A 115,343-nucleotide genomic window follows, 5' to 3' on the forward strand; every position below is an offset into this window, starting at 1 on the left:
CTAAAGATGAAGGCGGTCGTCACACTCCATTCTTCAAAGGTTACCGTCCACAGTTCTACTTCCGTACAACTGACGTAACTGGTGCCGTTGAGCTGCCAGAAGGCGTAGAAATGGTAATGCCTGGTGACAACCTGAAATTCGTCGTTGACCTGATCGCTCCAATCGCGATGGAAGAAGGTCTGCGCTTCGCAATCCGTGAAGGTGGTCGTACAGTAGGTGCTGGTGTTGTAGCTAAAATCATCAAGTAATTGATGACTACACACTAGTCCAAAAAAAGGTCGCGCAAGCGGCCTTTTTTGTTTTTCTTTTCCTCCCGCAAAATTAGCAACTTAAAACATATCGGCTATAGTTAAGTCATCTTCTTCGTTACTCAGTAATCCCAGCTTCTTCATGACAAAAAGTTTGGCAATTATCTGGCTGCTGTTCAGGGTTGTATTCTGTACAACGTCTTTTCATGCAAGCGCGTTAAATGCTGAAAACTCTATTGCTGTCGTCGTTCACTCCGACAGTGCCGTACAGTCCCTTTCAAAAGCTGAAGTTATCGATTTATTTATGGGGCGTTTTACCGAGACATCTGACGGCGAAGTACTTATTCCCCTTGATTACAAATCTGAGCTTAATCTGAAAGGAGAGTTTTATCAGACACTGGTAAACCGTTCTCTGCGTCAGGTGAACTCGTACTGGTCCCGCTTACTGTTTTCCGGTCGTGCCAAAGCGCCGGTTCAGGTGAATTCGGTAGCGAATCTCGGCGAGTTGTTTAATGGCAATCAGCACTATATTGCCTATGTTCCAATGAATGCTGTTTCAGAGGAGATGAAAATTGTTCTTGTACTCGAATAAAATCCGTCTCTTTCTCACTTTACCTTTATTGCTGGTCTCTGCCGCAGCACAGTGCGCGGATGACGATAACTGGCGGTTCAGCGGGTTTGCGACGGTAGGCGCCAGTTACAGCAGTAACGATGAACTTGCTTTCCGTTCCTCTTATCTGAATAAGCCCAGAAAGCATTTTAATGTCTTCACAGATACTATGGTCGGGTTCCAGTTCAACTATCACTTCTCAAACGATCTGGACTTAGTAGTACAGGCTATTGCACAGGACCGCGGAGACAGCGAAGTTGCTAACTATTTTGAAATGGCCTTTCTTCGCTATCAGTTCGACCGGAACTGGTCGGCCCGTGTTGGCCGGATGAATTACAACGCCTATTTACTCTCTGAATACAGAAATGTCAGCTATGCCTATCCCTGGGTAAGACCGCCGGTCGATTTCTATTTGCCCACTTCATCAGTGTCGTATGTGGACGGTGCTGAGATTCAATACCGCCATAATGCGAATAACGGCGTGTGGCAGCACACATTTGCTGCCGGAAAGTCAGAAAGTAATCTGTTTGCCCTCGACAGTTTTACCACGATTTATTACGACTATGTCCTGAATGCGACTACAACATACGAGGCATACGACTGGCTTGTAAAGGTAACCGGATCCTACTTTATGGGAGACAGAACCCATTTTAACGGAGGAGATTTCGAGGCCCATTATGATAGCCTTCTGGCGGTACCTGATGTGCTCTGGCCGGGCGTTGATGAAGTCTATGATCATTTGCACATGGACAATGAGGCTATCTGGTATTTGTCTTTAGGGTATCAGTACAACAACGATGAATGGCTAGTCATGGCAGAAATGGTCGCGATGGATTCAGCCTGGACCCTTTTATCTCCTTATGTCTCCGGGTATATCAGTCTTGGCTACCGTTTTGGCGACTTGCTGCCTTACATCACCTTCGCGGGGATAGAAGAAACTGAATCATCCCGGCAACTGCCAGTTCCTGATTTCTCACAAGCGCCAGATGCAGAAACAGCACAATATCTCGGTTTACTGTCGTTCGCCAGCCAGGAGATTTCGAATGCGATTTCAAAAAGTCAGCGCTCAGTTAGTGTGGGAGTTCGGTGGGATGTATCGCCGTCGTCAGCAATAAAATTCCAGTATGACCATTATTGGATTGACGTTCCCGGTTATGCGCTCTGGGGAGTGAGTTTGTATCAGCAAGTATCCGGAGACCACATGAGCAACGTTGTCAGCCTGACATACAGTACAACATTTTGACGTAACGCAAACGGATTGCACGAATGTTTCTACGCAGACTACACATCCGGGTTGCCTCTATTATCGCTCTTATCGGAGGGATTATTGCCATTGCCGGTGGCAGTATCGTGTATCAGCAGAGCGAAGACTCTCTGATGTTTATCACTAAACAACTGGTGGCACAACTCGCTGACAGTACCCGCAAGCCTTCTGCTATCGCCGTTTATGTGGAAGACGATATTCTGGCGAAGGAGATTACCGAAGGTCTGGTGAGAAATGATTTAGTTATGGCTGCCGTGGTGACAACTAATGAAGGGGTACTGGCCCAAAGCGGAGAGCTTATAACGCCGGAAGGCGGTGTTGTTATTCCTTTGATTCACCCGTTTATCGAAGATCAAACCATCGGGAAGCTCTCTGTATACCCGGATATTGAATTCATTCAGCGCAACGTAAGCGAGTTCGCGATGCAGGGGAGTTTATCGATGTTACTGGTTGCTCTTTGCATTACCGTGGCCGTAGCAATTGTGACTAACGAAATGCTGTCCAGGCCATTATTGAAGCTGAGCCGCGAGTTTGAGCGGGTTGACCCCTCCGATCCTGACAACCTGCAAACTATTACAGTGGTGAAGAAACGACAGGACGAACTGGGCAAGCTGATTAGCCGGATGAACGGAATGATATCCGCGACCCGGCATTTTTATTTGCAGGAAAAGCAGCTTCGCAAAGACACCGAGAAACTGGAACGGCAATTCCGTCTTCTTTTTGAAAGGGCCACTATAGGTATTGCGCTGATTTCCCCGAAAAAGGGCCTGTTGCAGGCAAATCCGGCGTTCAGAAACATGCTGGGTGATATCAGTTCGCTGGACACTTTTTGCCGTAAGTTTAACGAGTCCGGGCAAGTTGAAACCATTGCTTCCAGCTTCTCAAATAGAGAAAACGCAGAACAGGACTCTGTCGACCTTTCCTATTACGAGAACGGGGAAGTTAAATGGGTGCACTGTCTGTTTGCTTACGTCAGTGAACAACGCATCAGTCAGCATCGCGAGGGTGAGGTACTCATTGAAGTTATCGTCAATGATATAACCGGGCGCATGCGACGTGAAGAGCAGGTGCGCTTTGCTGCTGAACATGATCCCCTCACGGGTTTGCATAACCGGCGGGGTGGTGAACCTTTTCTCAGAAATCTTATTTCTGCCTCTGCCGGTAATGACAAAACCTTTGTACTGATGATGATCGATCTGGACAAGTTTAAACCGGTAAACGATGAGTATGGTCATGAAGCCGGAGATAAAGTACTTGAAGCGGTGGGGAGCCGGATCCCGAGATTTTTTGCCGATGTCACCTGTGTATGCTGTCGCTGGGGAGGAGATGAATTTGTTGTTGGCCTGCTGGCAGGCAGGACTTTCCTTAATGACATCGACATTCAGTGCAAACTGCTTATCGACATGATCAGCGTACCGGTACCTGTTGAAGGCGTCGGCACGTGTGCTGTTTCTGCAACCGTTGGCGCAATGCTGCTGAAGCGTGAGCATGCTGAACTGACCACTTTACTGGCGAAAGCCGATGAGTTGATGTATGCAGTTAAACGGGAGCACCGGGGCGGACACCGCATCGAATCGTATTAGAATTTCCGCACTCTCCGGGCAGTGATGCATTTATTCAGGTGAATGAACTGTAATGCATTATGTACGCAGGTAAAATTTAACAGCTTGTAAATTATCAGGATGTGTCGTCACACGCCTGTCAATGCTGTATAAAAAAGCTTCACAACTTAGTGTACATCTCGTTACTTTAAAGAATGATAACAACGTACCCTCTAACTCAGGATTAATCTATGCAGTCAATAATGATCGTCGTCCTTGGCATCATAGGCATGCTTCTAGGATGGTTTGTATACTCCAGGTTCATTGCCGATAAGATTTTCCGTCTCGACGACAGTTTTGTGACGCCTGCTCACGAACTGCGCGACGGAGTCGATTACGTGCCCACAAACAAAGTTGTTTTATGGGGTCACCACTTTACCTCCGTAGCCGGTGCTGCACCTATCGTTGGGCCAGCTATCGCCGTATACTGGGGTTGGGTTCCGGCCGTTCTGTGGGTGGTATTCGGTACCATTTTCTTCGCCGGTGTTCATGATATGGGCGCTTTGTGGGCGAGTAACCGCCATAAAGGGAAGTCCATGGGGGCGCTGTCTGAAAGTGTTATCGGGAAACGCTCCCGTGCGCTTTTCATGGTCGTCATCTTCCTGGTACTGCTGATGGTAAATGCGGTATTCGGCGTGGTGATTGCCAAGTCGTTTGTTTCTCAGCCTAACGCGGTTTTCCCTGCCTGGATGGCGATTGTTGTTGCCCTGGTGATTGGTCAGTTGCTCAAGCGCAATTTCAGCCTTATCCCCATGTGTGTGGTTGGTATTATTGTGCTTTATGCGTCGGTTTACGCGGGCAGTTATATCCCTCTTGAGCTGCCGGAAACCATGTTTGGTTTATCCGCTAACGCCAACTGGATCATCATTCTGTTCATTTATGCTGCCATTGCATCGCTGTTACCGGTGTGGATGCTGCTGCAACCACGTGATTTTATCAACGGTATGCAGTTACTGGTTGGCTTACTGCTGCTGTACGGAGCGGTATTTATGTCTATGCCGGATATCACGGCACCGGCGTTCAATACGCAAACCGCTATTGATACACCGAGCCTCATCCCGCTGCTGTTCGTGACCATTGCCTGTGGTGCTGTTTCAGGTTTCCACGGCATTGTATCTTCCGGTACCAGCTCCAAGCAGTTGAATAAAGAGACTGATGCCCGTTTCGTTGGTTATCTCGGTGCCGTAGGCGAGGGAAGTCTTGCACTTATCACCATCGTTGCAGTGAGTGGCGTGGCCTTAGCCGCATCCCCTGAAGAATGGCACGAAGTGTACAGCCACCTTGGTGACGGAAGCGTTTCTGCATTCATTACCGGTGGTGCAAACCTTATCCAGCAAGGCTGGGGACTACCGGTAGATTTCTCATCTACTATTTTGGCCGTTATGGTTGTACTGTTTGCCGGTACTACCATGGATTCAGGTGTGCGTTTACAACGTTACATCATCCAGGAATGGGGCGAGATTTATAACCTTAATATCCTCAAAAATGGCGTTGTCGCTACGCTGGTTGCAGTGGGTACCTGTTTGCTGCTGTCATTCGGTGCCGGTGGCGCATCCGGCTCCGGCGGTATGATCATCTGGCCATTGTTCGGGTCGACTAACCAAATCCTGGCGTCACTGACATTGCTGGTTATCTCGGTAATGTTGATCAAAATGAACCGCCCGGCCATATACACGCTTATTCCGATGACGTTTGTTCTGGTGATGGCATTCTTTGCCGGTGTCATTAAGCTTCAGGAATACTGGGCAGCGGAAAATTACCTGCTGGTATTCCTGGATGCAGTGGTACTGGTTGTCAGTGTGCTGGTTATGCTGGAAGCCTGGTCTGTTATCGCTAAATTCAAGCGGGAAAAACAGCAAGCGTAAGCATGCATCGATACTGAAATTAAACAGCCGGCACTTGCCGGCTGTTTTGTTTGTACAGGTGGACAACAGAATATCTGCAAACTGCCTGCAGATACGTTATGGTTATTTTTCGCGTCTAATTAACGGGTTTTGCAACGCTATGTTTCTGCTGATTGTTTATATTTTAATAGCGCTGGGCTTTTCATTTCTTTGCTCGATAGCTGAGGCGGTGATCCTGAGTATTTCTTCTGCCTACATTTCAGTACTGGAAAAGGAAGGCGCACCTTCCGGTAAATTGCTGCGGGGATTAACCGATGATATCAACAAACCCTTATCAGCCATTCTGACATTAAATACCATTGCCCATACCATGGGAGCAGCGGGAGCGGGTGCACAGGCCGCCGTGGTGTTTGGCGACGCGTATCTGGGGATCATCAGTGCGATTTTAACCTTACTGATCCTGATCTTTTCTGAGATCATTCCAAAGACGCTGGGCGCAACCTACTGGCGGGCACTGGCAACGCCGACAGCATGGTTTCTGAAATACCTCACCTGGTTATTAACCCCTTTTGTATGGTTTTCTGAAAAGCTCACAAAAGGATTTAAAGAAGAAAGCCCGCTAAGAGGGCTGAGCCGCAACGAATTGCAGGCAATGGCTGAGTTGTCATGGCAGGAAGGACAACTGGCCGAAAAGGAAACCGCCTTTCTGAAAAACATGCTGAATATGCATGAAGTGAAGGTGCGGGATGCCATGACTCACCGTACGTCGATGTTCTCCTTATCGGAAACCATGACAGTGGAAGGCTTCTTCCATCAACATGCTCATATGGAGTTCTCCCGCATACCGGTTTACACCGGCGAAGACAGTGAGCATATCCATGGTTTTGTTATGCGTTCAGATTTACTGCTGGCCTACGCCAGAGGGAATACGCAAAAACAATTGAAAGATTACCGGCGGGATATGATCACGGTATTGAGCAGTATGCCTATTGCCAATGTCCTTGATTTGTTCATGACGCGGCGGGTGCACATTTTCATGGTAGTGGACGAATACGGCGGTCTGGAAGGAATTGTTACGCTGGAAGATATTCTTGAGCATCTTCTCGGTATTGAAATTGTGGATGAGAAAGACAATACGGTCAGCATCCGCAAATATGCACAGAATATGGCGCGCCGCCGGGCTGCCATGCTGATGAAAAACGTGCCTGACCTTGGCGGCGATGATTAAAAAATCCCTAGACCGCCAGAGGCAACTGCACCACAACACAAACGCCGGTGTTGTCCGGCAGGTTATTCAGTTGCACACGCCCTTTGTGGTAGCCAGCAATCATATTGGCAATAAACAGTCCTAAACCAAGGTGAGGGTGTTCAGCGGATTTGTGACGTTCTTCATCCGGCCTCACCGATACCATCGACTGCAACAGGTTGTCGTTCATGTTATCGGGCAACGGTGGTCCCGGGTTGGTCACCGACAGTTTTACTGATTTACCTTCCCGCCATAAGTGCACTGTAATCGTATCGCCGTTGTGACTGAACTCCACCGCGTTGGCGATAATTTTATCCAGCATCTGCGCGAATAAATCCCCTGAACCCCGTAATTTTGCCTCTTCCAGCGAGATTTTAAGTTGGAAGGTGCGTTCAGAAAAAACATGGGCGTAACCATCAATACAGCCGGAAACGACAGCGGCTGCATCGAACAGTTCGGGGTCTTCCTGAGCGATAGCATGTTCCAGTCGTGTGGCTTCACTCATACTGTTTAAAATGGTGCTTAACCGGGTGATGCCGCTTTGCGCCCGGCCAATCAGAACAGACTGCTGGGAAGGATCTTTCACTTCGCTGATGGTGTCCAGTGATGAACGTACAACAGCAATAGGCGTCCGCAATTCGTGGGAGAGTCGTGAGGCCATGTTTTCCAGATACGAATTGTATTGCTGAAGACGGTTTAACACGCCGGCGAAGGACTGATGCAAGTCATCAATTTCATCTACACGGCGCACTGCCGGTAAACTGCCGACAATTTTGCCGTTATCGTCAATCACTGCCTCAGTGTTGTCTCTCAGTGTCCGCACCCGGTTAGAAATACGGTTAGCAAACAAAAATAAACTGAGGGTGCCCAGCAGCATCACTGCCAGGATTACATGGAAAAGTTGCTCCAGAGCACGGTTTCGCAGGGTACGGATGCCGTTGGTGGTTTGTTCAACCACCACTGCACCCATTACGTTTTCCTCAATATAAATAGGGTAAGCGGCGGAAAGAATAACGGCTTTACTGTCAGGAGAAAGCCGCCATAAGGAATCCGGTGTGCCGGACAGCGCCGAAGCAATATCTTTTCCGGCCAGCGCATACGCGCCCTGCAACTCATCAACAAATCCGGCTGGCGGACGGGTCAGAATATGATAATAAAGCGGCAGCAAAACATGCTGCTCAAGCCACTGCCACCACGGGTAACCTTGCTGCTCCTCACGGCGTACTTTAAACCCGGTGGCTGACTGGATCGAGCCGGCTCTGGCAAGTACACGCATGTGGTTATCGACTACCCACACCCGTGAATCGGCATATTTAAGCCCGGAAAGGATGCGTTCAATTTCCGGCGACGGCGTCAGTACCGTGCCCATGCCGTCGGCCTGATTGGGGTTCGCTGTGCCCACCGCGTAGCGCTTCTCCCGGCTGGCCGGATCGTCCACATCAACCAGCGCAAAGGCGAGAGCGCCTGTGGTCATACTCAATGGAAAGCGTAGTTCAATGCCGTATCCCTCACCGGTTAGTTGCCAGCGGCCCTGAATACGCAGTTCGTTGTCTGTGGCTCTGTAGCCCCCCGGCGTGTCGTCCAGCTTAAATGCATTCACCCAGCCTTCTGAGTAAGGTGCAATGACAAAACGTTCCAGTTCGCCGTCACCGGCAATAACACTGATCAGTAAATGGTCACTCTGATCGACGGCCAGTGCGTTAGATGCACGCCACACAACGCTGTCATCCTGCACATCAAACATGGCATACAGGTATTTTCCGTAGCGTCCCACCATATGATTAAAAGACAGTGTGACCGGCGGAAAATCCGCAACTTTGCCAAACCACGAAACTACCTGACCTTCACCATATTGCTGACTGAGGCCAGAGACTGCATTCCAGTCTGAAAATTTGCCATCCAGCTGAATGGGAGTGGGGATGGGCGGAGCGTACAAATCTGTGCCGGGGCGAACATCTTTTAAGTAGGCAGACTGACTGTCAAACAGGGCCGGGCGTTCGTGCAGCGCAGTGGCCACCGCTCTTGCTGTACCAATCATGGTTTGTTCCTGCCCGGTCCGCAAATATTGTTCAAGCTCCCACACATAGCGGTACCCCAGCCAGGGGATGGTGAACAAAAATAGCGACAGCACCAGCAATTGCAGGCGGATAGAAAAGCGTAAGTTCACGAACAATCAGCCCTGCCAGCGATAACCCATGCCATACACCGTATCGATATGATCAAAGGTGCTGTCCAGCTGGATAAATTTTTTACGCATGCGCTTAATATGGGACGTAATGGTGGTGTCGTCGACAACCATCCGTGATTCGTCCATCAGTTGTTGCCGGCTTTTTACGTGGCCGGGATGTTTGATCAATGCGTGCAGCATCCAGAACTCTGTGACTGTTAAGGCAACCGGCTCGTTCTTCCAGCTTACTGTCATGCGGCTGACATCTACACTTAAATGACCAAGCTGAATTTGTTCGCTCTGTTGCTTCGGCGATGACAATAAGTCCGTGCGCCTGAACAGGGCGGCGATACGTGCGAGCAGATGCGCCATACTGATATCTTTTGTCAGGTAGTCGTCGGCTCCCATACGCAGTCCGCTGATGGTATCCACATCGTTGTCTCTGGCGGTAAAGAAAATGACCGGCATGGTCTGGGATAGCTGTCGCAATTGCTGACACAGCATAAAGCCGCCTTCCATTTCTTCTTTCAGGCCAATATCAATAATAGCCAGATCAGGGAGCGCCTGTGAGAAAGCAGCAGAAGCGGATGGTCTGTCAGCATAGGCATTCACCTGATAACCCTGCGCCTGCAGTGCAGCAATATAGTTTTCCCTGATGGCGGCATCATCTTCAACAAGAGCAATAGTTCTTGGCATCGTCATTAATCTTTTCAGTTTCAGTGGCATGACTATACACCATGAAAACTGAACAATGCCTGATTAAGACAAAATTCCCCCGTAACGCCACTTTTTAGCCATATTTGCCCTGTTTAACCGGCGTAACGTGGTCAAGTGACCTGATTGCCCCGATTTATCACAATGCTTCGCCACCTTTCCCCATTTCACTTGGAGCATGGTCAGATTGTGCCGGTTTAATTATTACCATCAACACTCACTCTGGTAAGGAAATGAACATGACAGGTAAAAAAGTACTTTTAGCAGGCATCATCGCGGTTATGGTTAACCCGGTAGCACAGGCTGCCAGTGACAGGCATTATCAGGAACAAAAAGACAAAGCTGCGGCAGTCGGATTAGGAACCGGCGTGGTTATCGGTGCTATTGTGGCAGGTCCCATTGGCGCCGGCGTTGCCGGTATTCTGGGGGCCGTAATTGGTGACAGCAAGGCAACCAGTGAACAGTTAAAAGATACACAGGCTGATTTAATGGCCAGCAATGCTGCATTAACTGAATCTCAACAGCAGCTTCTGGCTGTAAGAGATGCACTGGAATCGGCGCAGCTTCAGGCTTCAATCACTCAGGTAGGTTTGACGTCGTATCCGGAAGAGCAGGTGATGGCGATGGAGAGTGCCATTCAGTTTAAGAGCGGCTCTGACGATATCGAAGCACTCTATAGTACGCAGCTTGATCTGATTGCGAAGGCGCTTAAGCAACATGAAGGGCTGGGGATCCGGTTAACCGGTTATGCGGATTATCGCGGCGAAGCCACCTTTAACCAGACATTGTCAGAACAGCGCGCCGGCGCGGTTAAACAGGCACTCACAGCACGGGGTGTGAGTGAAGATAAAATTGCCCTGCTTGCTGTCGGGGAAGCGGGCAGTCAGCATTCTTCTGCAGAAAATACCTTCTTCGACCGCAAAGTGGTTATGCAAATCTTGCCAGCCGGACAGGCTATGACGGCACAGCGCTAATTCCTTTCGTTAATCCTCCCAACCCCAACGTTTAGCGCCCGCAACGGGCGCTTTTTTCATGTTATTATTAACGGCTTAATGAAAACAAAACAGGCAAAGCATGAAAGCGCTGGATATCACAGATTTGAAGAAAATCTACAAAGGTGGCGTGCAGGCACTGCGCGGCGTCAACCTGCATGTAGATGAGGGGGATTTTTTTGCCCTGCTGGGACCTAACGGTGCCGGTAAATCCACCACCATCGGCATTATCAGTTCACTGGTTAACGCCAGCGAAGGCGATGTGAAAGTGTTCGGGTACGACCTGAATACTGAAAAAGAAAAGGCTAAATCCTGCATTGGCCTGGTGCCGCAGGAATTCAACTTCAACCAGTTCGAAACCGTACTGCAAATCGTACTGAATCAGGCGGGTTACTATGGTGTGCCCCGCAACGTGGCTAAAGAACGGGCCGAAAAATACTTAAAGCAGCTCGACCTGTGGGAAAAGAAAGACATGGCTGCGCGCACGTTGTCAGGAGGCATGAAGCGCCGCCTGATGATTGCACGGGCGTTAATGCACGAACCCAAATTGCTGATTCTGGATGAGCCCACCGCCGGTGTGGATATTGAAATCCGCCGTTCCATGTGGGACTTCCTTAAAACCATCAATGAACAGGGGATCACTATCATCCTGACAACCCATTATCTCGAAGAAGCGGAAATGCTGTGCCGCAATATCGCGATCATTGATAAGGGGACGATAGTGGAAAATACCAGTATGAAGTCGCTGCTGGCCAAATTAAGCATGGAAACATTTGTGCTGGATCTTGGCAATTACGCTAACAAGCCGGTTATTTCAGGTTTTACTCACCGTTTGCTGGATGAAAATACGCTGGAAGTGGATGTGGAGAAAACTGAAGGGCTGAATCCGGTATTTACCCAGTTAACAGAGCAATCGGTGCCGGTGCTCAGTATGCGTAACAAGTCGAACCGCCTGGAAGAGTTGTTTGTTACCCTGGTCGAGAATGGCCGTAAAGCTAAAGAGGAGGCGTAATCATGCACGGACAAAATAACTGGATTGCGCTGAATACTATCTGGATTAAAGAATGTACCCGCTTTCTGCGCATCTGGGTACAAACACTGGTGCCGCCGGCAATTACTATGACACTGTATTTTGTCATTTTCGGTAGTCTGATTGGTGAACGGATTGGTCAGATGGGCGGCTTCACCTATATGGAGTTTATTGTACCCGGACTGATCATGATGTCTGTGATCACGAACTCTTATTCAAACGTGTCATCGTCGTTTTTCAGCGCCAAATTCCAACGCAATATTGAAGAATTGCTGGTGGCTCCTGTACCGACATGGGTGATCATTTTCGGTTACGTGGGCGGCGGCGTTGCCCGTGCTATCTTAATCGGCATTATTGTGACCTGTGTATCAATGTTTTTCGTTGATGTGCAAATTCACAACCTGGCCGCTATTGTGGTTACCTTGCTGCTTACCTCCACCTTATTTGCTACCGCCGGTCTGGTAAACGCTGTATTTGCAAAAACCTTTGATGATATCAGCATGGTGCCCACTTTTGTGCTGACCCCGCTGACCTATCTGGGCGGTGTATTCTACTCGTTAACGCTGTTACCGGAATTCTGGCAAATTGTCAGTAAGGCTAACCCCATCGTGTACATGGTGAATGGTTTCCGCTATGGCTTTCTAGGTGTGTCAGACGTTAATGTTTCTGTGTCCATTGCCATTCTTGTCGGCTTTAATGTGGTGCTTTACGCTGTTGCACATCATCTGCTGACAAAAGGTCGCGGGATCCGGAGTTAACTGTGAGTACCGGTAATTCCCGTGAAGTACTGAGTAATCAGCAGGGCATTCATGAGAAGCTCGATGAACTGGTTGAGCGGTATCGCCGCACGGAAAACCAGCGTCCGGTGAGTGACCATACCCGCGCATCTTTTGATGACGTGTGTGCGTGGCTGGATGACTGGCAGGGCGATGTGATTCTGGATTCCTGCTGTGGGGTAGGGGAAAGCACGGCCAACCTGGCTGAACGCTTTCCTGATGCCAGAGTTATTGGTATTGATAAGTCTGCGCTGAGAGTAGATAAGCACGTGCACTATCAGACAGAAAGTCAGAACTACGCTGTGTTTCGTGCAGATGTAAATGACTTCTGGCGCCTGGCTCGCACGGCGGACTGGAATATTGTGCAGCACTTTTTGCTGTACCCTAATCCTTATCCGAAACCGTCTCAGGTACAAAAGCGTTGGTACGCTTCTGCTGCCATGGTGGATATTATGGCGCTGTGCAGCAACATTGAGGTGCGCAGCAACTGGTTCCTGTATCTGATGGAATTCGCCCGCGCGGCAAGTCACTATGGTTTATCCGGAGATATCAGTGAAATTACCGGTGATAACCACATGACCCCCTTCGAGCGGAAGTACCGTGGCAGCGGGCAACCATGCTGGCGGTTGAATACCCGTCACGATGAAGCTGATTAAATACATTTGTAAGCAGTAAAGGCCGGTTATCCGGCCTTTACTATTCTCAGAACGTCAATTTCTCCCTTTAAGATATGGAAGAATCGTCACTGAACACGATTAATCTCAGGGAGTGGACGTCATTTCAAGTTTGAGTAACCCTCCCCGGGTAATTTCTCCGTGCGTCAGATACCGGCGGTTAAGAGGCTTACCGTTTAACCATGCCGATTTAATATAACGATTTTCGTCACTGTTGTTCACGGTCTCAATCGTGAAATTTTTGCCACTGTAATAACGTTCATCTAAAGCAATGGTGATACGATCAAAGATCGGGCTTCCTATTTGATAAACGGGCTCTTGACGCGCGCCGCCATCGACCTGGAATAATCCGATTTTCATTAATACCGCAAGTGAACCCATCAATCCCTGGTCTTCATCACCGTTGTAGCCATGCTCAGGTGACAAGTTTTGATAAACCTGATTGACCACCTCCCTGGACCAATATTGGGTTTTGCCCGGCTCACCGAGTTCATTAAAGATAAAAGCGGTTTGAATTGAAGGTTGATTGCCGTAGTTCACAGGAATACGGCGGTACTCTTCGTGGGTTTCCTGAGCGTGCGCGGTACCCGAAGTAAATCCAAGTTTTTCAGCGGCTTCAAAAGCCTCATTCAAACGATTGGCTGCGACTTTTTCCCCACCCATTAAATCAGCGAGGCCGGCAATATCGTGAGGTACGTACCACGTCATTTGTGCTGCGTTCGACTCGACGAAACCGTGCCGGTATTCAAACGGGTCAAAGTCGGCTTTCCACTTTCCATTTTCATCTTTCGGACGCATGAAACCGGTCCCGGTATCATAAATATTCCGATAATTGAGACTACGGTTTTTCAGCCACTCAGCATCTTCAGCAAGGCCGAGTTCCTGCGCCAACTGTCCCAAAGTCCAGTCTTGATAAGCGTATTCAAGGGTTTGACCTGCTCCATCGCGGTGGAACGCGTCGCTTTCAACTGGCAGCGGGTAAGGCACAAAGCCCTTCTCGATATAATATTCCAACCCGCCACCTATAGCAGAGTCGTGTTCATAGCCTGCGTGGCTCATCATACCGCCTGGTAAGTGATTTTTTTTCAGCGCTTCATAGGCTTTCAGCGGGTCAAAATCATGAATACCTTTTAAATAAGTGCTGACGATAAATGGCGTAGACGAGGCGCCTGTCATTACGTAAGTGTAATTTCCACCAGATGGCCCTCTGGGCACATAGCCGCCATCTTCCGCCATGGTCAGCATCGAGTTTGAAAAGTCAGACGCCACCTTGGGATAGGCCAACGGCCACAAGGTTTGAATAGTCCACTGAGCGCCCCAGAAGGAATCTGAGTTGTGGTGATTGAATTCAGGTTGGTGTTGCGCATTTAAGGGGAGTTGTTTGATTTTTCGTTCAGCGCTGGTTTGATCTGAATAGCGGCCATCAACATCAGAGATAATTCGACGCCCTTGAAGCGCGTGGAATAAATCGGTGTAAAAACGACGGCGCACTTTTTCACTTCCCCCTTCTACCCGGATTTTCCCTAACCATTCATTCCAGGTATCACGTGAAGCCGCTACAGTGGCGTTGAAATCCCATCCGGGTAACTCAGATTGTATGTTTTGCTTAGCACCATCCTCATCTACGTAAGAAATAGCCACTTTCATCAGCACGTCATCTGTAGAGTCATCCAGTGTTAGCAGCGCTGCTGTTTCATTGACATCAATTTTGGCAACCGGCTTGTTCAGTTTGATATAAAAAAACACTGGTGTAGGGCGCGGGCGACGAATAGTGGGTGCATTAATCACAGAACCACTAAACGTGGTGTCATCAATTTGGGTAAAGCTGCCTTTGGATAACTCCGAGGGACCAAATTGACCCTCTAAATCCAGCAAGATCTGTTTCGGTCCCGCTTGTGTATATTCATAGTGATGAAAGCCAACGCGGGTGGTGGCGGTCAACTCAGCGTTGATGCGATAGCGCTCAAGGATGAGTGAATGGTAACCAGCCGCTACATTTTCTTTGTCGTGACTAAACGCAGAGAAATAGTCGTTTTCTATGTCTGCCAGTGGTCGCTGTTGAGAGATAGGAAGCACTGATAAACCTGACAACTGCCATGCATGGACATGGTTGAAGCCTTTTACTTCCTCAGTGTTATACCGGTATCCACTACCCCATGCTCCGTCAATTTCGGTGTCGGGGCTGAGATTCACCATGCCGAACGGTCGGGTGGCTGAATTAAAGTAAAACCAGCGGGAATTGGCTGAATCTAACCAGGGCCATACCGCATCGACAGGGGCAAGCTGTTCACTCACTGCTTGTTGCACAGAAACCGGTGCTTCTACTTTATTAGATTTTTCACAGCCAGCCAGCGCCGCACTGACAAATAACGCTGAAACAGCGCAATGCGTTAATCGCATGTCTTTCTCCAAGAGGGTTGCGATCAATCACACCGATGCATTAGGGGTCAGGTAACTAGTCGTCGTTTAAGGTGCACTCTGAGAACTCATTGATGACTCGCTGGATATGGGATCTCATTGCTTGTTTTGCCCGACTTTCGTCTCTGCTTTGTAATGCTTCTATAATCAGGTGATGATCTTCAATTATTGGTGACGCACCACGACGGCGAATTAACGCATCGAAAGTGGTATTCATTTCAGACCGGTTACGTAGCGACCACAACCCACAGATGATTTCGTAAATACTGGAGTTTCTTGTTGATTGTGCGATCAGCTCGTGAAAACTTCGGTCATAACTATGTGTTTTTGCTAAATCCTGACTCTCAAGATTTTGCATTTTCTTTTGAAACACTTTTAACTGATGAATTTCCTGATGAGTAATCCGCTGAGAAGCTAAAGCTGCGGCTTCTGATTCAAAATACAAACGGGCTTCCAGAATTTCAAACGGGCCGGGTAAGTTTTCTTCGATGTTGAGTTCGCTACGGCCAGATTCAGCGATGACATACACGCCGGAGCCCGAGCGAATTTCCACAATACCACTCACTTCCAGCGCGATCATTGCCTCGCGGATAGTGGGGCGGCTAACATTAAAGGTTTCCGCAAGTTTGCGTTCTGCCGGTAGTTTTTCACCGACACGTAAACTACCCTGACTTATCATCTCCAGGACTTGTTCGGCGATTTGCAAATAAAGGCGTTTGCTTGATAAATCATTAATTTGAAAGTGCATGAATATTGTTTTTTCTGAACCTGCTTTACTTCCACTCTAGCGTCTTACTGTTCGGGTGGTCAATTTACATGACCAAATAAAAGTATGTGGTTACCAAAAAAGGTAACCACATAAGCACAATTGTCAGAAGCTGTACGTTACACCCATGAAGTAGGTAGAGCCAAAGGTCGCAACAGATTGTAACCGGGCTTTCTCGAAACGTGTTCCACGCTCGTAATCGCCGTTAACGTTAATACCTTCCAACGACACTTTTACGCCATTCTCAAACTCGTATGACATGGATACATCGACTTGTTTCCGGGCATCGAGTAAGCTTCCGGGATTAGGCACTATGGCACTGCTGTCACCGAAGTTTTCACCTGTTTTTGAGCCATCATTCAATGAATATTCACTGCGATAGTTCATGGCAATACGAATGGCGAAACCACCATTTTCGTAATAACCAATGAGGTTGGCAGTACGTTCTGATGAACCCAGAAGCGGTTGTTCTTCTTGTGGATTGTCTGCATCCAACAGGGTGTAGTTAGCGATCATGCCCAAACCATTAAATGGTGCTGGCAAGAAATCAAACGACTGGTTATAAGCAAGCTCAATACCATTGATCTCTAAAACACCATCGGTCGCACGATTTCGTGTGATGTTATAGATATAGCCATCGGTGCCACGACATTCACCGGTTGCTGAGTCAAATGAAACATCGGCTAATTGGAAATCACCCGGGCATACTGCCTCAGTAATAACTTGATTTTTAACTTCTTTTTTGAAGTATGCCAGAGTAATTGCACTTGATTCATTGAAGTACCATTCTGCGCTTAAATCGTACTGGTTAGCGGTCAGTGCCGGAAGGTCGAAAGAGCCTTCAGAGACATTCACAATAATATCGGTACCGTTGTCCAGAGTCGCAATCTCGCGGCCAAAGCTCGCGGTTTCACCAATAATCGGGCGCACCAATACTTTGCCTGCCGCAGCACGAATCACGATGTCGTCGGTTAGATCATAGGCAAGGTTTAAGCTTGGTAGCCAGTTGTCATAATCAAAGCTACTCGATGACGGTTCGGCAGAATCGCCGCCGATATCCGTAAATGCGCCTGTTGTTACTTGAATTCCGCCGTCATAAGTAACGGTGTCAACGGTACGATCTGTTTTAGCGTAACGTACGCCAATATTACCGCGAAGGTAATCATTACCAAAGTCCAGCTGTGTATAAAAATTGGTAATGTTGCGATCGATTTGAAAGAATCCGGCTTCCTGGAAGTTTGGTTCAATTGTCAGACCCGATTCATCAAAGGCTTGCAGGTAAGCATCAACATCCGGTAATACATAATTCAAGTTTAACCCAGCGAACTCACCGCCGCTAAAGTCGTTTACGGTATAACTCGCTTCTGCAACGGTGGGGAAAGGCGCAGTATAAATATCGTCGTCACGGAAATTCCGGTCATAACGCGTACTTTCGGTATCCAGAGTTTGTCTGCGGTGCTTGAAACCAAACTTCACGGCTTTGAAGAAATCGCTGTCGAGATAATAGTTGAAGTCAACCTGTGCAGCGAGCTCGTCAGTATCGTAAGTTTGCACTTTACCTGAGATGTCATTACGAAACAGATTATCTAACGCCCATGAGCTGGGATCTGACACCGGATTGAGGCCGTTTGAAGTGAATACGGGATTATTTGGATCCATGTCGACTTCAAGGTCTGAACGAATACCTAATACAACTGCGCGTTCTACGATATCAATGCTTCCCGCAGTGTAATGGAGTGCACTATTCATGGTGAAATCATCGGTAATCATCCATTCTGATGTACCTGTTACAGCATAGCTGGTGCGGTCTTCAGTTTGACGGGTATGGTTGGCTTCTACGCGAATGTTCTCAGCAAGGATATGGTCTACAGTATTATCTGTTTGGCCCAGGTAGGTAAGGGTGGGTTCAGGATCACCACCACCAAAAAGTGGAACTAACTGCTGGAAGTAAATCTTACGTTCATCCTGTGCAAGAATCCCTGTTAATCCAAATTCCAGAGTATCGCTGGCTACATATTGTATTGCTGTATTTAACAGATAACGTTGCGTGTTGCCGTCTTCGCGTCGCATTCGGGGACGATTGGTTCGTTCCAGTGGGATGCCATTAGCTGCGTAATCGCTTTCGCCATCGCTGTTCAGGTCAACATCGGAAAAACGTTGGCTGTACATTAAGTCATAACGGGTATCGAGCTCCTGATAACCAAAGTTAACTAAAACACCAAGGTTGTCATTAAATTGGTCGATATACGTAAAGCTTCCGCCGGGTGTGGCACTGCTGCGGTCTTCTGAGTAGTTTGCCTCGACTTTTGCAAGCATCTTGCGTTCGGAATAGTTGAGAGGCTTAGCTGTGCCTATATTCACAGCACCAGACAAGCCGCCTTCATCCATTGATGCGCTGGGAGTTTTGAATACCTGAATTTCTGATGCCAGTTCTGACTGCACAATATCAAAGCGGAAGCCACCGTCAAATTGTGCGCTGGCAAACGCCTGACCATTCAGGGTTGTTGCCGCATATTCGGGGCCTAGTCCCCGAATGCTGATCAACGCACCGCGTCCGTTCGAACGTTGAATTTGAATTCCGGCAATACGTTGGATCGATTCGGCGATATTTTCATCAGGAAAGCTTGAAATGTCGTCAGCGGAAATGGCGTCAGAGACACCTACTTCGTAACGCTTCATCGACAATGCTTTAGTAACACTAGAACGAATCCCTTTAACTTCTATCACTTCAGGATCCTGTGAACTTGTATCTTGCGCTAGCACCGTAATTGGTAATGCCAGTGCCAAAGCTGTGGCTAACGGTGTGAGTGTGTATTGCGCCCCGAATCGTTTTTTCATGCTGTCTCTCCCAGTCTTATGAATAATTGGTAAGGCCGGATAAGTATAATCACAAGTTAATACGTTCAACAACCAAATTTTTACAATAAATAAACGCAGATTACATTTCTGGTACGTAAATTACGTTCCGGTTATAGATGGTATTTCTTTCTGTAAATCACTTGGTTAGTGGTTCTGATAAATGCAATATTTCTATAAAACAATGGTTTGTGTGTATTTCCCGGTTTGTACGACCCCTTTATTGCAATGTTGATGGTCTTCATTTACTCTCTGTAAGGTGGCCTTACCAGAGTTGTGAGGTTGTCGAAATGTGAACATAAAGGTGACCAATGAATACAGTCAGTAATACACAAGCCTCAATAGCGAAGTCGCATTCGCCATTATTAGCGATGAGTGCATTGTTTTTTTTCTGGGGCTTTCTGACAAGCTTGAATGATGTCTTGATTCCTCACCTTAAAAGTGCGTTTTCACTTAATTACACTCAAGCCATGTTGGTGCAATTTGCCTTTTTCGGTGCTTACTTTCTTGTGTCACTGCCTGCTGGTAAGTTAATTAGGCGCCTGGGTTTTAAAGCCGGCATTATCGCGGGCTTATTAACTACAGCGGTGGGCTGTCTATTATTTTACCCCGCTGCAGAAGTGAAGTTGTATGTGTTTTTCTTAGGGGGATTATTTGTTCTCGCCAGCGGGATCACGATATTACAGGTCACTGCGAATCCCTATGTGGCAGCGCTCGGTGATGAAAAAAGCGCATCAAGCCGGTTGAATTTTTGCCAGGGATTGAATTCTGTGGGGCACACTGTGGCTCCCTTTTTTGGTGGTGCGCTAATCATTGGGGCGAGCCAGCTTGGGGGGCCTGCTAATCCTGAGTCGGTCCAAATTCCCTACTTGTTGATTGCGCTAGCGCTGGTTGTGGTGGCGATTGTATTTAAGCGTTTTCCACTACCTAAAATTGCCGCAGAATCCGGGCAATCTGCAAGCCTGCAAGGAGAGGCTGTGAAAAAGCTCACCGCTCATCGCCATCTTGTGTTAGGTGCTGTGGCGATATTTTTGTATGTCGGTGCCGAAGTATCGATCGGTAGCTTTTTGATTAACTTTTTAAGTAGCGACGATATCGCAGGTCTCACTCATAAAGATGCAGCCACCTATCTGGGGCTTTATTGGGGCGCCGCTATGGTCGGGCGTTTCGCTGGTGCTTACATCATGCAGTACATCAAAGCGTCTTCAGCACTCACATTTAACGCTTTGGCGGCTATATTTCTGCTCGTTGTTGTGATGTCAGCCAGTGGCAGTATCGCAATGTGGGCTGTGGTATTGATTGGACTGTGCAACTCCATCATGTTCCCCACCATTTTCTCACTGGGAATCCGTGGGTTAGGGGCAGCAACGGCTGAAGGTGCGGGTCTGTTGTGTCTGGCTATTGTTGGAGGTGCAATTTTGCCTGTTTTGCAGGGCATTGTAGCCGACACCCTGAGTATTCAGATGAGCTTTATCGTGCCGTTAGCCAGTTATGGATTTGTGACCTGGTATGCACAAAAAGGCAGCAAGCTGCCAAATGAACAATAGAGGGTTAGATTATGTTGGACTGCAAAAGCGAACAGGCATTAACGTCACACATTGAAGATATACTGGCGTTTTACGCCCCGAATGTAATGGACGAAGTTAACGGTGGTTTTCATCAGAACTATTACGACAATGGTGACATTTTCGAACCGGGGAAAAAGCACCTGGTGAGCTCCACCCGGATGATTTTCAACTATTGCAAAGCCTATCAGCACTTTCAACGTGAAGAAGACCTCCAACGCATTGAGCACGGTTTAGTGTATTTGCTTACCCGGCACTGGGATGAAGAACGTCAAGCGTATAATTGGTTGTTAGATGCTAATACACCGGTGGACCAAACCAACCATGCTTATGGATTAGCTTTCGTGATCCTCGCGCTCGCAACCTGTGTGAAAACAGGACTTAACAAGGCTGAGATACCTTTATATCAGGCGTGGGAAATACTCAACGAGCGTTTTTGGCAAGAGTCCGATGGTTGCTATGCCGATGAAGCCTCACCAGATTGGTCAACGTTAGGTACGTATCGCGGTCAGAATGCCAATATGCATTGCTGTGAAGCGTTATTAATTGCCTATGATGCAACAAAGGATAAGGCGTTTTTAAAACGTGCTTATACACTGGCAAAAACTTTCGCGGTAGAAAAAGCAGCACTGACGCAAGGACTGATTTGGGAACACTACCATGCTGATATGTCGATTGATTGGGAGTACAACAAAGACGACCCGAAAAATCTTTATCGTCCGTGGGGCTTCCAACCGGGCCACCAAACTGAATGGACTAAATTACTGTTAATTTTGCATCGTCATCAGCCCGAAAGCTGGATGGTGGAAAGAGCGCAAGCGCTATTTGATAGCGCACTGAACCTTTGCTGGGACGAGGAAAACGGCGGTATTTTTTATGGTCATGCCCCTGACGGTGAAATTTGCGACAGTGACAAATATTTCTGGGTACAAGCCGAGTCGTTAGCAGCGGCTGCGTTGTTAGCTAAAGCAACAGGTAATGATGCATATTGGCAATGGTATGAGAAAATTTGGGCGTATTGCTGGAGCGCCATGATTGACCACACATACGGCAGTTGGTTCCGTGTACTTACGGCGGACAACAAGCCTTACAACAATGAGAAAAGTCTGGCTGGCGCTAAGTGTGATTACCATACCCAGGGGGCGCTTTGGGAAATTATCGAACAGGCATTATAACTTTCGAAGAGTAACTATTTATGATTGAAACGTGGAGATGGTTTGGTCCTGATGACACCATTACCCTGGAAAAAATCAAACAGGCGGGCGCAGCCGGTGTGACTGGGGTTTGCTACAACTTTATGCCGGTAGTTGGTTGGACACGTACTAACCTCAACTATCAATTGTCCGATAAAACATACGCACTTCGTTTTGAATACTCTGACTTTGCGGCATACGACGTTTACATCATGCAACGACGGGGCAGAAGCAGATTACCCGGCAAGTTTGCTGGCGAAAGCCAAAGCCCGTCTGGATGTCATGTCAGAAGAACAGAAAGCCTTGCTTGAAAGGTTTGGCTTAATTACCTGGTGTGATAAGTGCGGTTTCGTACATTCAGACTCGTTAGTAGTATTTTCTGCAAGGAGAAAGGACAGTGGTATTGTGGTGGAAATCCAAAATGTGGATGTTCGTAATTTTATGTAGTGTTGGCCTGAGTGTGCAAAGTTGGGCCGGGCCTTTTTCACTGGTTGGGGAAGAAGGCGTAGCCACGCTGTTTGTTGATGAATCAGATGCGACAGTAGTACACAAATCAGCGGCTATGCTAGCCAGCGATGTGGCGGCAATCAGCGGTCACAAATTGTCACTCGCGTCACATTTTAGTCCGGTTCCTCACACTGCAATTATTGCCGGAACATTAGGTCAAAGCGCTTTGATCGACAGCTTAATTGAACAGGGAGACATTGACCCGTCCTCAATTCAAGGTCAGTGGGAACGCTATCAGATCTGGCTGAAGCCTGTTGCTATTTTGGGTGACAAACCGGCGTTAGTTGTTGTGGGCAGTGACCGGCGTGGTACTGCCTACGGTTTACTTTCATTGTCACGTCAGATGGGCGTGTCTCCATGGGAATGGTGGGCCGATGTCACGCCCGCTACACAGTATCCTTTGTCTGTTGACGTAAAAACATCAGTCTCTTCATCACCGGATGTTAAGTATCGTGGTATTTTCCTTAATGATGAGGATTGGGGCTTACAGATTTGGGCAGCGAAAAACTATGAGCCGGAAACCGGTGACATAGGGCCAAAAACTTATGCCCGCGTATTTGAACTGTTATTGCGTTTGCGGGCCAATACTATCTGGCCCGCTATGCATAAAACCACAACACCTTTTTATGCAATTCCTGAGAATAAACAAGTCGCTGACGATTACGGTATTGTTGTCGGTTCCTCCCATGCGGAACCTATGTTGTCGAATATCAACGGGGAATGGGACAAGGATGTAATGGGGCAATATCGTTACGATACAAATGCTGGCGCCGTAAAGCAGTTTTTTAGTCATCGAATTAGAGAAACAAAAGACTTTGAGAGTATCTACACCGTGGCGATGCGAGGTGAACATGACTCGCCAATGATCATGCGCGACAGCTCCATGGCTGATCAGGTAGCTTTGCTCGATAAGGTGATTACAGATCAAAGAAAGTTATTGTCTTCGATTACTGGCGAAGATGTCGATTCCATTCCGCAAGCTTTTGTGCCTTATAAAGAAGTATTAACTTACTACCAAAACGGCCTCGAAGTACCCGATGACATCACGTTAATGTGGACCGACGATAACTACGGTTATCTGCGACAACTCAGCAACCCCGAAGAGCAAAAACGCAGTGGTGGGGCGGGTATTTACTATCACACGTCTTATTGGGGGCGGCCTCATGATTATCTGTGGTTAAACTCGACTAACCCTGTTTTAATGTGGCAGGAAATTACAAAAGCGTGGGATCTCCACGCCAGAGAGCAATGGATATTGAATGTAGGGGATATTAAGCCTCACGAATACAATACCGAGTTATTTATGGACATTGCCTGGCAGCGAGATCAGTTTAATTCTGCGGATGATGTTTACTTGCAAATGGCGGAGTATTTTGCCCGCGACCTGTCGGCCGGGGCATCAGATAAACTGGTCGCTATATTCAAACAGTATTTTCATCTTGTGTATCAACGACGCCCTGAATTTATGGCCTGGAGTCATGTCGAACCAGTGTCATTGCCTCAGCCCGGCGAACTAACACAAACTCATTACGGTGATGAAGTGAGCGCACTTATCACCCAGTGGCAGGCGTTGATCAAAGAAGTTGAAACCTTACAACCGCAAATCGATAAGACCCGTCAGGATGCGTTTTACCAGTTGGCCTATTACCCTATTGTCGCGGCCGGGAATATGAGCCTCAAATGGCTTTACCATTATAAAAATGTCTTTGCTGCAGCCCAGGGCCGTGGTGATGCTGACTGGTATGCAGAACAGATGCTCTCGAGTTATCAAACCATCCGGGACATTACCCGTTATTACAATACTGAATTAGCTGGTGGTAAGTGGCAGCACATCATGTCTGCGTCTCCGCGCAACTTACCTGTGTTTGATATACCTTCTTCGGCACAGCCTCATCGAGAGCAGAAGCAGGCTGTAGGGTTTGTGTTAGAGGGCTTCGACATGCCAGCCAATTCGCATATCACTAATAGCCATGCCCGTACCTTACCTGTATTTAATAGTTTTACCCGTAACCCGCGTTTTATTGATATTTATTTGAATGGCTCTGAAGCGAGAAAGTGGAGTATTTCTCCTCAACAACCGTGGATTAAATTATCTAAAACACAGGGAAGATTGAGCCAGGCTCATCCTCATGAACGGGTGTGGGTGGATATCGACTGGGGTAAAGTCCCTAAAGGTGAAGCTTTAAAAGAGCCACCACTAGGGCATGATCATCAGTTAATACCTCCTTCATATAAAGTGCCCGGCAAACTGATTTTTACGACAGAAGATTTTCAATCGGATATTAGTTTGAATGTGTTTAACCCTGATATACCAGAATTGAAGAGTTTTGATGGCTACGTAGAAGATCTGGGATATGTGGTGTTGGATGCGGCCAATTTCCAGCGTCAAAAAAACGGGGAAAACCGTCGTTGGCAGAAAGTCGACAATTTGGGTTACAGCGGCAGTGTCATGAAAGCAGTCCCCGTTACCGCCGACCCGGAATCGGCAGATCTTTTGTCTCTTGAAAGTCCGGCATTGGAATATGATTTTTATACGTTTAATCAAGGTATGGCTGAAATTAGTGTGAATGTGGTGCCGACTCACCCTATGTATGAAGGACGAGGCGTTCGTGTTGCCGTTGTTGTAGATGATAACAATCCTGAAATATTGGATTTTCGTACAGAAGGGCGCAGTGAGACGTGGAAGCAAAATGTTCTGAAAAACCAGGCGAGGGGATCTATCCAACAGCTTATCGACAAGCCCGGTAAACACACGTTGACCATTTATATGGTTGATTCAGGTGTCCTGGTAGACTCGATATTAATTGACCTGGGCGGCAAGAAGGCAAGTTATGCATTGCCCGCAGCCACTGTTAATAAAGCATTTGAGAATCGCTGATAATCTACTGGTTAAATCCTGAACGCTGCCCCTGATTTACCTGTGTAGACATATGCAAGTATGTTTTATCAGTGGGCAGCGGCGTTGCGCGGCACCGGAGCCGGTTCACAGAATACAAAACCCTGTGCATACTGAATCGGCAGTTGCATCACTTTTTCCAGGGTATCGGCATCTTCGACATGTTCAGCAACAATACTCATATGCCGTGTTTTAGCCAGGTCGCAAATGCTGAGTATGAAATCCTCGATTTCTTCGCTGTGGTCGAGCCGGCGCAATAAGCCGCCGTCCAGTTTGACGCCCCGTATTGGCAGCGACATCAGTTTACGCACATTGCCGCTGCTTTTGCCCAGATTATCAATAAACACGCCCATTCCGCTGTGCATAGATTTATCGATAAAGCGTTTGAGGGTTTCATAATGGTGGCTGGCTACGTCAGCACTGACTTCCACACATACCCGTGAGGGGTTCGGATAGTTTGCAAGTTGGGTGATAAGCGAGTTCAGCAGCTCTTCGTTATTGAGATCAGAGGCATCCAGGTTGATGTTCCAGGGCGTATTGGATTCTTCGAAATACACCGCACTTTTGCAAAACATCATTTCAGCCAGTTGGTGAATATGGTTGTTACGCTCAATGAGGTACAGAAAATCGCTGGGCAGGAAAACCCGTTGTTCAGGCGTAACAAGCCGCGCAAGGCATTCATAACGCCATACAATTTCTGACCTGATATCGACGATTGGCTGAAAGTAAGGCACAATAGATTCGAGAGTGTAGCTGTCTGTTATTTCACGAATTGGCATGTCACTCGCCTCTGGCTATTCCTGTCTTTTCACTATAGCAGACGTTGTCAGATTACCCATTCTCTATTTTCACATATTCGTGTTAACCGTAATGATGGGCGGTATTTAAAGTCATTTGGCGTGATTATCACTACCGTTTAATCCGTCTTACACTTGGCGCAGGCGTGTTTCCGGGGTAAAGTTCGGCACTTTGTAAGATGCGTGCTAAGTTTTCATTGTCACTGACGATGTTTGTCAGGGTGCAGCCGGTGTTGTACTTTGCCTGTGGCGAAGCGCGGTTTGCTCCAATTTAATTAAGAGGTGTGTGGAGTGGGTGAAGCACAAGTCAGTCTGAAACATCTGTTTCGGGTCTTTACTAAACCTGAACACAAAGACTCAAAGCTCGCACAAATCGAACAGCATTTGTCCGATAACATTCTGGATTTTCTGTCTCAGCACGTAGTGACGAAAAAGACGTCGCTGGAAGAGGTTGAGCAGGACTTTTCTGATCCCTTTGTGCCGGAATCCCCTGAGTTTGTTTCTTCTCACGCTGAGTCGTTGCTGAACAAGCTGGTCGCCCATTCTGTCAATACCTATTCCCCGACCTTTATTGGTCATATGACCTCTGCGTTACCCTATTTTCATTTGCCACTGGCCAAATTGCTGGTGGGCCTGAATCAGAATCTGGTAAAAATCGAAACATCTAAAGCCTTTACACCGCTTGAACGGCAGGTACTGGGCATGATGCACAACCTGGTTTATGGCCAGGAAGACAGCTGGTACCAGCAGTATTTGCACAGCGCCAGACATGCACTGGGAGCGTTCTGCTCTGGTGGTACGGTGGCAAACATTACAGCGCTTTGGGTTGCGCGGAATAAAATTCTCGGGCCGGATAAGAAATTTGCCGGTGTGGCTAAGTCAGGTCTGGTTGCTGCTTACCGCCATTATGGTATTAACCAGATGGGCGTAATGTGTTCCCGCCGTGGTCACTACTCATTGTCTAAAGCCGTGGATGTGCTGGGGATCGGGCGTGACAACCTAATTACCCTGCCATGCCCGCAACAAACCCTGTCACCTGAACAGGCGCTGGCTGAAGGCCGTCGCTATCAGGAAGAAGGCAATAAGTTGCTGGCTCTGGTGGGTGTTGGCGGTACTACGGAAACCGGTCACATTGATCCGCTGGATGAACTGGCTGATGTGGCCCGTGAGCTGGGTTGCTGGTTCCATGTGGATGCAGCCTGGGGCGGCGCTACGTTGTTTTCCGGCACGCACCGGAGCAAGCTTAAAGGCATAGAGCGTGCAGATTCAGTTACCATTGATGCGCATAAGCAAATGTACGTGCCCATGGGCGCTGGTATGGCACTGTTTAAGAATCCTGAAGACGCCAATGCTGTGCGCCATCATGCCCAGTACATTCTGCGTCAGGGTTCGAAAGACTTAGGTGCAACAACGCTGGAAGGCTCCAGAAATGGTATGGCGATGATGGTGTATGCGTCACTACATATCTTTGGCCGCCGGGGTTATGAACTGCTTATCGACCAGAGTATCAGTAAGGCGAAAGCCTTCGCCCGTATGATTTCAGAGCATCCTGATTTCGAACTGGTGACAGCACCCACATTATCCTTGCTGACTTACCGCGTTTGTCCGCCGGTTATACAGGAAAAACTGAAAACCGCTTCTGATGACGAGAAAGCACGCCTGAATCACAAAATTGATGCGCTGGTGGTGAATGTGCAAAAGCTGCAACGTGAAGCCGGTAAATCCTTCGTGTCACGTACCCGTCTTGAAAACCCGGACCTGAATCCGAAGCCGGTAACTGTATTTCGTGTAGTGCTGGCCAATCCGCTGACGACAGAGCAGGATTTAAAGAATATTCTGCAGGAACAGTCTGAAATCGCCCGCGCCCGCCATGCCTGGGCAGAGCTGGAGAAAGCCATTCCTTCTGCGGTTGCCGGTTAATATCTTCCGGTAAGCTCCGCAATATCGCAGTAACCTGCGGGATCAAAAAAGCCGCGCAAGGGTATTTAACCTTTGCGCGGCTTTTGTTTGTGCTTAGGCTACTTGCTAAAGTGAATATTGTCGATGAGACGGGTGTTGCCCAGATACGCAGCTACAAGGATAACGAACTCCGTCGACGCCGCAGTCGCATCGGTTAAGTCAGCAGCATTTTTAACTGCCAGATAATCCATGCGGAATCCGGACTTATTAATGTGAGCACTCACTGTCGATATAAGCGATTTTAAGTCTGTCTCGCCAGCCAGAATTGCGGCTTTCATATCGCACAGTTGCTGATAGATAACCGGTGCAATTTCACGTTCCTGCGTCGTGAGATAACCGTTGCGTGAACTCATTGCCAGGCCGGAGGCCTCTCTTTCCGTCGGCACCCCTTTGATTGACAGACCCATAGATAAGTCTTTCGCCATTAAACGGATAACCTGCAACTGCTGAAAATCCTTTTCACCGAAAAAGGCGGTATCCGGAGAAACCATATTAAACAGTTTACAAACAATGGTAGCGACACCACGGAAATGTCCCGGACGACTTTCGCCGCAAAGGATAGAGGAAATGCCCGGGACTTCGACAAAGGTTTGCTGCTCAAGGCCTCTGGGATACATTTCTGCCACTGATGGCAGAAAAACAGCATCTACGCCAAGGCTTTCAAGCTTTTCTTTATCTGCATCCAGTGTACGGGGATAGTTATCCAAATCTTCATTTTTCCCGAATTGCATCGGATTGACGAAAATCGATACCACCACAATATCGCACTCAGCTTTCGCTGCACGAACAAGCTGCATATGGCCATTATGCAAATTACCCATCGTCGGCACAAAGCCAACAGTTTTACCTGCCTGCACCCATGCGCTGCGTTGCGCACGTAAGTCTTCAACTGTTGTCAGAGATTTCATGAATTACTCGAAGCTGTGAGAGGCGCCCGGGAAAGCACCGCTTTGAACATCGCTGATATACTTTTGCACTGCTTTTCGCATATCACCGGTTTCTGCCAGAAAGTTCTTTGAGAACTTCGGCATGTAATTGGCTGAGATGCCGAACATATCGTGCATCACCAGAATCTGTCCGTCAGTACCGGCTCCTGCACCAATACCGATAACCGGAATGGACAGTGCTTCAGACACTTTTTTACCTAAAGAGGTCGGCACACACTCCAGCACCAGCAACTGCGCGCCGGCTTTTTCCAGCGCAAGGGCATCTTCAAGGAGTTTTGCCGCTTTATCTTCTTCACGGCCCTGTACTTTAAAGCCGCCAAAAACATGAACCGACTGCGGGGTAAGACCAAGGTGTCCGCACACAGGAACACTGCGCTCTACCAGGCCTCTGACAGTCTCTGCCAGCCACGCACCGCCTTCAATTTTCACCATGCTGGCACCGGCAGCCATTAGTCTGGCTGCGTTCTGATAAGCATGTTCAGGTGTGTCATAAGACATAAAAGGCATATCCGAAAGCACAAAAGCCCGTTTCGTACCTTTTCTCACCGCGCGGGTGTGATAAGCAATATCGTCTGTGGTGACGGGCAGGGTGTCTTCTTCACCTTGCAGCACCATGCCCAGTGAGTCACCGATAAGCAGGACATCAATATTCTGTTCATCGAACATCTTGGCAAAGCTTGCGTCATAGGCGGTGAGGGCGGTTATCTTCTCGCCGGCTGCTTTTTTGGTTTGAAGACCGGAAATGGTGATTTTTTTCATGGGAACAACCTCATTTGACACACCCCTGAGGGGGTTGAACAGATTGCGAACTATACGGATTTTAAGACTGATTGGAAGGCGTTATACGCCGAAGTCCCTCAAGATTGCAGCGGGACACCCACAAGGCGATGGGGTTACCGTCCGGCATGATCATAGATGGCGCAATTTCAAACAGCGGCACCATCACAAACTCCCTGGCGGCCATACCATAGTGAGGCAGGGTTAACTCAGCGGTGTTCATCCCGGTGTTGCCGTAAAGCAGCATGTCTAAATCAAGGGTTCGCGGGCCCCAGCGCTCACCTTTGCGCTCACGGCCATGACTGTTTTCAATATTCTGTAATGCCCGTAATAGTTCCACGGGTTCCAGTGCCGTTTCCAGCAGGCACACTGCGTTAATATAGTCCGGTTGATCCTGCGGACCCATAGGAGAGGAACAATACAGAGATGAACGGGCCAGAACACGGGTGTCAGCCAGTTCGCCCATAGCCTTTGTGGCAGCCTCAAGGGTTGCACCTGAATCGCCCAGATTACTGCCCAGACCAACGTAAACGTGTTCTTTATGCATTACCGGCATCTCGTTTTTCAGGTGAGCGGCGGCGCCGCTTTCGCGGGCCTGATGACTTGCTGCCTTCCGACTGGCGCAATGCGTTCAGCAACTTTTTCTGCTTACCCTGGTCAGCGTGCTGGAATTCGGTCCACCAGTCAGCCAGCTCCATTGTATTGCCACCTTCAATTTCGCCGCGGGCATGCAGGAAGTCATAACCGGCACGGAATTTAGGGTGCGACAGCAACTGAAATGCGCGGCGGCCAAAGCGTCGTGGTAAACGTTGTTGCAGGATCCAGATATCACGGATAACCGTGGAGAAACGTTTCGGGATCATAATACGTTGCACCTGACGGTGAATCACTTCACCGGAGGCAATATTAAAGGCGTCGTGCTGATTCAGGCCGCTTTCTGCCTGCAGCTTCTGCGCATGTTCTTCCAGCGGATACCATAGCAATGCCGCGTACAGGAAAGCCGGTGTTACCCGCTGGTTGCTGTTGATGCGCTCATCGGTATTTTCCAGCACTTTAAGAATAAACTGACACTCACGGCTGTCAGGATTTTTCGCAATGCTTTCTAACTGCGGGAATAACGGCGTTAACAACCCGTATTGTTGCAATAAGCGGAAGGTTTGCACACCGGCGCCGCCAAGGAACAGCTTCAGGGTTTCTTCAAATAATCTTGCCGGCGGAATGTTTGCCAGTAAGTGTGCCAGCTCGGGGATGGGCTTCGCTGTGCGGGGCGTAATCGTCATGTCCAGCTTGGCAGCAAAACGGATAGCTCGTAGCATGCGCACCGGGTCTTCACGGTAACGGGTTTCCGGGTCACCAATTAGGTCTACTTCGCGGTTTTTAACGGCATCGCGGCCACGGGCGAAGTCGGTAACTGTAAAGTCAGCCACGCTGTAGTACATGGCATTGAAGGTGAAATCCCGGCGTTCGGCGTCTTCTTCGATAGTACCGAACACGTTATCCCGGACCAGCTGGCCCTGCGCGTCCTGCTGACCCAGTTTATTGTCTGATTCGCCTTCACTGTGGTGACCACGGAAAGTGGCAACCTCAATGATTTCCCGGCCGAATACAATGTGGGCAAGACGGAAACGGCGGCCGATCAGCCGGCAGTTTTTGAACAGGCTTTTAATTTGTTCCGGTGTGGCATTGGTAACGACATCGAAGTCTTTTGGCAGTTTACCCAGCATAAGGTCGCGGACACAGCCACCCACCAGGTACGCTTCAAAACCGGATTTATTGAGGCGGTACAGCACTTTCAGCGCGTTATCACTGATGTCTTCCCGTGAAATACCATGCTCGGCACGGGGAAGGGTATAGGCCTGTATCGTTGCTTCTGAGGCCGGGTCTTTACTTAATACCCGTTTTACCGTTTTAAACACGCGCGTAATGATGATGCTGTCTCCGAAAAATTAAATGCCACAAAAAATAAAGGGTCTATGATAAGTGGATTCTGACGCAGCGACAATAATTTCGCGCTGTCTTGGTATTCTATCACAACCCCAGTGTTCAACAGCCCATTGTAGCACTTCTGCCGGCGGAGCATTTGTAGCATCTTCCGGAAGAGCTAAGCCTAAGAAGGTCAGCGCTGCGGCGAGGTTTTCCGACGGGGTTAAGTTATTGAGGGCTGCAGCATGATTCTGTTTACTCAATTTGCGCCCTTCAGACACTGAGGCCACCGGAACATGGGCATACGCCGGGGCACTTGCCTGCAGTAACCGGTAAAGGCTTAAGTGGGTTGCCGTTGTGGTAAGCAAATCGCTGCCCCGTACAATATGGGTTATACCCTGGTGTATATCGTCGGCCACCACCACCAGATTGTAAGAAAATAATCCGTCGCGACGTTTGAGCACGGTGTCTTCAAGGGCGTGGGCGTCGGTAACGTGTACCTGTCCCATAATACGATCATCAAACCGGGTGACCGGAGAGGTCATCTTTAACCGGATTGCCGTGCCGTCACCAGTGAGATGTTTATCTCTGCAGGTGCCGGGGTATGTGCCGCCAGCTTCTTTAATCATCTTCCTCGTGCAACTGCACCGGTATGCCAGGCCTTGCCGGATAAACTGGTCTGTGAGCGCCTGATAACGGGCATGTTCTGCAGACTGATACATGACCTCTCCGTCCCAGTGAAGATGGTGAGCTTCAAGAGTGTCCAGAATGAGTTTGTCGGCACCCCCAACGCAGCGGGGTTCGTCTATGTCTTCCATTCGCAGTAACCACTGCCCTTGATGATGTCTGGCATCAAGAAAGCTGGCAAGGGCGGCTATCAGCGAACCGAAATGAAGAGGACCTGAGGGAGAAGGGGCAAATCTGCCGGTATAAGAATGATGACCCGTCATAATATTACGAGTAAAAATGACTTAAGGCGCGGGTTTAGCACCGGCGCCCTGAGTATCAGAAAAGCGTTAGCCCTGAAGCTGCTTTTCTTTGATTTCTGCCATTGTTTTACAGTCGATACATAAATCAGCTGTAGGGCGTGCTTCCAGACGGCGGATACCAATTTCGATACCGCACTGATCACAGAAACCGAAATCATCGTCTTCAATGCGACGCATGGTTTTCTCGATTTTTTTAATCAATTTACGTTCACGGTCACGTGTACGCAGTTCAAGGCTGAATTCTTCTTCCTGCGCTGCACGGTCGACAGGATCAGGGAAGTTAGCAGCTTCGTCTTTCATGTGCGTCACAGTACGGTCTACTTCTTCACGCAACTGATCACGCCATGCTTTAAGCAACAAACGGAAATGCTCCATTTGCGCATCGTTCATGTATTCTTCGTCAGGCTTTGGCTGGTAAGGCTCAAGGCCGGCTAAGGCTAAAAGGCCCAGGGATTTCGTTTCTTTTCCTGTTGGCATGTGCCACATCTCCTACACTACGACACCCATATGTCCTGAACAACCGGGAATCTATAGCAGAATCGCTATGTTCAGGCAACCTTTGGTGTCAAAGTTACCCTTCCGTTATTTAATGCATCCATTGCTCTTCGAATGCAAAACGCCGGTGGCGTCTGTGCACCACAACGGTAAAAAGCAAGCCGCAAATATGGCGTTCCTTTGAGAAATTGCAACCCCTTTTTCACCAAATTACTGGTAGTGATTGATTTACCTTAATATTTTGTTCATTGATTTCGCAACCTAAAGCGATGATTTGCATTCCTTTATCGTGCGCAACCTTTACGGCTGCGGCATAGTTTGGATCAATGTGCTCTGCAACCCGTACTTCACGTATACCAGTATGCTGCACGCAAAACACCAGAGTCGCTGGCACGCCCGCTGCGGCCAGATTACCCAGTGTCTCGCAGTGTTTGGCGCCGCGGGTTGTTCTGGCATCGGGAAAGTAGCCTTTTCCCTCTTCCAGCAGAGTGACAGACTTCACTTCTATATAGGCATCGCCTTCAGCGGTTGTGATACGAAAATCGAAGCGGCTGTCGGCGCCGGGTGGTGTCACCTCTGCTTTCCAGTCCTGTACGTGAGAAAATTCGGCTATGGTATTGTTATCCAGTGCTTCCGCTACCAGTTTATTAGCATTATGTGTATTGATGCCGATGAAGTGTCCGTCAAAGGTTTTTGCCAGTTCCCAGGTGTAGGCCAGCTTGCGTTTGGGATTATTTGAGGGGCTGAGCCAGACCTCGTATCCCGGTTCGGCGCAGCCAGTCATTGCGCCGGTGTTCGGACAATGCGCAACCACTTCTTCGCCTGAATCCAGGGTTACATCGGCAAGAAACCGTTTGTAACGACGAATAAGCTTTCCGTGAAGTAAAGGCGTAGTAAACTGCATACAAATAACCAGTCAATTTAATTGTCTGAAGATAAAGAACACATTGTAACAAGCTAATAAGGAATTGTTATGTCGATTTTTTCTGTGTCACTTTCCACCGGAAAGGCGCCGGCTCACTGGGGCGAAAATGCCAGATTAAGCATGACAGCAGACGGTGCTGTTATCCATATTACTGAGAAAGGCGACAGCACAAGATTGATTCGTCAGGCGGGCCGTCGTATCGACGGACTCGGCATCGCTGAAGTTCAGCTGACCGGTGACTGGTCTAAAGAGCAACAATGGGCTTTTGCCCTGAGTTATACCCGTGCGAGAAAGCCCGGATCAATCCGCTGGGCAGACACCGGTGATGTTGCTGAGTTAGATAAAGCGTATGCCGCCTTGTTGTTTACCCGCAGTCTGGTGAACGACACCCCTGAAGATTTATCACCTGAAACCCTTGCCGGTCGTGCAGCACAGTGGATTCAGTCGCTGGGCGGAGACAAGGTCTCTTACAGTATGACAGTGGGTGAAGCACTGCAGAAAGCTGGCTGGACTGGTATTTATAACGTCGGTCGTGGCAGCGAGCGTCCGCCGGTGTTACTGGAGCTGGACTATAACCCCACCGGCAACAACGATGCACCGGTCGATGCTGTGCTGGTAGGTAAAGGCATCACCTTTGACAGTGGTGGTTACAGCATTAAATCCAGTGAAGGGATGCTGGATATGAAATGTGATATGGGCGGCGCGGCAACAGTAACCGGTGCCCTCGGACTGGCTATCAGTCAGGGACTCAAAAAGCGTGTGAAACTGCTTTTATGTTGCGCTGAAAACCTGATTAGCGGTCACGCATACAAGTTGGGCGATGTACTGACCTATAAAAACGGGCTTACAGTAGAAATCGTCAATACCGATGCAGAGGGTCGTCTGGTGCTTGCTGATGGCTTAATCCGTGCAACTGAAACTGGTGCTCCCCTTATAATTAACGCGGCAACGCTGACCGGTGCAGCAACGGTTGCATTAGGTAATGACTACCATGCTGTTTTCAGTATGGATGATGACGCCAGACAAGCGATGCTTGAAGCAGGTAAAGCCGAGGGCGAGGGCTTCTGGCCATTGCCGCTGGAAAAATGGCATCAGGATAAGTGTCCGTCTGCTTTTGCTGATACTGCCAACAGTCGTCCTATGAAAGGAGGCGGTGGCGGCGGCGCCTCAAATGCAGCCGGTTTCTTATCCCGTTTTGTTAATGAAGAAGGTAAGGGCTGGGTACACCTGGATCTGGCTGCAGCTTACAACGGCAGCGCTACACCGGAAATGCCGGCAGGTGCAACAGGTATTGGTATCCGCAGTATTGCGCGAATGCTGCAGCAGAACTGAACACTGATGAACAGATAAAGAAAAGCCCCCGGTTTTTACGAATAATGCCGGGGGCTTTTTCATTCTGAATTAAAAATGAAGCAGGTCAGATGCCGCCTAACCGTTCAGCCAGCACTTTATAACGCTCCACATCGCCCTTATCGAACAGCGGTTTACCTTCGCTATCCTTCTCTTTTGCAACTAAAAGGCTCTCTCTTTCAAGGCGCTCTACGCGGATAGGCTGTACGTCAAGAAATGTCGCCACTTCTTCAATAGACATCAAACTCATAGTTCTCATTCCTGTCTGATTAGATAGTAAAATCAACGCGTAAATGCGACAATCCTGCGCTAATCTATCATTCTTATTTACGCTGTTGGCTAAATTTCCGTTTTTAACCGGAAATCTAAACATAGCAGCGGGTCCGGGTAAGTCCAATTACACTTTAGGGGAGAATCTCTTTCATGGATACGTGGTCTGCGGCCATCATGTTATTTCTGATCATGGATCCACTGGGGAATCTGCCGGTGTTTATGTCGGTGCTGAAGACCATCGAGCCTAAACGACGCCGTGTCATACTGGTGCGGGAACTAGTATTTGCACTTATCATTTTGCTGATATTTCTGTTCAGCGGTCAGGCTGTGCTGGATTTCCTGAATGTCCGTCAGGAAACCGTGAGTATTGCCGGTGGTATCATTCTGTTCCTGATTGCTCTGAAAATGATATTCCCTCCGCAGTCGGGTAACGCGCTGGGGCTGGCCGTGGGGGAAGAGCCGTTCCTGGTTCCGTTGGCAATACCTATGATTGCGGGCCCGTCGACCCTGGCTGCACTTATTCTGATTGCTAACCAGGCGCCGGACAGAATGACGGACTGGACGATTGCATTGGGAGCAGCCTGGGTGATCAGCGCGATCATTTTGCTATTCTCTGAAGTGTTTCACCGCTTATTGGGTGAGCGCGGCTTAACCGCCATGGAACGTCTGATGGGGATGATTCTGGTGATGATTTCAATACAAATGTTTTTAGATGGTGTCAGCCATTACTTTCAACATGCTTCCGGAGCGATACAATAATGAAAAAACTGTCTACATTTGCACGGGTGAGACAACTGGAAGGATGGCGTGCCGTTGCCTTCAGCGCTGCGCTGCTGGAGCGGATGTTACCGAATTATGCGTTATTTAAAGAAGTCACGGGCTTTGATGATGAAGGCGTTTGCAAAAACTGTTTATCTTTATTGTGGGAATCGGTACGCAGCCCGAAAAGCAAAATCAACTTTTCTGTTCAGCTTGAGAAAGTAGAGTGCGTCACCCCTGATACCGCAGATTACGACACCTTCGGTGTTTACCCTGCTATCGATGCAACAATCGCTCTGGCTGCGGCGATTGGCCTTGTGCTGAAGCAGGATCTGCAAGGGGCTGTGGTGGTCAGTAAGCTGTCGCAGGGCAGTGTGGAAGCTTACCTGCTGGCATCCGGCGTTGACGAAGAAGACATTAAAGGCCATCCGCTGATGGTATTTGAAGTAGAGCTGCAAAACGCCATGCTCGACCTGCTGGAAAAGGACGGCAGTCCGCTGTCCACCTGCGACGAACTCAAGGCCCTCGCTCTCGAAGAAGGCATCTCCAACATCGGCCTCGAAATCAATCCTGAGGCGTGAGCCCTTTCGGGGGATCGGCGTGTAGTTCGGGAACACGCCGTAAATCCATCCCTGGAGGCTTGGCAGTCGCATCCCTGCGACTGACAGTTTCCGAACTACGCACCTTCACCGCCTGCGGGCTCACTGCGTACAGCAGTGCCCGACAACCGCATTAACGCCTGCCTCTGGCTTAACCGCTCAGTCAGTCTTCCAGTGATAGCAAGCAGTACATCACCTGTGCGAGTTTCTTTTCTTTAACTACCTGCAGGCGTTCACTGATGAGCGGGGAGGGGGCGTTGATTTCCTGTTCGACGTAAATAACACCGTCGGGTTTCAAAAGGTTGCGGCTTAGGATGACTTGCAGAACCGGTTCAACGAGACTGTGATTGAAGGGCGGATCGATGAAAATGATATCGAACTGCTTGTCTGTGGAAGACAATATCTGAACAGCATCGCCATTGATCACTTCACCATTTGCAGACATTGCTGAAAGGTTGGTTTTCAGTTGTGCGGCCACACTTCTGTCTTTCTCAATGAATGTGCAATGTCCGGCATAGCGGGAAAGTGCTTCAAAGCCGAGTCCGCCTGAGCCTGCAAAAGCGTCGAGACAGTGAGCGTCGGGTAAATCATGCATCAGCCAGTTGAACAGGGTTTCTTTGTTCCTGTCAGTGGTGGGACGTAACCCGTCCACGTCTGCCACGGGCAGTTTCCGGCCGCGATACTGACCTGAAATGATCCTGACGTTGCCTGATTTCGTCTTTTGTGTCTGAGGCTTTCTGGATACTCGCTTCATAGGGGCTGACAATGTATGATAACGGCTATTGAAAGCCGGCCAGTGTAGCCGAATTTTGCCGATTTACTAAGGATTTGACCAAACAATGTCGAAACTTTTTGGCTGGTTCAGAAAGAACAAGCAACCTGAAAAAGAACAAAGTGAAGTAAAGCCGCAGGAAAGCAACGCGGTTGAGACGCCAGAAACAGAAGTGCCTGAGCCTGCGCAAAGTAATGTTGAAGCTGAGGCCCCTGCCGGAGAAACTAAACCTGAAGATGCTGTACTTAAAGAGCCCGTAATTGAAGCGGAAGTGGATACGCCGGTTGAACCGCATGATATCGTTAAGGCTCAGCCAGAAAGCTCTGCTGCAGTGCAGTCTGAACCCGAAGTACCTGCATTTGATGAGCCTGCACCAGAGCCGTTAATACGGAAAACTGGACCTGAGGATGCAACCGGACCGGGATGGGTTGAGTCTGAGAAGGTAACCCAACAGGTAAAACAAGACGAAGTTCAGCCGGAAGTTGTTTCTGACGAAGACATTACGCCGGAAGAAATGACGCCGGTTGTCGCCGCCGTGCCTGAACCTGAGCCGGAAGTAGAATCTGAGCCGGAACCTGTTGTTGAAGCAAAGCCCGAAGCCAAAGAAGAGAAAAAGTCTCTTTTCAGTCGCCTGAAAGCCAGCTTATCGCGCACTAAAACAAACCTTGGCAGTGGCTTTATCAGTTTGTTCCGCGGCAAAGCCATCGACGATGATTTGTATGAAGAGCTTGAAACTCAGTTGCTGGTGGCTGATGTGGGCATGGACACCACACAGAAAATCATCAACAAACTTACAGACAGTGCAAAACGTTCGCAACTCAAGGACGCTGAGGCGCTGGTGGATATCCTTAAAGGCCAGATGCGTGAGATGCTCAAATCTGTTGAGCGCCCGCTGGCTGAAGATATGAAACAGCATAATGCGGGTAGCGGACCATACGTCATTCTGATGGTGGGCGTTAACGGTGTGGGTAAAACCACCACCATCGGTAAACTGGCAAAACAGTTCCAGCAACAGGGTAAGAAAGTCATGCTGGCTGCGGGTGATACCTTTCGTGCTGCCGCCGTTGAACAGCTTCAGGTTTGGGGAGAGCGTAACAAGATTCCTGTTATCGCCCAGCCCACAGGCTCAGACAGTGCATCTGTATTGTATGACGCTCTGGAAGCCGCAAAATCCCGTGGTACAGATATTCTTATCGCGGATACCGCCGGCCGCCTGCAGAATAAAAATAACCTGATGGAAGAACTGAAAAAAGTGGTTCGGGTAATGAAGAAACTCAACCCGGACGCACCTCATGAAGTCATGCTCACACTAGATGCAGGAACGGGCCAGAATGCAGTAAGTCAGGCGAAGCTGTTCAACGAAGCCGTAGGTCTGACAGGTTTAACGCTGACCAAGTTGGACGGTACTGCTAAAGGCGGCGTGATTTTCTCTATCGCTGACCAGTTCGGTATTCCAATCCGTTACATTGGTGTGGGTGAGGGAATTGACGACTTGCGCACATTTAACGGCGATGAATTCATCGACGCACTTTTCAGTGAGAGCGAAAACGATTAACGTAGAGAATTCAGTATCCTTTCGTCGTTGCAGGATTAGCAGATGATCAAATTTGAGCAGGTAAGTAAAACCTACCCCGGTGGTCAGCGCGCACTGTCAAAAGTGAGCTTTCACATTGAACCGGGTGAGATGGCTTTTCTTACCGGCCACTCCGGCGCGGGGAAAAGCACGCTGCTCAAATTAATCAGTATCATGGAACGCCCCAGTGTGGGCAAGGTACTGATTAACGGTCACGATCTGAACGAAATAAAACGCCGGCAGATAGCGTTTATCCGCCGGGATATCGGCATGATCTTCCAGAGCCCGCATTTGCTGGACTCAAAATCAGTTTTCGATAATGTGGCGCTGCCACTTATTATTGAAGGCTATACCCGTAAAGAAACCTCTAAGCGTGTTGAAGCAGCGCTGGAAATGGTGGGATTGCGGGATAAAGCCCGCAGTTTGCCAATGATGTTGTCAGGTGGTGAAGCTCAGCGCGTCGGCATCGCCCGTGCGGTGGTTAATAAGCCGCCTCTGTTGTTGGCCGACGAACCCACCGGTAACCTCGATCCTAAGTTATCTATGGAAATCATTCGTCTGTTTGAAGACTTCAACCAGGCCGGCGTTTCTGTGTTTGTTGCGACCCACGATCTCGGGCTCATAGCCCGGATGAAGTACCGCACACTCACATTGAGAAACGGGCAGATGATCACCGACGGATTATCTGAGGAACAGGGAGGAAACTGGGCATGAGTATTTTATTCAAAGGCCGCTCTCAGGGAGCCAGTGATACCCGCATTGGCATCGTTCAGGTTATCAGTGCGTTCTTCATCAGTCATGTCCGTCAGGCTTTAGGCAGCCTCGGGGAATTGTGGCGTCAGCCGGCCGCATCGTTAATGACTATTGCGGTGCTTGGTCTGAGCATAACCTTACCGGGCACACTCTACATTCTGGTTAAAAATACTGAAAAAATCAGTGCAGGCTGGGATCAGGCCTCGGAAATCTCCTTGTTTTTGAAAGAAGACACACCACCAGCCAGCGCGCAGCAACTGGTTGCCAGGCTGAACACCTGGACGGAGATTGACAGCGTTACTTTCATCCCCGCAGATGATGCCCTGAAGGAATTTCAGCATTTATCCGGACTGGGTGATGCTATCGCCTATCTGGAGTCCAATCCTTTACCTGATGTGGTGCTGGTGACGCCGGACGAGAAACATGCTTCGCCTACATCCGCCAGGTTACTGCTTGAAAAGCTCAAAGATCAGCGTGAAGTCGACATCGGTAAACTGGATATTGAATGGCTTGAGCGCTTGTATGCGCTGTTGGATATTGCCAGAGAGCTGGTGTCGCTCATTGGCGTGTTGTTGTTTGTTTCTGTGGTACTGATCATTGGTAACACCATCAGGCTGAACATCCTTAGCAAGCGGGAAGAAATTCTGGTGATGAAGCTTGTGGGCGCGACTGACGCATTTATTCACCGGCCGTTTTTATATACCGGTTTCTGGTACGGATTGTTGGGTGGTTTGATTGCCTGGTTCGCCGTCATCATTATCTTATGGTGGATGGACAACAGTATTCAGGCATTTGCGACGCTCTATCAGAAAGAATTCAATATTACCGGTCTGTCCGGTACTGCCTTACTGACGATGCTGGGTTTGTCGATTCTGTTGGGTTTACTGGGGTCACTGATGTCAGTACAGCGGCATGTCAGAGAGATTGAACCGCAATAACCACTTCATCATCCTATTTTAAACGGCTGAACAGGTTACTTTCTCCGTGTATCCGGTAACCTGTTGTCTCTGCATAACCCCTCAGCGCATGACCGGCTTAGGGAAATATGCCGAGATGGTGGACCGGACGCCGTTTCCCCACTGAATAGCCTGATTGTAAAGTACGTGAAGCTGCTTCTGGTCGATATCCAGCACTTTGGACTGCTTAATAATATTCATCCAAAGGGCACCCTCGAACGCTCTTGCCAGCGCTACATAGCTGTTAAATTCGCTGGATTTACCCAACAACGCATCATTCACTTCGTCGGTCAGCGGCAGTTGTTTAAGAACGTCAGGCATATCCTGATCAAGGAGTGCATCCAGCAGTGAAAACAGGCCTATCAGGAAGCCGATTGGCGGATTCGTGTTAATGCCGCGCTGCTGAGAAAGCAAATCGAAGAATTTCGCCCGCACCAGTGACATGTGGATCAGCTCCAGCGGTTTATTGTCACTTAAATTGGCCAGCGATAATAAAGCGATGAACTTCTTAATTTCCACTTCGCCCATGTAAGTCAGGGCATGTTTTAGTGAGGTAATTTTGTAACGTTTATTGATTGCCGGGTTATTAATAAATTTGAGTAGCAGGAAGCTGAGAGCAGCGTCACGCTCAATGATCTGGTTGATCCGGCTGATGTTAAAGTCGTTGCGGGCACTTTCTCCCATCAAATCAACCAGGTTCATTTTCGAAGCCGGCAAGTGACGATGGAGTCGCGCTTCCGGCAGGGCGAAGAAATAGCCCTGGAAGAAATCAAACCCGAGAGAGCGGCAACTGTCGAAATCTTCGTGGGTGTTTACCTGTTCCGCCACCAGTTTGATATTGGCATCAAGATAACGGGGGATATTCTTTTCAATCAGATCGTAGTTCGTTTTGGTGACATCAACTTTGACCACATCAATCAACGGAAAAATGTCCTGCTTCCCGCTCAGCATCATGGGATCATCAATGGCCAGACTGAATCCGAGATGTTTAATATGCGTGCAGGCTTCCAGTAATCCCGGTGTCGGTGCCATGGGTTCATTCAGCTGCACGACAACAGACTCGGGATTCAAGGAGGTAGGAAAGCGGGAAATCAGAGTGTCCGGATTAAAGTGAATAAACGATTTCTTTTCACCGGAAATATCGTCCAGCCCTAACGGATGGAAATGTTGGGCAATATATTTTGCTTTGTCCGGCTCTAATTCGGGGTAAGCGCCGCTTTTGCCGTCACGGAACAAAAGCTCATACGCGAAAACATCCTTTTCACGGTCTAAAATAGGCTGGCGTGCAATAAATGCGAACATACGACCTGACAATCCCTTCAACAATGGTAACGACAACTTTGTAAGTTGACTGCTAATAACACGGCATGAGCACGATGATATCAACTTTATCTTATGGGCCGCAGATTATCTATGCTCACGTAATTCTTTTCACTTATACAATGGGCAGAATTATTAATTAATACTATTTTCCATCGCGCCGGCCCATTTAAGTGACGAGTTATACATACCATGAAGGGTGGTCTGGCGAATACCATATTTCTTTGAGAAGGCTTTTATTGTGGACCAGCGGGCGGACTCAATATGTTTTGCCAGCAAAAGGCAATCACTGAGCATACCCGGATTACCTTGTAAAGCGTGCTTCACTTCTTCACTCACCGGTACTTTCTCCAGCAACTCGCTCATGGGCTGCAGCATCATGGCATCCAGCAACGACAGCAAGCCGGCGAGAAAACTGGCGGGAGAATCGTTCAGTTCGTTCATACCTGCAACCAGCAAGCTGCAGAACTTTGCTCTGACGAGGGATAGTTGTAACAGTTCCCGTGGACTGTCATTATTCAGGTTTGCCAGGGCAATCAATGATACGAACTTTTTCACTTCATTTTCACCAAGGTAATTCAGTGCGTGGCGCAAATCTTTTACCTTTATCCGTTTATTGTATAACGGATTGTTTATAAAGCGAAGTAACAGAAATGTCAGCGATGCATCCTTGTTGATAATGTTATTTATGCGGTCGAAATCCATCGGGGATTGATTACATGCGCTGATAAGCGCAAGCATATTCATCTGAGCCGGGATAATTTGTTTATGACGGACGAGCTCCGGCCGCGCCAGAAAGTAACCCTGAAAGTAGTGAAAGCCCAACTCTCTGAAACGTTCGAATTCGGCGTAAGTTTCAACTTTCTCGGCGAGCAGCTTGATTTCATACTGGCTTATTTCTGGCAGCAGAGAAAGGATCCTTTCCTCTTTCATTGAACGGATATCAAATTTTATGACCTGAACGTAAGGCAATAGTGGCCGCCATTTTTCGTCAGCGTCAAAATCATCAAGTGCCAGTTCAAACCCTATCTCGCGAAGGTGCCGGCATGCAGCAATAAGAGTCTCATCAACCTCGACGGTTTCCAGGATCTCAATCATCACCATTGAAGGATCCAGCGATGTGGGAAAGCGGTGAATTAATGTATCGCGATGAAAATTAATGAAAGCTGTCTTTCCACCTGTTATCTCATCCAGGCCTATTCCAAGGTGAGTTGAGCTGATTATTTTCGATGTGGCTTCATTTGGGTCGATATCTGGAAATCCGTTACTTTTTCCATCGCGAAAGAGGATCTCATAAGCGATAACATTTAGTGCCGTGTCAAAAATTGGCTGTCTGGCGACAAAAGAGAACATCCATACCTCCTGTATGATCTGTTTCCGTTATTATTTTGTTAGTTTTGACCGGCATGAATCTCATTATGTGTGTCTGTCGTATACACAAGCGAACATTTACAGCTGTCAATTACTACCCATGGATTTAGCGTATACGTTTGAAGGATCAGGAAAAATTGGTATTTCGTCTAATTTCCGTGCTAAACGCGGTGAGTGGACTGATTTGAGAGACTAATTACATGACAGAACGTTTATCGATATCTATCGTTTACTCTGTCGTGCTGAGTGGTGGTTTCATCGTCTGTACGGAACTAATCTGATGCAAATCAGGTCTTGATATTTAGTAATTTGTCACTATATTCCTAACTTGGAATTATCTGCGACAATCAAGGACTCGAAAGGCACTGCCCGTTTTGGTACAATACAGTGCTTAGCAAATTGAGGTGAATATGAGCAATAACATGCAAACAATGGCATTATCGGTGCCCCACAGCGGTAGCATCGAAGGCTACATTCAGGCTGTGAGCAGCATCAACATGCTCTCTGCTGATGAAGAAAGAAGTCTGGCGACACGTTTACGTGACGAAGGCGATCTGGAAGCGGCAAGAAAGCTGGTCATGTCGCATTTACGCTTTGTTGTACATATTGCTAAATCCTATTCAGGATACGGTTTGCCGCAGGCTGATTTGATTCAGGAAGGTAACATTGGCCTGATGAAGGCAGTTAAGCGATTCGATCCGGGCGTAGGTGTGAGACTGGTGTCTTTTGCTGTTCACTGGATCAAAGCTGAAATTCATGAATTCGTACTGAAGAACTGGCGTATCGTTAAAGTGGCTACCACGAAGGCGCAACGTAAGTTGTTCTTCAACCTGCGCAAGGCGAAAAAACGTCTGGGCTGGTTCACTCACGAAGAAGTGCAAACTGTTGCTGATGAACTGGGTGTAAGCACGAAAGAAGTGCTGCAAATGGAAGCCCGCATGAGTAGTCAGGATCAGGCATTTGATCTGAGTGCTGATGACGACGAGAGTGGCAACTTTGCGCCTGTGCAGTTCCTTGAAGATAAAAGCGCAGATGTTGAGATGGACGTTATCAATAATGACTGGGATAGCAATGCTTCCAAACGTCTTTATTCTGCTATCAAAACGTTAGATGAGCGTAGTCAGGACATTATTGAAACTCGCTGGTTGGCAGACAATAAGATCACACTTCAAGATCTTGCCGACAAATATCAGGTTTCTGCTGAGCGTGTACGTCAGATTGAAAAAAATGCCATGAAGAAACTTCAGGCAGCAATGGCAGCGTAAGCATTAACTAATACGCGATAGAAAATTGAAAAAAGCGCCGTCAGGCGCTTTTTTTATGCTTAAGGAAATCTACTGTGGATGTGTATATCCATAGAGCCGATCCCAACATGAACAGATAAACACCGGTAACGGCATAATCTGCAAATTGCGGCAGAAACAGGGAGCTGCCACTGAGAAAGGCGAAACCGGCCAGAATATTGAGTAAGTAACAACTTGACGGGGCAATTGAAAACACAGTTTACCTCTTTTCTGTTTCTGTTAATTCCGGAGTAAAGTTGAATCCTATCGACAGACGGTTCCAGCTGTTAATTTCTAAAATAACCGTGGTGAGGTCAATTACTGACTGCTCATCAAAAAATGATGACACATGATGATAAGCGTCATCGCTTACACCGCTTTCCAGACGGGTTAACGTTTCAGCCCATCTGAGTGCCGCTTTCTCCTGGTCAGTAAAGTATGGCACTTCCCGCCATGCCTGCAACATATCCAGACGTTCTTGTGACTCACCGTGTTGCCTGAGCTCTGCTGCATGCATGTGCAGGCAAAAAGCACAGCCGTTGAGCTGTGAGACACGTAATCTGATGAGATCGGTTAAAGACTGTGTAATCGCACTATCTGTAGCCGGGCGGCTTAATGCGGTCAGGCATTTAACAATGCGCGGGGCACAGGCATATACGGTGTCCTGTGTAATACGAGTTTGCATATCTGCTCTCCTGTAAAGTAACTGAGAAGCAGTGTAGGCAATGGTTAACCGTCATTATTGTAAAAATACGACACGGGTGTGGATAAGCAATAAATAAGGGGTTACGGGTTATTTTTTTGTTTTCTATGACGATACCTGGCGGGTGTTTCGCCCACAAAATCACGGAAGTGATTGGTGAAATGTGCCTGATCAAAGTAGCCGCTGGACAGGGCGATATCACTGAGCGGCGCATTACTGTAAATCAGTCTTTTCCTCGCCAGATAAATTTTACCAAACATCACCATTTCTTTGGGTGCCAGGCCAAGTGCCTGTTTGCATTTACGCTGAAATGTCCGTGTGGAACAGCCAAACAACTTTTCAATATTTTGGGTACCGGCCTGGTACGAAGATGTTACCAGCGCTTCTGTCAGTTTAAGACGCTGCTGCGTGTTGTTGCTGTGCCGGTGAATTTGCAAAGTAAGCCAGTCTGTAAGTACAGTGTAAACCTGAGGCAATGGCTGTCCACATAACGCCTCTGACGGGGGCAGCGGCTCCTGAAACAGTGCAGACAGCGGAATATCTGTATTCTGTGCTACCGACTCTGCTCTTATACCGAAACACTCTGAGAAAGCGCCGGGATGAAACCGGAAACTGACAGCAGAGGGACGATTGAATTTTGATAAATTGCCGGTTTTCGTTCCAAATAACACGGTGGCGTCATAACAAGCATCATCGAATGAGAATGTCAGGCTATGGCCGCCATCCGGATAGCACCGTTCTGTGGACAGCGCAGTATGGGTGGCATATTCAGACTGCCACACAGAGTGGAGCCAGGGCTTTAAATGAGCAGGTACGGGCACAAAAGTCATGTGCCCGGCGGTAAGTGAGGCGGCGGGAATAACTTGCTGTGGGGGTATGATGACTGTCATAACGTAACCTGCCGCCGCACGATTAATTACTCTTCTTCGTCCTGCTCTTTCTTAGGAGGAAGTACCCAGAAAACACCACGGAATTCAGCCACGGCGTTGTCGTCATCCATAATATCGACCTGTAATGTGAAACTGCATTTCTTACGCTTTTCCAAGGGGGCAAATTTGCCGCTTAAGCTCTCCACATGACAGGTGGCACGGGGTTTCATTGTAATCGGCTTATGATAGTGAATATCACCGTCACCCAGAACAATATCGCCCATCAGCTGGCGTTCTTTCAGTTGCAGGAAAATCATCCCCCAGCCGGTGAGAGTGGCCAGAGAAAAAATACTGCCGGCGAACATAGTACCGTGAATATTGATATTTTTATTCAGTGAGGCCCGTGTCTCCAGTGTACGGCCGGTATACTGATGCAGCTTGATGCCCATGTGTTCGGTAATCGGGATTGTTTCGGTCCAGGTGTCCTGAAGCTCTTTGCACCACTTCGGATGCAGCATAACGATCCCGGGATCAGTAAGCTTCTTCACCATTTGCTGGCGTTTCAGCATACCCAGTTCATTCGGGGCTTCCCGTTCGATAACGAAGCCGCAGGAGCTGAAAAAATCGATGGAGGTTTCGCGGCTGTTGGTTACGGCCCGTATTGCGCCCATCTCACGGGCAACGCCTTCCAGCGCTCCCAGAATCATCTGGCCGAGGCCTCTGCGCTGATAATCAGAGTTAACAGCAATGTGACGAATCTGAGCTTCTTCTGCCGTATTCAGATGAACGCGACCGGCAGCAACAATGTCTCCCTTGCCGTTTACGATGACACGGTGCTCCGCAACCTGTTCATACTCATCTTTTTCTGAACCGGGAGGAAAATTCCATGGCTGGCGCAGATAAGTCCATCGAAACGCGAAGTATTTTTCTAGTTCTTCTTCTGTTTTCGGTGTGGCTACTCTAAACAATGTATGAGCCTTTTTAAAAATGCATCCGTCGCCCATTTAACCCTAAGGTGACCCTGCTTAACAAGGCAATTCACCGATATCAGGCTATCCGGCCGGGATTAAGAGAATAAATAATTGAAATGTGAAACGTTTGCAGAAAATTACACGGCGAAATGGAATGTAACCGGCCCGTCGTTAATCAGTGAAACCTTCATATCTGCACCGAAACGTCCGGTCCGGACCGGAATGCCCAGCGAGCTGAGGTACTCTGTGAAGCGGTTATAAATGGCTTCGCCATGAGCAGGACTGGCGCCTTTTGAAAACCCCGGACGATTACCTTTTTGCGTATCTGCCACCAGCGTAAATTGTGACACGACCAGTACTGCGCCGCCGGCCTGCTGAATATTCAGGTTCATTTTACCGTCGTCATCACTGAATATCCGGTAATTCGCTACTTTCCGGGCGAGTTTTTCGATTTGCTCTTCGCCATCTTCTTTTTCTACTCCGAGGAGTAACAGTATGCCATGCCCGATGGCTCCGGTGACATCACCGTCTACTTTTACACTGGCTTCAGATACCCGTTGTACTAATCCAATCAACGCTTTTTCTCCCTGAGATAACGGGACATATCACGGGTGGCCCTGCAAAGAGCCAGTGCTATGCCCGGCTCAGATGTGCTGTGTCCGGCTTCCTGAACTATCTGCAATTCACTGTTTGTCCATGCTTTATGTAACGTGTATGCCCCTTTTGTGCTGCATATTACATCGTAGCGGCCGTGAACGATAGTGCCCGGAATGTGGCTGATGGCCGCTGTATTCTGCAGTATAAAATCTTCGGGAATAAAGCAGTGATTAGCCAGGTAATGGCATTCAAGTTTAGCCAGGCTGGTCATCAGGCCTACCGGATAATGGCCGGTGAGCTCACCGGTTCCTGCGGGCAGTGACAGCCTTGAAAGGCGTTCTTCCCAGATGTACCAGCGTTTCAGCGCACTGAGTCGCTGAAGATCGTCAGAGGAGTCAAACAGTTTGCGGTAGTGGGCACACACAGAGGCGGTATTCAGATCGCCCTCAATACCATCTATAAAGAGTTCGTAGTGTTCGGGAAAGAGGGTCGCCGCTGCCCCCTGATGTGAGATAAACCAGTCCCGGTCTTCTTGCCTGGCCAGAAAAACGCCCCGCAGAATGAGTCCGGAAACGGTATCCGGCGCATCGATTGCAGCAAGCAAAGCCAGTGTTGAGCCCCACGAACCACCAAACAGGATCCATTGCTCTACGCCTAATAACTGTCTTAAGCCTTTTATATCGCCCAGAATATGTTGTGTAGTGTTGTTTTCCAGAGAACCGAAAGGCTTGGAACGGCCACATCCACGCTGTTCAAATGCAATGATGCGGAAACGGTTGCCATCGAAAAAGCGCCTGTAACCCGGGGATAAACCTGCGCCCGGACCGCCATGTAAATACAGAACGGGAAATCCATCCGGATTGCCACTTTCTTCGTAATACAGTGAGTGACCGTCACCCGTGTCAAAATACCCACTGCTGTAACATCCAATGTCAGGGTAAAGTCGTTTCATTTTATTTCAGTGCGTTGTATGTCTGGTTTTTTTGGTTTAGTTTAGCTACTAAAACACATATTTACGTAATATACGAGGAAGTTTATATGGCAGGTCAGGGTTCAGGCGGTAACGTCATCGCAGCAATCTGTAACTTTTTTATTCCCGGATTAGGTCATCTGGTCCAGGGGCGGATCTTAAGAGCATTCGTGTTCTTCGTGATTTGCTTCGCCTGTTACGGGCTTGCCGCAACAGTCATTTTCTTTTTTCTGTGGCCGGTGGGGGCTATTTTCCACCTGTGGGCCATTATTGATGCCGCCCGCTACAGGGGGCCTGAGGTACAGTTATGATGGGTAATGTTAAGACCGGTTTACTGGCAGTCGCAGCTTGCGTTGCGCTGTCCGGATGTCAGTCTGCTTATTACGGCGCCTGGGAGAAGCTTGGCGTAGAGAAGCGGGACATTCTGGTCGACCGTGTTGAAAACGCGAAAGAGTCTCAGGAAGAGGCGCAGGAGCAGTTTGCAGATGCACTGGAAGAGTTCAGCGCGCTGATTAATTTCAACGGCGGTGAACTGGAAGACGTTTACGATGAACTTAACGGCGAATTTCAGGACAGCCAGGCTGCCGCTGCTGACGTTACTGCCCGTATCGACAAGGTGGAAAGCGTTGCAGAAGCCCTGTTTTCTGAATGGGAAGATGAGCTGGAGAAATACGACAGCGACAAACTGCGCCGCTCCAGTGCAGAAAAGCTCCGTGCTACCCGTCGCCAGTACGAGACCATGATTAAGGCCATGAGAAAGGCTGAGAGCCGCATGGAACCGGTATTAACGGCGCTTCAGGATAATGTGCTTTACCTGAAGCATAACCTGAACGCCAGTGCGGTGGGTGCACTGGAAGGTGAGCTGAAAACTATTCAGCAGGACGTGTCCCGTTTAATCAACGAGATGAAAGCGTCGGTTGCAGAGTCAGATGCGTTTATCCGCACCATGAAAAACTAAACGACTCAAAACTGAAAAGCTGGCAGATTACTGCCAGCTTTTTTTATGCCTATTCCAGAGGGACCTTCCGCGGCTCTTCACTGGCTCTGATGTCACCGAAGGCATCTTCCAGACTGCAGGTAAATTCAGCACCAATCAGCACCACCATCCACGATACATAAACCCACAAAAACAGTATTGGCAGCACGGCCAGCGCACCGTATATCACCTGATATGAAGTAAAGTTAGTAATATAAAGAGCAAACCCTTTTTTCGTGAACTCAAAGCAGATAGTCGCGACGACCGCACCGATGAGAGCGTGGGAATAGCGCACACGGCGGTTGGGCACCAGCAGGTAAAGAATCACGAAAGCCAGCAGTGCAGCGAAACTCGGGATCAAAGTGAGCATAAAGGTACCCACGCCGGGCGTGTATTCTTCAGCAAACTCCGCCACGCCAACCAGATATGAGCTGATTGCCACACTGGAGCCCATGAGCATAGGCCCCAGAGTAATCACCATCCAGTAGATGGCAAAAGTATAAATAACCGGCCGGTCGCTTTGCGTACGCCAGATGCGGTTCAGTGTTTTGTCCACATTTGAAATCAGCAGCAGGGCGACGACCAGTAACGACAAAATACCCACAGCCCCCATTTCCGAGGCATTGGAAACAAAATCGGTCATGTACTGCTGGACGACATCGCCGGCAGTCGGGACAAAATTAGAGAAAACGAATTGTTCCAGTTTACTGCGTACTGATGCAAAAGCCGGAAAGGCTGACATAACAGTAAATGTCACCATGATGAACGGCACCAGTGACAGCAGTGTCACGTACGCCAGGTGTCCGGCCGAGATAGTAATGTTGTCCGCTTTACAGCGGCGCAGGAAAATATGGAAGAAGGCATTGAGTGCGGGACGTTTGTCATTCCACAGCTTTACCCAGCGATTATCTGTCAAAACAGACTCCTTTCAAACTGCACGGATAGTTTCATGCTTGTACAGTGTAACCATTCGCAGTCGTGGGGGGAATGTTTTGTTGGTTTCTCAGTGGACTGTGATGTCTGGCGTGGTGGCGAAATTGCGTAAATTGCCAGGCATCGTAGCGATAAGGGGGAGGAGGCCAGAGAAAAAACCGTCTGCAGCAGGGATGCTGCAGCCGAGCCTCCATGGATGGAGTTCCGGCGTGTTTTTTCTCTGGCCTTCGCGCCTGGCGAAGATGCCGGGAGAAATCCGCCTATTCAGCGCGAACGCCCAGCATGTGGCAGATGGCGTAGCTGAGTTCGCAGCGGTTCAGGGTGTAGAAGTGGAAGTGTTTTACCCCTTCTTTCGCCAGCACTTTTACTTGCTCCATGGCGATGTTTGCGCCAATCAGATTACGTGTTGCCTGATCATCGTCATCAAGCCCTTCGTACATTTTGTGCAGCCAGCCGGGTACGTGAACATTGGTGAAACCGGCAAACTTAATCAGTGTCTGATAATTCGTAACCGGCAGGATCCCGGGGACGATATCCAAATCGATACCGGCAGCAGCAGCACGGTCACGGAAACGCAGGTAAACACTGGTGTCAAAGAAGAACTGAGTAATTGCTTCAGAAGCCCCGGCTTCCGCTTTACGCTTCAGGTTAAGCAAGTCGAACTGGGCATTCGGTGCTTCCGGATGTTTTTCCGGATAGGCAGCAACGGAGATATCAAAGTCTGCTACGTCTTTCAGCAGTGCCACCAGATCAGAGGCATACATTTCGGTTTTATCAACGCCCTTCGGTAAATCGCCCCGCAGAGCAACAATACGGCGAATACCCGAATCCCAATATTCCTGAGCAATTTGTTTGAGTTCATCACGGCTTGCGTCCACACAGGTCAGGTGAGGGGCTGCCTGTACACCGGTTTGTTGTTGAATGCGTTTAACAACATCATGGGTGCGGTCACGCTCACCACTGTTTGCACCGTAGGTCACAGACATATAAGAAGGCTTCAATGGCGCCAGGCGTTCAACAGATTTCCACAGCGTTTGTTCCATCTTTTCCGAGTTAGGCGGAAAAAATTCAAAAGAGACATCAATGTCACGCAATTCGGACAATGACTGGTTTAAGGCGTCGATACCTTGTGCATAGGAAACCATTTTGTTGACTCACTCAATTCTTTGGACGTTTAGACGTCTAAACTAATTAATATATGTCTGGACGTCAAGAGGTTTACACGGCTTAATTGACCTTTTCGCTACATTGTTTAGAATTTCCGCTTATAAAGTAAAATAACAGGCAGTCCGAGATTTCACATGGCAGAATGGAATGGTAAGTATATACACCCTTACGCAGAGCATGGAAAAAAGAGTGAGCAAGTAAAGAAAGTCACTGTTTCTATTCCGATTAATGTGCTTAAGGTGCTCACAGACGAGCGAACCCGCAGACAAATTAATAACCTGCGTCACGCGACGAATTCAGAGTTACTGTGCGAAGCATTCCTTCATGCTTTCACCGGGCAGCCGCTGCCTGACGACGACGATTTGCGCAAAGATAACCCTAACCGTGTTCCTGCCGTTGCAAGGAAAATGATGGAAGAGATGGGGATCGACCCCACCGCCGACAACGAAGAAGAATAAAGTAAAGCCAGAGCAAATCACTCTGGCTTTTTTGTATCAGGGGCAAGTTTAGTCTTGTCTGGCTGAGGGCGGCTCGATTTTTTGTAATTCGAATAGAGGCCTGAAAGTTGAGCGGAACAGGAGCACAATACCCAGGCTCATTACTCCGCCCGCAACCGCGCAGGCTACCGGACCAACTGCTGCCGTCACCGAACCACTTCTGAAGTCTCCGAGTTCGTTGGAAGACGCGATGAACAGGGAGTTCACTGCACTCACCCGGCCACGTAATGCGTCCGGTGTCATAATTTGTACTACTGAGCTTCTGATCACCACACTTATCATGTCTGAACCGCCATAAATCAGTAAAGCGAAGCAAGCCACATAAAGGTTCTGTGAAAAGGCAAAGCCGATAATGGAAAAGCTGAAGATGATCAGTGACCAGAACAGCAGCGGGCCGTTGCGTTCAATAGCCCGCTTACGTCGTACCATTGTCAGACCGATAAGCGTCGCACCCACAGCCGGCATGGCCCGCAATAAACCCAGAGTTTCCGGACCTTCATGTAAGACGTCTTTCACAAACACAGGTAATATGGCCATGACACTGCCACATAGTATGACCACAAGATCAGTAAACAGCGCTCCGCGGACAACGTTGTTGTGCATCAGGTATTCCACACCGCTGAATATATCTTTAAGTGCCAGTTTGCGCTCTGAATGAATGTTCAGAGCGGGCAATAAAGAAAAGCCACCCAGCGTAAACAGGCCGAAAATGATGAGCACCCAGTAGAGCTGACGGTCGAGCGCCGCCAGTAACACGCCGGCGAGGAAAGGCCCCACGGTTAAGGCGATATTCCAGATAGAGCTTATGGCAGCCACCGCACGCCCCAGATGATCGGTGCTGACGATATTCGGCAACACAGACTGAATGGCCGGTGCGAAGAAAGCCCGCCCTGCGCCCAATACCGATAACGAGCAAAACAGCGCCCATTTATTCAGTTCCGGCTGATTCATCAGCAAAGCGACGGCCAGCACCACCAGTAACTGCAATCCGGCAGAAATTAATAAAATGCTTTTGCGGGAAAAGTTGTCTGCAGCCCAACCTGCCACGAGGAATAAACTGATCACCGGCACAATCTGAAAAATGCCTACCAGTGCCAGGTCAAAGGCCTCGCCGGTGGCTTCGTATAAATGCCAGCCTATACTGACTGCCATGGTTGAGCCGATAAGCGTGGTAGCTATTCGTCCGATGATGAGCCCGATAAGTGCTTTTGACCACATGAAATCTTTGTCCGTCAGATTAGGGGAAGCGGGAAGATAAACGAAAACGGGCCGGTAGTATAACCGGCCCGTAACAAATGAAGTCAGTATGCTTCAATCAGTCTTTGTTACCCGTGTATTTTGCCGGTAAGGATTCAACACCGGCAACGCCTGAGTCAATCGCTGCCTGTGCTACGGCACTGGCAATACGGTGAAGCAAACGGGGATCCATAGGTTTAGGAATAATGTAATCTTTACCAAATGTCAGCGATGCTGATTTACTGGCTTTCAATACTTCTTCAGGTACAGGCTCTTTCGATACTGAACGTAATGCTTCAACCGCAGCGACTTTCATTTCGTCATTAATGGTCGAAGCACGAACATCCAGTGCACCACGGAAAATGAACGGGAAGCACAGTACATTGTTCACCTGGTTGGGGTAATCTGAACGGCCCGTTGCCATGATCAAATCACTGCGAACCTCATGGGCCAGTTCCGGTTTAATTTCCGGATCAGGGTTTGAACAGGCAAATACCACCGGGTTTGGTGCCATCAGTTTTAAGGTTTCTGGAGGCAATACGTCAGGGCCGGAAACACCGACAAAAATATCCGCACCATCCATTACATCGTCAAGGGTACGTTTATCCGTGTTGTTGGCGAACAACATTTTGTGTTCCGTGAGATCGTCACGGCGGGTATGAATCACCCCTTTACGATCGAGCATATAAATGCGCTCACGCTGGGCGCCGCACTTGATCAGCAGCTCCATACATGCAACGGCGGCAGCACCGGCTCCCATACAAACAATTTTGGCGTCTTCGATGTTCTTGCCCTGAATTTCCAGCGCGTTGAGCATACCGGCCGCTGTTACGATGGCTGTACCGTGTTGATCGTCATGGAATACCGGAATCTTGCAGCGTTTGATCAGCTCCTGCTCGATTTCGAAACATTCCGGCGCTTTAATATCTTCAAGGTTAATACCGCCGAACGTATCAGCGATATTGGCAACCGTGTTGATGAATTCTTCAGTAGTCCGGTGTTTAACTTCAATATCGATAGCATCCAGTCCGGCAAAACGCTTAAACAGTAACGCTTTACCTTCCATCACGGGTTTTGATGCCAGCGGACCTAAATTACCTAATCCGAGAATGGCCGTACCATTACTGATTACTGCAACCATATTACCTTTGGCGGTATATCGGTATGCTGCATCAGGATCTTCGGCAATTTCACGTACCGGTTCGGCTACGCCGGGGCTGTAGGCCAGTGCTAAATCATCTACGCTGTCAGCCGGAGTCGACAGTTCTACCTTTATTTTGCCCGGAGTAGGGTATTCGTGGTAATCCAGGGCGCGTTGTCTGAAATCTGACATTCTTTTGTGTGTCCTTCTCAGGGTTTGGTCTTTGCACAACTACTACTTGTCGTTCCTGCGCTAATCTCTTGTTTTCGTTATAAAGCGCAGCTTGCGACAAATGTAACACAACGCCTTTCACAGTACATATCTGATCAGGAGCTATCTTATGCTTACTTTAGTTGCCGGAGGGCGGCTTCACAAAACGGAATTATCAATGCCGACTATTGATGAAATTTATAAGTTAACTTTAATTTATAATTTATTTTATATGGCTGGACGGTGGAGCGGGCGGGTGAGTAAAGCGTAACGGGACGAGCACGGGTTAAGTGTTTTAAGTAACGGATTTAAGGCACAAAAAAAGCGCCGTAAAGGCGCTTTTTTCGCAATTCAATGCCGGACTTATTTTTTGCCCAGAGCACCAAAACGCTTCTTGAAGCGGTCAACACGACCACCAGTATCAACGTTACGCTGCTTACCAGTGTAGAACGGGTGGCAGTTTGAGCATACGTCCAGGTTCAGTTCTTTACCTGCAGTAGAACGTACTTTGATAACGTTACCGCAAGAGCAAGATGCAGTAATTTCTTCGTAAGTAGGGTGGATACCTTGTTTCATGGGTTACCTCATTATATAAGGCCGTATCGCAATCCAGCCCGAAGCTGAACACCATACGCAACTATATTCAATACAAGGCACAACTGGCCTTGCCGTAAAGAGCGGCGCATATTAATGTATGACGCCGTTTTGATCAAGAACGATAAGTAAAAAAGTGCGGAAAATATAGGCAGATTATGCGTTTTGTTGAGGTGGCGGTTCCTGTACCGTTACGACAAGCTTTTACCTACTCCTGTGACACATTACCGGAAGCAGGCTGCAGGGTCAGTGTGCCTTTCGGCCCCCGCACATTAACCGGCGTCGTTCTGGGAGAGGCGGAAACGCCGGAGAACAGCGGAAAAATCAAACCGGTTCACCATGTTATTGATGACAGTCCGGTGCTCGACAGTGTGATGCTGAAACTGTGTCACTGGTTATCCCAGTATTATCTTCATCCGGTGGGTGAGGTTATTCACACCGTATTACCGGTCCTGCTGCGCAAGGGTGAACCGGCGAATCCGGTGGATGAAATCTGGTGGCATGCCGGTGATAACATTGATGAAAATCTGGCGTCACTGAAGCGGGCGAAGCGCCAGTATGCTTGTCTTGAGGCACTGGCGGATGAGCCGGTTCGCGAAGGCGATCTCAAAAATACCTTTCCTTCCTCCATCATCAGTGCTCTGGAAGAGAAGGGCTTTGTGTACTGCGAAAGTAAACCGCCGCCCCTGCGACCGAAAATGTGGCTCGATTATTTTCATGTCGGCAAGAAGCCATTGCCTGATAAAGAGCAGGCGGTAGCCATCAGCGCGTTGTCGCAACAGGCCGGCAAGTTTGCGCCTTTTTTACTGGAAGGGATCACCGGAAGCGGGAAAACCGAAGTCTACCTGCAGGCCATTGAAGATATTCTTTCTGCCGGGAAGCAGGTATTGATTCTGGTACCGGAGATTGGCCTTACTCCGCAGACGGTTACCCGTTTTGCCAAGCGCTTTGGTATCGATATCGGCGTATTACACTCCCAATTGAATGACAAAGATCGCCTTTCAGTCTGGCAGCGTGCGCGGGAAGGTGAACTGGGCATCATTATTGGTACCCGGTCTGCGATTTTTACGCCAATGAAATTCCCGGGCATGATCATTGTGGACGAAGAACATGATGATTCGTTTAAGCAGCAGGACGGGTTGCGATATCACGCCAGAGATCTCGCAGTTATGCGCGCCAGTACTGAGCACATTCCTCTTATTCTGGGCACCGCGACGCCTTCACTGGAAACACTGAACAACGCCCTGACGAAGCGATATGGTCATCTGCAACTGACCCGGCGGGCCGGCGGTGCTTCGAACACTCATCAGCAGGTACTGGATGTACGGGACCAGCGGATGCAGTTTGGTATTGCCGATGGCATGCTGAGCATCATGCGCCAGCATTTGTCGATGGGAAATCAGGTACTGGTATTTGTTAACCGGCGGGGGTACGCACCGGCATTGCTCTGCCATCATTGTGGTCATTCTTATGATTGCCGCCGGTGCGAACGGCCCTACACGGTTCACCGCACCCAGCAACGTTTGCAGTGCCATCATTGCGGTGGCGCCAGACCGGTACCCCGCCAGTGCGAACATTGCGGTGAAAATAAACTGATTACTGCCGGCGTGGGAACGGAGCAGATTGAAGATGGTCTGGCGAAGTTGTTCCCCGCCGTGAAACAAATCCGTATCGACAGCGACTCGGTGCGGGGCAAAGACAAGTTGCAACGTTCTCTGGATGACATTAATGCGCAGAAGTATCAATTGCTGATCGGTACGCAGATCTTGTCAAAAGGGCATCATTTTCCCCATGTGACTCTGGTTGTTGTACTGGACTGCGACGGCGCCTTATTCAGCGCAGATTTTCGTGCCAGTGAAAAGCTGGCGCAACTGGTTACTCAACTGGCGGGGCGCGCAGGCAGGGCATCGAAGCCGGGGGAAATGTGGCTACAAACGCATAATCCGGGGCACCCGTTGTTGCAGGATTTAGTGCACAACGGTTACGCGCATTTTGCCCGCCAGGCGCTGGAAGAAAGAAAGTTATCATGGATGCCGCCCTTTCAGTCTCAGGCGGTGATCCGTGCTGAAGCCACTCATGCTGAACAGGCGTGGGATTTTCTTGAACAGGCGGGGTCGCTGTTGCAAAGTCCGTCTGTGAGATTAAACGGGCCACTTCCCTGCCTGATTGAGAAGCGTCAGGGGCGTTACCGTTTTATGCTGGTCCTGCAGTCGGCGCGGCGTAATGATATCAACGGGTTACTCAGAAAAGCCTTACCGGTATTATCAGCGATGCCAGCGGCAAGCCGTGTTCGCTGGTCACTGGATGTTGATCCCTCTGACTTCAGTTAGTATTCGCTTCTTAACGCATATAGCGGCAGCATTTTAGGAAAATTCACGATACACTGCTGTGCGGTTTCACTAAAAAGCGCTGATTTAATCACGTGATAATCAGCCAGCAGGTGATGCTTTTTTCAAACAATATTTGACGGGATATTACGCCGGATATGGCACAACGTGATTATGTAGCTCGTGGTCGTGCGCCACAAAATAAAAAGAACAACAATAAACGCAAGCCGCCTTCGCCGGAGACGAACCGGACTAAGATTTGGGCACGTCTGGTGGTTGTGGTGATCGCTATTCTGGGTCTTATTTATTTTCTGTTCTCTATTAAAGACAATGTTGATGAAACGGCTGACTCGCCGATGGAACCACTACCGCAAATTGTCGAAGAAGAGGAATTGCCTGAGCTGCCTAAGGAAGAATGGGAATACATTAAATCCTTACCCGGTTACGAAGTCGAAGTGGAAGTCGCGGAGCAACAAAAATCCGACAAACTGTATTTACTTCAGTGTGGTTCATTCCGCACCCGCTCGCAGGCTGAAGAAATGAAAGCCAAAATCGCCTTTCAGGGTCTTGAAGCACAGGTTCGGGCCACTACCGGCTCTAACGGTGAATGGTTCCGGGTCATCATGGGGCCGTTACAAACCAAACGTGATGCAGAAAGAGCAAGACACAGCCTGAGAAAAGTAAACATCACCACCTGCATGATCCTGTACTGGAATCTCTAAGGTAGATAACCCGTCGCTGTCGGGGCTTCCGATATTCTGGTACAGAACTCGCTGTAAACCCATCCATGGGCGCTCGGCAGCCGCTTCCCTGCGGCTGACGGTTCTGTACCAGAATATCTTCAACCCCTGCGCTTAGGGTTCTCAATCTCTTTTCGCCGGATCGTGTGCCTTTCCCGCCGGTAATACTTCATCCCGTCCACAGGCTCACCATGTTCCCTGCAGCAGTTTTCCTGCTGCTGACGGTTTGTAATGGCTTCTTCCTTCTCCGTCTGCGGGCCTGACACCGGTCTTTATTGATGCTGGTGGATTGTCCCTTGAAAAAATTATCTCTTCCCCCACTTATCTCTTCATTGAAATTAATTTGCTGCGCGACAGCCAGCGACACCCGGAATATGGGGAAGTGTAGTGACTACTATTGTATCTGTAAGACGCGACAATCAGGTCGTCATTGCCGGAGACGGACAGGTTTCTCTGGGCAATACCGTAATGAAAGGCAACGCGAAAAAAGTGCGTCGCCTGTATCATAATAAAGTGCTCGCCGGTTTTGCCGGTGGTACTGCTGATGCATTTACGCTGTTCGAGCGTTTTGAATCTAAACTCGAGATCCACCAGGGGCACCTTACCCGCGCTGCGGTGGAACTGGCCAAAGACTGGCGTACTGACAGGGCGCTGCGTAAGCTCGAAGCGTTGCTAGCGGTGGCTGATGAGACGGCATCTTTCATCATTACCGGTAACGGCGACGTAGTGCAGCCTGAAAACGATTTAATCGCTATTGGTTCCGGTGGCGCTTATGCGCAGGCGGCTGCAACGGCTCTGCTGGCAAATACTGAATTGTCAGCCCGTGAAATAGCAGAAAAGAGTTTAACCATCGCAGGGGATATCTGCGTATATACCAACCATCACCAGACGGTTGAAGTACTGGATTATTGATCGACTGCAGGCCGTATTACGGTCATGCAGCCGGTAGCTGAGCATCATCAGCGTTAGTAAGAGAAGGTTTATTATGTCTGAAATGACACCCAGAGAAATTGTTCACGAGTTAGATCGCCACATCATTGGCCAGCAGGACGCAAAACGCGCCGTATCTATCGCCCTGCGTAACCGCTGGCGCCGGATGCAATTGCCGGAAGAGCTTCGTGTTGAAGTCACGCCTAAGAATATTTTGATGATTGGTCCTACCGGTGTGGGTAAAACTGAAATTGCCCGCCGCCTGGCGAAGCTGGCAAATGCCCCTTTCATTAAGGTTGAAGCCACGAAGTTCACTGAAGTGGGCTATGTTGGTAAAGAAGTTGAGACGATCATCCGCGATCTGACAGACATCGCGGTAAAGCTGACTAAAGAGCAGGAAATGACGAAGGTCAAATTCCGTGCTGAGGAAGCGGCGGAAGAGCGTGTGCTGGATGCTCTATTGCCACCACCGGAAGACGTGTGGGGTAAAAAGGAGCAGGTTGAAGACCGTGGCACCCGTCAGGCATTCCGTAAAAAGCTCCGTGAAGGTCAGCTGGACGACAAAGAAATTGAAATCGATGTCGCACTGCCGCAAATGGGTGTTGAAATCATGGCGCCTCCGGGCATGGAAGACATGACCAATCAACTGCAGTCGATGTTCCAGAACCTGAATTCTGACTCGCAGAAGAAAAAGAAAAAACTGAAAATCAAAGATGCGCTGAAAATGCTTACTGAAGAGGAAGCTGCCCGTCTTGTAAATCAGGAAGATCTGAAAGAAAAAGCGATTCATGCGGTTGAACAGCACGGTATTGTGTTCATTGATGAAATCGACAAGATTTGTAAACGTGAAGGCAATAACTCTGCGGATGTGTCCCGTGAAGGTGTGCAACGGGATCTGCTGCCGCTGGTGGAAGGCTCTACTGTATCGACTAAGCACGGGATGGTGAAAACTGACCACATGTTGTTTATCGCATCCGGTGCTTTCCAGATGAGTAAGCCGTCTGACCTGATCCCTGAGTTGCAAGGCCGTCTGCCAATCCGTGTTGAACTGTCAGCACTGAAAGTGGAAGACTTTAAACGTATTCTGACTGAACCGAATGCAGCATTGACAGAGCAGTATCGTGCTCTTATGGCTACAGAAGGCGTGACAATTAAGTTTGAAGAGTCTGGCATTCAGCGCATTGCTGAAGCAGCCTGGCAGGTAAACGAGCGCCTTGAGAACATCGGTGCCCGTCGTTTGCACACGGTGCTGGAGCGTTTGATGGAAGATATTTCTTTCGACGCATCCGAGAAGTCCGGTGAAACTTTTACTATCGACGCCGCCTATGTGGACTCACACTTAGAAACGCTGGTCGATAACGAAGATCTCAGCCGCTTTATTCTGTAAGGCTCTGTCTGTTACTTACCACATGGGTCGCTGCCTGGCTGAACGGTAGCTGCTCATTAATAAAATTAAAACGCGCGACTGTCTGACGGTTGCGCGTTTTTTGTTGCCTGAAAAGTTGATTGCGTTGAATACGTCAGGTTTCTTTCTGGTTATTTGTATAAAATGTAATTAGTAAGCTGCTATCTTTGTGGAAAATGAAAAGGTTGAACAATGCCGGTTAATGCTAAAACAGAAGATTTAGAAGCCTTTGTAACGGTGGTGGATACCGGCGGTTTCTCTGCCGCCGCAGCGCTGCTGGACCAGCAGGTTGCCAGGATATCACGCTCGGTAACGCGGCTGGAAAAGACCCTCAACGTTACCCTGTTTAACCGCACAACCAGACGGGTAGAGCTGACGGAAGAAGGTGAGCTTTTCCTGCGTTACGCCAGAGACGGTCTGAACATGCTGGAAAAAGGTGAGGAGGCATTGCGACTGCTCGGGCGGACACCATCAGGCAAGCTGCGGGTTGATGCAGCCAGCCCGTTTGTATTTCATCAGCTGACACCGTTAATAGACGGGTTCTGCCGCACCTATCCGGATATATCTCTGGAGCTGACCAGTCACGACAGCATCATTGACTTACTGGAGCATAAAACCGATATCGCCATTCGTATCGGCGATTTAAGTGACTCCAATCTCCATGCCAGAAAGTTAGGGCGAAGCCGGTTACATGTAGTGGCAAGTCCGCAATACCTGGCTAAACATCCGGTCAGCGGCGATATTACAAGCCTTTCGCAGCATCGTTTAATTGGTTTCAGTGACGCGCCGCATTTAAATAACTGGCCACTTAAAAGTCCTCAGCAGCTTACATTTGCCATCAGTGCCTCAAGTGGTGAAACCGTGCGGCAACTTTGCATTGCAGGGCAGGGGCTGGCGATGCTGTCACACTTTATGACGTATGAAGATATTGAGGCCGGCCGGTTGGTGCCTGTGCTGACAGACCATGTCCTGAGTCCGAACCGGCGGGAACTGGTACAGGCGGTATATTACCGTAACAGTGCCGTGTCTTCCCGCATCTCTGCATTCCTGGATTATATCGCGCCGCGACTCACTCTATAATTGCAAAAATAACAAAAGTGTTTTTAATTTATTGCTGTTAATGATTCAAATAGGCTGCGATATGCTTCATCCATTGAAAATGGAAGGAGGCTTTATGAGTCTATTATTTAACAGTATTTCTCTTGCCGGCAAAACGCTTAAAAACCGTATTGTCATGCCCCCGATGACCCGCTCAAGGTCAACGCAGCCCGGTGATGTCGCCAACGATTTAATGGCTACTTATTATGCCCAGCGTGCCAGTGCCGGTTTGATTATCAGTGAAGGTACGCAAATCAGTGAACTGGGCAAGGGCTACGCCTGGACCCCGGGCATTTACACCGGAGCGCAAATCGAAGGCTGGAAGAAGGTCACAAATGCCGTTCACAAGGCAGGAGGTGTGATGTTTGCGCAACTGTGGCACGTTGGCCGCGTATCCCACGAAAGTAATACGGGTGGCAAACAGCCGGTTTCTTCGTCAGCGCTTCAGGCTGAGGGCGTGAAGGTATTTATCGACGAAAATAGCTCACCGGGTTTTGTGCAGTCTTCTGTACCCAGAGCACTTAGTAAAGAAGAAATCAAAGCGGTCGTTGAAGAGTACCGGCACGCGGCGCAATGTGCCAAAGATGCCGGATTTGATGGCATCGAGCTGCATGGAGCCAATGGCTATCTCATCAACCAGTTTCTTGATTCACAAGCCAACAACCGTACTGATGAATACGGCGGCAGCCTGGAGAACCGTCTGCGGTTCCTGAAAGAAGTCGTGTCTGCCGTCAGCACGGTGTTCGACAGTCGCGCAGTGGGGATCCGTCTGGCTCCGCTGACGACGTTGAATGGTGCGGTAGATGAAAACCCTGAACAGACGTACGTTGAAGCGGTGCGGGCCCTGAATGAGTTAGAGGCCGGCTATGTACATATCGCTGAAGCCGACTGGGATGATGCGCCGGAAATGGCGGTAAGTTTTAAACAGGCCATCCGCGAGGCGTTTGACGGTATTTTGATTTATGCCGGCAAATATACCCGTGACCGCGCTGAACAGGCGCTGGAAGAAGGATGGGCTGATATGATTGGTTTCGGTCGCCCCTTTGTATCGAATCCCGATCTGCCTGCCCGTTTACAACAAGGCATCGCGCTGGCAGAGCATGATCCTGATACCTTGTTCGGTGGCGCAGAGAAAGGTTATACCGATTATTCTGTCGCGTCATAACGGTTATCTGAGATAACCTGCTTCATCAACAACAGCGGACTAGTGTTCCGCTGTTGTTATCAGCGCCCGGCATAAGGTTTCAGTGAGCGGGTGCTGTGTTTCATGTTCAAATTTCAAAAAGTACGGGCAGGGATTCGCTTCAAGGAAGATAAACTCGCCTTTACTGTTACACCGCCAGTCAATGGCGCACCATTTCATCCCGAAAGCAGCGCAAATTGTTCTGGCCAGTGAGCGGATATCCTCAGGAATGTCTGTAGCCTGCGCCTCTGCGCACTCATCAATACGGTAATCCGGCTTATCCGAGTAGATAACACCGGAAAAAACCTCATCACCAATAACGTACGTCCGCACATCAAGCCCGTCAATCCGGGCCTGTAACGTCACTGCACCAGTGTCCTGCTGATGCGGAAGTTCACTGGTATACACGCCATGCTGACGAAGCAAGGTGGTGTGGGCACCACCGGAAACCGGTTTGACAATGACATCCTGAAACTGCTCAGCGAAGTGTTTGAGGGCAGTGACATCATTGCTGATGAGCGTATCGGGAATGATGGCGCCCAGTGCCGATGCTGTTTGCAATTGCACGGGCTTGGCCTGGTGAAAACGAATGGCACTCAGCGGGTTATACCAGCGCTCAGGCTGATGATAAAAAAGCGGCGAAAGTGCACTGATTTGATTTTTACCGGCAACAGGATTTGTTGCCGGTGGAGCTGAAAAGCGCTGCCACCAAAAGGCGCTGGCTTCGTCAATATCCACGTATTCGTTATCGACAACAAGCGTGAAGGCATTTTTAAGCGGTTGCCATTGCAACTTTAACTGATCGCCCAGGTTCGCCGTATTGAGGATCAGTGTTTCTTCCTGAAGGTCGTGAAGTGTTGTCACTACATGCTGTAGTTGATGGTCTGATTCATCACCCAGGCAAAGAATCATACATTACGTCCTTTTAAAAATGATGCTGACGCCAACAGGAGCGGGAGACAACCCTGTCCGCGCAGCATCATCAGGCCTGAAATCAGTAAACCGATTCTTCCGGGTAATCGCCACCATTTTCACCCAGCGCCAGGGTGAAATAGCGGGGCGGGATTAAGATGGCTTTGGCTTCTGTGACCGGCGTAGTTTTTATAAGACCGGCGCCTGATACTTCGCAGGCTTCTTCATTCGTTAACGGGCGGGGTGTGGTTGTTTCTTTCATGATGTTCTCCTTGAACAGGTTATTTTTCCGTTACGGGTTTCGTTGCGCATAACTCACAACAGGTTTTAGTTTACCGGGTCTTCCGGCGCTGTCTTCTGGCTAAAAGTCCGGTTATCACCCACGCCGGGTTTCAGATAGGGCGACTGGCCAACTGTGTCTGAAACCCCTTGCAGGTAGCAGGTTAAAATGGTCTCGCGCAGACTCATTATCCAGCACAAATTAAACGTCAAACCGACCACCCACATATCGGGTAATGTACTGGTAATCGCGAAATACATCAGGCAGCACAGCGATGCTGCCGCCATGGGAATGAGACTGTTCATAAACAGGACTTCTGTCTCAAACGCCACGGTTTTATTGATACGAAAGGACATTACTACCCCTCTTGCTCTATCCGTGTACCGGGCTGATGAAACTGGCGGTAGTAACTCGCCATCAGTGAGGTGCGGTTGTGGATATCCAGCTTGCGGTAAATGTTGGCGCAGTGAAATTTCACCGTCCTCTCGCTGATAAATAGCTGGGAAGCGATTCGCTTATTCGGAAGCCCTTCCATAATTTTATGGGCAACCTGCAGTTCCCGGCGGGAAAGCTGCTCCAGGCGATCATTGATAGGGGTTGGATTAGTCATGACTCTCTCCTTGTTGTTCAATAACGGGGTTGGTACTGACGGGGTAGATTTCGGTTAATTTGCCTGCTTCAAGCCGGAACACACGGTCTGCCATGGCGATGGTTTGCGGCCTGTGGGCGATAATAATGCGGGTGATGTTCAGCTGTTTCAGGTTGTGGTTTACCTGTGCTTCGTTGTGCATATCAAGGTGACTGCTTGCTTCATCAAGGAACAGGATCTGCGGCCGTTGATACAGTGCTCTGGCCAGCATTATCCGCTGGATCTGGCCGCCACTCAACGTGCTGCCCATGTCGCCGACCAGTGTCTGGTACTGCATTGGCATGGCTACAATGTCATCGTGAATACAGGCCAGTTGTGCCGCGCCTGCTGCCCGCTGAATATCAGGAGAATCACAATAGCCGGCTATATTTTCAAGAATGCTGCCGTTGAGCAGGGCGTCATCCTGATAAACTGCCGAGGATACGCCCTTCAGTGCGCCCTGACTGACAGGCTTTGTGCCGAAATATACTGAGCCTGAACTGAGCGGGTGAATACCGGTAATACATTTAAGTAACGTTGATTTTCCGCAGCCGCTTGCACCGGTGATCGCTACTGCTTCGCCGGGGGCAACGGTCAGGTTGATATTTTCAAGTACCGGTGCTGAAAAGCTGTTGTAAGCATAGCTGACCTGTCTGAGGGATAAAGTTGCCGGGCCGGTATTGTCTGTGCCGTCTACACCGGAAAAAGCGACTGGTACGTCTTCACATTCAGCCAGCACCACATCTGATAGCCGGTCAATGTGTAGCGATAACATACGCCATTCCAGTGCGGTGGTGATCAGACTTTCAGCGGCGGTAACAAAGCGGTTTTTGTAGCTGATAAACGCATACAGCATACCGGTGGTCAGTGCATTTTCCATAGCCATCTGTGCGCCAAGGTAAATCACTACAATGTTTTCGGCACCGGTGATGACCTGTTTGGCAATGCTGGTACGCAAACCCCATTTGCCGATACTGATGTCTGCATTTAAGGATGATGTCAGCCGGTTCAGCCAGTGGCCGTGGCGGCTCGCCTCCAGGTTAAATTGCTTGATTGTCTGAATGGCCCGCATGGATTCGATGAAGTGCGTTTGCTCCTTTGAAGCCAGCTCCAGTTTGTTGGCGTGATGAGGCCGGACGCAATGCCAGGCAAACACGCGGAACAGCGCATACAAAAAGGTGATAACAATGACTACCGTGGCCAGAAGCGGCGCATAAACATACATGACTGCCACTGTCACCAGTGCCATCAGTCCGTCCATGATCACGGTAATGAAGCTGGCAGTGAGAAAATCCCGCAATGCATTTAATGAACTGAAACGGGAAATAATGTCGCCGGTGTGCCGGCTGTGAAACCATTTTAGCGGCAGTTGCAGTAAATGACTGAATACCCTGGCGCTCATCAGCAGTTGCAGGCGGCTGGTGAAGTGTAAAAGGATATGTTGGCGTAACGCTGAAGTCAGACATTCAATTAACAGAAAAAGCGCAAAGCCTATGGTTAATGCGGTCAAAAAGTCAGACGATCCTGCGGGCAGCGCATCATCTACCACCATTTGCATGTAATAAGGAGACAACAGGGCAAATAACTGAATAAGCAGGGTAATACAGAAGGTAAGCAGCAAGGTTCTGCGAAGCCCGCTGAGACCTGAGAAGAAACTGCTTATTGTCAGCTTTGGGGTAGCCGTGACCGGTGTAAAAGCCGGGGCCGGAGAGACTTCCAGAGCAATGCCGGTGAAATGAGCGGAAAAACGGGATAACGGCATTTTACGTTTACCCGTGGCCGGATCATGAATGGTTACGCTGTTTTTGTTCACTGCGGTGAGTACCACAAAATGCTTCATATCCCAGTGAACTACGCAGGGCAATTGCAGTTTTGGCAGATCATCCAAGTCCAGTTTCAGCGCTCTTGCAGATAAAGAAAGGCGCTTAGCGATGGTAATAATGTCTCCCAGCGTTGCCCCTTTCAGTGACAAGCCATATTCCTGCCGGAGTTCGGCCAGTGTTCTTTTATCGCCATGGGCCTGCAATATCATACACAGGCAGGCCAGTCCGCATTCTGCGGCTTCCGCCTGATACACCACCGGTGTTTTAACAGAACGGCGAAGGGAAGGGAGCGGGTTTGCTGATAAGAGGGCCTGCATTACCACGCCCCTTTTACAGACAGTAATGGTGCGAAAAGCCATTCAATCAGGCTGGACTCCCGTGTCGTCACATCGGCACTGAAGGTCATGCCGCTTCTCAGTGGTGTTTCCTGTCCGTAGGTGGCGATGCTTTGTTTATTCAGCGAAACCTGAACCAGATATGCCGGTTCGTCTGTGGTGACAGGAAACCATTGCTTACTCTGTGGCTGGATAAGATCGTCAGATATTTGCGTAATAACACCGTCAACGGTGCCGTATTGCTGATAAGGGAAAGCATCCAGTTTAATGCGGACTGACTGACCCTGTTGCAGTAAACCTGCCGACCGGGCTGGCAGCAACACCTTACCGGTAAGGGTGTCAGAAGAGGGTTGTATATTCAGTAGAGGTTTAGACGTATTGATGAAGTCACCGCTACGTACAGACAAATCGGATACCACACCAGCTCTTGATGCGGTAATCACCTTCTTGTGCTGACTGTCCCACTGCAGCATCTGATTGCGTAATGCACTGAGTTGATGCTGAAGATCAAGGCGCTCCTGCTCCTGACTGGCGGGGAGCCTCGCCAGCTCGTGGCGATTTTCTTCAAGGTAGGCGAGCTTACTTTCACGCTCCCGCTGGTATTCCAGTAATTCCTGCTTTAGCGATAACACAGCACGGGCGGCACTGAGATGTTCATTTTTCGCCAGTAATCTGGCATCGGCGAGTGTTGCCATCGAGTTAGCAGACGTTTCTGCCAGAGCGATCCGCTGGCCTACCAGCTCAATGAGTCCGTTAAGCTTGCTAATATCCCGCTCCAGTTGCGTGCCGGTATTTCTGGTCGTTGCAATTGCCAGTTTATGGGCGACAGTGAGATAGCGTAGTTGTTGTTCAAGCTGTTCCTGCTGAACTTCATACTGACTGTGCACTGCAAAATGCACGTCTTCGCCGGAGCCCAGCGTCTGGCCGCTGTTGATTTTAAGTAAGGGGGTTCCCGCCTCAACCTCATCGCCATTTTTCACGAGAATAGCGGCAACCCGTCCGCCGGTATTGTCCGGATAAACCGGCGTACTGCCTTCTGACATTTCCAGCCAGCCGTTGATCCGGGTGAAGGTTTTGTATTCCTGACTATTCAGATACCAGGCCATCACGATGACCCAACCTGTTACCATCAGGCTGATCATCCTGACAGGCAAAGACGGTAAAACAAATACGTCTCCCTGACTGGCTGTCAGCTGATGTTGCAAAGCCTGTTGTCTGAACAGCTTGTGTTCCATGATTTACTCCTTGCTAAATAAAAGTCCGGCAGATTACCCCTGAACAGCATCCTTAACTGATCAATTGAATCCCTGGCATCGTAGTCCCTGACACCTCCTTTTCCGGTAACAGGGGCAATCTGTCGAAAACACATCAGCGTCCTGCTGACGGAATTAAATTTACAAGAAGCAGTGCCGTAGGCTTTCAAATCACGGACACTGGATAATTTGTGTACAAAAAATGTGCGTTATGTCCGTTTTTGTTAAGTCATGTCCGTTTCAGGCAAGTCCTGAAAGGTTGACGGGGGTCAACCCAGTGGCTGGTTTGACCGGGAAAGAAGTGAAATTGTTGTTAACTGACGCTACTGTATTACATTGATAATAAGCGCGTCTCAAAAAGCGTCAGCCATTAAAAAGGAAGTGCCTCATGTTTATCCCCAGCATGCTTTTAAAGCAGTTGTATACCCACGGCAGTCTGCAAAAAACGGAAGATGGTTTGTGCTTTATGCTGAAGAACCGGTTGAAAGACGCCAGTATCAGCGAAATTTTACATATCGTGCTGGATGGCAATCATATTCCGAAAGAGAAAATTACTCTGAAAGTCGGGGCGGACATGCTGCTCTCTGCCGAGGAAATTAATGCAAAAGGGGACATTTCTTTTCCGCTACGGGAAGTTATTACGGTCTTTTTGAACGTGCGGGCAAAGGCCGGGCCTGAAAAGCTTAAATTGGGACTTTCTTTTAAGGCCTCACCATTCGGTAAGCTGAAGTTTGAAGTCGAAGACAACATTTCAGACATCAGTGCCAAACCGGAGGGGATCCCAAGAGATCCCCATGACGACTATCAGGCAGAAATCATCAAAGCCCGTCAGGCATATTTCGCATCTGCAACCGGCGCGCCGGTGAATCATGTGGGCAACTATTCCATCGACTCCAACACACTCAAAGGCAATATTGAGCACTTTATTGGTGTGGCGCAGGTGCCAATTGGCATAGCGGGTCCGCTCACCATTGACGGAGAATATGCGAAAGGCGATTTTGTGGTGCCGCTGGCTACCACTGAAGGCACGCTGGTGGCGTCTTATAACCGTGGCATGAAGCTCCTGAATATGAGCGGTGGCGTGAAAGCAACAGTGGTTGATGATGCCATGCAACGGGCGCCGGTTTTTGTTTTTTCTGATGCTCGCGGGGCACGGGATTTCGTTAAATGGATAAATCAAAATATCGAAAAGATCCGTGAGGAAGCAGAAGCGACATCTTCGGTGGCGAAGCTGACTTACATCGACCATTTCCTGTCTAACAAATTTGCGTTTCTCCGTTTTAACTACAGAACCGGAGATGCCGCCGGTCAGAATATGGTGGGGCGCGCCACATTTGCTGCCTGTGGCTGGATCATGGATCACTACGAAGGGATTGTGAATTTTTATCTGGAGTCTAATTTTGCCACCGACAAAAAGGCCTCGCAGATAAATATTATGCGGACCCGGGGAAAACGGGTTACTGCAGAAGCAACAATCAAGCGCGAACATTTACTCAGCGTAATGCGGGTGGAACCAAAACAAATTGATTACCATGGCAGAGTAGCTGGTATCGGTTCGTTTTTATCCGGCGTCAATAACACCGGCCTGCATTCGCCTAACGGTATCACCGCCATGTTCATTGCCACGGGACAGGATGTCGCTAATGTCTCTGAATCCTCGGCGGGGATCATGTACTCCGAGCTCACCGAAGAAGGGGATTTATATGTCTCGCTGACTATCCCTTCTCTGATTGTTGCTACCTACGGCGGTGGAACCGGCATAGGTACACAGAAAGAGTGCCTGGAGCTGATGGATTGTTACGGCAAAAATAAAGTGTACAAATTTGCCGAGATTGTAGGAGCGGTGGCACTGGCCGGAGAGATCTCGCTGGCTTCGGCCATTTCTTCATCCGACTGGGTGTCGTCTCACGAACAATACGGACGTAACCGGTAACTGAGACGCCGTGCGGGTAACATTCTGAAACTTATCTCCCTTTGCGCAGAGAACTGACCATGCAGTAAACTTTACCGGTGGCATGGTTAAGCAAACAGGGAGTGTTGCTATGCAGAAATCTGCTCAGTATCGTCTTATCTATTTCGTTCTGATGGTCACTACATTTGCCGGCGGCTATTACTTTCTACCTGACACAATCCGGTTACCGCAGGATAAGTGGCTCACCGCACTTTTTGCAGGCCTGTATTTTATTGTTTTGCCTGCAGCGTACTATGTTTGTGTTGTTGTGAAAGGCAAACAGAAACTGTGGAAAATAATCATCAGTTTTAGTCTCGCGGCGGTGGCCGCGCGGTACACCTTCCCTGAAGATCTTGCTGCTTATTTTGAGTTTATTTCCTGGCTACGTTATCCCATTGCGGCAGTGCTTATTATTCTCGAATTTGCATTGGTTTATATGGTGGTTAAAAGCTTGTGGAAAGCCCGTCATCTTCCCGGTGATCCGAGATTGCATGCTCATAAAGCGTATGCAGAGGATGACAAAAAACGAATGACTGCTGTTTTATGGGCCCATGAACCGGCATCCTGGTTTTATGCCATTCCCCGGTTTACCCGCCGGCATGTGTCGCCCGTGGGGAAACTACATACCAAATCAGACAGCGTGATTTATCAATGCGTGCTGACAGGCGGAATAGTGTTTGCGGCTGCGCTTTCATACTGGCTTTTGGCTGAATGGAGTCATACCGCAGCGGTTATCGTTTGCAGCCTGATCCTCTGGACGATGATTTCTGCCATTGCCAGTATCCGTATAGGAAAGCATTTCTCGCTGTATATTCAGGACGATGATCTGGTCATCAATCCGGGTTTCTACAGTACCCTGTTCGCCAGGCTGTCTGCCATTGAGTCTGCAGAGGCAGGGAGCTGGAGCAGAGCTGACTGTGGTGATGCATTGATTTTGGGGCAGGGTGATGAAGCTAACGTGCGCATCAGATTCAGTAAGCCGGCGCTGTTATATTCAATGATGGCGACATTTGATGACTGGCAGGATGAGGTTTATCTTATTTGCCGCGATCCACAACAGGTCGCTGACAGTCTCAAACCTGCGATGGCGTTGCCAGCAGCATGAAATAAAAAGGGCGCCTTATCAGGCGCCCGTACAGGTTTAAGGTATCAATGTCTCCAGTGATACATATGCGCTTTGGCGTTGATTTCCTGCGCAGTCTCTTCCGGCATAAACAGTTTGTTATCTGCCTCGAAGAAGAACGGCTTACGCTGTTTACGGCTTCCCACTTCATTCATCGTCGCAGCCTCATAAACCCGTCCGTTCAGCACGGTATACTCAACAAATTCGCTTCTGCGGATATCGCTCAGTACATCACCGTCAATCACAACTAAGTCGGCCAGCTTACCTTTTTCTATACTGCCAAGGTCGTTACCCATGCCTAAGTGTTTGGCACCGTCAATGGTTCCGCCACGCAGGGCTTCCCATGGCGTGAAACCACCCTGAGCCATACTCCACAATTCCCAGTGAGCGGCTAAACCTTCACGCTGGCCATGGGCACCGATGTGCACGCTCACACCTTTGTCGCGCAGTGTTTTTGCATACGCTGCCACTTCGAAGTGATTGTACTGGTTATCCGGTGCGGTAGGACGGCGGATAGCACGGCTGTCGAGAATGGTTGACGGCACATAGCGTAGCAGACGTTCGTTCTTCCACACTTCAGTTCTGTCGTACCAGTACTCTTCGCCCATCAGGCCACCATATGACACCACGAAGGTTGGCGTGTAACCCGACTCTGTGGCTGCCCATAACTGGTTAACATCATCATAGCCTTTCGCCACGGGGAAACTGTGCTCAAGGCCGGTATGTCCGTCTACCACCATAGTCAGGTTCTGCTGCATTTTACCGCCGCCTTCCGGCACAACCATCATCTGCTGTTCGTGTGAAGCCCACAGAATTTGCTGACGTTGGTCCCGACGGGGCTGGTTATAACTTTTTACTGAAATCGCACCGGCTTCTTTCAGCCTTTCAACATGGAAATACGCATCATCGTAGTTGTTGATAATGGCTTTATAACCCAGTGACTCCGCACCGTATAAAATCGCGCCGGTGGAATAAATGCGCGGAGCAATAATATCGCCATGCCGTTGCAACTCTGAGGCGGCAAAGATTTCAGTGGTGTCGTTGGACGGATCGTGAATCGTGGTCACACCAAACGCTACGTTGGCAAATTGTCCCCAGTTTTGTTGAGGAATAATTTCGTTACGCCCCTGAGAACCGTGAGCATGGGCATCGACTAAGCCCGGAATAATGGTTTTTCCGCGGGTATCGATGCGCATGGCGTCATCAGGAATAGTAATTTCGTCAAGTGAGCCAACGGCTTCAATCCGGTTATCGCGAATAAGCACTACGCCGTTTTCGATGACTTCCTGTGTGTTATCTGCATCACGCATGGTAACGACTTTGCCGCCAACCAGCGCTTTGTAGCCACCGGGTTTATCTGCCTTCGATTTGAAAGACAGGTTCATGCCTTTGGTTTCCGGTTCAGGCAGTGCATCTTTTTCTTTACCGGCAACAAAAGTAAATGCATCTTCCAGTGCGCGCTCGTAATACACCGGTCCGTGGAACCAGCCTACCGACGTACTATCAGGACTCCAGTTCAGGTACTCGCCGGCGCGGGCAGAGAGCTGTGTAACCGGTAATGATGTCATGTCCGGTCCCAGCGTAATTTTCTGACCATTGTCTACGAATGGTGCTACGTAGGTCTTGAACTGGTAAACAAAAGCCACCCACTTTTTATCATGAGACAAACGGTATTCGCTGACTTTATCCGCGCCGTATAAATGCGTGCGTTTGTCTTCACCGCGTAAATCAGTGCTGCTCAATTGCGTTTCAGGGTAAGCAGAACCGCCGGCGCGTTCGGTGAAATACACACGACCATCATCACCGGCAAAATGGGGTTGTGCACCACTTTCGCTGACTCTGACTTCAGTGTCGTTCTTCAAGTCAGCCACATATAAGCCCGGCTCTACCGAATAAGTAGGATCCAACAAATAGCCGCCGCTGAATTTCCGGAATGCGACATAACGGCCATCTGGCGAGAAGCTTGGCTCTACATAATGCCCCGGCTTTTTGGTGATCACTTTCCCTTTGCCACCTTTGGCGGAAACTATGCGTACATCACCCAGCTTTTCGTCATTCCAGGTGGTGTACACAATGAACTTTCCATCGTTGGTATAACGGGGAAAATATTCATCGTGCTCATTTTGTTTCGTCAGGCGGGTCATTTTGCCGCTTTTAATATCTTTAACATAAAGCTTGCCCAGGGCCTGGAACAAAATACTTTTGCCGTCCGGCGACTTTTGCGACCAGCGAATCATTTTTACATCGAATTCTTCCGGTGCCACATCCACATCAAAGCGCAGTGCATCTGCATAATGCAGTGTCGCTTTTACGCTGACATCAATATCTCCGATATTGCCGGTTTTAATGTCGATGTTGTGAAACTTACCTCCTGTCCAGTAAACCAGAGACTGGCTGTCGGGCATCCAGTCATAATAGGCAAAGTAGCCTTCAGAACCGAAGCCTTCCTGCATATCCCGCTCAAGGGTAAGGGTTAGCGGTTTCTCAAGGCCGGTTTCCAGCTCTTTGAGGAAAAGCCCGGTTTTGTTTTTTACCCTGCGGATAAAGGCGATGTATTTACCATCCGGTGAGGGCACAGGTACAATAGCGCCACCGGTGCCACTGATAAAACTGTCCTCTTTACCGGTTTTGCGGTCGAAGCGGGTGATGTCGAAAATCCCTTCAAGGGGATCTCTGTTGTACTCGAAGCCTGCACCCGGCACGGTGTTGTGGGTGTAATAGATGTACTGACCATCATGTGAGAACACCGGGTCGGCAATATTTTGCTGATCGGCGTTCCCGTGTTCGCGGGCTTTGATTTGCAGACCGTCACCACCGGCAATGTGATACATCCAGATTTCACCGGCCGGAATACTCCGGCTGGACATAATCCCTTTGGTGGCAACAATGTACTGCCCGTCCGGACTCCATTTCGGAGAATGAATGATGTTTTTCTTTTCCGTAGTCACCTGACGCAAATTACTGCCGTCGATATCCATCACCCACACATTGGACAAACCGCCGCGGTCTGAGATAAACGCAATATGCTTACCGTCGGGCGAAATGGCGGGATGAATGTTCCAGGCAAAATCCTGTGTTAGCGACGTTGCAGCGCCGCCGGATAACGGCACTTTATACAAATCGCCCAGCATATCGAACACCATAAATTTGCCATCCGGTGAGATGTCCAGGCTGGACCAGGTGGTTTCGCTGGTTTCAATATCCACGCTGTTAAGTGCGAAGGGAGGCTTGAGCACATCCCAGTTTTCGTTTTCTGATTTGTCTGTCGTTTCGGCCAGTGCAGCACTGCTGCCCAGCATCAGGCTGACAGCAAGTGCCAGACTGTTTCGGGTGATTTTTATCATTATGCGTTCCGGTAAAGGTACTTGTTGTGTGTTATGCGGCTGGCTGGTATCAATGCCGGCGAACAGCCCGTTTCCCGTTCAGAAGCATACGACACGGCTTACCGGATTTGCAAAGCGGATGGTTTTACTAAAGAGGTTATTCATCGTATCTGGAGGTTTACGACAACGACCCGCAAACTGAGACAGACCTAAAGCGATGCGGAAGAAGGGTCCAGTTCAGTGAGGATCCAGCGGATGCACAAATGAAAAAATGACACCATTAAGGCTGAAAAACCGCTCATCACCAGGTTTGCAGTCAGAACATAGGTTGCAACAAACGCAACAGCGAACAACACAGCGACAGTTGAAATACCCGCTCTCATAATATAACTCTCCATTAAATTTAATGAATGTATTATGCGCGGTATTTCAGAAAGTGCGTAACGGGACTAATTGATAGACTTAATCTTAAAAATTAATCAAAAAGTGGTTCTGTATTTGAGTTCAGGTGAACAGACATTATTGATGTGGGATATTACTGACAGTTATTGGCAGAAAGCAATTGAAGTGGTGTAAAATTGCACCAGTTGCTTTTTACAGGAGAATAACTATGCCCCGGCAAAGTATCACTTTAACCGAAAAAAACGATGCCTGGCTCAGGCAGCAAGTGGAGGAAGCGGGTGAATACGCGAATAAAAGTGAACTTGTGAATGATCTCATTCGCCGGGCGAGGCGGGCTGAAATCATAAATCACCGCCTGGCGATAGCGGAGAAGAGCGGGGTTAGTTATCAATCTCCGGCCGATATGCTTGAAGAATTCAAAAAGAGGCAATCTGAAGAGCCGTGAACTATGTACTTTCCGAAAACGCAAAAGAAGATCTGTACAGAATATATGTATACGGCGTTGCGACGTTCGGACAAGAATTGGCGGAAGATTATTTTTGGAAAATGCATAAGGCTTTCGGAAGAATTTCAGAAGATCCTTTCCGCTTTCCATTGGTGAATCATATCCGTACCGGTTATCGCCGTTATGTATTCCGGTCTGACACTATTTACTTCAGAATTGCAGAAAGCATGGTTGAGATTATGGCAATCATTGGTAGTCAGGATGTGGATGAATGGCTCTAGTTTTTAAAAGCGTTTTTACTGTAAACCCGTTAATCAAACGCACCTTGCATGACCCGGGAGAAAAAGTGGGGCTTTAACGGGTGTTTGTGGGTGTAAAGTTTGGCCCGGCTTCGTTTGACAATTTTACTGTCACCGGTTTCTTCCACTGACATACTTTCTTCAATCCGGTCTCTGAAGTTCTTTTTGTGCAGGGGTTTGCCAAGCACGATTTCATACACCGTTTGCAATTCTGAGAGGGTAAACGGATTCTTGAAAAAGTAATTGGGTTCGGTGCTGTATTTTGCGCGGTGATAAAGCCGTTGAAAGGCTTTCTGTATAAGTTGCTGATGGTCAAACGGCAGTGTCAGTGAGGGTGAATCACGCAGAAAATCGCTGACATCATGCCAGTGAACATGCTCAAGACACGGCGCAGAGTCGTCCACCAGACACAAATAAGGACAGGTAATACTCCATCCCTCCGGATCCCGGCTGATGTTACCCTCAAATTCCAGTTTAGCGATATAAGACGGGCTCAGGCCCACCTTTGACTGCAAATTGCGAAGGAGTGTGTCGTTGAGTGTCTGATCCTTGTCGGTATGAACAAATCCGCCCGGCAATGCTAATACGTTGGCATATACCCGCGCATCAGCAGGGCGGCGGATCAGGGCAACTTCCAGCTTATCAGCACGGATACGCAATAAAATGGCGTCAATGGTACACACCGGGGTCGGGTAAGCAGTTTCACGCATATAACTGATGCCTGTTGATGTAGTCAGCCACGGAAGGGGTTATCAGCGATGTTGCGGCATTCCCCTCTGCCAGCGCCTCACGGACCATGGTTGAACGGATAGATTGCCGTTCAGGTACCACCAGAACATGCCACTTTTCTTCAATTTCCTGCGCTTTATAAAACTTCGGCCAGTTTGCTTTGTTATCCGGCCCGATGACGAAAGTAAGCTGATCGCCGCTAAACTGCGTATTGTGTAAGTAAGACAGTACATCGTAGGTGTACACAGGGCTTTCACCGTCACTGATGAGATGCTCAACGGGCAGGGCATGTATACGGTCATCCTGAAGATCACTCACGAACGCATTCAGCATGGCAACCCTGTGACTGTAATCAATCATGTTTTTCGCGAATGCGTGGCAAAAAGAAGGGATGAGCACTACCCGTTCATAGTGATTTGCATGTGCCAGAATCGATTCAATCGCATCAGCATGCCCCTTTGTGGGCGGATTAAACGCTGAACCAAACACCGCTACTTTCATATTGAATACCTTCTTAATGAGTGTTTTTAAAATACTCATTAGTTACCAGAAAGGCAAATAAAACCACGACTTAAAAGACTCCAAATAGGTTAGGTAGTGATTGATTAAATTTTGATTGACTTTAAAGGGTATTGATAGAATACTCTTTAAAAAGTGAGGAGCTTATTGATGACAATTGCATCCGTTAACGTTGATCCGCAAAAAGGGTTTACCCCTTTATGCCCCGATGAACTGCCTGTTCCGGGCGGAGATGAGATCGTACCGGCGTTGCTGGCGCAAAATGCACTGGCGGATTTCATTGTGGGTTCCAGCGATTCTCATTGTGATGCAGCCTTGTTCCGGGTGGAGAACGACGATGAACAGTTTCAACCGCTGGAGCATCCGAATACCGATTGCACATTTAAAATGCACTGCAAGCCGGGAACAAAAGGCTTTGAGCTGCTTGACGGTTTACCTGCGCCCACAGAGTACGATTTTTTCGTCTGGAAAGGCGTGGCTCCCGACCTTCATCCCTATGGCGCCTGTTACCATGACCTGGCTGAAAAGCTGTCCACAGGGTTAATCGAGTACTTACGCTGTAATGACGTGACAACAGTAATTGTAGGTGGCCTGGCGACAGATTTCTGTGTCGCTACTACCGCCCGTCAGCTACAAAATACAGGCCGGTTTACTGTCATATTGCACCTTGATGCGTGCCGGGGCATTGCGCCTGACGGTATCGACACCCAAATTCAATCTCTTAAAGAATCAGGAGTTGTCATCGCCGCTACCATCGACGATGTCAAAAAGGCCCTTGCTGCATAATCCACTAAGAAACAAACCCATGTCCCGAAATTCTCTGTTTAAGGAACACTTAAACTTCTCTGCGTTAGATAACGACTTCTACAAAATGAACATGTGGCAGTGTTTTATGCACCAGTTTCCATATGTTGAAGATGTGGAATACCGGTTTGTGGTGCGCAGCGATGTGGATTTACGTCCATACCGGGCTGAAATTCAACAGGAGCTGGAAAAGCTCGACGGCCTCCGGTTTACGCCGGACCAGATAAGCTGGCTGGAATCCATCCCCTGGTACACGAAAGACTTCATTGAGTGGCTTCGAATGTGGTCTTATCAGACACGCTTTTTACATTTTTCAGAAGAAGACGGTCAGTTGTCGATTCGTGCGAAAGGCCCCCTGATGCACGTACATAACTTTGAGATGCCAGTATTGTCTACCGTGGCAGAAGTGTACAACCGCCGGAACTACCCAAACAAAACCTACGAGGATGTGCGTCAGCCTTTATTCGAGAAGGTGAAATGGCTGAAAGAACAGCATGAAAAGCACGATTTGTCCGGTTTATCCATTGCTGAGTTTGGTACCCGTCGTCGCTTCAGCTATGAAGCACAGCTTACTGTTATTGATATGCTGAAAAGCATGGTGCCGCAATTTCTTACCGGTACATCGAATATGCATCTGGCGAAAGAGTTCGACATTTTGCCAATCGGTACCATGGCCCATGAAATTTTTATGTTGTCCCAGCAAGTTGGCGTGCAGCTGGTGAATTCACAAAAGCACACCCTTGAAGCCTGGGTGAAGGAGTTCCGTGGCCAGCTGGGTTACGCGTTAACCGATACCATTGGTATGGACGCTTTCGTCCGTGATTTCGATTTGTACTTTGCAAAACTGTTCGATGGTTTAAGACATGACTCCGGTGATCCGATAGAATTCGGGGAAAAGGCGATTCGCATGTATGAGAATTTGCATATTGATCCGCGAACGAAAACCATTATTTTCAGTGACGGGCTGGATTTTAAAACCATGGTAACGCTGTTTTTGCGGTTCCGCGGGCGAATCAAAACATCATTCGGGATTGGTACCTTTTTGTCTAACGATGTTCGCGGCGTGACGCCACTGAATATCGTGATGAAACTGGTACGGGTTAACGGTAAGCCGGTGGCGAAAATATCTGATGCGCCGGGTAAAAACCTTTGCGAAGATCCTGAATTTGTAAGCTACCTGAAAAAGGTATTCGAAGTAGACTGGGCATAAGATCACCTATGGCAAATTACACCCGAATCGGCACAGCAGCGCTGCGTCAAATTCCTTTCGACTTTAAGGGCAATGTGTCCCGAATCCTCAGCGCTGTTGAGCGTTCAATGGACGCCCATATCAATATCCTGCTTATGCCTGAACTTGCACTGACAGGCTACGGGTGTGAAGACAATTTCAGTTACCAGGAATTTAACCAGGCGACGGAAGCTGCGCTGAACGATGTGCTCGCCGGCTATCAGGCACTGGCCCATGAGCGCGAACACGCCGGCAACATGCTTATTGCTATGGGCATGCCGGTGATGTTTCCGGGCGGTCAGGTGTATAACACCACGGCGTTTATCAGTGCAGATGGCCTGCACGGTTTTGCCTGTAAACAATATCTGGCCCGTAATGGCTTGCACTATGAGCCGCGCTGGTTTGAAGCCTGGCCACGGGGCAGGGTGGTAAATCATCCGACTTTCAACGTGCCCTTTGGCGATGTGGTCGTGAATGCCGGTGGCCTGCGTATTGGCGTGGAAACCTGCGAAGACGCCTGGGTGGCAAACCGTCCGGGGCGTGATCTCTATCATCGTAACGTGGATGTATTATTAAACCCCAGTGCCTCTCACTTCGCGGTAGGCAAAAATTTTATCCGCGAGCAGTTTATTAAAGAAGGCTCCCGTGCCTTTGGCGTGGTGTACGCCTATGCTAACTTAGCCGGAACGGAAAACGGTACCAGCATTTTCGACGGCGGTTCACTGATTGCTTCAGAAGGTAAAGTGGTTTCCCGTGGTGACCGCTTCAACGTGCGCGACGTGGTGATGAACCAGACGCTGGTGAATGTTAGTGCCAACCGTGTTTCCCGCGTTATCAGTTCTGAAACCATCGATATTGACGACACTAATGTGGTGGATATCGAACTGTCACTCACCCTGCCTAACGATGCCGTGCTGGCTGCACGCAGTAACGACCGCGTAGATTCCGCCAAAGACGAGCTGCCGGTATTCTGGGATGCACTCAGTGGTGATGACTACGCCTACACCGAAATCTGCTATGCGCTGGGCAATGGCTTGTGGGACTGGACTACCCGTACTCACACCGACGGTTACGTGGTGAGTTTGTCCGGCGGTGCGGATTCCGCGCTGGTGGCGGCTTCGGTGTATGTGTCGCATTTCGTGGCGCTGGAACAACTCGGCGTACACGATTACCTGGCGACCTTGCCGAAAGGGTTAGCTGCGAAAATAGACGCCATCGCGCCGGGCGAAGATAAAATTGCCTGGCTGAAAGAAAAGGCCATGCCGAAGGTGTTGCTGTGCTTATATCAGGGCACAGATAACTCCTCTGAAACCACGTTCAACGCAGCGAAATATCTGGCGGAAGAAATTGGTGCAACTTTCCATAGCTGGAATATCGAACCGGTGGTACAGCAATATCACTCGCTGGTAAATGGGTTATATCCGGACCGGCCGCTAAGCTGGAAAACCGACGATATCGCCATGCAAAACATTCAGGCCCGCAGTCGTAGTCCGGGTGTATGGATGCTGGCGAACCGTGAGAACAAATTGCTGATTGCGACTTCTAACTTGTCTGAATCAGCACTGGGTTACGCCACCATGGATGGTGATACGTCCGGTGTGATTTCTGTGATTGCCGGTATCAACAAAACCACTATCCGTAAGGTGAATCGCTGGTTGGAAGAAGTGGGACTGCCGCTGTCTGTTGACGGTAAAAGTGCCCGTCATCAACTGAAAGAAATGCACCGCGTGAACGTACAGCAGCCTACTGCGGAACTGCGCCCGGAAGAGCAGACCGATGAAGCGGATCTGATGCCTTACGTGGTATGCGACTTCATCATGGATTGCTACCTGGCCCGCCAGATGTGGCCAAAGAGCATTCTGGTGGAACTGATGCTCAACGGCTTCGACAAAGAACACGACATGCGCCAGTTGGCTGTTTATGTTGAGCGCTGGTTCAGACTGTTCTGCCGTAATCCGTGGAAACGCTACGGCACCCGCGCCGGTTTCCACATCGAACAGGTATCGCTGGATCCGAAAACCTTCCACCGCTTCCCACTGCTGAATAATGGCTTCAGCGAGCAACTACAGCAAATGTGGGATTATGTTGAGGAAGTGGAAGGGTGATACAGGTCATCTGAACAGAAAAGCCGGTTTATGGAAACCGGCTTTTCTCGTTTATTCGGCACGCAAATCAGGTCATGGTGACAAACTCTTCGGCGCTGGTGGGGTGAATCGCAATACAGCTGTCGAAATCGGCTTTGGTTGCGCCCATCTTCATGGCGACAGCAAAACCCTGCAGAATTTCATCCATGCCCATTCCTATACCGTGCAGGCCAACCACCCGTTCCTCTTCACCGGCGCATATAAGCTTCATTTTCGTAGCCTGACGGTGTTTGGTGACTGCCGTGTACATGGCGGCAAACGATGATGTGTAAATCTTCAGATTTTCCTTACCGTAGGCTTCTTCTGCTTCCGGCTCTGTCATTCCCACAGTGCCTATTGGCGGATGGCTGAATACGACGGTTGGGATGAGATTGTAATCCAGGTGCGCATCGCTTTGGCCATTGAACAAGCGTTCACTGAGCAAACGTCCGGCTTTAATGGCAACCGGCGTCAACTCTGCATGGCCGGTAACGTCGCCCACACAGTACACGCCATCTACCGTGGTGTTCTGGAATTTATCAACTTTAATGAAACCTTTATCGTCGGTGTCGATACCGGTGTTTTCCAACGCCAACTTGTCGCTGGATGGTACCCGGCCAATGGCCCAGATAAGCACATCGGTTTCAATGATTTCACCGGTGGAAAGGGTGATTTTCAGTGAATCGTCATCCTGCTTTTCCACTTTTTCAATTTCTGAAAACTTATGCAGGGCAGGGCCTTCGCTGTCGATAATTTCCGTGAGCGTTTCAGCAATCATGGGGTCGAAATGACGAAGTGGCTGACCATGACGGATAACCAAATCGGTTTTTGTGCCCAGTGAATGCAGTACGCCCGCCAGTTCCACACCAATGTAGCCGGCTCCTGCAACCACTGCCCGTTCGGGCTGTGTTTGCAGGGCAAAGAAGCCGTCGGAGTCGATGCCGTGTTCTGCACCGGGAATATCCGGGAAGCGCGGACGACCGCCAACGGCTATGGTGATATGTTCTGCGGTGTACTGCTCGCCATCTACTTCAATGGTGTGATCGTCAACGAATGTTGCAAAGCCTTTAATAACGGTAATATCGTTGGCACCAAGCACGCGATCATAGGAAGCGTGGATACGCTCAATGTACGCCTGACGGTTGGCCACCATCACTTCCCAGCTGTAGTTATTGACGGTGACATCAAAACCATAGTCAGGGCCATACTTATGAATGGCTTCTGCCACGTTCGCGCCGAACCACATTGCTTTTTTCGGCACACAGCCCACGTTTACACAGGTACCGCCAATATCAGCACCTTCAATGAGTGCGACTTTCTTGCCGTGCTTTGCTGCCCGGTTGGCCGATGCGATCCCGCCACTGCCACCACCAATACAGATATAATCAAAGGTTTTCATAATCATTTGCCCGTTAAGAGTAATATAGCTATTCTGGCACGAATAATTTCTTCGCTCAAAATGCAACAACTGTCTACACTACGAAGTAGCAAGAAATAAAGTCTAACGGGTTATGCGATGGGATATGAGTAGTATGCCTCAGGTAAATGACACGCGCGGTAATCAATCTGTACACATACTCATGCAAGAGCTGGGAAGTGTACTGTGCCTGGACTGCTCTTTGCACACTCTGCTGGATAAATACATTGAGCTGCTGGTCAATCATTTTGAGGCCCGCTGCGGCTTCTATACACCTTTCTGGTTCGAAGAACTTTCTCTGGTTTCCTCATTGCGGGTATTCAAAGAAGAAGCCTGGTCCGGCGATGATGCTGAACTTGATGCGTTGTGTGAGCGGGCGAGAAAGCGATACGCGGCTTATCCTGATGACACATTTCTTTACGACGGAGATGACGACCCTTTTATTTGTTTGCGGCTTGCTGACAATGGTCACCCGGAAATGTGGTTGATCATCGCGCTTGAAAAGCCATTGAGTGATGAGGCATTGAATGCTTTTGTGCCCCTGGTTAGCTGGTTTCAGAATGGAATGGTGCAATGCCGGCGCAAAACCACACTGGACAGTACGCAAACCCGCATTGATGAAATGACCCGGGGAATGGCAGAAACCATGGCTCAGCTTGTACAGGCTGAGAAAATGTCGGAGTTAGGCAAACTCACTGCAGGTATCGCTCACGAAATTAATAATCCCATCGGTTACATCCGCTCTAACCTTGAAACCCTTGTGCAGTATGTGGAAACGTTTGAAGAACTGTTTGCAGAAATCGCACAGTGGGCGAAAACTAAACCTGGTTGCTCAGAGGTGTTGCAGGAACTGGAAGCCAAATACGATTTGTCATTTTTATTAGAAGATGCCCATGAGATCGTAGCAACTAATGTCAGTGGTATTGATCGTATTCGCGACATAGTCAGTGATTTATATGCGTTTTCCAGGAAGGGCGAAGGTAAGATGATGCCGTTGTCTTTACAGGATGTTATACAGCGGTGCGTAAAGCTCACTAAAACCCGTTTCGATAATCATCATCAGATTCAGGTCGATGTTCACACAGACACCCCTTACTGTGTGGGGGATGCTTCACAGCTTGAGCAGGTGATGATTAATATGATGATAAACGCAGCGCATGCTATGCCAGCTGGAGGCGTGTTATCACTAGACTTAAGCAGTACGGAAAACCGTCTTATTCTGAAAGTGAAAGATACTGGCGTCGGCATGGATAAGGTCACTCAGCAGAAAATTTTCTCGCCATTTTTCACTACCAAGCCCACCGGAGTGGGAACGGGGCTGGGGTTGTCGATTTCTCACGGAATTTTACAGGCGCATAACGCCACTGTGTCGGTGGAAAGCGCAATCAACGAGGGGACTGAATTTACCCTGTCGTTTCCCCTCTACCGCGAATCGTCAGATTGATTCGGGTTCGGCCTGATTTTCTGATTCACCCACGTCCAGCCGGCCAGCTTTAATCGTGATTTCAAACATCTTGCCGTGGTCATCTTCGAACTGACATAGTTTGGCAATCGTTGACTCGGTAAATACATGCCCTTCCGGCAAAATCAGAATATGACTGTCGTTGTACAGGTTGGCCGCCAGTACCATGCCGGGGGTAAGCTCGTTGGCAGTAAACGTGTTGTCTATGTGCTTAGGCAATCCGATTTCCTGTGATTCCAGCAGGATATCCAGATACGTTGCGTCATAACGTGTGTTGCGGTGTTTCTTAAGTTCCTGCTTGGCTTCGTTCGGTGTCATGTGTTTTTCGGTCAGGCGTCCGGTGATTAACCGCCAGTAGTCGCGACTTATCGATAAAATTCGGGCACCGTCAGGGATCTCTTTCGCCACCTTGTGATACAAACCGGAACCGTTCCAGTGTTCAAACTGTAATTCGATAATGTCAGAAATCGGTTGCAGATGCTGGGCAGGTGCCAGGATAGTGGCCGCCTGTTTTGTTTGCGACAGAAAATTCTTTTGTTGCTCGTAGTTCAGCTTGTTAAACGGAGGCGCATAATCCGCCGGTGTCAGACCGAGACATCCCAGTTCACAAATTAAGCTGGCATAACGGATCAGTTTAATTTCCTCTGCGGGTAATCCGGCACGCTCTGCTAAAAGGGTCGCAAGCTCACTGACTTCAATGGCAAACTTGCCATCTATATCAGGGTTGATGCTGATCACATTGAATAACACCTGCTCAAGTGCCAGATTGTGTTTCTCAATGCGCTGAAGCGCCAGTTTGATTTGCTTAGTCCGCTTAATCACCGTTTGTTCTAGATTGGCGTTAATGTCCTTAAGCTTTTTATTCTGCAGCCTTGTCAGTTTTTGCAGTCGGGCATTTTCGTCTTTTAATTTAACCCGCTCGAGCCCTTCTTCCAGGGTATTCATTAATTCCTGATTGTCCCAGGGTTTCTGAAGATAACGGTGGATTTTGCCCTGGTTAACGGCCTTTATGGTTGAATCAATGTCTGCGAAACCGGTGAGGACGACACGGAATGTGTCGGGATATAATTTGGCAACCTGTTCTAGCAATTCTGCGCCTGACATATGCGGCATCTTCATGTCAGATACCACAACGTGAACTGTGTGGCTTTCCAGTAACTCAAGGGCTTTCTTGCCGCTCTCTGCCAGCAACATGTTTATATTCATTTTGAACAGGGCACGCTTCAGCGCCCGAAGAATATTCGGCTCATCATCGACAAACAGAATCGTGTACTTCTTTTCCTCTTGAGTGGGCGTCTGCTCGCTCATGTATTCTCCTGTGAACCACGCTTGCTGCTGCCGGCTTTAGCAGTCTGATTCCGGCTCCTGCTCATCTTCCGGGCCGGTCGTCGGCAGACTTAATGTGAAGGTGCTGCCTACGCCTTCTTTACTGGCGACTTTCAATTCGCCGCCATGTTCTTCGGCAATGCCAAATGAAATCGATAAACCCAGTCCGGTACCTTGCCCCTCAGGCTTGGTGGTGAAAAACGGATGAAACAATTTATCGAGGTGCTCCTGTTTAATTCCGGAGCCGGAATCAGTCACGCTGATATGAACATAGTCCCCTTCATGCCATGACTTAACAATAATTTGCCCTTGTTTGCCGGTAGATTCAATCGCCTGACCAGCATTTATTAACAGGTTAGTAAAGATTTGAGTAATTTTCCCTACATTTATATACACCTTTGGTATATCTTCGAGGCGTAATTCCTGCTGGCAAATATATTTCAGTTTGTTATTTACCATACTCAATGTGGTACGCATGCACTGGTTAATATCAAACCACTGCCGGTCGTCAGAGTCTATGCGGGAGAATAACCGCAGCCCGCGCACAATTTCACTGACACGCTCCAACCCTTCGGCAGATTCATCTACCAGCGCCAGAATATCTTCGCTGATAAATTCGATATCGTGTTCTTCAATGGCACTGGCCAGTTTCGATTTAATCGTGTCCTGCTCAGTATTTTCCGGACTTGCCAGCTTAAGAACCTGCGTCATCACTTCCTGGTAAGCATGAACGTAATCAGCCAGAGTGGACAAGTTACTGGAAACAAAACCTACCGGATTATTAATCTCGTGTGCAACGCCGGCGGCAAGCTGACCGACTGAGGCCATCTTTTCTGCTTGTAACAATTGTCGCTGAGCATCGCGGAGATCTTTTTGCAGGCTGTCTATCAACCTGTCTTTTTGCTCCAGTTCCAGCTGCAGTTGATCTGCGCTTTTGCCATTTTCATGTTGTGTCATGTTAGCCCGCACTGCGATAGGTAAAGAATAAGCCCGGTGGCGAAGCCGGATATCCTGTCGGAACGTCAATATGCGTCAGGGCAGGGGAGAGTAAATGTAATGCATCACGGATTTGTGGTGCTTTTATCGGGTATTTTACTTCTTTAACTACTGCCATGCTTTGCCCGGATTTTTGCCATCCATCATAAAAATAGCCGGGTATTTCCGATTTATGTAGTTTTGCCGTGTAAATCGCAGAAAAATCAGGTGTTGTGAGTTCTGTCACCGGTGTATCGTCATGCTCAGATGCCAGACAGGCACATGTCATCACGACAAACAGTACCGCACTTAACACCGGGGGATGCAAAAATACAGAACGTTTCACCATTGACAGACTCCTCAGGCAAACAGGGCTTACACCGTCATAAATTTATCTAACAGTTCTGTCAGATCATGATTAGAAAAAGGCTTGGACAGTACCGCGTCAGCGCCAAGATCCAGTGCCCGTTCAAGGCTGTTGTCGTCGAGGGCAGAAATGACAATGATTTTCAGGCGCTTGTATCTTGCCTGCTCGCGGGTAAATTGAATAACACTGTAGCCGTCCATACCCGGCATACTTAAATCCAGTGTCATCAGTCTCGGGTTATGTTGGCTGAGCATGACACCTGCCTGAAAACCGCCCGTGGCGATCATAGTGTCGTAGCCCGCACGCCTCGCTACGCGCTGAATCGACTTTGCTACAGGCAGTTCGTCGTCTACAATCAAAATGCCCGGGGTTGCTTCTCCCTGCAATTGTGAGGGAACCGGCATATTGTGATGTTCGAGAAATTCAATAAAGTCGTCTACCAGTACACGGTTGTTACCCCGGCCGGGTAACTTAAAACCCTTGAGTTTTCCGCTTTCAATCCAGCGGATGACGGTTCGGAGATTCACATCGCAGTAAGATGCGATTTCGCCAGACGTTAACGTCTTCATAAAGTATTGCTCCGCAAGATGCTCAAATAATGACCTTTGTATTTATAGCACTGAAAATTTAAAGTGACAATAAAGACTAAAGTATAGTAAATGACATTTGTGACAATTGAAGTGTTTGTTTGATTTTTAAGTTTCTGAAAATAAAGGTGTTTATATTTTCTGGATTAGAGAAAATTTACTTTTGTGTAATTATTATACCAATTTATAAGTGTGTACTTATACAAGATACGGTAAAAAGGAATGGTATCGTATAATTACAGGTAAAAGCGGCACTGTCACGTGCCTGCGTTTTGCTTTTAACACACGGGTACATGCGATGCGTGTACTCCGGGTCTCCGGCCCCCGGTAATGAGGTATTTCATGTCTGGTTCTAATGCTGCTGTAACGAGGTTGAACAAACTGGAGCTGCTGATTGTTGATGATGAACCTGCGGTGCTGAGTTCAATCAAACGGGCTGTCCGTCCCTCAGGTTATGTCGTTCATACGGCTCAAAACGGCAAGGAAGCCATGAAGGTACTGGCGAACAATAATATCGCCGTGGTACTTACAGATCACAGGATGCCGGGCATGACCGGTGCGGAGCTGCTGAAATATATTAATCAGTTTTATCCGCAAACCATCACGCTGATGCTGAGCGGAGAAAGCAATTTTGATATGGCGGTGGGCTTGCTGAATAACGGACTGGCGAATAAATATCTTACCAAGCCATGGAATGCCGGGCAGCTCATCAATGAAATTGACCAGGCATTTGAGTATTTTAAAGGACGCCGGAATCATGGCTGGCAACGACGCATCGCAGAACTTACCCGTCAGGTAGATGATGCCGGTGAGCCTCAGATAGCGCCTAATGTGGTCAACATTGATGCCAACGCTGCGCTTATCGCTGTGAAGCTGGTGAATATGGATGATGTTTCCTACAGTCATGGTGAAGATACTATGGCCGCGCTGGTCAGTGAGGTCGGGCAGCTTATTGAAGATGCTGTTGATGGTAACTGTCATGTACGTTGTGATGAATTCGGATTGTTCTCCTTTCAGATGCGTGAAACCAATGAAGAAGAACTTGAGTCCTGGTGTGCCATGTTGCGCCGGAAACTGCAGCGCACATACAGTATTGATAAACGGGCAGTGTATTGCCAGGTGGGCGTTGGCTTCCGTGTACTCGGGAAATCGCCGGTAGATTACAACACACTGATAAAGAACCTTGAGCTCACCATTTTACGGGAAATGCACTCCAGCCACGTATCCAATCTCGACGATGGCACCATAGAGCGTTATCAGCGTCAGCAATTTATTCGTGCTGATGTGCAAAATGGTCTCGACAATAATCAGTTCAAACTGGCTTTTCAGCCCAAAGTAACATTGAAAAACGGGTTGGTGGAAGGTGCTGAAGTGTTGCTGCGCTGGCAGCATCATCATCTTGGCTGGGTGCCGCCTGCAGAGTTTGTCCGTCTGGCTGAACTCGACGGTCAGATTGAAGCCATTGGCGAGTGGGTGTTGCGCCAGAGTGTACGCAGTGCCTCTGAATTGATGCGTTTCAGCCCTGATATCAAGCGCATCTCCATGAACGTGTCGGCCAAACAGCTGCAAAACCACCGGATCGTCCAAATCTTAAAAGACGAAATTGAGCGCTATTCGGTGGACCCTGCATGCCTGGAATTGGAAATTACGGAAACCGCTATTGCTACCAACTGTGATTACGTGAATGGCCTGCTCTGGCAATTAAAGTTGCTGGGAGTCAAAATCGCCATCGATGATTTTGGTGCCGGTTTTACTTCTATGTCGTACCTCGCGAAACTGCCTGTGGACGTACTGAAGTTAGACAAATCGCTGGTGGACAATATCGATTACGAGGTCAATAAGCGGGAACTGGTGAAAAGCCTCATTGAAACTTGCCAGCGTCTGAATATCGGGACCATCGCCGAAGGAGTTGAAACTGAGCAGGTGCTCAGGATCCTGCAAACTATCGGGTGCGACCAGGTGCAGGGCTTTTATTTCAGCAAGGCAGTACCGAGAAATGAGCTGGAAAAAGTGGTGATTACCCAACCATTTGTGTCAATGATGTAACTGCGCTTGTTTTTGTGTTGTGTGATCCCAACATCTGAGTAAATGTTATTAAGTGAAGCAGGCAGTCTGTGCGGTTGCCTGCTGTGACACTTAGCCACCATAATCAAAGTCACATGACATCAGATAACAAGCGAGATCATTATGACTACCCCTGCTATTGAGCAAGTTGACGGGCTGCCGCTTTTTTCCGGTATCGTTCCGCAAGATATTAAGCCCGCGATTGAAAAAGCCATCGAACATTGTAAAGCCACCATCGACGAAGTGGTGGAAAGTAACGATTTTAGCTATGCCAACGTGGTGGCAAAAATTGAAGAGGCTGATGACCGCCTGGGGAAAATGTGGTCACCGGTCTCCCACATGAACTCTGTGGTCAGCAGTGATGAACTGCGGGAAGCCCACGATGCCTGTTTGCCTTTGTTGTCTGAATACGGCACCTGGGTTGGTCAGCACGAAGGCCTGTTTAATGCCTATAAATCTCTTAAAGAAAGTGACGAATTTGCCGGCCTCGATGAACAGCGTAAGAAGCTGATTGATAATACCATCCGTGACTTTACCTTATCCGGTGTCGCCCTGCCGCCTGAAGAGAAAAAACGCTTCGCTGCCATTCAGGCCCGCTTAAGCGAGCTGTCTTCTACGTTCAGTAACAATGTGATGGACGCCACCATGGGCTGGTCGAAACATGTTACCGATGAGTCAGAACTGGCGGGCTTACCTGAATCCGCACTTGCTGCGGCAGAGCAGGCAGCCCATCAGAAAGATCTGCAGGGCTGGTTGTTCACACTGGATATACCCTCTTACCTGCCTGTCATGATGTATGCCGACAATGCTGCCCTGCGGGAAGAAATGTACCGCGCCTATACGACCCGTGCGTCAGAGCAGGGGCCAAATGGTGGCCAGTGGGATAACACAGCCATCATTCAGGAGACTCTGTCCCTGCGTACTGAAATTGCAAAACTGCTCGGGTTCAGCAGCTATGCGGAGCGGTCTCTGGCAACAAAAATGGCCCAATCTACCGATCAGGTAACAGGATTTCTGGAAGATCTCGCGGCAAAATCACGTCCGCAGGCACAGGAAGAACTGGAGGAAGTCAAAGCGTTTGCTGAATCCGGTTTCGGAATTACGTCACTGAACGCCTGGGATTTACCTTACTACAGTGAAAAACTGAAGCAGGAAAAATACACCATTTCTGATGAAATGCTGCGTCCTTATTTCCCCGAAGACAAAGTGTTGCATGGGCTGTTCCGCGTTGTGCATCAGCTTTACGGTTTGACGATTGTTGAGCAGCCGGGAATCGATGTATGGCACGACGATGTACGCTACTTCACGATTACCGATGACGCGGATGTGATGCGCGGCAGTTTCTATCTTGATTTATATGCCCGTGCTAAAAAGCGTGGCGGCGCATGGATGGATGAATGTCGTGTACGCCGTTACAGAGAGGATGGTGAGCTGCAATTACCGGTTGCGTATCTGACCTGTAATTTTAATGGCCCTGTGGGCGGCAAGCCGGCATTGTTCACCCATGACGAAGTGGTTACCTTGTTCCACGAGTTTGGTCACGGCATACATCATATGCTGACTAAAATGTCTGTTGCCGGCGTTTCCGGTATCAATGGCGTGCCCTGGGATGCCGTAGAGCTGCCAAGTCAGTTCCTTGAAAACTGGTGCTGGGAAGAAGAGGCGTTAACCTTTATTTCCGGTCACTATGAAACCGGCGAGCCGTTACCCGATGAACTATTGGATAAAATGCTGGCAGCCAGAGATTACCACTCTGCCATGCAGATGGTGCGTCAGCTGGAATTCAGTTTATTTGATTTCAAAATCCATCAACAGGATGGTGCGAATGTGGATGTTCAGGGGGTACTCGACAGCGTGCGCGGGCAGGTTGCCGTGGTTACACCGCCTTCATTCAATCGTTTCCAGCACAGCTTTGGCCATATATTTGCCGGCGGCTACGCAGCAGGTTATTACAGCTACAAGTGGGCTGAAGTGCTGTCTGCTGACGCGTTCAGCAAATTCGAAGAAGACGGTATATTCAACCGTGATACAGGCAAAGCGTTTTTAGAAAACATCCTTGAGATGGGCGGCAGTAAAGAGCCCATGGAACTTTTCGTTGCGTTCCGGGGCCGTGAGCCTCAGGTAGATGCATTGCTTCGCCACTCGGGGATCAGAACCTGATGGCTGCCGAACCGTTTTCAGAAATTCAAAAACGGGCGGCACAGAGAAAGGGCGGCGCTGCCGCCCTTTCTCATTTAGTCAGTCAGCCTTTATCAGCAAAAGATGTAGTAGCCATTCCTGATGACCGTTTCTTAGCGGCAATGACAAAGAAAGTGTTTCAGTCCGGGTTTGTGTGGCGGGTTATTGAAGCCAAATGGCCGGATTTTGAAACTGTCTTCTTTGGCTTTGATATTGAGAAAGTGTTGCTTATGCCCGATGAAATGCTTGAGCAGAAAGCCACTGACAAACGCATTGTGCGCAATTATAAAAAGGTCATGACTGTGCGAGACAACGCCATGATGATCCAGGACATTAAACATCATCATAATAGTTTCGGTGAATTTGTCGCTGGTTTCGGCCCTGAACGTATTACTGAGCTCTGGTTATATCTTAAAAAGCACGGTGCCCGTCTGGGCGGCAACACCGGACCTTACACGTTACGTGCGCTGGGCGTTGATACCTTTTTGTTTTCCCGTGATGTGGAAGACTACCTGCGCAAGCACGAAATCATCGACGGTTCACTGACCAGTCAGAAGTCGTTGAAAGCTGCAAACGCCTGTTTTGCGCAATGGCAGCAGGAAAGCGGGTTGTCGCTGCAGGAAATCAGCCAGACATTGTCACTAAGCTGGGGCCCCAACGGAAATTAATGTTCACCGTCAGGAGAACACTGCAAAGTTTGACCTAAATAAGCGTAGCGGCGGCAAACCACTGTCGTTCGTTACCGCTTTTGGGTACACTTCTTCATACTGAAATTTAAAGACAGGACAGCCATGAGCGATAATACGGCGAGCCGGGCAGATACCGCTGCGGAAACATCCACTACCCATTTTGGCTATAAGCAGGTTGATAAAACACAGAAGGCATCGTTAGTTGCCAATGTTTTCGATTCTGTGGCCGCTAAATACGACGTGATGAATGATTTGATGTCGTTAGGCATTCACCGTTTGTGGAAGCGCCACGCCATTGACTGTTCAGGCGTCCGCACAGGGCATAAAGTGCTGGATATCGCCGGCGGTACCGGTGATTTGACAGCAAAGTTTTCACGACTTGTAGGCCCTGCAGGTCAGGTCACTCTGGCAGATATTAACCTGTCTATGCTGAAAGTTGGCCGTGACAAATTGCGTGACCGGGGTCTGGTTAACAATATCGATTATGTGCAGGCCGACGCCGAAGCATTGCCGTTTCCTGATAACACCTTTGATGTGGTGACCATGGCATTCGGTTTACGTAACGTGACTGAAAAACAGAACGCCCTGAATTCTATCTACCGCGTATTAAAACCGGGGGGCCGGTTACTGGTGCTTGAGTTTTCTAAGCCCACCACTGAGCAGCTCAGTAAACTGTACGATATGTATTCTTTTCACATTCTTCCTAAAATGGGTCAGCTTGTGGCCAATGATGCTGAGAGCTATCAGTATCTGGCAGAAAGTATCCGCATGCATCCGGATCAGGAGACATTGAAGGGCATGTTTGAACAGGCGGGTTTCGAACAGTGTGACTATCAGAATCTGACCGGCGGCATCGTGGCGTTACACCGGGGATTCAAGTTTTAATGCCTGCCATTGCACTGGTTACGGCCGCTGTTGAAACGGCTCTTAACCGCTTGCTTGCGCTGGATAAGCATGCTGCAGAACGTTTAAAGCCTCTGAACGGTAAGCGGCTTACCATATTCGTTACCGGCACGCCGGTAGCGTTGTCGCTGGTGTTCTCCCATCGCATCGACGTGCTTGGTGAAAACGGTACATTTGAGGATGTGGTCGCGCAACTGGATAAGCATACCTGCTGCGTCCGGGCCGGATTGGATGTGTTACCGGAGCTGAAGCAAAGCAGCAAAATTACCAGCCTTATTCAGGCCGGCAAATTGTCGGTTGAGGGCGAACTTAATATTGCCCAGCAGGCCAGTGCTTTGTTTCAGCAACTGAACATCGACTGGGAGGAAATCGCCTCAGGGTACGTGGGTGATGTGACGGCACATTCGGCGTTTGCGTTATTAACGAAAGCCCGGCAATCTGCCACGCAATTTTTAAACAATGCGAAAGCCGGCCTCAGTAATGCTCTGACCGAAGAGAAAGATATCGCTGTGCCCCGTATAGCGGTTACCTGGTATGCTGACCAGGTCTCGGAACTCAGAGACGATGTGGCCCGTTTTGAAGCCCGGCTGTCAAAACTGGAACAAAACCCTCCTTCTAACGGATAAAGCCTGAACCGGATTTTTTCATGCGTATTGGTCGTCTGTATTTCATCAATAAAATTCTGCTGCAACATGGTCTTGATGAGCTAATTCCATCCCGCTGGTTACCCTGGTATGCCCGCCTGGCGCGGAAACTGATTTTCTGGATCAGCAACGAACATAAAGATAAATCTGCCGGCGAACGGATAACCCTGGCGTTGCAGGCGCTGGGGCCGGTTTTTATCAAGTTCGGTCAGATGTTATCTACACGGCGGGATTTACTGCCACCGGCAATCGCCAATGAGCTGGCCAGGCTACAGGATAAAGTGGCGCCCTTTTCCAGCGACGCCGCCACAGCTATCGTGCTGAAAAGTCTGAATATACCTAAGCTGAACCTGGTGTTCAGCCAGTTCGATGAGCAACCTCTTGCATCAGCTTCTATTGCCCAGGTTCATGCCGCGGTATTAAAAGAGAATGGTCAGCATGTGGTGGTAAAAGTATTGCGACCGGGGATCCGCAAAACTATCGACGCAGATATGGAACTGCTGTATACCCTGGCCGGCGTACTGCAGAAGTGGCTGCCTGATGGCAAGCGCCTGCGTCCGGTGGAGGTTGTTACCGAGTACCAGAAAACCCTTGTGGATGAACTGGATCTGATGCGTGAGTCGGCGAACGGCATACAGCTGCGCAGAAATTTTGAAGGCTCACAGAGCCTCTACGTTCCTGAGATGTACGGTGATTATTGCCGTCATGACGTGCTTGTCATGGAGCGTATATACGGTATTCCTATTTCCAATATTGAAGCCCTGCTGGCGCAAAATACCAATATGAAAAAGCTGGCAGAACGTGGTGTTGAAGTGTTTTTCACCCAGGTGTTCCGTGACAGCTTCTTCCATGCTGACATGCACCCCGGAAACATTTTTGTCTCTGCAGAGCACCCCGAAAATCCGCAGTATATTGCCATCGATTTTGGCATTGTGGGTACGCTTAACAGAGAAGATAAGCGTTACCTGGCGGAAAACTTTATTGCCTTTTTTAACCGGGATTACCGCAAGGTGGCGCAACTTCATGCCGATTCCGGCTGGGTACCTGCCGATACTAATATCGATGAATTTGAAATGGCAATCCGGACGGTGTGCGAGCCTATTTTCCAGAAGCCGCTGGCAGAGATTTCTTTCGGCAACGTTCTGCTTCAGCTGTTTAATACGGCCAGGCGTTTCAATATGGTGGTGCAGCCTCAGCTTGTTTTGCTGCAAAAAACATTACTTTATATCGAAGGGTTAGGGCGGCAACTCTATCCGCAACTGGATTTGTGGCAAACGGCAAAACCGTTTCTCGAAAACTGGATGAAAGAACAGATTGGTGTCCGTGCCATGTTATCCAAGGTAAAAGATAACCTGCCTTTCTGGTCCGAGAAATTGCCGGAGATGCCTGATCTGCTCTATGACAGCTTAAGGCAGGTAAAAACCATGCCTGTGCAAATAGCCAGAAATCATCAGGAGCTGGCACGTTTGCAGCTGGAAACAGCCAAGGCCAATCATTGGGTGGTGGTCGGGTCCACGTTTATCATTGTGGCGGCCATTCTGCCTGTATATGTTCACCACTGGTCATTCGCTGCACTGAGCGGTGTAGTGGGGCTGGGATGCTGGATTCAGGGCTGGCGTCATAGTCACCCCAAGTCTTCGTAAGTAAGGGAATCTGACACTCCGGTTACGAAATTGTGATAATTTTCTGTTAGCGGTGAATTTTTGTATCATTTTTCCCGCCAACTGTTATAGTGGTTTTAGGCTGTTTTAGCCTAAGGTCTTTTTAAGACGAGATTATTTTTGTTTCTACCATGATGTTTTGAACGCTCTGGTTACACCTGTAATTGTTGTAAGTTGTTTGTCCATCCCATGTAAGACCCAAATATCCCGTTGCAATGAGGCCACGAGTAAAGCGCCTTTGGCGCAGTTTTATTGAAAGTTTTGAGGTCTACATGTCTAAAGTTACAGGCACCGTTAAATGGTTTAACGCAGATAAAGGTTATGGATTCCTGACTCAGGATAGCGGCGACAAAGATGTATTCGTACATTTCCGTGCTATCGTTTCTGAAGGGTACAAAACCCTGAACGAAGGTCAGCGAGTTGAGTTTGAAGTTGAGCAAGGTCAAAAAGGCCTTCAAGCTGCCAACGTCAACGCTATCTGATTTCAAAAAAACGGTGACATCTGTCACCGTTTTTTATTTCCCCCACCGTTTATCATCGGCGATTGTCATCGCGTCTTAATTGCAGTTGCAATTTTCTCTCTTTCCGCTTTTATTGAATTGTTACACTTAGTTATTAGCATCACCGGCAAGGTTACATTATGTTACTGTTTGAACCGTTGTTATTTGCTTTTATTCTGTGTGTCACGCTTATGGACAACCGCGTGGTTTAACATACCGGTATTCTTTTCAAGGAGCATTCATGTCGTATCCGTTTAAGCGACTTTTTCTTTTATTCATTTTAGGCACAACGTTATCCGCAGTTGCGCATGCTCAACAAAATGTAGTGGCTACTTTGCTGGGTAAACCAGTGACAGAGCGCTCTGTATCGCCCACAGAGAAGCAGCTCAATGCACTGGCTAAAACTATGAACGTGTCCAGAGAAATGGCCGTAGCGCAATTTCAGCAGGCCAGACTCACCGAAATCATTGTGGATGGTGTGTTAAAGGATTATGCCGAATCTAAAGGTATCGAACCGGACGCTGAACTGGTGGCACGTTTCGTTGAAGTGTTTAAAGACAGTCTGGATACCGCTACCCCTCCGCCAGAACCCGAGACGGAAGAAGATAAAGAGCTGGCATCAGCATTTACTCCGCCACCAAAACGTAGTGTGCAGGAGATTGCTTCAGAACAGGTTAAACACTGGCAAGTTGAAAAGGCGATGTTCGAGGAGTTTGGCGGTGCAGTTGTCTTTCGCTCCAACACCCCTCAATATCCGGTAGGCGCCTACAACAAATTATTGAAAAAGTACGAGAAAGAAGGAAAGCTGACAATCAATGCAGCAGAATTCTCCGGGGTTTTCTGGCGTAGCTTCGCTCCCCCTTATACTGCAGAAATTGATCCTCAGTATGTGGATTTCAGCCACCCCTGGTGGTATTGAAATCGTCATCAGATTACAGCACGGTGATTAAATTCCCGTGCTAAACGCTTTCAGTTTTATCCGGCACGTTTGCGGGGAAACAGACCCGTCCAGAACACGCCTTCTAACACGAAGCCAAGTACAACAAAAAGAAATGCACCGGTTTGATGTCCTGCGCTGTATGCAGTAATTGCTGCAATCAGCAAGAGGAAAAGCCCCAGACATCTGAAAATCACTTTCATTTTATTCCCTGCAACGGTTAATTGTTGAACTTTCAATATAGCAGAGTGTGGCAGGGATCTGTACACCCCGGCATGTTTAATAATACGGCACTAAGCAGTGCTAATTAAATGCGCCTTCCATGAGGTACGTAAGACATAAACTGGCAGCAATAACTGACAGGTTTATGGCTGCTCTGAAACTCCGGGCAAAGTGCCTGTAATTAATATCAAATTTACTGCTGGTTATCACCATGAGTCCCATCAGGCCAAACCAGGGGGTGAAAAAGAACACCGTTTTCCATTTGACCAGACTGACGGCTAAATCGTGCAGGGCGCCACTAACGAGAAATGTGAACAGGACAGCAATTGAGTCCGGCAGAACGTTGTTGAGGGGTCTCATTACATTGCGGGATAAATAGTAGCTCCATACCGGATTCCAGTATTGCCAGAACTGAGGAAAAGATCCTGCGCCTAAAGAACGTGAGAGCATATTCCTCATAGAATGACTTGCTCCCAGAGGCACTCCGGTTCGTTTTTTTACATATCGGGACAGCGTCAAAGAGCGCTTCATATCAATTTAATATCCCTTAATGCCGGTTTTATGCTTGATTAGACCATTGATTGATAATTAATGCGACACGATTTCCTGCAAGTCAGGTTATTGAGTTATAGTCGTTATTTTTGAGCGGACATAAAAAAAGGGCCCGCAGGCCCTTTCTTCAGAGTAATCTATAAAAGATTAAACACGTTCGAAGACGGTAGCAATACCCTGACCTAAGCCAATGCACATGGTGGCAAGGCCCAGAGTTTTATCTTTCGCTTCCATCAGGTTCAGCAAGGTGGTGCTGATACGTGAGCCTGAACAACCCAGCGGGTGACCAAGTGCGATGGCACCGCCGTTCAGGTTGACGTGGTCATCGTATTTTTCCAGCCAGCCCAGTTGTTTGATACACGACAATGCCTGTGCAGCGAAAGCTTCGTTGAACTCGGCAATTTCAATGTCATCCATACTCAGACCCGCCCGTTGCAGCGCCTTTTTAGTGGCTGGTACAGGGCCGTAACCCATGATTGCAGCGTCACAACCTGCCACCGCCATTGAGCGGATTTTTGCCCGTGGCGTTAAGCCCAGTGCTTTCGCTTTGTCAGCTGACATAACGAGCATGGCTGATGCACCGTCTGATATTGCAGAGGCGGTACCGGCGGTGACTGTACCGTTTACCGGATCAAATACGGGGCGTAAGCCGGATAAGGTTTCGACGGTCGTTTCGGGACGAATGACTTCGTCATAATCAACCATTGTCAGCACGCCGTCTGCATCATGGCCCTCAACGGGTACAATTTCATTTGCCCAACGACCTTCAAGGTGGGCCTGATGAGCCAGCTGGTGCGAGCGGGCGCCGAAGGCATCCTGCATCTCACGGCTAATGCCGTTTTGACGACCGAGCAGCTCGGCAGTCATACCCATATTCCCCGATGCTTTGGCGGTATATTTAGCAAGAGCAGGGTGGAAATCGACGTTGAAGGTCATGGGAACGTGACCCATGTGTTCAACGCCGCCTATCATGTATACATCACCGCGACCGCTCATAATACCGCTGGTGGCATCATGCAGGGCCTGCATAGAAGATCCGCACAAACGGTTCACCGTCACTGCCGCTGTGGAGCGGGGAACGTCAGTCAGCAACTGCGCATTTCGGGCAACGTTAAAACCCTGCTCTTTCGTTTGCTGCACACAACCCCAGATAATATCTTCAATCTCAGCAGGATCGAGGTTCGGGTTTCTTTTCAGTAATGCGGTCATCAGGTGGGCAGATAAAGTCTCTGCACGGACATTTCTGAATACGCCACCTTTGGAACGGCCCATAGGTGTGCGAATCGCATCAACAATTACTACATCTTTCATATTCTTCTCCCTGGTTCCGTTACGCGAAATAAGACTTACCGTCAGCGGCCATCTGGCGCACGCCGTCGGAAATCTGATAGATCGGACCTAAGTGGGCATACTTGTCTGCCAGAGCAACAAACTGCTCAAGGCCCAGTGTTTCGATATAACGGAAAATTCCGCCACGGAAAGGAGGGAATCCCAGTCCGTAAAGCAGCGCCATATCGGCTTCTGCAGCACTGGCAACAATGCCTTCTTCCAGACAACGGATAGCCTCGTTTGCCATAGGAATCATCAGGCGGGCAATGATTTCTTCTTTATCAAAGGCTTTTGTTTCAGCAGTGTTTGCGTTGATCAGGCTGTAAGCCTCTTCTGCGGCTTCTTTACTGGGACGTCCCCGTTTGTCAGTACCGAAGTTATAAAAGCCTTTGCCGTTTTTCTGACCCAGGCGTTTCGCTTCGTAAAGCAAAGTGACCGGATCATTCTCAAGTTTCGCCATGCGCTCCGGAATACCTTCAGCCATAACGCCCGCAGCGTGATCAGCCGTATCCATACCTACCACATCCAGCAGGTAAGCAGGCCCCATTGGCCAGCCGAAGTCTTTCTCCATGACCTTATCAACCGCAACGAAATCGGCACCGTCTAGTACCAGTTTGCTGAAGCCGGCAAAGTAAGGGAACAACACACGGTTCACTAAAAAGCCGGGGCAATCATTGACCACAATGGGGGTTTTGCCCATTTTCAGCGTGGTAGCAACGACGGCATTAATTGTGTCGTCAGTGGTTTTCTCACCACGGATGATCTCTACCAGCGGCATGCGATGTACGGGGTTAAAGAAATGCATGCCACAGAAGCGCTCTGGCTTGTCGAGGTTTTCAGCCAGCTGGTTAATGGAAATGGTGGATGTGTTTGAACATATAATGGCGTCATCTGCCACCACACCTTCCACTTCTTTCAGTACGATGCCTTTTACTTTCGGATTTTCGACAACCGCTTCAATGACAACGTCTGCATCTTTCAGCGTGCTGTATTCGAGGGTCGGGGTAATGGCATTTAACGTGGCTGCCATTTTCTTCGCGTCGACTTTGCCGCGTTCCATGCCTTTATTCAGAATTTTGGCGGCTTCACTCAAGCCTAAATCAAGCGCCGGAGTGTTGATATCTTTCATCACTACCGGTAAGCCTTTGGATGCGCTCTGATAAGCGATTCCACCGCCCATGATGCCGGCGCCGAGAACCGCATTAAGTTTGACTTCTTTGGTGGCGGCTTTGGCCATTTTTTTGCCTTTGCCTTTCACCAGCTGGTCAGCCAGGAAAATACCGATTTGAGCTTGTGCCGCGTCGGTTTTAGCCAGTTTAACAAAGCCCTGGTTTTCCAGTTTCAACGCGCCGTCGCGATCCAGGCCGGCTGCATTTTTAACGGTCTCTACCATCATGTGGGGAGCCGGATAATGTTTACCTGCTTTGGCTGCCACAAATGCCTGCGCCGTGGAAAAACTCATCATTGCTTCATTTTGATTCAGTTTTAACGGTGCTTTTTTATTTGCACGGCGGGTTTCCCAGTCCAGCTTGCCGGCAGCGGCGTTGCTTACCATTGTGGTAGCAGCATCAAGTAGCTTCTCCGGTGCCACGACTGCGTCTACCGCACCTTCATCAAGTGCTTGCTGGCCTTTTCTGTCTTTACCGGTGGTCATCCATTCCAGAGCATTATCGGAACCAATCAGGCGGGGGAGGCGAACGGTACCACCAAAGCCGGGCATCAGGCCCAGTTTGACTTCCGGCAGGCCAATAGAAGCGGTAGTGTCAACAACGCGGAAATCACAAGCCAGTGCCATCTCACAGCCACCGCCCAGCGCGAAGCCATTTACCGCTGCGATGGTGGGGAAGGGAAGATCTTCAAAGCGATCAAATACCTGTGATGTTTTAGCAACCCATGCAAGCACTTCTTCTTCAGGTTGCTCAAACATAGCCGTAAATTCGGTGATATCAGCACCCACGATGAAAGCCGATTTGCCACTTCTTACTACTGCGCCTTTAATGCCACCGTGAGCAGCCATAGCAGCAGTGGCTTCATCCAGTTCAGCTACGGTCTGGCGGTCAAATTTGTTGACTGAACCTTGTGCATCAAAAACCAGTTCAGCAATACCATCATCTGACAACGTAACGGTCAGACTCTTGCCTTCGTATATCATTCTCGTCTCCTTCGGCAATGGCGAGGATGTCAGAAATGAGGAACCGGAACTGCAAGCCGGTGTCTTACTCTGACGTGTTAGGGTGGCTTGATTGTGACAATGCCACGGAAAATTTCAATAAAAATTCAAACAAGTGTTTACATTTTTTCCTAGATGGCGATTGAACAGCAAAAAATCAAGCTCGAATTCACATCACAAGGTTGTATAATGGTAAGGAAATCGGGTGTTCGCCAGCGCTATTTTAAATTTTCGGGTTGTTTTGTTTTTTACCCCTTATTTTCTGGTAACGCCCCTGTCATTCACTCGTTTTTGGATGGATGGTTTTGAATGCAAGTATCTGCGGCCGCTTCCGTGAAGCGCATTCCGGTGTCTTTTCTTGTTGCCAGTTTCTGGCTGGGTGTGATGAGTGTTGCAGGTATTGTGCAAGCTCAACCAACGCCTTCTTCTCCCGAATCAGAGCTAAAGCGGGCACAGTTTACTGAGCTCGAAAAACAGCTTGGCCGCGCCAGCCGGAAAAAAGTGGCTGCGCTGGAAGACGATGTTGCCGCATTAAAAGACTATCCTCTTTATCCTTATCTGTTGCGGCAGCAAATCGATCAGCGGATGGATATGGCTCACCGTGAAGACATAGAATCTTTCCTGCTGAATTATCACAACCAGCCTTTTACCTATGGCTTACGTGGCCGCTGGCTCCGTTATCTGGCTACTCATGGTGAAAAGAAAGCGTTTCTTGCTAATTATCGCGATGGCATGGGGGCAACCATTACGTGTCAGTATCTGCAATATCAGCTGGAAGACGCGGGCCAGCCTGAATATTGGTTAGAAAAAGTTGAGCCCATCTGGCTGGCAGGCCGTTCACAACCGGACGAATGTGACCCCGTTTTTAAAAAATGGCAGCAGGCCGGCATGATGACCGGTGACATGGTGTTAGGACGAATTGAAAAAGCGGCGTTGTCCGGTAACCCGAAGCTTATTCCTTATCTGAAGCGAAAACTTCCTGCAAAAGAACAATATCTGGCTGATTTATGGCAGCGCATCCGAACTTCATCATCGCTGGTACTGAAGAAGTCACAGTTTCCGCTGAAGAATAAAGAAACAGAGGGAAAAATTCTTGCCTACGGCATGGAAAAGCTTGCCTGGCGGGATGCCGGTGATGCAATTAAAGCCTGGTACCTCTGGCAGCCGGCGGATGTGTTCACGAAACAGCAGCAACTGGATATAACCAGGGCAATTGCTCTGAGTCTTGCCATTGACGACAAACCGGAAGCAGATGAATGGTTAAAGCGGGCTGATGTCAGTGGTGCTGCAGATGACGTAAAACGCTGGCATATGTCTTACTTGTTGCGTCATGAAAAATGGCAGGACGTGCTGGATCTAATCGCGGCAGCACCGGAATATGTGCAGCAGGATGAAGCCTATCGTTACTGGCAGGCCCGCAGTCTCGAGGCGATGGGGTTACAGGAGCAGGCTGGTATCCGTTATCGTGAACTGGCTCAGGAACGGAACTATTACGGTTTTATGGCCAGTGCCAGAGTTAATGAGAAACCTTCGCTGAAACACATCTCTACGCCCCGCAGTGACGAAAATATGCAGATGATTGCTGAGCGTCCGGCGGCAAAGCGGGCGCAGGAATTTCTCGCTCTTGGCCGCTTAATTGATGCCAGACGTGAGTGGCGTTATCTGGTGAACTCACTGGATACTTCGCAAGTGAAGGACGCAGCATTACTGGCCAGCGAGTGGGGTTGGTTCGACCAGGCAATCATCAGTTTTACTCAAAGCGGCTTTCTGGATGACGTGGAGAAGCGCTTCCCAATGGCCTATGCCGATCAGTTTGATGATGTCGGGCGGGCTTACGATATTCAGCCTGCATTTGCCATGGCGATTGCCCGTCGGGAAAGCTCGTTTATGGTCGATGCCGTGTCTCCTGCCGGAGCCCGCGGCCTGATGCAGTTAATGCCCGGTACCGCGAGATACATTGCCGAAAAAAGAGTATCCACAGATGAATTGTTTGATGCAGGTCAGAATGTTCAGTTTGGTGTGCAGTACTTGCGTTATCTGATGGACAAAATGGGCGATAATCCGGTACTGGTTTCAGCGTCTTACAATGCAGGCTGGCAGCGAGTTATGGAATGGTTGCCTGCCGGCGGGAACGTAGAAACGGATATCTGGATTGAAACGATTCCGTATAAAGAAACCCGCAGTTACGTAAAAGCGGTGATGGCATACCGTTATATTTACGAACATCAGCTGGGTGAGTCTTCAGGGCTGTTTGAGCAACTGGCAAAATCTGCTATTCCGCCGGCTACCGGCCTTTCTTCTCCCGGAGGAAGGGCAGGCGGCACTTACGCACCCAAATAAGGCCGGTGGCATACCGCCGGTCTTTTACAAATTAAAACAATTAACGACAGAATATATGAGGGTTTATGACCACACTTACCGCGTCCTACCGCGCACATATTGAGACACTTCAGTCCCGTACCAGAGAAGCTTTGCAGCGGGAAGGTCTGGACGGGCTGGTTATTCATGCGGGACAAAGTAAACGGCTTTTCCTCGATGACAATGATTATCCGTTTAAGGTGAATCCTCATTTCAAAGCCTGGGTGCCTGTTGTAGATAACCCGCATTGCTGGCTGGTTGTGAACGGTACCGATAAACCGAAACTCATTTTTTACCGTCCTGTGGATTTCTGGCACAAAGTACCTCCTGAACCGGATGACTTCTGGACGGCTGAGTTCGATATCGTCCTGCTAAAGCAGGCTGACGCTGTTGAAAAACATTTGCCTTACGATAAGCAGAAATATGCCTATGTAGGTGAGTATATTGAAGTGGCCAGCGCATTGGGATTCCACATTGTTAATCCGGACCGGGCGTTAAATTACCTGCACTTTCAGCGGGCGTATAAAACTGATTACGAGATGCTGTGTATGCGCAAAGCCAATAAACTGGCTGTGCAGGGGCACCGTGCTGCCCGCGAAGCATTTATGGCAGGTGAAAGTGAGTTTGCCATTAAGCAGGCTTACAACAGCGCGGCGGGTCAGGGAGACAACGACTTACCTTACACGAGTATTATTGCGCTCAACGAGCATGCATCTATTCTGCATTACATGCATTGTGACAATGCAGCGCCGGATACGTCACGCTCGTTTCTCATTGATGCCGGTGCCTCTTTTCATGGTTATGCCGCCGATATTACGCGGACGTACAGCCACTCAGATCCTCTGTTCGCTGAGCTAATCGCACATGTTGATAAAGTTACGGTGACATTAGGCAATGCACTTAAACCCGGTGTTGCTTATACCGACATTCATATTCTTGCCCACGATGGCATCGCACAAATTCTTCATGATGTGGGACTGGTCAATCTTAAGCCTCAGGAAATTGTTGAAAAACAAATCACCAGTACTTTCTTTCCTCACGGTATAGGCCACTTCCTTGGCTTACAGGTACATGATGTAGGCGGGCTGGTAGCTGATGACCGCGGTACGCCAAAACCGGCACCGGAAGAGCACCCATTCCTGCGTTGTACCCGCGTGGTGGAAGCCCGTCAGGTCTTCACTATCGAGCCCGGGTTATATTTCATCGACACGCTGCTGGCGAATTTGAAAGCCAGCGATAATTCTAAGTACATTAACTGGGATATTGTCGACCGGTACCTGCCTTTCGGTGGGATCCGTATTGAAGACAATATTATTGTACACAGGGACAGAAATGAGAATATGACCCGTGATTTGGGTTTGAACTAAGGAGCCTGATCTGTGATGGATCACAACCTGATCAGTGTGATCTTTATTGCGCTGATTGCAGGGGGGGATAGTAACAGGCCCGCAACATCGGGCCTAAAAAATCTTACTTAGTACGTTCTACAGCGATATGCGCTAATGCAATCAGCGCCTGTTTGTAGTCAGATTCCGGCACTGGAGCCAATGCGGCTATGGCTTTCTGCGTTTCTTCATCCGCGCAGCGTTTGGTATATTCCAGCGCACCGGTTTCACTCATAATATTGACTATTCGTGACAGGTGAGGCAGGCCATTTGCTTTCTCAATGGCTTCTCTGATCAGTTGTTTATCCGCTTCATCTTCAGCGTGCCACATGGCATACAACAGGGGCAGGGTAGGCTTACCTTCTGCAAGATCATCGCCAGTGTTCTTACCCATTTCGTCTTTATCAGCCGCATAATCGAGAATGTCGTCAGCTAACTGAAAAGCGGTTCCCAGGTGTTTACCGTAATCCTGCATGGCTTTTTCAATATGCTCAGGTTGCCCCGTCAGCACAGCGGCAAGCTGTGTTGCTGCTTCAAATAAGCGGGCAGTTTTGCCGTAAATTACGTCAAAATAGCGGGCTTCTGTGGTGTCCGGGTCATTACAGTTCATTAACTGCAATACTTCACCTTCGGCAATACGGTTGGTTGCGTCAGATAAAATCTCCATGACACGCATACTTTGCAGATCGACCATCATCTGGAATGAACGGGAGTAAAGAAAATCGCCCACCAGTACGCTTGCCTGATTACCAAATATTGCATTCGCCGTTTGTTGACCCCGGCGTAATGTGGATTCATCAACCACATCATCATGAAGCAAAGTGGATGTGTGGATAAATTCAATGATCGCGGCCAGCGTGTGATGCTGATCTGTTGTGATCCCCATTGATCTCGCTGCCAGAACAGACAACAACGGGCGCAGCCTTTTTCCGCCACTGTTGACGATGTAAAAGCCTAACTGATTGATTAGAGCAACTTCTGAGTCGACTTGCTGCTGTATAAGCGCATTTACCGCTTTCATGTCCGCAGCTGTCAGCTCGCGGATCGCATTTATGTCCATGGGCATGTCGTGGGTATGTTTTACTGATTTCATTCTGAGCGCTGATTGTACCTGAATCTGAAAGGGTATCCACCCGCATGGTTTAAAAAACTGAAATGAATGAAAAAATAATCCCTTAGCAGCATTTCCCTGAAGGGGAAAATGCAGGTAAAATGCGGGCTTTTAGTAGTTCTGGCAGCGAATTGAGCCGAAGCGCGAAAAATAATCAAATTTTGTGTTTTTCGGGGTTGAGATCTCAGGATGTTTCACGTACAATTCGCGCCCTGTTTTTTGAATTGAAGCGTCAATGAGACGCAGAGCGGAGTAGAATATGTACGCGGTTTTCCAAAGTGGCGGTAAACAGCACCGTGTGGCTGAAGGCCAGACCGTTCGTCTAGAGAAGATCGAAGTCGCGCCGGGCGAGACTGTTGAATTCGATAACGTATTAATGGTTAGCAACGGTGACGACGTTAAGATCGGCACCCCTTTAGTTGCTGGTGGCAAAATTACTGCTGAAGTAGTTCAGCACGGACGTGGCGATAAAATCAAAATCGTTAAGTTCCGTCGTCGTAAACATCACCGTAAACAAGCGGGTCACCGTCAGTGGTTCACAGAAGTGAAAATCACTGGTATTAACGCATAATAGGAGCACGAACACATGGCACACAAAAAAGCTGGTGGTAGTACCAAAAACGGTCGTGATTCAGAAAGTAAACGCCTTGGTGTTAAGCGCTTTGGCGGCGAATCTGTGCTTGCTGGTAACATCATCGTAAGACAACGTGGAACTCGTTTCCACGCTGGCGACAACGTAGGTATCGGTAAAGATCACACGTTGTTTGCTCTGAAAGACGGTAAAGTTCAATTTGACGTTAAAGGCAAGAACAACCGTAAATTCGTGAGCATCATCGGCGAGTAATCGCGGATTGACGTTACGCCGAACAGGCTTAAAAAACCCCGCGTAAGCGGGGTTTTTTGTTTTTAGTAACAAGATTTTTTCCGGGGTCCGCAGCCCTTCACCAGATTGGCGATGTAGTGATTGTCACAATGGTGTAAACTTAGCTTTCAAATACGGTAGTCGACAACGACTCGGAGTGACTAATGAAATTTGTTGATGAAGCTGAAATTCGTGTTGAAGCCGGCGACGGTGGTAACGGCACGGTTGGCTTTAGACGTGAAAAATATATCCCGAAAGGTGGTCCTGACGGCGGTGATGGTGGTGATGGCGGTTCTGTTTATCTGCAGGCCGATGAGAACCTGAACACCCTCATTGATTATCGCTTCGAGCGTTTCCACCGTGCTGAGCGTGGTCAGAATGGCCAGGGCGGAAACTGTACCGGCCGTGCAGGTGAAGATCTTACGGTAATGGTACCGGTTGGTACCCGTGCGACAGATGTGGAAACGGCAGAAGTGCTAGGCGATCTGACTAAGCACGGCCAGCGCCTGAAAGTCGCGCAGGGCGGTTTTCACGGTTTAGGTAATGCCCGCTTTAAAAGTAGCGTAAACCGTGCACCCAGACAGAAAACAAACGGTACGCCAGGTGAAATCCGCAATCTGAAGCTGGAGCTCATGCTGCTTGCCGATGTGGGCCTGCTCGGTATGCCGAATGCCGGTAAATCTACCTTCATCCGCTCTGTGTCTGCTGCTAAACCTAAAGTCGCCGATTACCCCTTTACCACACTGGTACCTAACCTGGGGGTTGTCAGACAGGATTCACAACGTAGTTTCGTTATTGCTGATATTCCCGGACTGATCGAGGGCGCGGCCGACGGTGCCGGTCTAGGTATCCGCTTCCTGAAGCACTTAGAGCGCTGCCGCGTATTGTTACACATGGTTGATCTGTTGCCGGCAGATCAGAGCGATCCCGCGGAAAACGCGAAGAAGATCATAGAAGAACTTGAAAAGTACAGTCCTAAGCTGGCAGCCAAGCCACGCTGGTTAGTGTTCAACAAAGTTGATCTGCTTCTCGAGGAAGAAGTGGAAGCGTTGTGTGAATCAATTAAAGAAAAGCTGGACTGGGATGGTCCTGTTTATCAAATTTCTGCTTTCCAGAAAATGAACACACAACAGCTTTGCCACGAAATCATGAATTACATTGAAACACTGCCTGCCGGCATCGACGAAGACGATGAGAAAGAGACGGTAGAGTTTAAGTGGGATAGTTACGATCGCGAGACCATGCAGGGCGATCTGGATGACGATCTCGATGACGATGATGACTGGGATGAAGACGACTACGACGTTGAAGTAGAATACCGTCGCTGATATCGCGTCTTAAGGAGTAGTGATGAAGATTGCGATGATTGCCGCCATGGCACATAACCGGGTTATCGGCGCTGACAATGATATGCCCTGGCACCTGCCGGCCGATTTGAAGCATTTCAAGGCGGTAACGTTAGGTAAGCCGGTGATCATGGGACGCAGAACCTGGGAGTCAATTGGCAGACCTTTACCTGGCAGACCCAATATCGTCATTACTTCTGCAGCAGCTTCAGATTTTCCTGACACAGTGACTGTGGTTACTAACGTCGACGAGGCACTCAGCGCTGCCAGTGAGATGGTCACGGAAGATGATGAAGTGATGGTGATTGGTGGCGGTAAGGTCTATGAAGCTTTTCTGCCTCAGGCAACCACTCTTTATCTGACACAAATAGCGTTAACTGTCGAAGGTGACACCTGTTTCCCTGATTACGATTCTCAGGGCGACTGGGTACGTTCAGATGTGGTTGAAAACCGTGCCGATGAGCATAATCCTTACGACTACACTTTCTTCACATTAACACGTAAATAGTCTTAAAATACATCAATCGGTATTTTATACAGTGCCGCCCGGTGCAACATACCGGGCAGAACGGCATAAACTGTATGGTCGGGTCAGACGGGTGAAATTACTCACCCATCTGATCGAACAGACTTTCCAGAGACAGTCCCTGATGACCCAGCATATCGCGCAGTCTGCGCAGTGCTTCTACCTGGATCTGACGGACTCGTTCCCGTGTAAGGCCAATTTCCGCACCCACATCTTCAAGGGTAGACGGTTCGTACCCTAATAAACCAAAACGACGTGCTAACACTTCCCGTTGTTTCGGATTTAACTCACCGAGCCATTTCACGATATTCGACTTCATATCGCTGTCCTGCAGGTTATCTTCCGGACCAAATTCATTATGGTCGGCAAGAATATCCAGCAGTGCCTTATCGTTTTCACCACCGATAGGTGTGTCCACCGATGTAATGCGCTCATTCAGGCGAAGCATACGGCTGACTTCGTCAACAGGCTTATCAAGCTCTGTAGCTATTTCTTCTGCAGTAGGCTCGTGGTCGAGCTTCTGTGAGAGCTCACGTGCACAACGCAGATAAACATTTAATTCTTTGACTACGTGAATCGGTAAACGAATCGTGCGGGTTTGATTCATGATCGCCCGTTCGATCGTCTGACGAATCCACCAGGTCGCATACGTAGAGAAACGGAAACCACGTTCAGGATCAAATTTCTCAACTGCACGGATAAGACCCAGGTTACCTTCTTCAATCAGGTCAAGTAATGCCAGACCGCGATTGTTGTAGCGACGGGCAATTTTCACAACCAGACGAAGATTAGATACAATCATACGCTTACGGGAGGCCTCACAGCCTTTCAGTGCGCGACGTGCAAAATAAACTTCTTCTTCTGCGGTAAGTAGGGGTGAGAAGCCAATTTCTCCCAGGTACAACTGGGTGGCATCCAGGTTTTTCGGTAAGTCCTCCTGAACAAATACTGCATCATCCTCAGTATCATCCAGATCATTGTTAATTGCTTCACCAGCTTTCATATCAACTGGCATGTCCATCTCGTTCAACTCATCCCGAGACTTTGATTCGATTACAGCGGCTTTTGTTTGACCCACGACTGCATCTCCTGCGTTGTTGGTTACCCTGCGATGTTCTCCTCAAATTTTCTTATTATTTATTGTTATTATTATCTTTCTGGCAGATACCTTAGGGGGTCTAACGACTTGCCCCGGTATCTCACTTCAAAATGAAGCTTGACCGAATCTGTTCCACTATCTCCCGTTGTCGCAATTTGTTGCCCTGCGGCGACCCATTGCTGCTCCTCTACAAGGAGCTTGTCGTTGTGTGCATAAGCACTCAACAGGGCATCGGTATGTTTAATAATTACCAGGTTACCGTACCCACGTAATGCACTGCCTGCGTAAACCACTTTGCCTTCCGCAGCGGCCAGAACTGGTGCGCCTCTTTGTGCGCTGAAATCCAACCCTTTGTTGCCCGATTCCGCATTACTGAATGTTAACGCTATGTTACCTTTACTGGGCCAAACCCATTTTGACACCCTTTCGGGGAAATCCCTTCTGGCTGAATCTTTGACACCTTTCGTCAAAGGTTTGACACTAGTAACTTCTTGGTTGTTAACATTAATTTCACGACCACTGTACGCCTGTGGTTTATCCCGGTCAACACTCCTTTCGTCGTATATATCGCTGGTCGTACCAGTTTTTTCTTGAACTTTTGGCTTAGAAGTGTTCCCTGTCAACGCTGTCACAGATTGTGGGTATAAGCGTAAAGTTTGACCCGGGTAAATATCGTAAGGTGCTGATAAAGAATTGTATTTAGCAAGATCTCTATAGTCATTTCCGGTAAACCAGGCGATAGCGAACAACGTATCACCCTTTTTTACCAGATAAGTTTTACTTTCTGACCCTTTTTCAGAATATTCAGTCTGACTATTGAGTAAAGTCACCGGTGCAGGGGCTGTTCTGCCACTGCAACCCGTCAAAAAAATGGCGAAAATGCAGGCGATTGAAGCATTTGTTGCTCGCATTTTGCCCATTAATCTACCTTAGTGGAGTAAAAAGTACGCAAGAACGGCCAGTCCGATTGTTAACCAACCGAGTATTTCCACGTATTCACGGAGTTTAGCTTCCATGGCTGCACCACCCCATTTCATGAGACCGGCAACCAGAAAGAAGCGGGCTCCACGACCTATTGCAGACGCTACAATAAAAGGTACCAGAGCCATATTAAGAACACCGGCACTGATGGTGAAAACTTTATATGGTATAGGAGAGAAGCCGGCGAGGAAGACAACCCATACGCCATAGGTTTCAAACCAGTCGACAGTGGTTTGCAGTTTTTCTTCGTAACCCGCAGAGATAATAAGTGGTTCCAGCCACGCCTCAAAAGTGAAAAATCCCAGTGCATAGCCGGCAATGCCGCCGAGCACGGATGCAATAGTGGTCAGGGCAGCAAATAACCATGCACGGTTGGGCTGTGACATGGACATTGGCGCCAGCATTACGTCCGGTGGTATGGGGAAAAACATAGATTCTGCGAAACTCAGTCCCGCAAGATAGCGATTAGCATGCTTGTGACGGGCCCATCGCAACGCCAGGTCATAGCATGGTTGAAAAATTTTCACTGAAGCTCTCCTGCAACCAGTGGTACAAAACGCACAGCTTCAATGGTCTCTGTTTTAAGCTCACCATCAATTCTGTCTACACATAACAAATTTTGCTGTTCGCTGCCTACCGGAATAATCAAACGGCCACCTTCTTCAAGCTGGTCGCAGAGATCCTGTGGCAGGCTGCTCGCTGCGGCGGTAACCAGAATGGCATCATACGGGCCTTTACTGGGCCAGCCTTTCCAGCCATCGCCATGTTTCATGGAAATATTGTGCAGGTTGAGTTGATTCATCCGGCGCTTCGCTTGAAACTGCAACGACTTGATACGTTCAACACTGTAAACGTGACCAAAAAGTTGTGCGAGGATTGCGGTCTGGTAGCCTGAGCCGGTACCAATTTCCAGAATCTTCCTTGGACTGTTAGAGGCTTTCAGCAGCAACTCCGTCATCTTGGCGACAATATAGGGCTGAGAAATCGTTTGTCCCTGTCCTATGGGTAACGCTGTATTTTGATAAGCTTTGTGTTTGAGGGCATCGGGTAAAAATAATTCCCTTGGCGTGGATGCAATAGCGGTCAGTACTTTTTGATCCCGTACGCCCTCGCTGAACAAAAGCTCAGCGAGCATTTCACCTTTTTTCAATGTTCTCATTGCTGCAAATGATTTCCTGTTTTTCCCGTATCTTATTTCCGGCAGCCGGTTTGTGGCTAGCTGCCTTCACAGGATTTATTGTTATCAGAGTTTTTTATTCAGCCAGTCTTCCATGTTAGTGAGGCTGTGATGAGCTGTCATGTCCACGCTTAATGGTGTCACAGAGCAGTAACCGTTAGCGATGGCATGAAAATCTGTGTCAGGGCCGGCATCCTGTTCGGCTCCGGCCGGACCGTACCAGTAAATTTCCCGACCGAAAGCATCTTTGGCTTTTACCATGGCTTCGGCACGATGTCTGCGCCCCTGACGTGTCACTTTGATACCGGCGAGTGCATCGTATGGCACATCCGGCACATTTACGTTCAAAATTTGATTGGGGGGTAAAGGATGCGCCTGCAATTTGCGGATAATATCCAGCACCACACGAGCTGCGGTTTCAAAGTGTTTGCCTTCGTGGCTGGCCAGTGAAACGGCAATGGCCGGCAGACCCATGTACCGCCCTTCGGTTGCTGCTGCTACCGTGCCGGAGTAAATAACGTCGTCACCCAGATTTGCGCCATGGTTAATACCCGACACCACCAGCTCCGGGTCGTCGTCAAGGAAACAATTTACGCCCAGGTGAACACAGTCAGAGGGCGTGCCATTCACCGAATAAAAGCCGTTATCCAGTTGCTGAATGCGGAGCGGACTGTGCAGCGACAGCGCGTTGCTGGCACCGCTGCAATTGCGGTCCGGCGCGATCACGGTGACATCGTGCTCTGCGGCAAGTGTTTCGAATAAAACAGCAATGCCTTTGGCGAATACACTATCGTCGTTACTTAAAAGAATACGCATGAAGGCTCCTGACGTTTTTTGTCCGGTAAGTCGCTTATACTAACTGCCGGCTGTTTCACCATTTGTGTCAACACAATCACGTAACACGGTAGTGGCATAACAACCGGACGGTAAGCTGAAAGAAACAATTACTGTATCACCGTTATGTTGCCATTCAAGTTGCGCCGGCCAGATTTTTACCGGTCTGCGTTCCTGTTTCAGGCCGGCTTCACTGAGATAACTGGTAACCTCAGGGTATTTACCTGCTACAGCCAGTTCAAGCTCTGCCGCTTCACCGGTAACCGGTACATCACCTTTTCCCCACAGCGGCGCCGTGGGTGATAAATCTTTATCTTCGTAACGGGCTTGCAACCCGCTATCTTCACCGTTTTCAATAAAATAGCTGTGAGACCCGCTGAGCATCAGTGCGTCACCACTTATTACATCATTCAGTTTACCAAGACGAATGCGCTCACTGATGACCTCATTAAACAGCCAGCTACGTAGGGCGGACAGTGCCATATTGCGTTTGTTGCGGTTGCGGATAGCTTCCCCGGCAATCATTTTTTCTGCCAGTTGCAGGTTACCGCCTTCCTGACGCTCGCCGGTCTCAGCGATCCGGACACTGCCAAAACGCTGCTCGCCGAAGTAATTGGGCACGCCGTTTCTGGCAGCCTGTTGCAGCGCCTCTGTCAGCGCAGTAACGTCGCTGACGGCGCGCAGGGTAATGGTGAAATGGTTCCCTTTGAGCTGCCCGGTGCGTAATTTCCTATTGTGCCGTTCATGCTTAAGGATCTTTACGCCTTCAAGTTCCAGTCCTGAAAAGTCGAAATCCGGTTTTCCCGGAGCATGTAATCCGAACCACTGGCGGGTAACCGCGTATTTGTCTTTTCGTCCTGCGTAGGTCACATTCCGTAATGGCAAGCCGGTAAATTTAGCCAGTTGCTCAGCGACCCAGGCAGTATTGGCCAGCTTTTTTTCGACCCACAAAAATTGATGTTCACCGTCACCGCTGAAGCTGTAGCCAAGATCTTCGGTGACAACGAAGTCTTCAGGATGCGTCTTGAGTGCGGCGGTGCAGACCGGAGGAGTATCACTGTACAGCCAGTGCTGAGTGCGTAACGTGCTCATGTTATTCAGCTCTGATCAGCACAACAGCGTGGGCTGCAATGCCTTCTTTGCGGCCGGTGAAGCCCAATTTTTCTGTTGTCGTGGCTTTTACGTTTATATCGTCAACAGCGCACCCGCAGTCACTGGCGAGAACTTCCCGCATTTTTTGTATGTGAGGAGCCATTTTTGGGGCCTGCGCAATGATAGTCATATCGGCATTGTTCAGCTTATACCCTCTTTCTTTCAGTAACCCGACTACATGCCGGAGCAGAAAACGGCTGTCCACACCAGACCACTTGTCATCAGTGTCCGGGAAGTGTTTACCAATATCTCCCATCGATGCAGCACCCAAAAGTGCGTCACACAATGCATGAATTAATACATCGCCGTCAGAATGGGCCAGTAAGCCCTGCTCGTAATCTATGCTGACGCCGCCGATAACAATGGGGCCTTTACCACCAAATTTATGAACGTCGTAACCATGACCAATACGCATAGGTGCCTCTTAAATTATAAAGTTTGGGTTTGTTGCAGATAAAATGCTGCCAGCGGCATATCGGCAGGGCGTGTAATTTTGATATTTGCCGGATTACTGTCAATAAGGGCTACCTTATGACCGGCTGCTTCCATGGCTGAGGCTTCATCGGTAACGGAAATATTTTTTTCCTGTGCCTGTATTAATGCCTGCCTGAGTTCGC

110 protein-coding genes (1 of these 110 running past the window's edge) are annotated in these 115,343 nt (G+C 48.9%); 54 read left to right on the top strand and 56 right to left on the bottom strand.

Features of this window, described 5'->3' with window-relative positions; translation table 11 throughout:
* The 6 genes from ACXAGR_RS19920 to ACXAGR_RS19945 form a co-directional block, all read left to right on the top strand.
* Nucleotides 1-248: EF-Tu C-terminal domain-related protein (locus ACXAGR_RS19920; RefSeq protein ID WP_474852167.1), on the top strand; the 248-nt coding region annotated here is incomplete at its 5' end.
* Nucleotides 249-390: 142 nt separating this feature from the next.
* Nucleotides 391-840: a hypothetical protein gene (locus tag ACXAGR_RS19925; RefSeq protein WP_474852169.1), complete on the top strand. Its 450-nt coding sequence runs from the start codon at nucleotides 391-393 to the stop codon at nucleotides 838-840.
* Complete coding sequence (locus ACXAGR_RS19930) at nucleotides 827-2,101, top strand: hypothetical protein (RefSeq protein WP_474852171.1); 1,275 nt, start codon at nucleotides 827-829, stop codon at nucleotides 2,099-2,101. The genes ACXAGR_RS19925 and ACXAGR_RS19930 overlap by 14 nt, the downstream gene beginning before the upstream one ends.
* A gap of 23 nt (nucleotides 2,102-2,124) precedes the next feature.
* Nucleotides 2,125-3,705 carry a sensor domain-containing diguanylate cyclase gene (locus ACXAGR_RS19935; RefSeq protein ID WP_474852172.1) on the top strand — a complete coding sequence of 527 codons (1,581 nt, stop codon included), beginning with the start codon at nucleotides 2,125-2,127 and terminating at the stop codon, nucleotides 3,703-3,705.
* 209 nt (nucleotides 3,706-3,914) lie between these two features.
* Nucleotides 3,915-5,588 carry a carbon starvation CstA family protein gene (locus ACXAGR_RS19940; protein ID WP_474845332.1) on the top strand — a complete coding sequence of 558 codons (1,674 nt, stop codon included), beginning with the start codon at nucleotides 3,915-3,917 and terminating at the stop codon, nucleotides 5,586-5,588.
* A 139-nt stretch (nucleotides 5,589-5,727) separates the two neighbouring features.
* Nucleotides 5,728-6,795: a CNNM domain-containing protein gene (locus tag ACXAGR_RS19945; RefSeq protein WP_119499906.1), complete on the top strand. Its 1,068-nt coding sequence runs from the start codon at nucleotides 5,728-5,730 to the stop codon at nucleotides 6,793-6,795.
* Between the two features lie 7 nt (nucleotides 6,796-6,802).
* Here the strand turns inward: ACXAGR_RS19945 and pdsS are convergent, their stop codons facing one another.
* Together pdsS and pdsR are read right to left on the bottom strand one after the other, a co-directional pair.
* Nucleotides 6,803-8,980 carry a proteobacterial dedicated sortase system histidine kinase gene (gene pdsS / locus ACXAGR_RS19950; RefSeq protein WP_474852174.1) on the bottom strand — a complete coding sequence of 726 codons (2,178 nt, stop codon included), beginning with the start codon at nucleotides 8,978-8,980 and terminating at the stop codon, nucleotides 6,803-6,805.
* Between the two features lie 6 nt (nucleotides 8,981-8,986).
* A complete protein-coding gene (pdsR, locus tag ACXAGR_RS19955; RefSeq protein ID WP_119503272.1) occupies nucleotides 8,987-9,676 on the bottom strand; it encodes a proteobacterial dedicated sortase system response regulator in 690 nt (229 codons plus the stop codon).
* A 257-nt stretch (nucleotides 9,677-9,933) separates the two neighbouring features.
* Here pdsR and pdsO point away from each other — a divergent pair, with 257 nt between their 5' ends.
* The 4 genes from pdsO to ACXAGR_RS19975 all read left to right on the top strand — a co-directional run bounded on the left by pdsO (nucleotide 9,934) and on the right by ACXAGR_RS19975 (nucleotide 13,148).
* Nucleotides 9,934-10,668 carry a sortase-associated OmpA-like protein PdsO gene (gene pdsO, locus ACXAGR_RS19960; protein ID WP_474845327.1) on the top strand — a complete coding sequence of 245 codons (735 nt, stop codon included), beginning with the start codon at nucleotides 9,934-9,936 and terminating at the stop codon, nucleotides 10,666-10,668.
* A 100-nt stretch (nucleotides 10,669-10,768) separates the two neighbouring features.
* The gene (locus ACXAGR_RS19965; protein ID WP_119499908.1) at nucleotides 10,769-11,698 is read left to right on the top strand and encodes an ABC transporter ATP-binding protein; all 930 of its coding nucleotides are present in this window, start codon (nucleotides 10,769-10,771) and stop codon (nucleotides 11,696-11,698) included.
* A gap of 2 nt (nucleotides 11,699-11,700) precedes the next feature.
* Nucleotides 11,701-12,474: an ABC transporter permease gene (locus tag ACXAGR_RS19970; protein ID WP_119499909.1), complete on the top strand. Its 774-nt coding sequence runs from the start codon at nucleotides 11,701-11,703 to the stop codon at nucleotides 12,472-12,474.
* A 2-nt stretch (nucleotides 12,475-12,476) separates the two neighbouring features.
* On the top strand, nucleotides 12,477-13,148 hold the full coding sequence (locus ACXAGR_RS19975; RefSeq protein WP_474852176.1) for a methyltransferase domain-containing protein: 672 nt from the start codon (nucleotides 12,477-12,479) through the stop codon (nucleotides 13,146-13,148).
* Between the two features lie 105 nt (nucleotides 13,149-13,253).
* Here the strand turns inward: ACXAGR_RS19975 and ACXAGR_RS19980 are convergent, their stop codons facing one another.
* The 3 genes from ACXAGR_RS19980 to ACXAGR_RS19990 all read right to left on the bottom strand — a co-directional run bounded on the left by ACXAGR_RS19980 (nucleotide 13,254) and on the right by ACXAGR_RS19990 (nucleotide 19,188).
* The gene (locus ACXAGR_RS19980) at nucleotides 13,254-15,566 is read right to left on the bottom strand and encodes a GH92 family glycosyl hydrolase (protein ID WP_474852178.1); all 2,313 of its coding nucleotides are present in this window, start codon (nucleotides 15,564-15,566) and stop codon (nucleotides 13,254-13,256) included.
* A 55-nt stretch (nucleotides 15,567-15,621) separates the two neighbouring features.
* Entirely contained in the window at nucleotides 15,622-16,332 is a 711-nt protein-coding gene (locus ACXAGR_RS19985; protein ID WP_474852180.1) for a FadR/GntR family transcriptional regulator, read from the bottom strand.
* Nucleotides 16,333-16,455: 123 nt separating this feature from the next.
* The gene (locus ACXAGR_RS19990; protein WP_474852182.1) at nucleotides 16,456-19,188 is read right to left on the bottom strand and encodes a TonB-dependent receptor; all 2,733 of its coding nucleotides are present in this window, start codon (nucleotides 19,186-19,188) and stop codon (nucleotides 16,456-16,458) included.
* Nucleotides 19,189-19,517: 329 nt separating this feature from the next.
* On the opposite strand from ACXAGR_RS19990, the gene ACXAGR_RS19995 reads away from it, so the two are divergent.
* The 4 genes from ACXAGR_RS19995 (at nucleotide 19,518) to ACXAGR_RS20010 (ending at nucleotide 25,349) form a co-directional block, all read left to right on the top strand.
* A complete protein-coding gene (locus ACXAGR_RS19995; RefSeq protein WP_474852184.1) occupies nucleotides 19,518-20,753 on the top strand; it encodes a sugar MFS transporter in 1,236 nt (411 codons plus the stop codon).
* A gap of 14 nt (nucleotides 20,754-20,767) precedes the next feature.
* Nucleotides 20,768-21,946 (top strand): AGE family epimerase/isomerase, encoded by a 1,179-nt coding sequence (locus ACXAGR_RS20000; protein WP_474845375.1) that lies wholly within the window; start codon nucleotides 20,768-20,770, stop codon nucleotides 21,944-21,946.
* 20 nt (nucleotides 21,947-21,966) lie between these two features.
* The gene (locus tag ACXAGR_RS20005) at nucleotides 21,967-22,275 is read left to right on the top strand and encodes a mannonate dehydratase (RefSeq protein ID WP_474852186.1); all 309 of its coding nucleotides are present in this window, start codon (nucleotides 21,967-21,969) and stop codon (nucleotides 22,273-22,275) included.
* A gap of 110 nt (nucleotides 22,276-22,385) precedes the next feature.
* Nucleotides 22,386-25,349, top strand: a complete 2,964-nt coding sequence (locus tag ACXAGR_RS20010) for a glycosyl hydrolase 115 family protein (RefSeq protein ID WP_474852188.1) — start codon at nucleotides 22,386-22,388, stop codon at nucleotides 25,347-25,349.
* A gap of 68 nt (nucleotides 25,350-25,417) precedes the next feature.
* On the opposite strand, the gene ACXAGR_RS20015 is transcribed toward ACXAGR_RS20010, so the two are convergent.
* Nucleotides 25,418-26,146 (bottom strand): EAL domain-containing protein, encoded by a 729-nt coding sequence (locus ACXAGR_RS20015; protein WP_474852189.1) that lies wholly within the window; start codon nucleotides 26,144-26,146, stop codon nucleotides 25,418-25,420.
* A gap of 309 nt (nucleotides 26,147-26,455) precedes the next feature.
* Between ACXAGR_RS20015 and panP the strand changes: the two genes are divergently transcribed.
* Nucleotides 26,456-28,084: a pyridoxal-dependent aspartate 1-decarboxylase PanP gene (gene panP, locus ACXAGR_RS20020; protein ID WP_474852191.1), complete on the top strand. Its 1,629-nt coding sequence runs from the start codon at nucleotides 26,456-26,458 to the stop codon at nucleotides 28,082-28,084.
* 98 nt (nucleotides 28,085-28,182) lie between these two features.
* Here panP and panC read toward each other — a convergent pair whose 3' ends face one another.
* The 7 genes from panC to sfsA all read right to left on the bottom strand — a co-directional run bounded on the left by panC (nucleotide 28,183) and on the right by sfsA (nucleotide 34,158).
* On the bottom strand, nucleotides 28,183-29,031 hold the full coding sequence (panC, locus tag ACXAGR_RS20025; protein ID WP_474852193.1) for a pantoate--beta-alanine ligase: 849 nt from the start codon (nucleotides 29,029-29,031) through the stop codon (nucleotides 28,183-28,185).
* A gap of 3 nt (nucleotides 29,032-29,034) precedes the next feature.
* Nucleotides 29,035-29,829, bottom strand: a complete 795-nt coding sequence (panB, locus tag ACXAGR_RS20030; RefSeq protein ID WP_119499914.1) for a 3-methyl-2-oxobutanoate hydroxymethyltransferase — start codon at nucleotides 29,827-29,829, stop codon at nucleotides 29,035-29,037.
* Between the two features lie 61 nt (nucleotides 29,830-29,890).
* Nucleotides 29,891-30,394, bottom strand: coding sequence for a 2-amino-4-hydroxy-6-hydroxymethyldihydropteridine diphosphokinase (gene folK, locus ACXAGR_RS20035; RefSeq protein ID WP_474845305.1), 504 nt, complete (start codon nucleotides 30,392-30,394; stop codon nucleotides 29,891-29,893).
* On the bottom strand, nucleotides 30,387-31,709 hold the full coding sequence (gene pcnB, locus ACXAGR_RS20040) for a polynucleotide adenylyltransferase PcnB (protein ID WP_119503273.1): 1,323 nt from the start codon (nucleotides 31,707-31,709) through the stop codon (nucleotides 30,387-30,389). The genes folK and pcnB overlap by 8 nt, the downstream gene beginning before the upstream one ends.
* An 84-nt stretch (nucleotides 31,710-31,793) precedes the next feature.
* Complete coding sequence (gluQRS, locus tag ACXAGR_RS20045; protein WP_474852195.1) at nucleotides 31,794-32,720, bottom strand: tRNA glutamyl-Q(34) synthetase GluQRS; 927 nt, start codon at nucleotides 32,718-32,720, stop codon at nucleotides 31,794-31,796.
* 66 nt (nucleotides 32,721-32,786) lie between these two features.
* Complete coding sequence (gene dksA / locus ACXAGR_RS20050; protein WP_119503274.1) at nucleotides 32,787-33,236, bottom strand: RNA polymerase-binding protein DksA; 450 nt, start codon at nucleotides 33,234-33,236, stop codon at nucleotides 32,787-32,789.
* Between the two features lie 220 nt (nucleotides 33,237-33,456).
* Complete coding sequence (gene sfsA / locus ACXAGR_RS20055; RefSeq protein WP_474845301.1) at nucleotides 33,457-34,158, bottom strand: DNA/RNA nuclease SfsA; 702 nt, start codon at nucleotides 34,156-34,158, stop codon at nucleotides 33,457-33,459.
* A gap of 69 nt (nucleotides 34,159-34,227) precedes the next feature.
* On the opposite strand from sfsA, the gene pepB reads away from it, so the two are divergent.
* Nucleotides 34,228-35,511, top strand: coding sequence for an aminopeptidase PepB (pepB, locus tag ACXAGR_RS20060; protein ID WP_474845299.1), 1,284 nt, complete (start codon nucleotides 34,228-34,230; stop codon nucleotides 35,509-35,511).
* Nucleotides 35,512-35,596: 85 nt separating this feature from the next.
* Here the strand turns inward: pepB and ACXAGR_RS20065 are convergent, their stop codons facing one another.
* Nucleotides 35,597-35,779 carry a helix-turn-helix domain-containing protein gene (locus ACXAGR_RS20065; RefSeq protein WP_119499919.1) on the bottom strand — a complete coding sequence of 61 codons (183 nt, stop codon included), beginning with the start codon at nucleotides 35,777-35,779 and terminating at the stop codon, nucleotides 35,597-35,599.
* Between the two features lie 173 nt (nucleotides 35,780-35,952).
* Between ACXAGR_RS20065 and ACXAGR_RS20070 the strand changes: the two genes are divergently transcribed.
* Together ACXAGR_RS20070 and ACXAGR_RS20075 are read left to right on the top strand one after the other, a co-directional pair.
* A complete protein-coding gene (locus ACXAGR_RS20070; RefSeq protein WP_119499920.1) occupies nucleotides 35,953-36,561 on the top strand; it encodes a YhgN family NAAT transporter in 609 nt (202 codons plus the stop codon).
* Nucleotides 36,561-37,142, top strand: a complete 582-nt coding sequence (locus ACXAGR_RS20075; RefSeq protein ID WP_474845296.1) for a YjaG family protein — start codon at nucleotides 36,561-36,563, stop codon at nucleotides 37,140-37,142. Before ACXAGR_RS20070 ends, ACXAGR_RS20075 begins: the two co-directional genes overlap by 1 nt.
* A gap of 181 nt (nucleotides 37,143-37,323) precedes the next feature.
* Here ACXAGR_RS20075 and rsmD read toward each other — a convergent pair whose 3' ends face one another.
* Nucleotides 37,324-37,914, bottom strand: a complete 591-nt coding sequence (rsmD, locus tag ACXAGR_RS20080; protein WP_474852197.1) for a 16S rRNA (guanine(966)-N(2))-methyltransferase RsmD — start codon at nucleotides 37,912-37,914, stop codon at nucleotides 37,324-37,326.
* An 85-nt stretch (nucleotides 37,915-37,999) separates the two neighbouring features.
* Between rsmD and ftsY the strand changes: the two genes are divergently transcribed.
* From ftsY to ftsX, 3 genes are read left to right on the top strand one after another with little or no spacing between them, the layout of a single operon-like run.
* Complete coding sequence (gene ftsY, locus ACXAGR_RS20085; RefSeq protein WP_474852199.1) at nucleotides 38,000-39,487, top strand: signal recognition particle-docking protein FtsY; 1,488 nt, start codon at nucleotides 38,000-38,002, stop codon at nucleotides 39,485-39,487.
* Nucleotides 39,488-39,529: 42 nt separating this feature from the next.
* Nucleotides 39,530-40,219, top strand: coding sequence for a cell division ATP-binding protein FtsE (gene ftsE / locus ACXAGR_RS20090; protein WP_119499924.1), 690 nt, complete (start codon nucleotides 39,530-39,532; stop codon nucleotides 40,217-40,219).
* The gene (ftsX, locus tag ACXAGR_RS20095; protein ID WP_474852200.1) at nucleotides 40,216-41,196 is read left to right on the top strand and encodes a permease-like cell division protein FtsX; all 981 of its coding nucleotides are present in this window, start codon (nucleotides 40,216-40,218) and stop codon (nucleotides 41,194-41,196) included. The genes ftsE and ftsX overlap by 4 nt, the downstream gene beginning before the upstream one ends.
* 81 nt (nucleotides 41,197-41,277) lie before the next feature.
* Here the strand turns inward: ftsX and ACXAGR_RS20100 are convergent, their stop codons facing one another.
* A complete protein-coding gene (locus tag ACXAGR_RS20100) occupies nucleotides 41,278-42,516 on the bottom strand; it encodes an EAL and HDOD domain-containing protein (protein ID WP_474845288.1) in 1,239 nt (412 codons plus the stop codon).
* 153 nt (nucleotides 42,517-42,669) lie between these two features.
* Nucleotides 42,670-43,887: an EAL and HDOD domain-containing protein gene (locus tag ACXAGR_RS20105; protein ID WP_474845286.1), complete on the bottom strand. Its 1,218-nt coding sequence runs from the start codon at nucleotides 43,885-43,887 to the stop codon at nucleotides 42,670-42,672.
* 428 nt (nucleotides 43,888-44,315) lie between these two features.
* Here ACXAGR_RS20105 and rpoH point away from each other — a divergent pair, with 428 nt between their 5' ends.
* Nucleotides 44,316-45,170: an RNA polymerase sigma factor RpoH gene (gene rpoH, locus ACXAGR_RS20110; protein WP_119499928.1), complete on the top strand. Its 855-nt coding sequence runs from the start codon at nucleotides 44,316-44,318 to the stop codon at nucleotides 45,168-45,170.
* Nucleotides 45,171-45,210: 40 nt separating this feature from the next.
* Here rpoH and ACXAGR_RS20115 read toward each other — a convergent pair whose 3' ends face one another.
* From ACXAGR_RS20115 to pip, 6 genes are all read right to left on the bottom strand, one after another.
* Entirely contained in the window at nucleotides 45,211-45,405 is a 195-nt protein-coding gene (locus tag ACXAGR_RS20115) for a YrhK family protein (protein ID WP_349583794.1), read from the bottom strand.
* 3 nt (nucleotides 45,406-45,408) lie between these two features.
* Entirely contained in the window at nucleotides 45,409-45,873 is a 465-nt protein-coding gene (locus tag ACXAGR_RS20120) for a carboxymuconolactone decarboxylase family protein (RefSeq protein WP_474852202.1), read from the bottom strand.
* 101 nt (nucleotides 45,874-45,974) lie between these two features.
* The gene (locus ACXAGR_RS20125; RefSeq protein WP_474852204.1) at nucleotides 45,975-46,781 is read right to left on the bottom strand and encodes a helix-turn-helix domain-containing protein; all 807 of its coding nucleotides are present in this window, start codon (nucleotides 46,779-46,781) and stop codon (nucleotides 45,975-45,977) included.
* Nucleotides 46,782-46,807: 26 nt separating this feature from the next.
* Nucleotides 46,808-47,728, bottom strand: a complete 921-nt coding sequence (locus ACXAGR_RS20130) for a bifunctional GNAT family N-acetyltransferase/hotdog fold thioesterase (protein ID WP_474845279.1) — start codon at nucleotides 47,726-47,728, stop codon at nucleotides 46,808-46,810.
* Between the two features lie 140 nt (nucleotides 47,729-47,868).
* Nucleotides 47,869-48,306 (bottom strand): D-aminoacyl-tRNA deacylase, encoded by a 438-nt coding sequence (gene dtd, locus ACXAGR_RS20135; RefSeq protein WP_474852206.1) that lies wholly within the window; start codon nucleotides 48,304-48,306, stop codon nucleotides 47,869-47,871.
* Nucleotides 48,303-49,280 carry a prolyl aminopeptidase gene (pip, locus tag ACXAGR_RS20140; RefSeq protein WP_474845275.1) on the bottom strand — a complete coding sequence of 326 codons (978 nt, stop codon included), beginning with the start codon at nucleotides 49,278-49,280 and terminating at the stop codon, nucleotides 48,303-48,305. The genes dtd and pip overlap by 4 nt, the downstream gene beginning before the upstream one ends.
* 86 nt (nucleotides 49,281-49,366) lie before the next feature.
* On the opposite strand from pip, the gene ACXAGR_RS20145 reads away from it, so the two are divergent.
* Nucleotides 49,367-49,609 (top strand): DUF6677 family protein, encoded by a 243-nt coding sequence (locus tag ACXAGR_RS20145; protein ID WP_119499934.1) that lies wholly within the window; start codon nucleotides 49,367-49,369, stop codon nucleotides 49,607-49,609.
* Complete coding sequence (locus ACXAGR_RS20150; protein ID WP_303573895.1) at nucleotides 49,606-50,256, top strand: DUF2959 domain-containing protein; 651 nt, start codon at nucleotides 49,606-49,608, stop codon at nucleotides 50,254-50,256. Before ACXAGR_RS20145 ends, ACXAGR_RS20150 begins: the two co-directional genes overlap by 4 nt.
* A gap of 49 nt (nucleotides 50,257-50,305) precedes the next feature.
* On the opposite strand, the gene ACXAGR_RS20155 is transcribed toward ACXAGR_RS20150, so the two are convergent.
* Nucleotides 50,306-51,190, bottom strand: a complete 885-nt coding sequence (locus ACXAGR_RS20155; RefSeq protein ID WP_119499936.1) for a virulence factor BrkB family protein — start codon at nucleotides 51,188-51,190, stop codon at nucleotides 50,306-50,308.
* A gap of 277 nt (nucleotides 51,191-51,467) precedes the next feature.
* The gene (gene metF, locus ACXAGR_RS20160) at nucleotides 51,468-52,352 is read right to left on the bottom strand and encodes a methylenetetrahydrofolate reductase (protein WP_303573894.1); all 885 of its coding nucleotides are present in this window, start codon (nucleotides 52,350-52,352) and stop codon (nucleotides 51,468-51,470) included.
* A gap of 156 nt (nucleotides 52,353-52,508) precedes the next feature.
* Here metF and metJ point away from each other — a divergent pair, with 156 nt between their 5' ends.
* Nucleotides 52,509-52,832, top strand: a complete 324-nt coding sequence (metJ, locus tag ACXAGR_RS20165; protein WP_119499938.1) for a met regulon transcriptional regulator MetJ — start codon at nucleotides 52,509-52,511, stop codon at nucleotides 52,830-52,832.
* A 48-nt stretch (nucleotides 52,833-52,880) separates the two neighbouring features.
* On the opposite strand, the gene ACXAGR_RS20170 is transcribed toward metJ, so the two are convergent.
* Together ACXAGR_RS20170 and ACXAGR_RS20175 are read right to left on the bottom strand one after the other, a co-directional pair.
* Nucleotides 52,881-54,089 (bottom strand): MFS transporter, encoded by a 1,209-nt coding sequence (locus ACXAGR_RS20170; RefSeq protein WP_119499939.1) that lies wholly within the window; start codon nucleotides 54,087-54,089, stop codon nucleotides 52,881-52,883.
* Nucleotides 54,090-54,186: 97 nt separating this feature from the next.
* Nucleotides 54,187-55,440, bottom strand: a complete 1,254-nt coding sequence (locus ACXAGR_RS20175; RefSeq protein WP_303573892.1) for a malic enzyme-like NAD(P)-binding protein — start codon at nucleotides 55,438-55,440, stop codon at nucleotides 54,187-54,189.
* Between the two features lie 148 nt (nucleotides 55,441-55,588).
* Between ACXAGR_RS20175 and ACXAGR_RS20180 the strand changes: the two genes are divergently transcribed.
* Nucleotides 55,589-55,729: a hypothetical protein gene (locus ACXAGR_RS20180; protein ID WP_474852208.1), complete on the top strand. Its 141-nt coding sequence runs from the start codon at nucleotides 55,589-55,591 to the stop codon at nucleotides 55,727-55,729.
* 92 nt (nucleotides 55,730-55,821) lie between these two features.
* Here the strand turns inward: ACXAGR_RS20180 and rpmE are convergent, their stop codons facing one another.
* On the bottom strand, nucleotides 55,822-56,034 hold the full coding sequence (rpmE, locus tag ACXAGR_RS20185; protein ID WP_303573891.1) for a 50S ribosomal protein L31: 213 nt from the start codon (nucleotides 56,032-56,034) through the stop codon (nucleotides 55,822-55,824).
* 176 nt (nucleotides 56,035-56,210) lie between these two features.
* Between rpmE and priA the strand changes: the two genes are divergently transcribed.
* From priA to ACXAGR_RS20215, 6 genes are all read left to right on the top strand, one after another.
* Nucleotides 56,211-58,382: a primosomal protein N' gene (gene priA / locus ACXAGR_RS20190; RefSeq protein WP_474852210.1), complete on the top strand. Its 2,172-nt coding sequence runs from the start codon at nucleotides 56,211-56,213 to the stop codon at nucleotides 58,380-58,382.
* Between the two features lie 155 nt (nucleotides 58,383-58,537).
* On the top strand, nucleotides 58,538-59,101 hold the full coding sequence (locus tag ACXAGR_RS20195; protein WP_119499943.1) for an SPOR domain-containing protein: 564 nt from the start codon (nucleotides 58,538-58,540) through the stop codon (nucleotides 59,099-59,101).
* Between the two features lie 405 nt (nucleotides 59,102-59,506).
* The gene (hslV, locus tag ACXAGR_RS20200) at nucleotides 59,507-60,031 is read left to right on the top strand and encodes an ATP-dependent protease subunit HslV (protein WP_119499945.1); all 525 of its coding nucleotides are present in this window, start codon (nucleotides 59,507-59,509) and stop codon (nucleotides 60,029-60,031) included.
* A 73-nt stretch (nucleotides 60,032-60,104) separates the two neighbouring features.
* Nucleotides 60,105-61,436, top strand: a complete 1,332-nt coding sequence (gene hslU, locus ACXAGR_RS20205) for an HslU--HslV peptidase ATPase subunit (protein WP_119499946.1) — start codon at nucleotides 60,105-60,107, stop codon at nucleotides 61,434-61,436.
* A gap of 210 nt (nucleotides 61,437-61,646) precedes the next feature.
* Nucleotides 61,647-62,534 carry a LysR family transcriptional regulator gene (locus ACXAGR_RS20210; RefSeq protein ID WP_474845264.1) on the top strand — a complete coding sequence of 296 codons (888 nt, stop codon included), beginning with the start codon at nucleotides 61,647-61,649 and terminating at the stop codon, nucleotides 62,532-62,534.
* Between the two features lie 94 nt (nucleotides 62,535-62,628).
* On the top strand, nucleotides 62,629-63,717 hold the full coding sequence (locus tag ACXAGR_RS20215) for an alkene reductase (RefSeq protein WP_474852213.1): 1,089 nt from the start codon (nucleotides 62,629-62,631) through the stop codon (nucleotides 63,715-63,717).
* Nucleotides 63,718-63,756: 39 nt separating this feature from the next.
* Here the strand turns inward: ACXAGR_RS20215 and ACXAGR_RS20220 are convergent, their stop codons facing one another.
* The 6 genes from ACXAGR_RS20220 to ACXAGR_RS20245 form a co-directional block, all read right to left on the bottom strand.
* On the bottom strand, nucleotides 63,757-64,647 hold the full coding sequence (locus tag ACXAGR_RS20220; protein WP_474845260.1) for an ATP-grasp domain-containing protein: 891 nt from the start codon (nucleotides 64,645-64,647) through the stop codon (nucleotides 63,757-63,759).
* Between the two features lie 82 nt (nucleotides 64,648-64,729).
* On the bottom strand, nucleotides 64,730-64,909 hold the full coding sequence (locus ACXAGR_RS20225) for a hypothetical protein (protein WP_303573884.1): 180 nt from the start codon (nucleotides 64,907-64,909) through the stop codon (nucleotides 64,730-64,732).
* 65 nt (nucleotides 64,910-64,974) lie between these two features.
* The gene (locus tag ACXAGR_RS20230) at nucleotides 64,975-65,283 is read right to left on the bottom strand and encodes a hypothetical protein (protein ID WP_303573883.1); all 309 of its coding nucleotides are present in this window, start codon (nucleotides 65,281-65,283) and stop codon (nucleotides 64,975-64,977) included.
* A 2-nt stretch (nucleotides 65,284-65,285) separates the two neighbouring features.
* The gene (locus ACXAGR_RS20235; protein WP_349583825.1) at nucleotides 65,286-65,537 is read right to left on the bottom strand and encodes a helix-turn-helix domain-containing protein; all 252 of its coding nucleotides are present in this window, start codon (nucleotides 65,535-65,537) and stop codon (nucleotides 65,286-65,288) included.
* Entirely contained in the window at nucleotides 65,530-67,695 is a 2,166-nt protein-coding gene (locus ACXAGR_RS20240; RefSeq protein WP_474852215.1) for a peptidase domain-containing ABC transporter, read from the bottom strand. Before ACXAGR_RS20240 ends, ACXAGR_RS20235 begins: the two co-directional genes overlap by 8 nt.
* Nucleotides 67,695-68,948 carry an HlyD family secretion protein gene (locus ACXAGR_RS20245; protein ID WP_474852217.1) on the bottom strand — a complete coding sequence of 418 codons (1,254 nt, stop codon included), beginning with the start codon at nucleotides 68,946-68,948 and terminating at the stop codon, nucleotides 67,695-67,697. The genes ACXAGR_RS20240 and ACXAGR_RS20245 overlap by 1 nt, the downstream gene beginning before the upstream one ends.
* Nucleotides 68,949-69,354: 406 nt before the next feature.
* On the opposite strand from ACXAGR_RS20245, the gene ACXAGR_RS20250 reads away from it, so the two are divergent.
* Nucleotides 69,355-70,899 carry a hydroxymethylglutaryl-CoA reductase gene (locus ACXAGR_RS20250; RefSeq protein WP_474852218.1) on the top strand — a complete coding sequence of 515 codons (1,545 nt, stop codon included), beginning with the start codon at nucleotides 69,355-69,357 and terminating at the stop codon, nucleotides 70,897-70,899.
* A gap of 109 nt (nucleotides 70,900-71,008) precedes the next feature.
* Nucleotides 71,009-72,022: a hypothetical protein gene (locus ACXAGR_RS20255; protein WP_474852220.1), complete on the top strand. Its 1,014-nt coding sequence runs from the start codon at nucleotides 71,009-71,011 to the stop codon at nucleotides 72,020-72,022.
* Between the two features lie 44 nt (nucleotides 72,023-72,066).
* On the opposite strand, the gene ACXAGR_RS20260 is transcribed toward ACXAGR_RS20255, so the two are convergent.
* A complete protein-coding gene (locus ACXAGR_RS20260; RefSeq protein WP_474852519.1) occupies nucleotides 72,067-75,339 on the bottom strand; it encodes an amidohydrolase family protein in 3,273 nt (1,090 codons plus the stop codon).
* A gap of 233 nt (nucleotides 75,340-75,572) precedes the next feature.
* Nucleotides 75,573-75,746 (bottom strand): hypothetical protein, encoded by a 174-nt coding sequence (locus ACXAGR_RS20265; RefSeq protein ID WP_161599083.1) that lies wholly within the window; start codon nucleotides 75,744-75,746, stop codon nucleotides 75,573-75,575.
* Between the two features lie 227 nt (nucleotides 75,747-75,973).
* On the opposite strand from ACXAGR_RS20265, the gene ACXAGR_RS20270 reads away from it, so the two are divergent.
* Both ACXAGR_RS20270 and ACXAGR_RS20275 read left to right on the top strand, forming a co-directional pair.
* Complete coding sequence (locus ACXAGR_RS20270) at nucleotides 75,974-76,210, top strand: ribbon-helix-helix domain-containing protein (RefSeq protein ID WP_474852222.1); 237 nt, start codon at nucleotides 75,974-75,976, stop codon at nucleotides 76,208-76,210.
* On the top strand, nucleotides 76,207-76,491 hold the full coding sequence (locus tag ACXAGR_RS20275) for a type II toxin-antitoxin system RelE/ParE family toxin (protein ID WP_474852224.1): 285 nt from the start codon (nucleotides 76,207-76,209) through the stop codon (nucleotides 76,489-76,491). Before ACXAGR_RS20270 ends, ACXAGR_RS20275 begins: the two co-directional genes overlap by 4 nt.
* A gap of 29 nt (nucleotides 76,492-76,520) precedes the next feature.
* Here ACXAGR_RS20275 and ACXAGR_RS20280 read toward each other — a convergent pair whose 3' ends face one another.
* Entirely contained in the window at nucleotides 76,521-77,219 is a 699-nt protein-coding gene (locus tag ACXAGR_RS20280) for an NUDIX hydrolase (protein ID WP_474845245.1), read from the bottom strand.
* Nucleotides 77,212-77,778 carry a nicotinate-nicotinamide nucleotide adenylyltransferase gene (locus ACXAGR_RS20285; protein ID WP_474845243.1) on the bottom strand — a complete coding sequence of 189 codons (567 nt, stop codon included), beginning with the start codon at nucleotides 77,776-77,778 and terminating at the stop codon, nucleotides 77,212-77,214. Before ACXAGR_RS20285 ends, ACXAGR_RS20280 begins: the two co-directional genes overlap by 8 nt.
* Nucleotides 77,779-77,907: 129 nt before the next feature.
* Between ACXAGR_RS20285 and ACXAGR_RS20290 the strand changes: the two genes are divergently transcribed.
* From ACXAGR_RS20290 to nadE, 3 genes are read left to right on the top strand one after another with little or no spacing between them, the layout of a single operon-like run.
* Nucleotides 77,908-78,543 (top strand): isochorismatase family protein, encoded by a 636-nt coding sequence (locus ACXAGR_RS20290; protein WP_474845241.1) that lies wholly within the window; start codon nucleotides 77,908-77,910, stop codon nucleotides 78,541-78,543.
* 19 nt (nucleotides 78,544-78,562) lie between these two features.
* Complete coding sequence (gene pncB, locus ACXAGR_RS20295) at nucleotides 78,563-79,771, top strand: nicotinate phosphoribosyltransferase (RefSeq protein ID WP_474852227.1); 1,209 nt, start codon at nucleotides 78,563-78,565, stop codon at nucleotides 79,769-79,771.
* Between the two features lie 8 nt (nucleotides 79,772-79,779).
* On the top strand, nucleotides 79,780-81,894 hold the full coding sequence (gene nadE, locus ACXAGR_RS20300) for an NAD(+) synthase (protein ID WP_474852228.1): 2,115 nt from the start codon (nucleotides 79,780-79,782) through the stop codon (nucleotides 81,892-81,894).
* Between the two features lie 67 nt (nucleotides 81,895-81,961).
* On the opposite strand, the gene gorA is transcribed toward nadE, so the two are convergent.
* Nucleotides 81,962-83,311 carry a glutathione-disulfide reductase gene (gene gorA, locus ACXAGR_RS20305; RefSeq protein WP_474852230.1) on the bottom strand — a complete coding sequence of 450 codons (1,350 nt, stop codon included), beginning with the start codon at nucleotides 83,309-83,311 and terminating at the stop codon, nucleotides 81,962-81,964.
* A 124-nt stretch (nucleotides 83,312-83,435) separates the two neighbouring features.
* Between gorA and ACXAGR_RS20310 the strand changes: the two genes are divergently transcribed.
* The gene (locus ACXAGR_RS20310) at nucleotides 83,436-84,773 is read left to right on the top strand and encodes a sensor histidine kinase (RefSeq protein WP_474852232.1); all 1,338 of its coding nucleotides are present in this window, start codon (nucleotides 83,436-83,438) and stop codon (nucleotides 84,771-84,773) included.
* Here the strand turns inward: ACXAGR_RS20310 and nosR are convergent.
* From nosR to ACXAGR_RS20330, 4 genes are read right to left on the bottom strand one after another with little or no spacing between them, the layout of a single operon-like run.
* Nucleotides 84,765-86,099 (bottom strand): response regulator c-di-GMP phosphodiesterase, NosR family, encoded by a 1,335-nt coding sequence (gene nosR, locus ACXAGR_RS20315; RefSeq protein WP_474845231.1) that lies wholly within the window; start codon nucleotides 86,097-86,099, stop codon nucleotides 84,765-84,767. The genes ACXAGR_RS20310 and nosR overlap by 9 nt on opposite strands.
* 36 nt (nucleotides 86,100-86,135) lie before the next feature.
* Entirely contained in the window at nucleotides 86,136-87,074 is a 939-nt protein-coding gene (locus ACXAGR_RS20320) for a sensor histidine kinase (protein ID WP_303573862.1), read from the bottom strand.
* Between the two features lies 1 nt (nucleotide 87,075).
* Nucleotides 87,076-87,441 carry a hypothetical protein gene (locus ACXAGR_RS20325; RefSeq protein ID WP_474852234.1) on the bottom strand — a complete coding sequence of 122 codons (366 nt, stop codon included), beginning with the start codon at nucleotides 87,439-87,441 and terminating at the stop codon, nucleotides 87,076-87,078.
* Between the two features lie 26 nt (nucleotides 87,442-87,467).
* The gene (locus tag ACXAGR_RS20330; RefSeq protein WP_119499978.1) at nucleotides 87,468-88,028 is read right to left on the bottom strand and encodes a response regulator; all 561 of its coding nucleotides are present in this window, start codon (nucleotides 88,026-88,028) and stop codon (nucleotides 87,468-87,470) included.
* 360 nt (nucleotides 88,029-88,388) lie between these two features.
* Between ACXAGR_RS20330 and ACXAGR_RS20335 the strand changes: the two genes are divergently transcribed.
* From ACXAGR_RS20335 to ACXAGR_RS20370, 8 genes are all read left to right on the top strand, one after another.
* A complete protein-coding gene (locus ACXAGR_RS20335; protein WP_474852236.1) occupies nucleotides 88,389-90,092 on the top strand; it encodes a two-component system response regulator in 1,704 nt (567 codons plus the stop codon).
* A 141-nt stretch (nucleotides 90,093-90,233) separates the two neighbouring features.
* Nucleotides 90,234-92,270 carry an oligopeptidase A gene (gene prlC / locus ACXAGR_RS20340; RefSeq protein WP_474852238.1) on the top strand — a complete coding sequence of 679 codons (2,037 nt, stop codon included), beginning with the start codon at nucleotides 90,234-90,236 and terminating at the stop codon, nucleotides 92,268-92,270.
* Complete coding sequence (locus ACXAGR_RS20345) at nucleotides 92,270-92,956, top strand: DNA-3-methyladenine glycosylase I (protein WP_474852241.1); 687 nt, start codon at nucleotides 92,270-92,272, stop codon at nucleotides 92,954-92,956. The genes prlC and ACXAGR_RS20345 overlap by 1 nt, the downstream gene beginning before the upstream one ends.
* Nucleotides 92,957-93,079: 123 nt before the next feature.
* On the top strand, nucleotides 93,080-93,862 hold the full coding sequence (gene ubiE, locus ACXAGR_RS20350) for a bifunctional demethylmenaquinone methyltransferase/2-methoxy-6-polyprenyl-1,4-benzoquinol methylase UbiE (RefSeq protein WP_474845220.1): 783 nt from the start codon (nucleotides 93,080-93,082) through the stop codon (nucleotides 93,860-93,862).
* Nucleotides 93,862-94,506 (top strand): ubiquinone biosynthesis accessory factor UbiJ, encoded by a 645-nt coding sequence (locus ACXAGR_RS20355; RefSeq protein WP_474845218.1) that lies wholly within the window; start codon nucleotides 93,862-93,864, stop codon nucleotides 94,504-94,506. The genes ubiE and ACXAGR_RS20355 overlap by 1 nt, the downstream gene beginning before the upstream one ends.
* Before the next feature lie 20 nt (nucleotides 94,507-94,526).
* On the top strand, nucleotides 94,527-96,167 hold the full coding sequence (ubiB, locus tag ACXAGR_RS20360; RefSeq protein ID WP_474852243.1) for a ubiquinone biosynthesis regulatory protein kinase UbiB: 1,641 nt from the start codon (nucleotides 94,527-94,529) through the stop codon (nucleotides 96,165-96,167).
* Nucleotides 96,168-96,457: 290 nt separating this feature from the next.
* Nucleotides 96,458-96,667, top strand: a complete 210-nt coding sequence (gene cspE, locus ACXAGR_RS20365) for a transcription antiterminator/RNA stability regulator CspE (RefSeq protein WP_108568737.1) — start codon at nucleotides 96,458-96,460, stop codon at nucleotides 96,665-96,667.
* Between the two features lie 259 nt (nucleotides 96,668-96,926).
* The gene (locus tag ACXAGR_RS20370; RefSeq protein ID WP_474845214.1) at nucleotides 96,927-97,604 is read left to right on the top strand and encodes a hypothetical protein; all 678 of its coding nucleotides are present in this window, start codon (nucleotides 96,927-96,929) and stop codon (nucleotides 97,602-97,604) included.
* A 56-nt stretch (nucleotides 97,605-97,660) separates the two neighbouring features.
* Here ACXAGR_RS20370 and ACXAGR_RS20375 read toward each other — a convergent pair whose 3' ends face one another.
* The 4 genes from ACXAGR_RS20375 to fadB form a co-directional block, all read right to left on the bottom strand.
* Nucleotides 97,661-97,825 carry a hypothetical protein gene (locus ACXAGR_RS20375; RefSeq protein ID WP_474852245.1) on the bottom strand — a complete coding sequence of 55 codons (165 nt, stop codon included), beginning with the start codon at nucleotides 97,823-97,825 and terminating at the stop codon, nucleotides 97,661-97,663.
* A gap of 100 nt (nucleotides 97,826-97,925) precedes the next feature.
* A complete protein-coding gene (locus tag ACXAGR_RS20380) occupies nucleotides 97,926-98,375 on the bottom strand; it encodes an MBOAT family O-acyltransferase (RefSeq protein WP_474852247.1) in 450 nt (149 codons plus the stop codon).
* Between the two features lie 168 nt (nucleotides 98,376-98,543).
* The gene (fadA, locus tag ACXAGR_RS20385) at nucleotides 98,544-99,707 is read right to left on the bottom strand and encodes an acetyl-CoA C-acyltransferase FadA (protein WP_119499987.1); all 1,164 of its coding nucleotides are present in this window, start codon (nucleotides 99,705-99,707) and stop codon (nucleotides 98,544-98,546) included.
* A gap of 19 nt (nucleotides 99,708-99,726) precedes the next feature.
* Nucleotides 99,727-101,877 carry a fatty acid oxidation complex subunit alpha FadB gene (gene fadB, locus ACXAGR_RS20390; RefSeq protein WP_474852248.1) on the bottom strand — a complete coding sequence of 717 codons (2,151 nt, stop codon included), beginning with the start codon at nucleotides 101,875-101,877 and terminating at the stop codon, nucleotides 99,727-99,729.
* A 327-nt stretch (nucleotides 101,878-102,204) separates the two neighbouring features.
* On the opposite strand from fadB, the gene ACXAGR_RS20395 reads away from it, so the two are divergent.
* Both ACXAGR_RS20395 and pepQ read left to right on the top strand, forming a co-directional pair.
* Nucleotides 102,205-104,235, top strand: a complete 2,031-nt coding sequence (locus tag ACXAGR_RS20395) for a transglycosylase SLT domain-containing protein (RefSeq protein ID WP_474852250.1) — start codon at nucleotides 102,205-102,207, stop codon at nucleotides 104,233-104,235.
* Nucleotides 104,236-104,300: 65 nt separating this feature from the next.
* Nucleotides 104,301-105,620, top strand: a complete 1,320-nt coding sequence (pepQ, locus tag ACXAGR_RS20400; protein WP_474852252.1) for a Xaa-Pro dipeptidase — start codon at nucleotides 104,301-104,303, stop codon at nucleotides 105,618-105,620.
* Nucleotides 105,621-105,723: 103 nt separating this feature from the next.
* Here the strand turns inward: pepQ and ispB are convergent, their stop codons facing one another.
* Nucleotides 105,724-106,698, bottom strand: coding sequence for an octaprenyl diphosphate synthase (gene ispB / locus ACXAGR_RS20405; RefSeq protein ID WP_349584550.1), 975 nt, complete (start codon nucleotides 106,696-106,698; stop codon nucleotides 105,724-105,726).
* Nucleotides 106,699-107,008: 310 nt separating this feature from the next.
* Here ispB and rplU point away from each other — a divergent pair, with 310 nt between their 5' ends.
* The 4 genes from rplU (at nucleotide 107,009) to folA (ending at nucleotide 109,465) form a co-directional block, all read left to right on the top strand.
* Nucleotides 107,009-107,320, top strand: a complete 312-nt coding sequence (rplU, locus tag ACXAGR_RS20410; protein ID WP_119499992.1) for a 50S ribosomal protein L21 — start codon at nucleotides 107,009-107,011, stop codon at nucleotides 107,318-107,320.
* Between the two features lie 15 nt (nucleotides 107,321-107,335).
* Complete coding sequence (rpmA, locus tag ACXAGR_RS20415; RefSeq protein WP_070125553.1) at nucleotides 107,336-107,593, top strand: 50S ribosomal protein L27; 258 nt, start codon at nucleotides 107,336-107,338, stop codon at nucleotides 107,591-107,593.
* A 182-nt stretch (nucleotides 107,594-107,775) separates the two neighbouring features.
* Nucleotides 107,776-108,939 (top strand): Obg family GTPase CgtA, encoded by a 1,164-nt coding sequence (cgtA, locus tag ACXAGR_RS20420; RefSeq protein WP_474845204.1) that lies wholly within the window; start codon nucleotides 107,776-107,778, stop codon nucleotides 108,937-108,939.
* 22 nt (nucleotides 108,940-108,961) lie between these two features.
* Nucleotides 108,962-109,465, top strand: coding sequence for a type 3 dihydrofolate reductase (gene folA / locus ACXAGR_RS20425; protein ID WP_474845202.1), 504 nt, complete (start codon nucleotides 108,962-108,964; stop codon nucleotides 109,463-109,465).
* A 97-nt stretch (nucleotides 109,466-109,562) separates the two neighbouring features.
* Here folA and rpoS read toward each other — a convergent pair whose 3' ends face one another.
* The 8 genes from rpoS to ispD all read right to left on the bottom strand — a co-directional run.
* Nucleotides 109,563-110,513: an RNA polymerase sigma factor RpoS gene (gene rpoS / locus ACXAGR_RS20430; RefSeq protein ID WP_474845368.1), complete on the bottom strand. Its 951-nt coding sequence runs from the start codon at nucleotides 110,511-110,513 to the stop codon at nucleotides 109,563-109,565.
* A 119-nt stretch (nucleotides 110,514-110,632) separates the two neighbouring features.
* On the bottom strand, nucleotides 110,633-111,493 hold the full coding sequence (locus ACXAGR_RS20435; RefSeq protein ID WP_474845366.1) for a peptidoglycan DD-metalloendopeptidase family protein: 861 nt from the start codon (nucleotides 111,491-111,493) through the stop codon (nucleotides 110,633-110,635).
* 18 nt (nucleotides 111,494-111,511) lie between these two features.
* Nucleotides 111,512-112,090: a YqaA family protein gene (locus ACXAGR_RS20440; RefSeq protein WP_474845200.1), complete on the bottom strand. Its 579-nt coding sequence runs from the start codon at nucleotides 112,088-112,090 to the stop codon at nucleotides 111,512-111,514.
* On the bottom strand, nucleotides 112,087-112,722 hold the full coding sequence (locus ACXAGR_RS20445; RefSeq protein ID WP_119499995.1) for a protein-L-isoaspartate(D-aspartate) O-methyltransferase: 636 nt from the start codon (nucleotides 112,720-112,722) through the stop codon (nucleotides 112,087-112,089). Before ACXAGR_RS20445 ends, ACXAGR_RS20440 begins: the two co-directional genes overlap by 4 nt.
* 84 nt (nucleotides 112,723-112,806) lie before the next feature.
* Nucleotides 112,807-113,556 carry a 5'/3'-nucleotidase SurE gene (surE, locus tag ACXAGR_RS20450; protein WP_474845198.1) on the bottom strand — a complete coding sequence of 250 codons (750 nt, stop codon included), beginning with the start codon at nucleotides 113,554-113,556 and terminating at the stop codon, nucleotides 112,807-112,809.
* A 39-nt stretch (nucleotides 113,557-113,595) separates the two neighbouring features.
* Nucleotides 113,596-114,666: a tRNA pseudouridine(13) synthase TruD gene (truD, locus tag ACXAGR_RS20455; RefSeq protein ID WP_474852253.1), complete on the bottom strand. Its 1,071-nt coding sequence runs from the start codon at nucleotides 114,664-114,666 to the stop codon at nucleotides 113,596-113,598.
* 1 nt (nucleotide 114,667) lies between these two features.
* Nucleotides 114,668-115,141 (bottom strand): 2-C-methyl-D-erythritol 2,4-cyclodiphosphate synthase, encoded by a 474-nt coding sequence (gene ispF / locus ACXAGR_RS20460; RefSeq protein ID WP_474852255.1) that lies wholly within the window; start codon nucleotides 115,139-115,141, stop codon nucleotides 114,668-114,670.
* Between the two features lie 14 nt (nucleotides 115,142-115,155).
* Nucleotides 115,156-115,343: the final stretch of a 2-C-methyl-D-erythritol 4-phosphate cytidylyltransferase gene (gene ispD, locus ACXAGR_RS20465; RefSeq protein WP_474852257.1), read on the bottom strand. Its footprint extends 514 nt past the window's final position; the window shows 188 of its 702 coding nt (coding positions 515-702); its start codon lies off the right edge, out of view — the gene reads right to left on this strand; it ends in the stop codon at nucleotides 115,156-115,158.

Source organism: Alteromonas sp. ABH4_457, from assembly GCF_056160625.1.

Coding starts and splice junctions, on each gene's coding strand:
- ACXAGR_RS19925 (WP_474852169.1), top strand. CDS start 391: ATGACAAAAAGTTTGGCAATTATCTGGCTGCTGTTCAGGGTTGTATTC.
- ACXAGR_RS19935 (WP_474852172.1), top strand. CDS start 2,125: ATGTTTCTACGCAGACTACACATCCGGGTTGCCTCTATTATCGCTCTT.
- ACXAGR_RS19940 (WP_474845332.1), top strand. CDS start 3,915: ATGCAGTCAATAATGATCGTCGTCCTTGGCATCATAGGCATGCTTCTA.
- ACXAGR_RS19945 (WP_119499906.1), top strand. CDS start 5,728: ATGTTTCTGCTGATTGTTTATATTTTAATAGCGCTGGGCTTTTCATTT.
- pdsR (WP_119503272.1), bottom strand. CDS start 9,676: ATGCCAAGAACTATTGCTCTTGTTGAAGATGATGCCGCCATCAGGGAA.
- pdsO (WP_474845327.1), top strand. CDS start 9,934: ATGACAGGTAAAAAAGTACTTTTAGCAGGCATCATCGCGGTTATGGTT.
- ACXAGR_RS19965 (WP_119499908.1), top strand. CDS start 10,769: ATGAAAGCGCTGGATATCACAGATTTGAAGAAAATCTACAAAGGTGGC.
- ACXAGR_RS19970 (WP_119499909.1), top strand. CDS start 11,701: ATGCACGGACAAAATAACTGGATTGCGCTGAATACTATCTGGATTAAA.
- ACXAGR_RS19980 (WP_474852178.1), bottom strand. CDS start 15,566: ATGCGATTAACGCATTGCGCTGTTTCAGCGTTATTTGTCAGTGCGGCG.
- ACXAGR_RS19985 (WP_474852180.1), bottom strand. CDS start 16,332: ATGCACTTTCAAATTAATGATTTATCAAGCAAACGCCTTTATTTGCAA.
- ACXAGR_RS19990 (WP_474852182.1), bottom strand. CDS start 19,188: ATGAAAAAACGATTCGGGGCGCAATACACACTCACACCGTTAGCCACA.
- ACXAGR_RS19995 (WP_474852184.1), top strand. CDS start 19,518: ATGAATACAGTCAGTAATACACAAGCCTCAATAGCGAAGTCGCATTCG.
- ACXAGR_RS20005 (WP_474852186.1), top strand. CDS start 21,967: ATGATTGAAACGTGGAGATGGTTTGGTCCTGATGACACCATTACCCTG.
- ACXAGR_RS20010 (WP_474852188.1), top strand. CDS start 22,386: ATGTGGATGTTCGTAATTTTATGTAGTGTTGGCCTGAGTGTGCAAAGT.
- ACXAGR_RS20015 (WP_474852189.1), bottom strand. CDS start 26,146: ATGCCAATTCGTGAAATAACAGACAGCTACACTCTCGAATCTATTGTG.
- panC (WP_474852193.1), bottom strand. CDS start 29,031: ATGAAATCTCTGACAACAGTTGAAGACTTACGTGCGCAACGCAGCGCA.
- panB (WP_119499914.1), bottom strand. CDS start 29,829: ATGAAAAAAATCACCATTTCCGGTCTTCAAACCAAAAAAGCAGCCGGC.
- folK (WP_474845305.1), bottom strand. CDS start 30,394: ATGCATAAAGAACACGTTTACGTTGGTCTGGGCAGTAATCTGGGCGAT.
- gluQRS (WP_474852195.1), bottom strand. CDS start 32,720: ATGACGGGTCATCATTCTTATACCGGCAGATTTGCCCCTTCTCCCTCA.
- dksA (WP_119503274.1), bottom strand. CDS start 33,236: ATGCCAACAGGAAAAGAAACGAAATCCCTGGGCCTTTTAGCCTTAGCC.
- sfsA (WP_474845301.1), bottom strand. CDS start 34,158: ATGCAGTTTACTACGCCTTTACTTCACGGAAAGCTTATTCGTCGTTAC.
- pepB (WP_474845299.1), top strand. CDS start 34,228: ATGTCGATTTTTTCTGTGTCACTTTCCACCGGAAAGGCGCCGGCTCAC.
- ACXAGR_RS20065 (WP_119499919.1), bottom strand. CDS start 35,779: ATGAGTTTGATGTCTATTGAAGAAGTGGCGACATTTCTTGACGTACAG.
- ACXAGR_RS20070 (WP_119499920.1), top strand. CDS start 35,953: ATGGATACGTGGTCTGCGGCCATCATGTTATTTCTGATCATGGATCCA.
- ACXAGR_RS20075 (WP_474845296.1), top strand. CDS start 36,561: ATGAAAAAACTGTCTACATTTGCACGGGTGAGACAACTGGAAGGATGG.
- rsmD (WP_474852197.1), bottom strand. CDS start 37,914: ATGAAGCGAGTATCCAGAAAGCCTCAGACACAAAAGACGAAATCAGGC.
- ftsY (WP_474852199.1), top strand. CDS start 38,000: ATGTCGAAACTTTTTGGCTGGTTCAGAAAGAACAAGCAACCTGAAAAA.
- ftsE (WP_119499924.1), top strand. CDS start 39,530: ATGATCAAATTTGAGCAGGTAAGTAAAACCTACCCCGGTGGTCAGCGC.
- ftsX (WP_474852200.1), top strand. CDS start 40,216: ATGAGTATTTTATTCAAAGGCCGCTCTCAGGGAGCCAGTGATACCCGC.
- ACXAGR_RS20100 (WP_474845288.1), bottom strand. CDS start 42,516: ATGTTCGCATTTATTGCACGCCAGCCTATTTTAGACCGTGAAAAGGAT.
- ACXAGR_RS20105 (WP_474845286.1), bottom strand. CDS start 43,887: ATGTTCTCTTTTGTCGCCAGACAGCCAATTTTTGACACGGCACTAAAT.
- rpoH (WP_119499928.1), top strand. CDS start 44,316: ATGAGCAATAACATGCAAACAATGGCATTATCGGTGCCCCACAGCGGT.
- ACXAGR_RS20120 (WP_474852202.1), bottom strand. CDS start 45,873: ATGCAAACTCGTATTACACAGGACACCGTATATGCCTGTGCCCCGCGC.
- ACXAGR_RS20125 (WP_474852204.1), bottom strand. CDS start 46,781: ATGACAGTCATCATACCCCCACAGCAAGTTATTCCCGCCGCCTCACTT.
- pip (WP_474845275.1), bottom strand. CDS start 49,280: ATGAAACGACTTTACCCTGACATTGGATGTTACAGCAGTGGGTATTTT.
- ACXAGR_RS20145 (WP_119499934.1), top strand. CDS start 49,367: ATGGCAGGTCAGGGTTCAGGCGGTAACGTCATCGCAGCAATCTGTAAC.
- ACXAGR_RS20150 (WP_303573895.1), top strand. CDS start 49,606: ATGATGGGTAATGTTAAGACCGGTTTACTGGCAGTCGCAGCTTGCGTT.
- metF (WP_303573894.1), bottom strand. CDS start 52,352: ATGGTTTCCTATGCACAAGGTATCGACGCCTTAAACCAGTCATTGTCC.
- metJ (WP_119499938.1), top strand. CDS start 52,509: ATGGCAGAATGGAATGGTAAGTATATACACCCTTACGCAGAGCATGGA.
- ACXAGR_RS20170 (WP_119499939.1), bottom strand. CDS start 54,089: ATGTGGTCAAAAGCACTTATCGGGCTCATCATCGGACGAATAGCTACC.
- ACXAGR_RS20175 (WP_303573892.1), bottom strand. CDS start 55,440: ATGTCAGATTTCAGACAACGCGCCCTGGATTACCACGAATACCCTACT.
- ACXAGR_RS20180 (WP_474852208.1), top strand. CDS start 55,589: ATGCTTACTTTAGTTGCCGGAGGGCGGCTTCACAAAACGGAATTATCA.
- rpmE (WP_303573891.1), bottom strand. CDS start 56,034: ATGAAACAAGGTATCCACCCTACTTACGAAGAAATTACTGCATCTTGC.
- priA (WP_474852210.1), top strand. CDS start 56,211: ATGCGTTTTGTTGAGGTGGCGGTTCCTGTACCGTTACGACAAGCTTTT.
- ACXAGR_RS20195 (WP_119499943.1), top strand. CDS start 58,538: ATGGCACAACGTGATTATGTAGCTCGTGGTCGTGCGCCACAAAATAAA.
- hslU (WP_119499946.1), top strand. CDS start 60,105: ATGTCTGAAATGACACCCAGAGAAATTGTTCACGAGTTAGATCGCCAC.
- ACXAGR_RS20210 (WP_474845264.1), top strand. CDS start 61,647: ATGCCGGTTAATGCTAAAACAGAAGATTTAGAAGCCTTTGTAACGGTG.
- ACXAGR_RS20215 (WP_474852213.1), top strand. CDS start 62,629: ATGAGTCTATTATTTAACAGTATTTCTCTTGCCGGCAAAACGCTTAAA.
- ACXAGR_RS20220 (WP_474845260.1), bottom strand. CDS start 64,647: ATGATTCTTTGCCTGGGTGATGAATCAGACCATCAACTACAGCATGTA.
- ACXAGR_RS20225 (WP_303573884.1), bottom strand. CDS start 64,909: ATGAAAGAAACAACCACACCCCGCCCGTTAACGAATGAAGAAGCCTGC.
- ACXAGR_RS20230 (WP_303573883.1), bottom strand. CDS start 65,283: ATGTCCTTTCGTATCAATAAAACCGTGGCGTTTGAGACAGAAGTCCTG.
- ACXAGR_RS20235 (WP_349583825.1), bottom strand. CDS start 65,537: ATGACTAATCCAACCCCTATCAATGATCGCCTGGAGCAGCTTTCCCGC.
- ACXAGR_RS20240 (WP_474852215.1), bottom strand. CDS start 67,695: ATGCAGGCCCTCTTATCAGCAAACCCGCTCCCTTCCCTTCGCCGTTCT.
- ACXAGR_RS20245 (WP_474852217.1), bottom strand. CDS start 68,948: ATGGAACACAAGCTGTTCAGACAACAGGCTTTGCAACATCAGCTGACA.
- ACXAGR_RS20250 (WP_474852218.1), top strand. CDS start 69,355: ATGTTTATCCCCAGCATGCTTTTAAAGCAGTTGTATACCCACGGCAGT.
- ACXAGR_RS20255 (WP_474852220.1), top strand. CDS start 71,009: ATGCAGAAATCTGCTCAGTATCGTCTTATCTATTTCGTTCTGATGGTC.
- ACXAGR_RS20260 (WP_474852519.1), bottom strand. CDS start 75,339: ATGCTGGGCAGCAGTGCTGCACTGGCCGAAACGACAGACAAATCAGAA.
- ACXAGR_RS20265 (WP_161599083.1), bottom strand. CDS start 75,746: ATGAGAGCGGGTATTTCAACTGTCGCTGTGTTGTTCGCTGTTGCGTTT.
- ACXAGR_RS20270 (WP_474852222.1), top strand. CDS start 75,974: ATGCCCCGGCAAAGTATCACTTTAACCGAAAAAAACGATGCCTGGCTC.
- ACXAGR_RS20280 (WP_474845245.1), bottom strand. CDS start 77,219: ATGCGTGAAACTGCTTACCCGACCCCGGTGTGTACCATTGACGCCATT.
- ACXAGR_RS20285 (WP_474845243.1), bottom strand. CDS start 77,778: ATGAGTATTTTAAAAACACTCATTAAGAAGGTATTCAATATGAAAGTA.
- ACXAGR_RS20290 (WP_474845241.1), top strand. CDS start 77,908: ATGACAATTGCATCCGTTAACGTTGATCCGCAAAAAGGGTTTACCCCT.
- pncB (WP_474852227.1), top strand. CDS start 78,563: ATGTCCCGAAATTCTCTGTTTAAGGAACACTTAAACTTCTCTGCGTTA.
- nadE (WP_474852228.1), top strand. CDS start 79,780: ATGGCAAATTACACCCGAATCGGCACAGCAGCGCTGCGTCAAATTCCT.
- gorA (WP_474852230.1), bottom strand. CDS start 83,311: ATGAAAACCTTTGATTATATCTGTATTGGTGGTGGCAGTGGCGGGATC.
- ACXAGR_RS20310 (WP_474852232.1), top strand. CDS start 83,436: ATGAGTAGTATGCCTCAGGTAAATGACACGCGCGGTAATCAATCTGTA.
- nosR (WP_474845231.1), bottom strand. CDS start 86,099: ATGAGCGAGCAGACGCCCACTCAAGAGGAAAAGAAGTACACGATTCTG.
- ACXAGR_RS20320 (WP_303573862.1), bottom strand. CDS start 87,074: ATGACACAACATGAAAATGGCAAAAGCGCAGATCAACTGCAGCTGGAA.
- ACXAGR_RS20325 (WP_474852234.1), bottom strand. CDS start 87,441: ATGGTGAAACGTTCTGTATTTTTGCATCCCCCGGTGTTAAGTGCGGTA.
- ACXAGR_RS20330 (WP_119499978.1), bottom strand. CDS start 88,028: ATGAAGACGTTAACGTCTGGCGAAATCGCATCTTACTGCGATGTGAAT.
- ACXAGR_RS20335 (WP_474852236.1), top strand. CDS start 88,389: ATGTCTGGTTCTAATGCTGCTGTAACGAGGTTGAACAAACTGGAGCTG.
- prlC (WP_474852238.1), top strand. CDS start 90,234: ATGACTACCCCTGCTATTGAGCAAGTTGACGGGCTGCCGCTTTTTTCC.
- ACXAGR_RS20345 (WP_474852241.1), top strand. CDS start 92,270: ATGGCTGCCGAACCGTTTTCAGAAATTCAAAAACGGGCGGCACAGAGA.
- ubiE (WP_474845220.1), top strand. CDS start 93,080: ATGAGCGATAATACGGCGAGCCGGGCAGATACCGCTGCGGAAACATCC.
- ACXAGR_RS20355 (WP_474845218.1), top strand. CDS start 93,862: ATGCCTGCCATTGCACTGGTTACGGCCGCTGTTGAAACGGCTCTTAAC.
- ubiB (WP_474852243.1), top strand. CDS start 94,527: ATGCGTATTGGTCGTCTGTATTTCATCAATAAAATTCTGCTGCAACAT.
- cspE (WP_108568737.1), top strand. CDS start 96,458: ATGTCTAAAGTTACAGGCACCGTTAAATGGTTTAACGCAGATAAAGGT.
- ACXAGR_RS20370 (WP_474845214.1), top strand. CDS start 96,927: ATGTCGTATCCGTTTAAGCGACTTTTTCTTTTATTCATTTTAGGCACA.
- ACXAGR_RS20375 (WP_474852245.1), bottom strand. CDS start 97,825: ATGAAAGTGATTTTCAGATGTCTGGGGCTTTTCCTCTTGCTGATTGCA.
- ACXAGR_RS20380 (WP_474852247.1), bottom strand. CDS start 98,375: ATGAAGCGCTCTTTGACGCTGTCCCGATATGTAAAAAAACGAACCGGA.
- fadA (WP_119499987.1), bottom strand. CDS start 99,707: ATGAAAGATGTAGTAATTGTTGATGCGATTCGCACACCTATGGGCCGT.
- fadB (WP_474852248.1), bottom strand. CDS start 101,877: ATGATATACGAAGGCAAGAGTCTGACCGTTACGTTGTCAGATGATGGT.
- ACXAGR_RS20395 (WP_474852250.1), top strand. CDS start 102,205: ATGCAAGTATCTGCGGCCGCTTCCGTGAAGCGCATTCCGGTGTCTTTT.
- pepQ (WP_474852252.1), top strand. CDS start 104,301: ATGACCACACTTACCGCGTCCTACCGCGCACATATTGAGACACTTCAG.
- ispB (WP_349584550.1), bottom strand. CDS start 106,698: ATGGACATAAATGCGATCCGCGAGCTGACAGCTGCGGACATGAAAGCG.
- rplU (WP_119499992.1), top strand. CDS start 107,009: ATGTACGCGGTTTTCCAAAGTGGCGGTAAACAGCACCGTGTGGCTGAA.
- rpmA (WP_070125553.1), top strand. CDS start 107,336: ATGGCACACAAAAAAGCTGGTGGTAGTACCAAAAACGGTCGTGATTCA.
- cgtA (WP_474845204.1), top strand. CDS start 107,776: ATGAAATTTGTTGATGAAGCTGAAATTCGTGTTGAAGCCGGCGACGGT.
- folA (WP_474845202.1), top strand. CDS start 108,962: ATGAAGATTGCGATGATTGCCGCCATGGCACATAACCGGGTTATCGGC.
- ACXAGR_RS20435 (WP_474845366.1), bottom strand. CDS start 111,493: ATGCGAGCAACAAATGCTTCAATCGCCTGCATTTTCGCCATTTTTTTG.
- ACXAGR_RS20445 (WP_119499995.1), bottom strand. CDS start 112,722: ATGAGAACATTGAAAAAAGGTGAAATGCTCGCTGAGCTTTTGTTCAGC.
- surE (WP_474845198.1), bottom strand. CDS start 113,556: ATGCGTATTCTTTTAAGTAACGACGATAGTGTATTCGCCAAAGGCATT.
- truD (WP_474852253.1), bottom strand. CDS start 114,666: ATGAGCACGTTACGCACTCAGCACTGGCTGTACAGTGATACTCCTCCG.
- ispF (WP_474852255.1), bottom strand. CDS start 115,141: ATGCGTATTGGTCATGGTTACGACGTTCATAAATTTGGTGGTAAAGGC.